The sequence below is a fragment of the Dactylosporangium aurantiacum genome, assembly GCF_000716715.1.
Taxonomy (GTDB): Bacteria; Actinomycetota; Actinomycetes; order Mycobacteriales; family Micromonosporaceae; genus Dactylosporangium; species Dactylosporangium aurantiacum.
The window spans coordinates 1-115,343 of the sequence record NZ_JNYJ01000023.1; the positions used below are offsets into that span (position 1 = coordinate 1).

At 72.6% G+C, this 115,343-nt stretch carries 98 protein-coding genes (1 of these 98 running past the window's edge); 49 read left to right on the forward strand and 49 right to left on the reverse strand.

The features are described 5' to 3' along the window. Window positions 1-156: a non-reducing end alpha-L-arabinofuranosidase family hydrolase gene (locus OP18_RS57525; RefSeq protein WP_281179534.1), complete on the forward strand. Its 156-nt coding sequence runs from the start codon at window positions 1-3 to the stop codon at window positions 154-156. On the opposite strand, the gene OP18_RS25365 is transcribed toward OP18_RS57525, so the two are convergent. Beyond that, window positions 140-1,156, reverse strand: coding sequence for a PaaX family transcriptional regulator (locus OP18_RS25365; protein ID WP_052387293.1), 1,017 nt, complete (start codon window positions 1,154-1,156; stop codon window positions 140-142). The genes OP18_RS57525 and OP18_RS25365 overlap by 17 nt on opposite strands. Before the next feature lie 198 nt (window positions 1,157-1,354). Here OP18_RS25365 and OP18_RS25370 point away from each other — a divergent pair, with 198 nt between their 5' ends. Both OP18_RS25370 and OP18_RS25375 read left to right on the forward strand, forming a co-directional pair. Then, the gene (locus tag OP18_RS25370; protein WP_033361548.1) at window positions 1,355-2,692 is read left to right on the forward strand and encodes an extracellular catalytic domain type 1 short-chain-length polyhydroxyalkanoate depolymerase; all 1,338 of its coding nucleotides are present in this window, start codon (window positions 1,355-1,357) and stop codon (window positions 2,690-2,692) included. An 18-nt stretch (window positions 2,693-2,710) separates the two neighbouring features. Beyond that, complete coding sequence (locus OP18_RS25375; protein ID WP_211273667.1) at window positions 2,711-3,991, forward strand: cellulose-binding domain-containing protein; 1,281 nt, start codon at window positions 2,711-2,713, stop codon at window positions 3,989-3,991. A gap of 92 nt (window positions 3,992-4,083) precedes the next feature. Here the strand turns inward: OP18_RS25375 and OP18_RS25380 are convergent, their stop codons facing one another. From OP18_RS25380 to OP18_RS25390, 3 genes are read right to left on the reverse strand one after another with little or no spacing between them, the layout of a single operon-like run. Then, a complete protein-coding gene (locus tag OP18_RS25380; protein ID WP_081971089.1) occupies window positions 4,084-4,887 on the reverse strand; it encodes a metallophosphoesterase family protein in 804 nt (267 codons plus the stop codon). Further along, entirely contained in the window at window positions 4,884-6,245 is a 1,362-nt protein-coding gene (locus OP18_RS25385) for a diacylglycerol/lipid kinase family protein (protein WP_081971090.1), read from the reverse strand. Before OP18_RS25385 ends, OP18_RS25380 begins: the two co-directional genes overlap by 4 nt. Further along, window positions 6,242-6,850 (reverse strand): HdeD family acid-resistance protein, encoded by a 609-nt coding sequence (locus OP18_RS25390; RefSeq protein WP_033361549.1) that lies wholly within the window; start codon window positions 6,848-6,850, stop codon window positions 6,242-6,244. Before OP18_RS25390 ends, OP18_RS25385 begins: the two co-directional genes overlap by 4 nt. Window positions 6,851-7,037: 187 nt before the next feature. On the opposite strand from OP18_RS25390, the gene OP18_RS25395 reads away from it, so the two are divergent. Both OP18_RS25395 and OP18_RS25400 read left to right on the forward strand, forming a co-directional pair. Beyond that, on the forward strand, window positions 7,038-7,424 hold the full coding sequence (locus OP18_RS25395) for an SHOCT domain-containing protein (RefSeq protein WP_033361550.1): 387 nt from the start codon (window positions 7,038-7,040) through the stop codon (window positions 7,422-7,424). 21 nt (window positions 7,425-7,445) lie between these two features. Next, entirely contained in the window at window positions 7,446-7,952 is a 507-nt protein-coding gene (locus OP18_RS25400; RefSeq protein WP_033361551.1) for a DUF1269 domain-containing protein, read from the forward strand. 166 nt (window positions 7,953-8,118) lie between these two features. On the opposite strand, the gene OP18_RS25405 is transcribed toward OP18_RS25400, so the two are convergent. Continuing rightward, window positions 8,119-8,661 (reverse strand): hypothetical protein, encoded by a 543-nt coding sequence (locus OP18_RS25405; RefSeq protein WP_033361552.1) that lies wholly within the window; start codon window positions 8,659-8,661, stop codon window positions 8,119-8,121. 663 nt (window positions 8,662-9,324) lie between these two features. On the opposite strand from OP18_RS25405, the gene OP18_RS25410 reads away from it, so the two are divergent. From OP18_RS25410 to OP18_RS25445, 8 genes are all read left to right on the forward strand, one after another. Then, a complete protein-coding gene (locus OP18_RS25410) occupies window positions 9,325-11,082 on the forward strand; it encodes a hypothetical protein (RefSeq protein WP_033361553.1) in 1,758 nt (585 codons plus the stop codon). A gap of 72 nt (window positions 11,083-11,154) precedes the next feature. After that, window positions 11,155-11,514, forward strand: coding sequence for a hypothetical protein (locus OP18_RS25415; RefSeq protein ID WP_033361554.1), 360 nt, complete (start codon window positions 11,155-11,157; stop codon window positions 11,512-11,514). A 36-nt stretch (window positions 11,515-11,550) separates the two neighbouring features. Further along, on the forward strand, window positions 11,551-12,678 hold the full coding sequence (locus OP18_RS52990; protein ID WP_156089760.1) for a M20 family metallopeptidase: 1,128 nt from the start codon (window positions 11,551-11,553) through the stop codon (window positions 12,676-12,678). Beyond that, entirely contained in the window at window positions 12,668-14,089 is a 1,422-nt protein-coding gene (locus OP18_RS25425) for an aminotransferase class I/II-fold pyridoxal phosphate-dependent enzyme (protein WP_033361555.1), read from the forward strand. The genes OP18_RS52990 and OP18_RS25425 overlap by 11 nt, the downstream gene beginning before the upstream one ends. 172 nt (window positions 14,090-14,261) lie before the next feature. Continuing rightward, complete coding sequence (locus tag OP18_RS25430) at window positions 14,262-14,576, forward strand: hypothetical protein (protein WP_033361556.1); 315 nt, start codon at window positions 14,262-14,264, stop codon at window positions 14,574-14,576. After that, window positions 14,573-17,095 (forward strand): tetratricopeptide repeat protein, encoded by a 2,523-nt coding sequence (locus OP18_RS25435; protein WP_052387295.1) that lies wholly within the window; start codon window positions 14,573-14,575, stop codon window positions 17,093-17,095. The genes OP18_RS25430 and OP18_RS25435 overlap by 4 nt, the downstream gene beginning before the upstream one ends. Before the next feature lie 396 nt (window positions 17,096-17,491). Then, window positions 17,492-18,610 (forward strand): hypothetical protein, encoded by a 1,119-nt coding sequence (locus OP18_RS59805; RefSeq protein WP_211273668.1) that lies wholly within the window; start codon window positions 17,492-17,494, stop codon window positions 18,608-18,610. Beyond that, window positions 18,607-19,191, forward strand: a complete 585-nt coding sequence (locus tag OP18_RS25445) for a hypothetical protein (RefSeq protein ID WP_156089761.1) — start codon at window positions 18,607-18,609, stop codon at window positions 19,189-19,191. Before OP18_RS59805 ends, OP18_RS25445 begins: the two co-directional genes overlap by 4 nt. On the opposite strand, the gene OP18_RS25450 is transcribed toward OP18_RS25445, so the two are convergent. Continuing rightward, complete coding sequence (locus OP18_RS25450) at window positions 19,172-19,936, reverse strand: ZIP family metal transporter (protein ID WP_081971091.1); 765 nt, start codon at window positions 19,934-19,936, stop codon at window positions 19,172-19,174. The two genes, OP18_RS25445 and OP18_RS25450, sit on opposite strands and share 20 nt — an antisense overlap. A gap of 144 nt (window positions 19,937-20,080) precedes the next feature. Between OP18_RS25450 and OP18_RS25455 the strand changes: the two genes are divergently transcribed. Continuing rightward, a complete protein-coding gene (locus OP18_RS25455) occupies window positions 20,081-20,347 on the forward strand; it encodes a hypothetical protein (RefSeq protein WP_156089762.1) in 267 nt (88 codons plus the stop codon). A 51-nt stretch (window positions 20,348-20,398) separates the two neighbouring features. Here the strand turns inward: OP18_RS25455 and OP18_RS25460 are convergent, their stop codons facing one another. After that, a complete protein-coding gene (locus tag OP18_RS25460) occupies window positions 20,399-21,853 on the reverse strand; it encodes an FAD-dependent monooxygenase (protein ID WP_033361559.1) in 1,455 nt (484 codons plus the stop codon). 127 nt (window positions 21,854-21,980) lie between these two features. On the opposite strand from OP18_RS25460, the gene OP18_RS25465 reads away from it, so the two are divergent. Next, a complete protein-coding gene (locus OP18_RS25465; protein WP_162189831.1) occupies window positions 21,981-22,739 on the forward strand; it encodes a helix-turn-helix domain-containing protein in 759 nt (252 codons plus the stop codon). A gap of 110 nt (window positions 22,740-22,849) precedes the next feature. Here OP18_RS25465 and OP18_RS25470 read toward each other — a convergent pair whose 3' ends face one another. After that, a complete protein-coding gene (locus tag OP18_RS25470) occupies window positions 22,850-23,224 on the reverse strand; it encodes a sensor histidine kinase (protein ID WP_033361560.1) in 375 nt (124 codons plus the stop codon). A 10-nt stretch (window positions 23,225-23,234) separates the two neighbouring features. Between OP18_RS25470 and OP18_RS25475 the strand changes: the two genes are divergently transcribed. Continuing rightward, complete coding sequence (locus OP18_RS25475) at window positions 23,235-23,504, forward strand: mannosyltransferase YkcB-related protein (RefSeq protein WP_033361561.1); 270 nt, start codon at window positions 23,235-23,237, stop codon at window positions 23,502-23,504. Between the two features lie 115 nt (window positions 23,505-23,619). On the opposite strand, the gene OP18_RS25480 is transcribed toward OP18_RS25475, so the two are convergent. After that, window positions 23,620-24,198 (reverse strand): TetR/AcrR family transcriptional regulator, encoded by a 579-nt coding sequence (locus OP18_RS25480; protein ID WP_033361562.1) that lies wholly within the window; start codon window positions 24,196-24,198, stop codon window positions 23,620-23,622. Window positions 24,199-24,301: 103 nt separating this feature from the next. On the opposite strand from OP18_RS25480, the gene OP18_RS25485 reads away from it, so the two are divergent. Then, window positions 24,302-25,822, forward strand: coding sequence for an MFS transporter (locus OP18_RS25485; RefSeq protein WP_033361563.1), 1,521 nt, complete (start codon window positions 24,302-24,304; stop codon window positions 25,820-25,822). 236 nt (window positions 25,823-26,058) lie between these two features. Then, entirely contained in the window at window positions 26,059-27,381 is a 1,323-nt protein-coding gene (locus OP18_RS25490; protein WP_033361564.1) for a hypothetical protein, read from the forward strand. A gap of 17 nt (window positions 27,382-27,398) precedes the next feature. Here OP18_RS25490 and OP18_RS25495 read toward each other — a convergent pair whose 3' ends face one another. The 4 genes from OP18_RS25495 to OP18_RS25505 form a co-directional block, all read right to left on the reverse strand. Continuing rightward, the gene (locus OP18_RS25495; RefSeq protein WP_033361565.1) at window positions 27,399-28,286 is read right to left on the reverse strand and encodes an NmrA family NAD(P)-binding protein; all 888 of its coding nucleotides are present in this window, start codon (window positions 28,284-28,286) and stop codon (window positions 27,399-27,401) included. Next, window positions 28,283-28,441, reverse strand: a complete 159-nt coding sequence (locus tag OP18_RS57535; RefSeq protein ID WP_156089765.1) for a hypothetical protein — start codon at window positions 28,439-28,441, stop codon at window positions 28,283-28,285. The genes OP18_RS25495 and OP18_RS57535 overlap by 4 nt, the downstream gene beginning before the upstream one ends. A 205-nt stretch (window positions 28,442-28,646) precedes the next feature. Beyond that, entirely contained in the window at window positions 28,647-29,615 is a 969-nt protein-coding gene (locus tag OP18_RS25500; protein ID WP_052387298.1) for a TerC family protein, read from the reverse strand. 198 nt (window positions 29,616-29,813) lie between these two features. Continuing rightward, complete coding sequence (locus OP18_RS25505; RefSeq protein ID WP_052387327.1) at window positions 29,814-30,305, reverse strand: YflT domain-containing protein; 492 nt, start codon at window positions 30,303-30,305, stop codon at window positions 29,814-29,816. 171 nt (window positions 30,306-30,476) lie between these two features. On the opposite strand from OP18_RS25505, the gene OP18_RS25510 reads away from it, so the two are divergent. Together OP18_RS25510 and OP18_RS25515 are read left to right on the forward strand one after the other, a co-directional pair. Further along, entirely contained in the window at window positions 30,477-31,190 is a 714-nt protein-coding gene (locus OP18_RS25510; protein WP_211273669.1) for a response regulator transcription factor, read from the forward strand. After that, complete coding sequence (locus tag OP18_RS25515) at window positions 31,187-32,299, forward strand: sensor histidine kinase (RefSeq protein ID WP_033361566.1); 1,113 nt, start codon at window positions 31,187-31,189, stop codon at window positions 32,297-32,299. Before OP18_RS25510 ends, OP18_RS25515 begins: the two co-directional genes overlap by 4 nt. Before the next feature lie 181 nt (window positions 32,300-32,480). Here OP18_RS25515 and OP18_RS53000 read toward each other — a convergent pair whose 3' ends face one another. Beyond that, the gene (locus OP18_RS53000) at window positions 32,481-33,092 is read right to left on the reverse strand and encodes a TetR/AcrR family transcriptional regulator (protein ID WP_052387299.1); all 612 of its coding nucleotides are present in this window, start codon (window positions 33,090-33,092) and stop codon (window positions 32,481-32,483) included. A 139-nt stretch (window positions 33,093-33,231) separates the two neighbouring features. Between OP18_RS53000 and OP18_RS25525 the strand changes: the two genes are divergently transcribed. Together OP18_RS25525 and OP18_RS25530 are read left to right on the forward strand one after the other, a co-directional pair. After that, window positions 33,232-34,809, forward strand: coding sequence for an MDR family MFS transporter (locus OP18_RS25525; RefSeq protein WP_211273670.1), 1,578 nt, complete (start codon window positions 33,232-33,234; stop codon window positions 34,807-34,809). Between the two features lie 41 nt (window positions 34,810-34,850). After that, entirely contained in the window at window positions 34,851-37,010 is a 2,160-nt protein-coding gene (locus OP18_RS25530; RefSeq protein WP_052387301.1) for an MMPL family transporter, read from the forward strand. A gap of 60 nt (window positions 37,011-37,070) precedes the next feature. Here OP18_RS25530 and OP18_RS25535 read toward each other — a convergent pair whose 3' ends face one another. From OP18_RS25535 to OP18_RS51425, 3 genes are all read right to left on the reverse strand, one after another. Further along, window positions 37,071-37,661, reverse strand: coding sequence for a GNAT family N-acetyltransferase (locus OP18_RS25535; RefSeq protein ID WP_063745587.1), 591 nt, complete (start codon window positions 37,659-37,661; stop codon window positions 37,071-37,073). A gap of 120 nt (window positions 37,662-37,781) precedes the next feature. Next, a complete protein-coding gene (locus OP18_RS25540) occupies window positions 37,782-38,132 on the reverse strand; it encodes a hypothetical protein (RefSeq protein ID WP_033361567.1) in 351 nt (116 codons plus the stop codon). A 351-nt stretch (window positions 38,133-38,483) separates the two neighbouring features. Continuing rightward, on the reverse strand, window positions 38,484-40,001 hold the full coding sequence (locus OP18_RS51425; RefSeq protein ID WP_245635521.1) for a cellulose binding domain-containing protein: 1,518 nt from the start codon (window positions 39,999-40,001) through the stop codon (window positions 38,484-38,486). A 371-nt stretch (window positions 40,002-40,372) separates the two neighbouring features. On the opposite strand from OP18_RS51425, the gene OP18_RS60835 reads away from it, so the two are divergent. The 4 genes from OP18_RS60835 to OP18_RS25565 all read left to right on the forward strand — a co-directional run bounded on the left by OP18_RS60835 (window position 40,373) and on the right by OP18_RS25565 (window position 46,101). Continuing rightward, window positions 40,373-40,636 carry a hypothetical protein gene (locus OP18_RS60835; protein ID WP_245635522.1) on the forward strand — a complete coding sequence of 88 codons (264 nt, stop codon included), beginning with the start codon at window positions 40,373-40,375 and terminating at the stop codon, window positions 40,634-40,636. Between the two features lie 228 nt (window positions 40,637-40,864). Next, the gene (locus OP18_RS25555) at window positions 40,865-42,559 is read left to right on the forward strand and encodes a cellulose binding domain-containing protein (RefSeq protein WP_052387302.1); all 1,695 of its coding nucleotides are present in this window, start codon (window positions 40,865-40,867) and stop codon (window positions 42,557-42,559) included. A 239-nt stretch (window positions 42,560-42,798) separates the two neighbouring features. After that, on the forward strand, window positions 42,799-44,802 hold the full coding sequence (locus tag OP18_RS60840) for a cellulose binding domain-containing protein (protein ID WP_052387303.1): 2,004 nt from the start codon (window positions 42,799-42,801) through the stop codon (window positions 44,800-44,802). Between the two features lie 159 nt (window positions 44,803-44,961). Continuing rightward, on the forward strand, window positions 44,962-46,101 hold the full coding sequence (locus tag OP18_RS25565; RefSeq protein ID WP_245635523.1) for a LacI family DNA-binding transcriptional regulator: 1,140 nt from the start codon (window positions 44,962-44,964) through the stop codon (window positions 46,099-46,101). Between the two features lie 115 nt (window positions 46,102-46,216). On the opposite strand, the gene OP18_RS25570 is transcribed toward OP18_RS25565, so the two are convergent. Next, window positions 46,217-47,632, reverse strand: coding sequence for an MDR family MFS transporter (locus tag OP18_RS25570; RefSeq protein ID WP_033361569.1), 1,416 nt, complete (start codon window positions 47,630-47,632; stop codon window positions 46,217-46,219). Between the two features lie 88 nt (window positions 47,633-47,720). Between OP18_RS25570 and OP18_RS25575 the strand changes: the two genes are divergently transcribed. Beyond that, window positions 47,721-48,308 (forward strand): TetR/AcrR family transcriptional regulator, encoded by a 588-nt coding sequence (locus tag OP18_RS25575; RefSeq protein ID WP_033361570.1) that lies wholly within the window; start codon window positions 47,721-47,723, stop codon window positions 48,306-48,308. An 800-nt stretch (window positions 48,309-49,108) separates the two neighbouring features. Here the strand turns inward: OP18_RS25575 and OP18_RS57545 are convergent. Then, the gene (locus OP18_RS57545) at window positions 49,109-49,603 is read right to left on the reverse strand and encodes a GyrI-like domain-containing protein (RefSeq protein WP_156089768.1); all 495 of its coding nucleotides are present in this window, start codon (window positions 49,601-49,603) and stop codon (window positions 49,109-49,111) included. 123 nt (window positions 49,604-49,726) lie between these two features. On the opposite strand from OP18_RS57545, the gene OP18_RS57550 reads away from it, so the two are divergent. Both OP18_RS57550 and OP18_RS25590 read left to right on the forward strand, forming a co-directional pair. After that, complete coding sequence (locus tag OP18_RS57550) at window positions 49,727-50,539, forward strand: phytanoyl-CoA dioxygenase family protein (protein WP_033361640.1); 813 nt, start codon at window positions 49,727-49,729, stop codon at window positions 50,537-50,539. Between the two features lie 53 nt (window positions 50,540-50,592). Beyond that, window positions 50,593-51,423 (forward strand): TrmH family RNA methyltransferase, encoded by an 831-nt coding sequence (locus OP18_RS25590; protein WP_033361571.1) that lies wholly within the window; start codon window positions 50,593-50,595, stop codon window positions 51,421-51,423. 187 nt (window positions 51,424-51,610) lie between these two features. Here the strand turns inward: OP18_RS25590 and OP18_RS25595 are convergent, their stop codons facing one another. Further along, window positions 51,611-52,591: an alpha/beta fold hydrolase gene (locus tag OP18_RS25595; RefSeq protein WP_052387329.1), complete on the reverse strand. Its 981-nt coding sequence runs from the start codon at window positions 52,589-52,591 to the stop codon at window positions 51,611-51,613. Window positions 52,592-52,704: 113 nt separating this feature from the next. Here OP18_RS25595 and OP18_RS25600 point away from each other — a divergent pair, with 113 nt between their 5' ends. After that, the gene (locus tag OP18_RS25600) at window positions 52,705-53,556 is read left to right on the forward strand and encodes a helix-turn-helix domain-containing protein (protein ID WP_245635524.1); all 852 of its coding nucleotides are present in this window, start codon (window positions 52,705-52,707) and stop codon (window positions 53,554-53,556) included. On the opposite strand, the gene OP18_RS25605 is transcribed toward OP18_RS25600, so the two are convergent. The 3 genes from OP18_RS25605 to OP18_RS25615 form a co-directional block, all read right to left on the reverse strand. After that, window positions 53,540-54,613: a glycoside hydrolase family 43 protein gene (locus OP18_RS25605; RefSeq protein ID WP_081971098.1), complete on the reverse strand. Its 1,074-nt coding sequence runs from the start codon at window positions 54,611-54,613 to the stop codon at window positions 53,540-53,542. The genes OP18_RS25600 and OP18_RS25605 overlap by 17 nt on opposite strands. An 18-nt stretch (window positions 54,614-54,631) precedes the next feature. After that, window positions 54,632-57,619, reverse strand: a complete 2,988-nt coding sequence (locus OP18_RS25610; RefSeq protein WP_081971099.1) for a discoidin domain-containing protein — start codon at window positions 57,617-57,619, stop codon at window positions 54,632-54,634. A 172-nt stretch (window positions 57,620-57,791) separates the two neighbouring features. Then, window positions 57,792-58,346 carry a hypothetical protein gene (locus OP18_RS25615; RefSeq protein ID WP_156089769.1) on the reverse strand — a complete coding sequence of 185 codons (555 nt, stop codon included), beginning with the start codon at window positions 58,344-58,346 and terminating at the stop codon, window positions 57,792-57,794. A 22-nt stretch (window positions 58,347-58,368) separates the two neighbouring features. Here OP18_RS25615 and OP18_RS25620 point away from each other — a divergent pair, with 22 nt between their 5' ends. Next, window positions 58,369-58,734 carry a hypothetical protein gene (locus OP18_RS25620; protein ID WP_033361573.1) on the forward strand — a complete coding sequence of 122 codons (366 nt, stop codon included), beginning with the start codon at window positions 58,369-58,371 and terminating at the stop codon, window positions 58,732-58,734. A gap of 131 nt (window positions 58,735-58,865) precedes the next feature. Next, window positions 58,866-59,885, forward strand: coding sequence for a DUF4331 family protein (locus tag OP18_RS25625; RefSeq protein WP_033361574.1), 1,020 nt, complete (start codon window positions 58,866-58,868; stop codon window positions 59,883-59,885). A 73-nt stretch (window positions 59,886-59,958) separates the two neighbouring features. Here the strand turns inward: OP18_RS25625 and nhaA are convergent, their stop codons facing one another. The 4 genes from nhaA to OP18_RS25645 form a co-directional block, all read right to left on the reverse strand. Further along, window positions 59,959-61,254, reverse strand: coding sequence for a Na+/H+ antiporter NhaA (gene nhaA, locus OP18_RS25630; RefSeq protein WP_033361575.1), 1,296 nt, complete (start codon window positions 61,252-61,254; stop codon window positions 59,959-59,961). Between the two features lie 152 nt (window positions 61,255-61,406). After that, on the reverse strand, window positions 61,407-62,705 hold the full coding sequence (locus tag OP18_RS25635) for an ArsB/NhaD family transporter (RefSeq protein ID WP_033361576.1): 1,299 nt from the start codon (window positions 62,703-62,705) through the stop codon (window positions 61,407-61,409). Beyond that, window positions 62,702-63,148 (reverse strand): CBS domain-containing protein, encoded by a 447-nt coding sequence (locus tag OP18_RS25640; RefSeq protein ID WP_033361577.1) that lies wholly within the window; start codon window positions 63,146-63,148, stop codon window positions 62,702-62,704. The genes OP18_RS25635 and OP18_RS25640 overlap by 4 nt, the downstream gene beginning before the upstream one ends. Before the next feature lie 100 nt (window positions 63,149-63,248). Next, the gene (locus OP18_RS25645; protein ID WP_033361578.1) at window positions 63,249-64,526 is read right to left on the reverse strand and encodes a cation:proton antiporter; all 1,278 of its coding nucleotides are present in this window, start codon (window positions 64,524-64,526) and stop codon (window positions 63,249-63,251) included. Between the two features lie 266 nt (window positions 64,527-64,792). On the opposite strand from OP18_RS25645, the gene OP18_RS25650 reads away from it, so the two are divergent. The 3 genes from OP18_RS25650 (at window position 64,793) to OP18_RS25660 (ending at window position 69,120) form a co-directional block, all read left to right on the forward strand. Next, window positions 64,793-65,698, forward strand: coding sequence for an ABC transporter ATP-binding protein (locus OP18_RS25650; protein WP_033361579.1), 906 nt, complete (start codon window positions 64,793-64,795; stop codon window positions 65,696-65,698). Continuing rightward, window positions 65,695-67,338, forward strand: coding sequence for a hypothetical protein (locus OP18_RS25655; RefSeq protein ID WP_052387305.1), 1,644 nt, complete (start codon window positions 65,695-65,697; stop codon window positions 67,336-67,338). Before OP18_RS25650 ends, OP18_RS25655 begins: the two co-directional genes overlap by 4 nt. Window positions 67,339-67,464: 126 nt before the next feature. Then, a complete protein-coding gene (locus OP18_RS25660; protein WP_052387306.1) occupies window positions 67,465-69,120 on the forward strand; it encodes a methyl-accepting chemotaxis protein in 1,656 nt (551 codons plus the stop codon). A gap of 132 nt (window positions 69,121-69,252) precedes the next feature. Here OP18_RS25660 and OP18_RS25665 read toward each other — a convergent pair whose 3' ends face one another. From OP18_RS25665 to OP18_RS25700, 8 genes are all read right to left on the reverse strand, one after another. After that, window positions 69,253-70,047 (reverse strand): ABC transporter permease, encoded by a 795-nt coding sequence (locus tag OP18_RS25665; protein ID WP_033361580.1) that lies wholly within the window; start codon window positions 70,045-70,047, stop codon window positions 69,253-69,255. Further along, window positions 70,044-70,844: an ABC transporter permease gene (locus tag OP18_RS25670; RefSeq protein WP_033361581.1), complete on the reverse strand. Its 801-nt coding sequence runs from the start codon at window positions 70,842-70,844 to the stop codon at window positions 70,044-70,046. The genes OP18_RS25665 and OP18_RS25670 overlap by 4 nt, the downstream gene beginning before the upstream one ends. After that, a complete protein-coding gene (locus tag OP18_RS25675; protein WP_033361582.1) occupies window positions 70,837-71,805 on the reverse strand; it encodes an ABC transporter ATP-binding protein in 969 nt (322 codons plus the stop codon). The genes OP18_RS25670 and OP18_RS25675 overlap by 8 nt, the downstream gene beginning before the upstream one ends. Further along, the gene (locus OP18_RS25680) at window positions 71,802-73,832 is read right to left on the reverse strand and encodes an amylo-alpha-1,6-glucosidase (protein ID WP_033361583.1); all 2,031 of its coding nucleotides are present in this window, start codon (window positions 73,830-73,832) and stop codon (window positions 71,802-71,804) included. The genes OP18_RS25675 and OP18_RS25680 overlap by 4 nt, the downstream gene beginning before the upstream one ends. Window positions 73,833-73,973: 141 nt before the next feature. Next, on the reverse strand, window positions 73,974-74,804 hold the full coding sequence (locus OP18_RS25685) for a carbohydrate ABC transporter permease (protein WP_033361584.1): 831 nt from the start codon (window positions 74,802-74,804) through the stop codon (window positions 73,974-73,976). A 1-nt stretch (window position 74,805) separates the two neighbouring features. Next, entirely contained in the window at window positions 74,806-75,840 is a 1,035-nt protein-coding gene (locus tag OP18_RS25690) for a carbohydrate ABC transporter permease (protein ID WP_033361585.1), read from the reverse strand. A 5-nt stretch (window positions 75,841-75,845) separates the two neighbouring features. Further along, on the reverse strand, window positions 75,846-77,084 hold the full coding sequence (locus tag OP18_RS25695; RefSeq protein ID WP_033361586.1) for a sugar ABC transporter substrate-binding protein: 1,239 nt from the start codon (window positions 77,082-77,084) through the stop codon (window positions 75,846-75,848). A 10-nt stretch (window positions 77,085-77,094) separates the two neighbouring features. Beyond that, window positions 77,095-78,069 (reverse strand): LacI family DNA-binding transcriptional regulator, encoded by a 975-nt coding sequence (locus tag OP18_RS25700; protein WP_245635525.1) that lies wholly within the window; start codon window positions 78,067-78,069, stop codon window positions 77,095-77,097. 198 nt (window positions 78,070-78,267) lie between these two features. Here OP18_RS25700 and OP18_RS25705 point away from each other — a divergent pair, with 198 nt between their 5' ends. Continuing rightward, window positions 78,268-79,083 carry a hypothetical protein gene (locus tag OP18_RS25705; protein WP_156089771.1) on the forward strand — a complete coding sequence of 272 codons (816 nt, stop codon included), beginning with the start codon at window positions 78,268-78,270 and terminating at the stop codon, window positions 79,081-79,083. Window positions 79,084-79,099: 16 nt separating this feature from the next. Here the strand turns inward: OP18_RS25705 and OP18_RS25710 are convergent, their stop codons facing one another. Further along, window positions 79,100-79,771, reverse strand: coding sequence for a hypothetical protein (locus OP18_RS25710; RefSeq protein ID WP_033361589.1), 672 nt, complete (start codon window positions 79,769-79,771; stop codon window positions 79,100-79,102). 60 nt (window positions 79,772-79,831) lie between these two features. Continuing rightward, the gene (locus OP18_RS53010) at window positions 79,832-80,317 is read right to left on the reverse strand and encodes a signal peptidase I (protein WP_052387307.1); all 486 of its coding nucleotides are present in this window, start codon (window positions 80,315-80,317) and stop codon (window positions 79,832-79,834) included. A gap of 191 nt (window positions 80,318-80,508) precedes the next feature. Here OP18_RS53010 and OP18_RS51430 point away from each other — a divergent pair, with 191 nt between their 5' ends. Then, entirely contained in the window at window positions 80,509-81,648 is a 1,140-nt protein-coding gene (locus OP18_RS51430) for an alpha/beta hydrolase family protein (protein WP_052387308.1), read from the forward strand. Window positions 81,649-81,763: 115 nt separating this feature from the next. On the opposite strand, the gene OP18_RS25725 is transcribed toward OP18_RS51430, so the two are convergent. Further along, entirely contained in the window at window positions 81,764-82,159 is a 396-nt protein-coding gene (locus OP18_RS25725; protein WP_211273671.1) for a VC0807 family protein, read from the reverse strand. Window positions 82,160-82,328: 169 nt separating this feature from the next. Between OP18_RS25725 and OP18_RS25730 the strand changes: the two genes are divergently transcribed. Beyond that, window positions 82,329-82,835 (forward strand): GNAT family N-acetyltransferase, encoded by a 507-nt coding sequence (locus tag OP18_RS25730; protein WP_033361590.1) that lies wholly within the window; start codon window positions 82,329-82,331, stop codon window positions 82,833-82,835. A 32-nt stretch (window positions 82,836-82,867) separates the two neighbouring features. On the opposite strand, the gene OP18_RS25735 is transcribed toward OP18_RS25730, so the two are convergent. Beyond that, window positions 82,868-85,849 (reverse strand): putative bifunctional diguanylate cyclase/phosphodiesterase, encoded by a 2,982-nt coding sequence (locus tag OP18_RS25735; RefSeq protein WP_156089772.1) that lies wholly within the window; start codon window positions 85,847-85,849, stop codon window positions 82,868-82,870. Window positions 85,850-86,094: 245 nt separating this feature from the next. On the opposite strand from OP18_RS25735, the gene OP18_RS25740 reads away from it, so the two are divergent. Next, window positions 86,095-86,853, forward strand: a complete 759-nt coding sequence (locus OP18_RS25740) for a hypothetical protein (RefSeq protein ID WP_033361591.1) — start codon at window positions 86,095-86,097, stop codon at window positions 86,851-86,853. A 66-nt stretch (window positions 86,854-86,919) separates the two neighbouring features. Here OP18_RS25740 and OP18_RS25745 read toward each other — a convergent pair whose 3' ends face one another. Next, entirely contained in the window at window positions 86,920-88,122 is a 1,203-nt protein-coding gene (locus tag OP18_RS25745; protein WP_033361592.1) for a hypothetical protein, read from the reverse strand. 53 nt (window positions 88,123-88,175) lie between these two features. After that, window positions 88,176-88,481 (reverse strand): STAS domain-containing protein, encoded by a 306-nt coding sequence (locus OP18_RS25750; RefSeq protein ID WP_033361593.1) that lies wholly within the window; start codon window positions 88,479-88,481, stop codon window positions 88,176-88,178. A 323-nt stretch (window positions 88,482-88,804) separates the two neighbouring features. Here OP18_RS25750 and OP18_RS25755 point away from each other — a divergent pair, with 323 nt between their 5' ends. The 7 genes from OP18_RS25755 to OP18_RS25785 all read left to right on the forward strand — a co-directional run bounded on the left by OP18_RS25755 (window position 88,805) and on the right by OP18_RS25785 (window position 95,784). Beyond that, entirely contained in the window at window positions 88,805-89,398 is a 594-nt protein-coding gene (locus tag OP18_RS25755) for a TetR/AcrR family transcriptional regulator (protein ID WP_033361594.1), read from the forward strand. A 124-nt stretch (window positions 89,399-89,522) separates the two neighbouring features. Next, complete coding sequence (locus tag OP18_RS25760; protein ID WP_033361595.1) at window positions 89,523-90,374, forward strand: ABC transporter ATP-binding protein; 852 nt, start codon at window positions 89,523-89,525, stop codon at window positions 90,372-90,374. Continuing rightward, complete coding sequence (locus tag OP18_RS25765) at window positions 90,371-91,180, forward strand: ABC transporter permease (protein ID WP_033361596.1); 810 nt, start codon at window positions 90,371-90,373, stop codon at window positions 91,178-91,180. Before OP18_RS25760 ends, OP18_RS25765 begins: the two co-directional genes overlap by 4 nt. Continuing rightward, window positions 91,177-92,358 carry a sensor histidine kinase gene (locus tag OP18_RS25770; protein WP_081971100.1) on the forward strand — a complete coding sequence of 394 codons (1,182 nt, stop codon included), beginning with the start codon at window positions 91,177-91,179 and terminating at the stop codon, window positions 92,356-92,358. The genes OP18_RS25765 and OP18_RS25770 overlap by 4 nt, the downstream gene beginning before the upstream one ends. Then, entirely contained in the window at window positions 92,355-93,014 is a 660-nt protein-coding gene (locus tag OP18_RS25775) for a response regulator (protein ID WP_279327131.1), read from the forward strand. Before OP18_RS25770 ends, OP18_RS25775 begins: the two co-directional genes overlap by 4 nt. Before the next feature lie 73 nt (window positions 93,015-93,087). Continuing rightward, window positions 93,088-94,803 carry a tannase/feruloyl esterase family alpha/beta hydrolase gene (locus OP18_RS25780; RefSeq protein WP_081971101.1) on the forward strand — a complete coding sequence of 572 codons (1,716 nt, stop codon included), beginning with the start codon at window positions 93,088-93,090 and terminating at the stop codon, window positions 94,801-94,803. 147 nt (window positions 94,804-94,950) lie between these two features. Continuing rightward, window positions 94,951-95,784, forward strand: coding sequence for a class II glutamine amidotransferase (locus OP18_RS25785; protein ID WP_033361597.1), 834 nt, complete (start codon window positions 94,951-94,953; stop codon window positions 95,782-95,784). Between the two features lie 78 nt (window positions 95,785-95,862). Here the strand turns inward: OP18_RS25785 and OP18_RS25790 are convergent, their stop codons facing one another. The 3 genes from OP18_RS25790 to OP18_RS25800 form a co-directional block, all read right to left on the reverse strand. Then, on the reverse strand, window positions 95,863-96,465 hold the full coding sequence (locus OP18_RS25790; RefSeq protein WP_211273672.1) for a hypothetical protein: 603 nt from the start codon (window positions 96,463-96,465) through the stop codon (window positions 95,863-95,865). A gap of 110 nt (window positions 96,466-96,575) precedes the next feature. Then, window positions 96,576-96,995, reverse strand: a complete 420-nt coding sequence (locus OP18_RS25795) for an MscL family protein (protein ID WP_033361654.1) — start codon at window positions 96,993-96,995, stop codon at window positions 96,576-96,578. 218 nt (window positions 96,996-97,213) lie between these two features. Next, window positions 97,214-100,615 carry a 3-keto-alpha-glucoside-1,2-lyase-like domain-containing protein gene (locus OP18_RS25800; RefSeq protein WP_033361598.1) on the reverse strand — a complete coding sequence of 1,134 codons (3,402 nt, stop codon included), beginning with the start codon at window positions 100,613-100,615 and terminating at the stop codon, window positions 97,214-97,216. Window positions 100,616-100,898: 283 nt separating this feature from the next. On the opposite strand from OP18_RS25800, the gene OP18_RS25805 reads away from it, so the two are divergent. Beyond that, window positions 100,899-101,402: a nitroreductase/quinone reductase family protein gene (locus OP18_RS25805; protein WP_156089773.1), complete on the forward strand. Its 504-nt coding sequence runs from the start codon at window positions 100,899-100,901 to the stop codon at window positions 101,400-101,402. A gap of 100 nt (window positions 101,403-101,502) precedes the next feature. Further along, window positions 101,503-102,054 carry a TetR/AcrR family transcriptional regulator gene (locus tag OP18_RS25810; protein ID WP_033361599.1) on the forward strand — a complete coding sequence of 184 codons (552 nt, stop codon included), beginning with the start codon at window positions 101,503-101,505 and terminating at the stop codon, window positions 102,052-102,054. A gap of 12 nt (window positions 102,055-102,066) precedes the next feature. Here OP18_RS25810 and OP18_RS25815 read toward each other — a convergent pair whose 3' ends face one another. The 5 genes from OP18_RS25815 to OP18_RS25835 form a co-directional block, all read right to left on the reverse strand. After that, window positions 102,067-103,365, reverse strand: coding sequence for a nucleotide disphospho-sugar-binding domain-containing protein (locus tag OP18_RS25815; protein WP_033361600.1), 1,299 nt, complete (start codon window positions 103,363-103,365; stop codon window positions 102,067-102,069). After that, window positions 103,362-105,479 (reverse strand): glycosyltransferase, encoded by a 2,118-nt coding sequence (locus OP18_RS25820; RefSeq protein ID WP_211273673.1) that lies wholly within the window; start codon window positions 105,477-105,479, stop codon window positions 103,362-103,364. Before OP18_RS25820 ends, OP18_RS25815 begins: the two co-directional genes overlap by 4 nt. Window positions 105,480-106,045: 566 nt before the next feature. After that, the gene (locus OP18_RS53015; RefSeq protein ID WP_156089774.1) at window positions 106,046-107,770 is read right to left on the reverse strand and encodes a GGDEF domain-containing protein; all 1,725 of its coding nucleotides are present in this window, start codon (window positions 107,768-107,770) and stop codon (window positions 106,046-106,048) included. Between the two features lie 259 nt (window positions 107,771-108,029). Then, entirely contained in the window at window positions 108,030-109,952 is a 1,923-nt protein-coding gene (locus OP18_RS25830; RefSeq protein ID WP_052387314.1) for an AfsR/SARP family transcriptional regulator, read from the reverse strand. 197 nt (window positions 109,953-110,149) lie between these two features. Then, a complete protein-coding gene (locus tag OP18_RS25835; RefSeq protein WP_156089775.1) occupies window positions 110,150-113,575 on the reverse strand; it encodes a LamG domain-containing protein in 3,426 nt (1,141 codons plus the stop codon). 539 nt (window positions 113,576-114,114) lie between these two features. Between OP18_RS25835 and OP18_RS25840 the strand changes: the two genes are divergently transcribed. Continuing rightward, window positions 114,115-115,343 carry the start of an RHS repeat domain-containing protein gene (locus tag OP18_RS25840; protein ID WP_156089776.1) on the forward strand. The gene runs 4,990 nt beyond the window's last position, so 1,229 of the gene's 6,219 nt are visible here — the first part of the coding sequence; the start codon lies at window positions 114,115-114,117; its stop codon lies beyond the right edge, outside the window.

Genomic DNA, 115,343 nt, shown 5'->3' on the forward strand with positions numbered 1-115,343 from the left:
ATCAGCCACGGCGACCTCGTGCGCAGCAACCCCGACCAGACCAAGACCGTCGACGCCTGCAACCTGCAGCTGCTCTACCAGGGCCGCAGCCCCAGCTCCGGCGGCGACTACGGCCTGCTGCCCTACCGGCCCGGCGTGCTCACCCTGCGCCGCTAGCCTGCGCGACCCGGCCGGCCACCGCCCCGGTGGCCGGCCGGTCACCGGAGCGGACCCCGGCGAGCAGCTCCGCGACGGTGTGCGACCGCACGTCGGGCGGGGGCCCGTCGGTGTACCGGCCGGCGACCGCCCGCACGTGCGCCTCGGCGGTCCCGGCCAGTCCGTCGTACACGGCGGTGAACACCTCCAGGGCCGTCGCGCGCGGCCAGCCGGCGGGCAGCAGGGCGACCGGCAGCTGCGGGTCGAGCACGGCGAAGCGCCGGTAGGTGTCCATGACCTCGGTCCGGGCCCGCACCGCGTCCGCGCCGCCGACCCGCCGGGCGGTGACGTCCGGCAGCAGCGGTCGCCACCGCCGCAGGAAGGACTCGTAGTGCGCCGCGATCGCCGCCACGTCCCAGGCCTGCAGCGGCTCGCGGCCGGTCATGGCGCCGAGCTCGACGTGCCGGGCCTGGAACACGGTGACCGCGCCCGGCGCGACCTCGGCCAGCTTCGCCGTGGACGCCGGGGTCAGCGGGTGCGGCGAGATCCAGAGCCCGTCGTACAGCGGCGCGTACCCGAGCCATCGCAGCTGGCCGCGCAGCGAGCGGCGCCGGGTCCGCTCGTGCTGCGGCAGGGAGAACGCGATCAGCGTCCACCAGCCGTCCCAGGGCTCGGTCGTGGCGGCCGACTGCACGATCCAGCGACCGCCCTCCGACAGGTGGGCCGCGGCGGCCGGGGCGAGCCGGTACGAGCTGTGCCGGCCCTGCCGGCTGCCGAGCAGGATGCCGCGGCGGGCGAGTCGGCTGATCGCGGTGCGGGCGCCGGCCTCGCTGGCCCCGGTCTCGGCGAGCAGCGCCACGATGGCCGCCGACGGCAGCCAGGCGCCGGTGCGCATGGTGTAGTCCGCGAGCAGGGTCACCGCCAGGCCCTGCGGCGCGGGGCCGGTCTGCCGCCGGGGCAGCCGGACGGCCGCGGCGTCCTCGTCCGGGAAGATCTCCTCGATGTCGAACGGGCTGGACACGCGACCTCCGGCGATAGGAGCGGGACCGGTCGACTGTAGCGCCCGACCTGCAGCGAGCATCCTCGATTGACACATTCATGACCCAGGGGCACACTAAGTGCCGCGCATGGTTCGGGAGCCGCGCTGTCCTCATCGATCCGACCGATCGATCTCGCACACGTGCCGCGACACGATTCGCGGCATCGGAGGAGATGGCGCATGCACATCACCTGGAAAGTCCTGCTCGCCCCGGCCGCGGCGGTCCTCGCCGCCGGCCTCACCCTGGTGGCCCTGCGTCCCGCGTACGCGGCGACGCTCACCGAGGTCACCAACTTCGGCTCGAACCCCGGCAACATGCGGATGCACGTGTACGTGCCCGACACCCGCCCCGCCAACCCGGCGATCGTCGTGGCCATGCACGGCTGCGGCGGCTCCGGGCCCGGCTTCTACTCCGGCAGCGAGTTCGCCTCGCTCGCCGACCGGTACGGCTACATCGTGATCTACCCGACCGCCACCCAGCAGGCCGGCTTCGGCAACTGCTTCGACACCTGGTCCGACGCGGCCAAGCGGCGCGGTGGCGGCAGCGACCCCAGCTCGATCCTGTCGATGGTGAGCTACGTGCAGCGCCAGTACGGCGGCGACCCGAACCGGGTCTACGCCACCGGCAGCTCCTCCGGCGGCATGATGACCAACCACATGCTCGCCCTGTACCCGGACGTGTTCAAGGCCGGCGCGGCGTTCATGGGCGTGCCGTTCAACTGCTTCAGCGGCGCCGCGGACTACCCGCCCGGCAGCAGCAAGTGCACCGGCAACGGTGGCCTGGACCGCACCCCGCAGCAGTGGGGTGACGCCGTCCGCCAGGCGTACCCCGGGTACACCGGCCCCCGCCCCCGCGTGCAGCTGTGGCACGGCACCAGCGACACGCTCGTGCCGTACCGGCTGTTGCAGGAGGAGATCGAGCAGTGGACCGACGTGTTCGGGCTGAGCCAGAACCCCACGTCGACGGACACCCCGCAGTCCGGCTGGAACCGCCGCCGCTACGCCGACGCCTCCGGCACCGTGCAGGTCGAGGCGTACAGCATCCAGGGCGCCGGGCACAGCCTGCCGTCCGCGGGCATGGCCGCCTACGCCGTCGCGTTCTTCGGTCTCACCACGCCCGGCGGCCCCAGCGGCTCGCCCAGCGTCTCGCCCAGCTCGGCGAGCCCGTCGGTGCCGCCGGTGTCCAGCCCGCCGCCCGGCGGCGCCTGCCGGGTCACCGACGTGGTCAACCCGTGGAACACCGGGCTGACGGAGAGCATCACCATCACCAACACCGCCACCACCACCGTCAACGGTTGGGCGCTGGCGTTCACCCTGCCGGCCGGGCAGACCGTCACCTCGGCCTGGAACGCCACGATCAGCCCGAGCAGCGGCCAGGTGACCGCCCGCAACGTCAGCTACAACGCCGTGCTCGCCCCGGGTGCCTCCACGACCATCGGCTTCCAGGCGAACCACACCGGCAACACCGCCCGGCCGGCCGCGTTCACCCTCAACGGCGCCGCCTGCACGCTCGCTTGACATCCCTGGAGGACCCACATGGAGCTCCCCCGTCGCCGGATGCGCGCGGTCGCCGCCGGCACGCTCAGTCTCGCCCTCGCCGCCGTCGGCGGTGCCCTGGTCACGACCGTCGCCAACGCCGCGGCCGGCTGTCGTGTCACGTACGCGGTGTCCAGCTCGTGGCCCGGTGGCTTCGGCGCCAACGTCACCGTCACCAACCTCGGCGACCCGGTCAACGGCTGGACCCTGACCTGGACGTTCGGTGCCGGCCAGACGATCGGCCAGCTGTGGAACGGCACCGTGACACAGACCGGCGCCCAGGTGTCGGTCGCCAACGTCCCCTACAACGCCTCGATCGCCACCGGCGCGTCCGCGTCGTTCGGCTTCAACGGTACGTGGAACGGCACGAACCCCGCGCCGGTGAGCTTCGCCCTCAACGGCACCGCGTGCACCGGCGCGGTCGGTTCGCCGTCGGCGTCGGCGTCCACGTCGGCGTCCGCGTCGGCGTCCACGTCGGCGTCCGCGTCGGCATCCGCGTCGGCGTCGCCCAGTACCAGCACCAGTCCCCGGCCGGGTACCGGCGGCTCGGGTCCGTACCCGGCCAACTACGAGACCTCCGGCGGGCTGCCCAACCACACCATCTACCGCCCGGAGACCCTGCCGGCGGAGCGGCTGCCGATCTTCGTCTGGGGTGAGGGCGGGTGCTCCGCCAACGGCACCGCGTCCTTGCCGTTCCTGCGCGAGATCGCCTCGCACGGGTTCCTGGTCCTGGCCAGCGGCGCCCCGAACGGCTCCGGCACCACGACCGCCGCCATGCTGACCCAGTCGATGGACTGGGCGGTGGCGGAGAACGCCCGGCAGGGCAGCAAGTACTACGGCCGCCTGGACACCGGCAAGATCGCGGTGGCGGGCTGGTCGTGCGGTGGCCTGGAGGCGTACGAGGTCTCCAACGACCCGCGCGTCACGACCACCGGCATCTTCAGCAGCGGCCTGCTCAACGACGCCAACGACTACCAGCTGCGGCGGCTCACCAAGCCGATCGCGTACTTCGTCGGCGGCCCGAGCGACATCGCCTACGGCAACGCCATGGACGACTGGGGCAAGCTCCCCGCCGGGCTGCCCGCTTTCATGGGCAACCTGAACGTCGGCCACGGCGGCACCTACACGCAGACCAACGGCGGCGAGTTCGGCCGGGTCACGGTGCTGTACCTGAAGTGGCGCCTCAAGGGCGACACGGCGGCCGGCACCACCTTCGTCGGCGCCAACTGCGGCCTGTGCGGCACCCAATGGACCGTCCAGCAGAAGAACCTCACGCTGTGAACCCTCTGACCTGACTCACACCCCGTGCTGAACGGGCCGCCCGCCGCCACCCGGCGACGGGCGGCCCGCTCAGTGCCTCACCGGCGGGGGCGTCACCGCTCGTGGCTGACGGTGCCCGCGGTGCGCCACTCGCCGGCGGCCTCGACGCGCTGCTCGACGTAAACGTGGGTGGCGTCGACCCGGATGACGGTCCAGGAGCGCGGCGCGCCGCGCAGCCGCAGGCTCGTCGCGGTGCCGGCCACCACCTCCAGCACCCGGTGGCCGCCACCGGCCGCACGGCTGAGGGCGCCGCCGGGTGGCAGACGGCGGGTGGCGGGCAGATGGGTGTGGCCGGCGAGCACCACGTCGACGTGCGCGGCGGCGGCCGCGCGCAGCAGCCGGGCCCGACCGATGATCCGGGCGGCGCCGGCCGCGGACGGCGGGTGGTGCAGGGCCAGCAGGCGCACTGCGCCGGCCGGTGCCGTGCCGAGGAAGCCGGCGAGCAGTGCCGCCTGGCGGCGTGACACGCGGCCGTTCTTCCACCGCCAGCGCGGCATCGACCGCAGGCCGAGCGCCCTGACCCGGGGCAGGTCCAGCCGCGGGTCCAGGTCGGGTTCGAGCCACCACCGGAACCGCTCGTACGGTACGAGCAGGCGCCCGGCGCTGAGCAGCGGCACGTCATGGTTGCCGAGCACCACCAGCAGCGGTGCCGGGAGCCGCTCGAGGAAGGCGCGGGCCTGCGCGTACTCGCCGGGGCGGGCACGCATCGTGCTGTCGCCGGTGACGACGGTCAGGTCGGGCGCGGCGGCGGCGACGTCGGCGGCGAGGGTGGCGGCGGCCGCCGGGGCGTGGCAGCCGAAGTGCAGGTCCGACAGGTGGGCGACGGTCAGCGGGCCGGGACGGGCCCCGCCGGTCATGGCCGGCGTCCCCGGCCGGTGCTGAACGCCAGCCGGCCCAGCCGGCGCCAGTCGACCTGCGGGCGGGGGCGGCGGGCCGGCCGGTGGCGGGGTACCCGGACCCGCAGCGCGCCCGGCTGGATGTGGCACCGCACCGGCGTGGGCAGCACGACCGACTCGCCGTCGACGCCGGCCGGAATCGAGGGGGTGTCCGCCTCGATGACCGCCTCACCGGCCGCGGCCCGGGTCAGCGGCTGGGAGTGGGTGCCGCGGACCAGCCGGGCCGCGTCGGCGGCGCCGGACACGGTGACCGCGAGCACGCCGAGGACCCCGCCGTCGAGCCGTTCCCGCCGGCCGAGCCCCGCGATGTCCGACGTCGCGTACGGGTTGTTGCTCACCAGTACGGCCTGGGCGCCGGCCACGTCGGCCGGGCCGGCGTGCAGCCGCAGGCCCGGGCCGTGCTCGGCGCCGAGCAGGTCCGGCAGCACCTGCAGCGCGGTCGCCACCTTGTCCTCGCGGTAGCCGGGGCTCTGCACGACCGCGGCGTAGGCGCCGAACGAGGCGTTGTTGACGAACATCCGGTCGCCGGCCCAGCCGACGTCGACGCGCAGCTCGACGCCGTCGGTCAGGGCGTCCAGCGCCGCCGCCGGGTCGGCGCGGTCCAGCCCGAGGTCCATGGCGAAATGGTTGCGGGTCCCGGCGGCGATCACCAGGAACGGCACGCCGTGCTCGACGGCGACCCGGGCGACCTCCGCCTGCGTGCCGTCACCGCCGGCCACGCCGAGCAGGTCGGCGCCGTCGCGGACGGCCCGCCGCGCCAGCTCGGTCACGTCGACGTGCCGCGCGCCGTCCAGCAGCACGACGTCGGCGCCGAGGGCGCGGGCCTTGCGGGCGAGGTCGTGCTTGCCGACCTTCCCGCCGCCGGAGCGCGGGTTCATGATCAGGAACGGGTGGTGGGGTGGAGCGGCGACGGTGTGCTCGGCGGTCCGGGCGTGGGGCAGCGCCGCCGCGGCGGCCGCCACGGCCACCGCCCACAGCCCGGCGCACACCAGCGCGAGCAGCAGCAGTCCGGACCACGCGTACAGGGTCAGCACGGCGACCGGGGCGAGCACCGCGACCGCGGCCGCGACCGCGCGCCGGCCGCCGCGGTACGCCAGGGCCGCCCACGCCCCGGCGAGGCCGGTCCCGGCGCCGGCGACCGCGACCGCGGCCAGGACGACGCTGCGGAACCCGCCGACCCCGACGAGCAGCCCGACCGCGACCGCGGCCGTCGCGATCGCGGTGCGCGCCAGCCACCGGGCGGCCCGGTCACCGCCCGACGGGGTGTCGCGCGCCGGGGTGCCGTGGCCGCCGGTCGGCGCCGGCCGGCGGCCGGTCACCGCAGCTGGTGTCGCTGTTGCCAGCCGAAGCTCAGCTCGCCGGTGCCGAGGATCAGCGCGGTGATGCCGGTGAGCAGCACCAGCGACCGGGGTGACAGGTCGGGCCAGGAGAGGAACAGCAGCCCGACGACGATCGAGGCCGCGCCGATGCCGAGCAGCCACCACCGGGTGCTGCCGCGGGCGAACAGCCCGAGCAGGACCGCGGTGACGCCGCTGAGCAGCCAGGCCAGGCCCAGGATCACCGCCACGGCGGTGACCCCGCTCGCGGTGCGGCTGATGCAGGCGACCCCGCCGATGATCAGTACGACGCCGAGCACACCGGAGAGCACCTGGTCGGTCAGCCCGTGCCCGTCGCGGTCGCGCCGCAGCGCGTGGATGATGCGCGTCGCGCCGGTGGCGATGAGCCAGATGCCGGCGAGCACGCCGAGCAGGCGCAGGGTCGCCGCGGGCCAGATCAGCACCGCGATGCCGAACACGACCGTGATCGCGCCGAGGGCGAGCAGGTGCCGGGGCGACACGGCGGTGATGCCCGTCGCCGATTTGGCCGGGCGGCCGGCCGCGTGGTGCGGGTCGTCGTGGTGATGGTGGCCGAATATCGCGGTCATGGTTCCCCCAGATGTGTTCGGTCCTGGCTTTGACGGTTCACCCGGCCGGGCCGGGTGCCGTCATCCCCCGCGGGTGAGGTGACGGTGACGATGGCGGCCATCATCGTCACCCGGCACGGGCGAGGCAGCCGGGCGTCGGCGTGGCGAGCGTTGCAGGTGGCACCGACGCGGCTCGGAGGAGGCACGGATGTCGTCGTATCCGCTGCTGGACGTGTTCCTGACGATGCTGTGGTACTTCGTGTGGTTCCTCTGGATCTTCCTGGTCGTCACCGTCGTCGTCGACGTGGTCCGCAGCCATGACCTGAGCGGACCGGCGAAGGCGGGCTGGACGGTCCTGGCCGTCGTGCTGCCGTTCGCGGGGGTGTTCATCTACATGATCGCCCGCGGCGACCGGATGTTCGTACGCAAGGCCGGTGAGCTACAGGACCGCGAGGCGCAGTTCCGTGCCTACGTCAAAGAGGCGGCCGGCGGTGGAGGGGTCGCCGAGGACCTGGCAAGACTCGCCGAGCTCCGGCAGCGGGGCGTGATCAACGAGTCCGAATTCGAACGAGCCAAGACCAAGATCCTCAGCTGATCGACACGGAAGGAAAGCACCATGAGTGAGATGATCGCCATCGAGTACAACGACATCGCAACCGCGAAGATGGCCCGCGAGAAGATCTTCGACCTGCAGCGGCAGGGTCTCATCAGCGTGCGCGACGCCGCCGTCGTCGACGTCGACGCCAACGGCAAGGTCCGCATGCACCAGGCGGCATCGGCCACCGGCGCCGGCGCGGCCAGCGGCGCCCTGTGGGGCGGCCTCATCGGGCTGCTGTTCCTCGCCCCGTTCATCGGCATGGCGATCGGCGCCGGCACCGGCGCGCTCGCCGGCAAGTCGATCGACGTCGGCGTGGACGACAAGTTCATGAAGGACCTCGGCTCGAGCATGCAGCCGGGCATGGCGGCCCTGTTCCTCCTCGTCGACCAGGTCACCATCGACAAGGTCGTCGACGAGATGGCAACGATGCAGCTCGGCGGCAAGCTGCTGCGCAGCTCCCTGAGCAACGAGGCCGAGCAGCGCCTCAACGAGGCCGTCGACGCCGCCCGCCTCGCCCACGTCTGATTCGCACCATCTGATCCGCACCATCTGATCGCACCACCTGATCGCAGCACCGACCGGCCCGCGGTCCCGGCACTCCCGCCGGGGCCGCGGGCCGGCGGCGTGCAGTCCCGCCGGCGAAGCCCGCCGGCGGGACTGCCCCTTTCCGGCGCCGCCGCGCATCTCCTAATCAGCGGGGCACGGCAAGGGCGTCGAAGGGACAGCACGGGTGGAGGCCGACGATGAGCGCGAGTACGTCGAGTACGTCAGGTCGCAGCTGCCCCGGATGTACCGGGCCGCGTACCTCGTGCTCGGCGACGCGCATCGGGCGGAGGACGCGGCGCAGAACGCGCTGCGCCGGCTGCGGGAGCGGCAGCGGATCGTCATCGTGCTGCGGTTCCTGTGCGACCTGCCGATCGCCGGCGTGGCGGCGCTCGGGCGGTCCGAGCACGCCGTCCAAGAGCCAGACCGCCGCGGCGCTGCGAACCTTGCGCGACGTGGTCGAGCCGCAGCTGAGGAGCTCACGGTGACCGGCGGCGCCGAGGCTGCGGTCCTGGGCCGCCGGGCAGGACGTCACGCCCACCCGGATGCGGGCCGGGGTCGCGCTCGTCGCCCGCAGGGAGATCCGCGCCCGGCGCGTCCGCCTGGTCGCCGCGGCCGGGGTCGCGACCGCGCCGGTCCCGGCCGGGGTCGCGGTCGCCGCGCCGGGCCGGCGCTCCGGCCCCTCCCCCACGCACCCGTCCCGTCGTCGGCCCCATCGGCTGCCCCGCCGTTGCACTGCCGGGTCGAGGCGCTGCCGGGCCCGCACCCGGCGCCGCACGAGTCCGCCGGCGTGAGGGCGCTGGCCGGCCCGTGGGCGGTCGGCCCGGCCGGGGTACTCGCGCAGCAGGACCGTCCCTCGCCGCCACCCGGCACCGGGCTCTCCGCCGGCCAGCCCGTCGGGCACGTACGGTGGAACCTGGCCACCGGCGCGGTCGACGAGCTGGGCGCGTTCGCGCCGGACGCGGTCAGCGAGACCGGTGTCGCCTTTGGGGCGGGCACCCGGACACCCGCACGCCGGCGGTCCGGCGCGACGGGACGTCACGCCGCCGCCGGTGCTGGACCAGCAGCGCGGCACGCCGTTCCAGTACGGGGGCGCCACCGCCGGCGACCCCAAGGGCCCTCCGACATGGTGCGCTGGCGCTGCTGAGCCGATCCTGTCCCGGTTTCCGGCGCAATGTCCTTTGTGGAATATGGGGCGACGCCGCACGGCGGTGATCGATACGCTGCGGGACGTCGTACTCACCCCCAGCAGAAGGGCACCATATTGCGCATTGAGACCCGCGGATCACGGGGACGCGGGCGGATCGCGGCGAAAGCCCTCATCGCAACGACGGTCGCGGCCGCGGCCGTCCTCGTGGGGACCTCGGCGGAAGCAGCCGAGCCGCACTTCTCCTTCACCCCCTCGTTCATCGCGCTCACCGACTCGGCCACGCCCGGCACGACGACGTTCTACCCGAACGGCTGGCTGCCGCTCGGCGCGCACGTCGTGGACGGCGCCACCCACAAGACCCGCGTCTACTTCGGGTTCGACATCGGCGGCGTCCCCCGCGCCCGGCTGCGCTCGGCGCAGCTGCGCGTGATCGACATGGGCGCCACCGACTGCAGCAAGCCCCGCGCCCTGGAGGGCCGGCCGGTCGCCGACTTCACCACCGCCAACTCGTGGAACCGCCCGCCGGCGTCGGCCGGCAGCACCGTCACCCCGGTCGCCGAGGCGCCCGGCTGCGAAGCGGTGATCAACTTCGACCTGACCGCCGGGCTCGACAAGGCCCTGCAGCGCCAGCAGCGCCGCCTGTACGTGGAGATCAAGGTCCCCGGCGGCAAGGAGAACGAGCTGGCGTACGGCCGCTACCTCGACCAGAACAACTTCCACCTCAACGTGGAGCTGACCAACACGGCCCCGCGGACGCCGACGAAGCTCACGTACGACGGCGACACGGACTGCTTCGCCGCCACGTACTACGCCGGCACCGACTTCACCGTGCGCGCCGACCAGTCCGACCCGGACGCCGGTGACGCCCTGCGGACCGAGATCGAGTACTGGCCGCTGAGCGACCCCGCGGCGACCACGCCGATCCAGACGTTCCAGGGCAGCGGCGGCGACGGGGTGTTCGGCTTCGGCACGATCCAGATCGGCGGCCTGGCCGAGGCCGCCTACGGCTGGCACGCCCGCACCTACGACCAGCGCGCCTACTCCGCGTGGAGCGCGGCGTGCACGTTCGTGGTGGACCGCACCGTCCCGAACACGCCGGGCGTCTCCTCGACGGACTACCCGGAGAACCCACCGGCACCGACCGGCGAGGTCGGGCACCCGGGCACGTTCACCTTCACCGCCAACGGGTCCGACGACGTCGTCGAGTTCCTCTACGGCACGTCGCCGTTCTCCCTGTTCCAGCGGGTCGCCGCGGACCACCCGGGCGGCAGCGCGACGGTCCAGTGGACCCCGCGGGCCACGGGCGTGCAGACGCTGTACGTGGCGAGCCTGGACCGGGCACACCTGCGGTCACCGGCCCGCGCGTACAAGATCAACGTCCGCAGCTACGGGGTCAACGCCTACCCGACGGGCCAGGCCCCCGACCCGGCCGGCACCCGGGCCGCCGTCGTCACCATGCACTTCGAGACCCAGGCCGGCAACGGCCTCACCCGGTTCGCCTACAGCATCGACGGCGGCGCGCAGCAGTTCGCCCCGGTCGGCGCGGACGGCGTCACCGACGTGCAGACCGCGCCGCTCGGCTTCGGCGAGCACACCCTGACCTACGCCGGTCAGGACAGCGCCGGCACCTCCCACTACGACCCGATCACCACCACGTTCTACGTCCTCGACGCGCCGGCGATCACCTCCGACGGCGTCTACCCGATCGACGGCACCGGCGGCGGCGTCGGCGTGGAGGGCGTCTTCACCGTCACGCCGTACGTGGCGGCCGACGTCCAGGACGTGCAGTACTTCACCACCAGCGACAGCAACCACCGGACCGTGACCGTCGACGCCGACGGCAAGGCCCGCGTGCACTGGACGCCGACCGAGCCGGGCTGGACGTACTTCTGGTTCGCGGTGCGCTACACCGACGGCACCGTGTCGTCGTGGCAGTCGTTCGCGGTGACCGTGAACGGCTGAACCTTTTTCCAGGGCGGCCCGGCCTCATCGGTATCTTGAGGGCGGGCCGCCCGTTCGGGTGGTGAATGGGCGATGAATTACACTGATGTCCGGGACCATCTGCCGCTGCGCATCGAGCGGCTGTTCGAGCCGTGGTCATACGAGCTGCCCCGGCGGCGGCTGGAGCTGCGCACCGGGGGTGACCGGGAGACCGGGCAGCGGCTGTGCGTGGTCTTCTACGAGGTGATGGCGATGCAGGTGCGGCGCTCCTACCGGCAGCTCGTGATCGCCGAGGCGACCGACACGGCGGCCATCGACCGCTTCGCCGCGGTCCCGGAGCGGATCAGCCACACCGTGCTGCGGCTGGCCGTCGGCGACGACGAGCACCAGGGCTTCGTGGTGTGCGCCGCCCTGATGCTCGAGACGGTGCCGTTCGAGCCGATCCCGCGATGAGCGGTGCCACGCGCCCTAGGCACTAGGCTCGTGGTCATGCGGGACGTGGCGGCCGAGGCGGTGGCGCTGCTGGCCGACCTGGTCCGGATCGACAGCGTCAACCCGGGCCTGGTCCCGGGCGCCGCCGGTGAGGCTCGGATCGTCGCGCACCTCCGCTCGCGGCTGGACCGCGCCGGCTTCACCACCACGGTGGTGCCCGCGCCCGGGCGCGACGACCGGCCCAGCCTGGTGGCGGTGCCGCCCGGGCCGGCGGACCGGCCGACGGTCGTGCTCAACGGCCACCTCGACACCGTCGGCGTCACCGGCATGCCGGCGCCGTTCACGCCCCGGGTCGACGGGGACCGGCTCTTCGGCCGCGGCGCCGCCGACATGAAGGGCGGCGCCGCCGCGCTCGTCGCCGCCGCCGAGCACCTGGTGGCGGCGGACGCGCCGGTGCGCCCGGTGCTCGCGCTCGTCGCCGACGAGGAGGACGCGAGCCTCGGCAGCGAGGCCGTCATCGCCGCGCTGCCCGGGCTCGGGATCCGGCCCGACGCCTGCCTGATCGCCGAGCCGACCGACCTCGCCCCGACCAGTTCGCTGCGCGGGTTCGCGGTGGTGCGGGTGACGTTCACCGGCCGCGCCGCGCACAGCTCGCAGGCCGACCTCGGGGTCAACGCCGTCACCCACCTCGGCCGGCTGCTGCACGCCGTCGACGGCGCCGCCGCCGCGGTCCGCGCCGCCGGCGGCGACCTCATGGTGACGGTCGCGCACGGCGGCCGGTCGCCGTTCGTGGTGCCCGACCACGCCGAGTGCCTGGTCGAGCTGCGCACCCCGGCGGGCCGCCCCGCCGCAGGCGCGCTCGACGAGGTGCGTGCCCTGCTCGACCCGCGCTGGCCCGCCACCGCCGAGCTGGTCGCGCACCGCGACGGCTGGCGGCTCGACGGGACCGGCCCGGCCGCGGCCCTGTCCCGCCGGCTCGGCGAGCGGCTCGGCACCGGGGCCACGTTCGACGCGCCGTACTGGATGGAAGCGCCACTGTGGCAGCGGCTCTGCCCCACCCTGATCTGCGGCCCCTCCGGCGGCGGGCTGCACGCGGTCGACGAATGGGTCGACCTGCGCCAGGTCCGCGCCTTCGCCGCCGCACTGACGGGCGTGCTCACGCAGTGGCGCCCCGATGCCGACTGACCCGCGCGGGCTGCGCGGCGACGCGCCGCTGCTGGACGCCTGGCTGCGCTTCGGTGAGCGCACCCCCGCGCCGTTCACCATCCCGGGCCACAAGCAGCGCACCGACCTCGTCGGCGACGTGGTCGCCGGTGACGTGCCGCTGTACGCCGGCCTCGACACGATGAAGCTCAGCACCGGCGTGCTCGCCGACGCCGAGTCCCGCGCCGCGCGGCTGTGGGGCGCGGACCTGTGCCGCTTCTCCACCGGCGGCGCCACCCACGCCAACCAGGCCGTCGCCCTGGCCGTCGCGGCCGACGGCGACCGGGTCGTGGTGAGCCGCACCCTGCACCGGTCGCTGCTGCTCGGCCTCGTCCTGGCCGGCCTGACCCCGGTCTGGGTGCGCCCCGACGTCGACCCCGCCACCGGCCTGCCGCTGGGCGTCGCCCCGGCGACCGTCCGGCGGGCCCTGGCCGCACACCCCGACGCGCGGGCCGTGTTCGTCGGCGACCCGTCCTACGTCGGCACCGTCGGCGACGTCGCCGGCCTCGCCGCCGCCGCCCACGAGGCCGGCTGGCCCCTCATCGTCGACGCCGCCTGGGCCGCCCACTTCGGCTTCCACCCCGCCCTGCCCCGCCACCCGCTCCAGCTCGGCGCCGACGTCATGGTGACCAGCGCGCACAAGACCCTGCCCGCCTGGAGCCAGGCGGCGCTCGTCCTGGCCCGCACCGGCCGCGTCGACCCGGCCCGCCTGGACGCCGGCGTCGAGGCGACCGCCACCACCAGCCCCGCCGGCGCGATCCTCGCCAGCACCGACGCCGCCCGCGCCCTGCTCCGCCGCGACGGCGAGGCCCTGCTCGGCGACGCGATCACGGCCACCGCCGAGGCCCGCGACCGGTTGCGCGCCGTCGACGGGCTCACCGTCCTGGACGGTCCCGCGGTCGACCCGCTGAAGCTGACGCTGCTGCTGGCCGGTACCGGCGCGGACGGCAATCTGGTCGAGCGGGACCTTCTGGCCGCGGGGCTGCCGGTCGAGTCGGCCGACCGGGACGTCCTGGTCGCCGTTGTCTCCCTGGCCGACACCCACGGGTCCCTGACCCGCCTCACCACGGCGCTGACCGGGTCGCTGCACCGCCACCGTGGCGCGCCGCGGCCGGTGGTCGGGTCGGCGGTGTACCAGGTCGACCCGGTCCAGGCGATGCCGCCCAGGCAGGCCTTCTTCGCCGCCGTCGAGACGCTGCCGACCGCGCGGACCGTCGGCCGGGTCTGCGCGGAGCTCGTCGCGCCGTACCCGCCTGGCATCCCGATCCTCGCGCCCGGCGAGCAGGTCACGGCGGAGGTGCTCGGCGCGCTCGAGGAGGCCCGGCGCGCGGGGGTGCGGATCGCCTACGCCGCCGACCCGTCCCTCGCCACGCTGCGGGTCGTCAACAGCTGAACACGTTCGGGTGACAACATGATCACGAACGGTGGATGGATGCTTCTACACTGTCCCGCGAACACCATGCGCTGAGCGCGCGTTGGCCGTGGCGGGAGGGTGTGGGATGCCGAGTCGCAGTCGTGGCTGGGTCTGGGCCGGACGGATCGTCTTCGCTGTCCTGGTCGCCGCAGTGGTCGTCTACCTGGTGCTGGCCGGCCCGGACGAGGCGAACCAGTTCGCGGCCGGTGCTGGGCTTGTGGTGGCGTTGCTGGCGTTGGCCGCGCCGTATCTGTTGCCTGTTGCGGGAGGAGCGGCACCGATGCTGGAACCGGACCGGGCCGAAGATACCGGCAACGCACGAGCCGCCGCCGGTGGGCAGGCGAACACCGGCGCTGACATCACCGGCGACGGCGGCCCGGCGCAGGTGGTCAGGTCCGGCGACGCGACCGCGGACGGGCCTGGCTCGACCGCCAACACCGGTATCGTGCGCCGTCCCCGCCCATGACCGACCTCGCCAAACCGATGCCTGCCACCCCCGCCGGTGAAGGCGGGGCCAGTGTCACGGACTCCGGTAGCGCCACCGCCAACCACGGCGGCACCGCAGTCAGCGGCATCGTCAACGGCGGCATCAAGAATGAGCATCACGAGCACTACCACGCAGGCCCGGCCTCGCCGATCGTGTGGCCGGTCCAGATCGGCCGGCCACCAGCGCTGGCCTCAGCGTTTCAGCCACGTGAAAGCCTGCGGGCGCAGATCCGCGCCGCCCGCAGCGACGGCTCCGACGTCGTGCTCACCCAACACTCCACCAGCACGGCCGCCGCGGTGGACGTCCTCGCCGGCGGCGGTGGGGTCGGTAAAACCCAGCTCGCCGCCTGGTTCGCCCACCACGCCATCCGAGAACAGACCGCCGACCTGGTCATGTGGGTAACTGCCGGGACCGAGGACCAAATCATCGCCGCCTACGCCCGCGCGGCCACCCGACTCAACCTTCCCGGCGCCATCGGCGCCGACCCCGCAGGCGACGCCACCGCATTCTGCGAATGGCTGCACACCACCGACCGGCGCTGGATCATCGTCCTGGACGACGTCACCGACGCTGCCCACCTCCAACGATGGTGGCCACCGGCCGGCGGCAATGGGTGGACCATTGCCACCACGCGACTCCGCACCGCTGCCATCACCAGCAGCGGACGACGCCGCATCAACATCGACGTCTACGCCCTCGACGAATCGATGGCCTACCTCGCCCAACGCCTCACCAGCGAAGGCCTCGCTCAACTGCTCGACGACCAAACCGCCGATCTCACCGAAACGCTGGGCCACCTCCCCCTGGCGCTGGCGCACGCCGCCGCATACATGATCAACGAAGCCGAGACGTGCACCGCTTACCTCAATCGATATACCACCGGTCGGCAGCGGCTGACCGAACTCATGCCCGCTGACGCCGAACCGGACGCCTACGGCCGGCCCATCGATGTCACCTTGCTGCTCAACCTCACCGCCGCCAACGCAACTACCCCGATCGGGCTCGCCCGCCCGGCACTCGAACTCGCCGCACTCCTCGACCCCGCCGGACACCCCGACGACCTTTGGACCACGCCCGCGATCACGGAGTACCTCACTGCCCAGCGCAACCCAAACAACGCTTCCCAACCCGATGAGCCAGCAACACCTGTCACCACTGACCAGGCCCGTGCCGTCGTGCGGCTGCTGCACCGCTACGGACTGCTCACCCACACCCCCACCGACGGACCCCGCGCCGTGCGCATCCACGCCCTCACCGCACGAGCCACACGCGAACGCACCACCACCAACACCGCAGTGACCGCCCACGCCGCCGCCGACGCCCTAAAACACCTCTGGCCCGCAAACGATCACACACTCCAAGCCGCGCCATTGGTGCAAGCGCTTCGCGCCAACACCACCGCCCTGCACACCAATGCCAGCGCAGCACTCTGGCAACCCGACGGACACCCCCTGCTCTACACCGTAGGCAATAGCCTCCTCAACGCCGGCCTCCACACCACCGCCACCACCTACTGGCACACTCTCACCCAACATGCCCACACCCATCTTGGACCCGACCACCCCGACACTCTCACCGCTCGCGCCAACCTCGCCTTCTCCTACTGGCAGGCCGGCCGCACCACCGAGGCCATCACCATCGAAGAACAGGTCCTCACCGACCGCGAACGCATCCTCGGATCCGACCACTCAGACACCATCCGCGCCCGCGCCAACCTCGCCGTCTCCTACTGGCAGGCCGGCCGCACCACCGAGGCCATCACCATCCAAGAACAGGTCCTCACCGACCGCGAACGCATCCTCGGATCCGACCACCCGAACACTATCCGCGCCCGCGGCAACCTCGCGGCCTCCTACCGGCAAGCCGGGCGCACCAACGACGCCGTCACCCTCAACGAACAGGTCCTCGCAGACAGCGAACGCATCCTCGGACCCGACCACCCCGCCACCATCCGCGCCCGCGGCAACCTCGCCGTCTCTTACCAGCAGACCGGGCGCACCAACGACGCCCTCACCCTCAACGAACAAGTCGCCACCGACCGCGAACGCATCCTCGGACCCGAGCACCCCGACACCATCCGCGCCCGCGCCAACCTCGCCGCCTCCTACCGGCAAGCCGGGCGCACCAGCGACGCCATCCCAATCGAAGAACAGGTCCTCACCGACTTCGAACGCATCCTCGGACCCGAGCACCCCGACACCGTCACCGCCCGCGGCAACCTCGCCGCCTCGTACGGGCAGGCCGGGCGCACCAGCGACGCTATCCCCATCGAAGAACAGGTCCTCGCAGACCGTGAACGCATCCTCGGACCCGACCACCCCGACACCCTCAACGCCCGCGGCAACCTCGCCGCCTCCTGCTGGCAGGCCGGGCGAACCAACGACGCCATCACCCTTCTGCGGGCCGTCGTCAGCGATAGCGAACGCGTGCTCGGACCTCAGCACCCGAGCACGATCACCGCGATCGCCGCCCTCCACACCTGGACAACCAGCCAGTAACGTTTCGGCACGGACCGGAACGGCAGCCACCAATTCGAGCCGATGACTCGCTACTCTCGCGTCGTGGGACGATAGCGTCTGAATTCGGGCCACCGGTAGCCGCCAGGAAGTGAAGAGCCGGACGAGAGCAGGGCCGAGCCTGCCGTCTTCCCGCTACTGGGTCGACATGTCGTTCACGGGCCTGTGGATGACCCCGTCGGTAGGCCGATCGTCCTTCCGGACCCCGCACGACTTGCAGTAGCCGCAGCCCTGGAGCGAGTACGACCCGGACAACAACCGCGTCACCGGGCCGGCTGGGTTAGGATATCGACGCCGGGCGTTGTCCGGTCGAGCGACGCCCGGGAGATCGGGGACCCCGTGCTGGTTGCGCGCGCGATGGCCGAGTGCCATCTGTACATGGACCTGCACTCGTGCGAGCAGTGCGGTGCGGTCGGCTTCCGGTGGAGCCGGCACGAGGCCGGCGACCTGCACGGGCGGCGCACGTCGGCGTACGAGGGCAACTGCCAGCGGTGCGGCACGCTGCGGCGGTTCGAGTTCATCGTCCTGGACCCGAACCTTCCCCCGCCGGCCCTCGGCGGCGCCGAGCCGTCGACGATCATCGACCCGGGCGAGTTCCTGCTGGCCGCCGAGGACGCGATACGGGCCACCCGACCCGGGCCGGATCCGACGCCCGAGGACCTCGAGGACGCCGCGGACGCGGCGGCTGATGCGGCGGCGGCCGTCGAGGAGGTGCTGAAGTTCGTGCCGGCGGATGCTTCGGCGGTACCGCGGGAGGCGTTCACCCGGGGACGGGCCGTGTACGACGCCGACCCGGCCCGGTTCGAGCGGGACCGCCTCGAGGGCATGCTCGCCGAGCGGCGGCAGGCGTTCCTCATGCTGTCGAAGGCGGCCGGTGACCTGTCCGAAGCGGTCGGGCCGGTGGTCCCGCTCGGCCGGTACCTCGGGATGCTGCCGGTGACCACGCCGGGCGGGGCCACGCTGCGGCACGTCGTGCGGGCCGGTGGCCGGCGGGTCGAGCTGACCGACGAGGACCAGCTGGTCTGGGCGCTGGCGCACGGCATCCCGGGCTCGCCGGATCTCGCCCGCTGGGACCGGGCGGCGATGCGGCGGCACCTGCCGGCATCGGCGGGCGGCACGGACGTCGACGGCGCCGTCGACCGGCTGATCCGGCTCGGGCTGCTGATCGAGGCGGGCGGGCCGGTCGAGGAGTTCGCCCGCGCGGTGCGGCTGCTGCCGCAGGCGGTGGGCCTGGGCAACGCGGGTCCGCACGGGCGCACGTTCGGCATCGGCCACCCCGGCGCGGCGCTGGTGGCGGTACCGACGGAGCTGTTCTTCCTGTGGTCGTGGGCGTGCCTGGAGCCGGACCTGTGGACGGCGTGCGAGCGGGCGCAGGCCGTCGCCATGGCGCCCGGCGGCACGGATGCCGCAGCGCTCGCCACGGCGGTGCTGGCCGGGCTGCACCCGCTGCTGGCGGTCAACGTGGCGTGCCTCGACGCGGCGGTGGTGACGTGGTGACGGTGCCGCTGGTGCCGGTGGGCCACTACTTGGGCCTGGTGCACGACGACGAGACCGGGACGGCCCGGCACCGGGTCCGGGTCGGGATGGCGTCGCAGCCGCTGGAGCCCGCGGTCGAGGCGCCGGTGTGGTTCGCCGCGCATGAGGGCACGGTCCTGCCGTTGCCGACCGGCGGGGTCCGTGACCGGCTGCGTGGTGTGCTGCCGCACGTGGCGATGCGCCGGGCGGTGACCGCCACGCTGCTCAACGAGGGCATGCTCGCCGAGGTCGACGCCGGGTTCGCCGACCGCTACCAGGTGCTGCCGTTGACGTACGGCCGCGGCTGGCAGACCGACGACAGTCTGGCCCTCGGCGCCGGCGAGCGCACGGTGTGCGTCGACGAGACGGTGCTCGCCGTGTGGGAGCGCGGCGCGGAGCACCCGACGCTGCGGGCCGCGTGCGCGGCGGCGGCGCCGGCCGCGCCCGGTGCGGCGCTGGCCGCCTTCGTCGGCGCCCTGCACCGGCTGCTGCGCGTGCACGCCGTCTACGTCGACGTGGCGGACCAGCGGCGGCACCCGCGCGTCAGTGCGCCAGGCCGATGACCAGCCACATCAGGGCCGCTCCGGTGACCGTGAGCAGCAGCGTGCCGCGGGAGGGGTGCGGTGAGTGTGCCTCGGGCAGGATGTCCGACGTCGCCAGGTACAGCAGGAAGCCGCCGAAGAATCCGAGGTAGAGGCCGAGGATCCGCTCGGGGATGGTGAAGGCCAGCGTGACGGCCGCGCCGGCGAGCGGTGCGATCGCGTCGGCGACGACCAGCGCGTAGCCACGCCGGCGGTTGTTCCCGTACAGCCGGGTGATGGTGTAGGTGTTGAAGCCGTCGGCGAAGTCGTGCGCGATGACCGCGACCGCGACGACGGCGCCGGTGGTGCCGCCGGCCTGCAGGGCCGCGCCGATGGCGAACCCGTCGAAGAGACTGTGCCCGACCAGCGCGCCCGCGGCGGCCAGCCCCAGCCCGTGCGTGCCGCCGTGCGGATCACGGGTGGGGCCGTGGGCGTGGGTGTGTGGAGCGTACTCACCCTCGTGAGCGCGGTGGATCGCCACCGACCGCTCCACGACGTGCAGCACGAGGAAGCCGGCGACGAACAGCAGCAGGACCACGGGGACGCCGAACACCTCGCCGGGGTTCGACGCCAGGGCTTCCGGCAGCAGGTCGAAGCCGACGATGCCCAGCATCAGCCCGGCGGCGAGCCCCAGCACGAGATGCCGCCGATCGTCGACATGCCGCGCGACCCACCCGCCGAGCAGGGTGGTCACGGTCGCCGCCGCGGCAACCACCAGAGGCGTCACCGGATCTCCTCCCACTGCGGGCGTGCGCTCATTGTCGGCCGGCCGCGGGGTGTGTCGTGGCCGAACGCCGCAAACACCGAAGCCGCGACGCGGGCGCCAGGACGATCGCCGGGCGGCACACTAGCGGCTCTCCTGGTCGCGGCGGTGACACGATCCTGCAAGGCGCAGCGGGGTACCGGCGCCGACGTATACGTGACCGACCTGTGCTGCGAGCACCGGCGGGACCTGGTGCTCAAACGCGGCGACGGCGAGCTCGGGCACGCCGAGGTGCTGAGCATGACGTGCCCGTTCGTCGTGGCCGGGCGGGTCGCGGGCGTCGCCTCGCGCACCGGCGCCCCGGACCGCGGCCGGATTCTGGCCGACGCCGGCCTGGCCGGATCCGGCGTCGGCCTCCGCCCGGCGGCGATCTGACCGGACAGCGACCGGGGCACTGGTGGAGGCGGCACACCGCGTCGCCGCCGCTCAGGTCGTGGCGGCGCCCACCGTCGGGTCGGCGGTGCGGCCGCCGTCGCGTGCGGTCCACGCGATGAAGCCGTCCGGCCGCACCACGGTGACGGGTGCGTCCGGGGGCAGCACCGCGACCCTGCTGACGGCGGCGCCCGGCGGCAGCGCCGGGCCGGGCGCGGGCCGGTCGCCGGCCGGCGACAAAACCAGCCAGTGGTCGCCGACCAGGTCGAGGGTGCTGCGGCCGGGGTCACCGGCCAGCCATCGGTGCGGCACCCGCGACCCGACGTCGAAGGACGGCTCGGCGAGCGGCCGCCCGCCGGCGTACCGGTGGCCGACGGCGAGCAGCAGCGGGTCGGAGTCGTCCAGCTCCGGACGGGGGCGACCCATCTGCGCCAGGGCGTGCCGCACGCTGCGCAGCGCGACCGGCCGCCGTTCCCGCTCGTAGCCGCCGGCGACGTCCAGCCCGGCGACGCCACGGAGGGTCCAGGCGAGCTTCCAGGCGATGTTGTGCGCGTCCGCCACCGCCGTGTTGAGCCCCAGCGCGCCCGCGGGCGGCATCGTGTGGGCGGCGTCGCCGATCCACAGGCACCGGCCCTGGCTGAACGTGTGGCTCAGCGTGCCCGCCGCCCGCCAGGGCACGACGTCCAGCACGTCGACGTCGACGGGCGTGCCGACGGCGGCGCGGAACAGGTCCGCGGCGCGCTGCCGGTCGAACGCCGATGGCGGGTCCGTCGCCGGGTCGTGCTCGACGTTGAGCAGCCAGCGTCCCTGCCCGTCGCCGGGCAGCAGCGAGCCCTCGACCGTTCCGCCGTACAGGATGACGATGCCGGGGCGGCGGTCACCGACCACCCGCTCGAGGTCGGCCCGCACGTGGATGCCGATGTAGTGGTCGAGGACCTCGAGCTCCTCGGTGCCGACGCCCAGCAGCCGCCGTGTCGGGCCCGCCGCGCCGTCCGCGGCCACCAGCCACCGGGCCTGCCGGCGCTCGGTGCGGCCCGCCGCGGTGAACTCGACCCGTGCGCCGTCGCGGTCCGTTTCCACGCCGGTGACCACGGCACCGAACCTGACCTCCGCCGGCGTCCCACGCAGCCGCCGCAACAGCAGCGCCTCGAGGGCGTCCTGCGGGCAGCGGGTGTACCCGCACGGCGAGAGCGCGGCGACGCGGGCGGGGTCGGGCAGCCCTTCGCCGGGCTCGCCCCGCCGGTGCTCCGGACCGGCCAGGGTCGCCGCCATCAGCATCCGGTCGTACGGCTCCAGCGGCCGCGCCGCCTCCTCGACCGCCGCCTGCAGCCCGAGGCCGCGCAGGATCTCCATCGTCCGCGGGTTGAGCCCGCGGGCCCGCGGGTGGTTCCAGGGTCCCGGCCGCCGCTCCAGCACGGTCACGGTGATGCCGAACTCCGCCAGCAGCAGCGCGGCGGTCAGCCCGGCCGGCCCGGCGCCGACGACGATGACCTCGGTGTCTTGGCTCATGGCCTCAGCATCGCGGACCGGGCGGCGGCTGGATTGCACATTCCGGCCATCGACCGGCCACCACCGGCCACCACCCGCCGCCACGCCCCGCTGGCGTGGTGCGCGCGGGCGGCGGTAGCGTCGGGCGGTGGCTGGTACGGCAGCGGCGTCGACCTGGGTGGCGGGCGCCTGGCACGGCGACGGGCGCCCCGCGACCGGCGTGCACCTGCTGGTGCCGGACGGCCACCTGGACCTGGTCGCGACCGACTCCGGGATCGTCGCGGCGCTGGTCGCCCACGGCCCGTTGCCGGTCACCGCCGCCGGCGGCGCGCGTGCCCGGGTCCGCGTCCGGGCGGGGCTCGGCGCGGCGCTGCTCGGGCAGCCGTTGCGGGACCTGGCGGACCACGCCGTGCCGCTGGCGGACGTCACCGGCGCGTGGGGCGCCGCCCTCGACCGCCGCATCACCGGCGTGCCGGACGGCCCCCGCCGCCAGGCGCTGCTCCTGGACGCGCTCGCGCACCGCGGTGCCGGCCTCCGGCCGCCGGACCGGTCCCTCGTGCTGGCCTGCCGGTCCGCCCTGCGCCGCGGCGTCACGTCCGTCGCCGACCTGTGCGAGCACGTCGAGGTCTCCGAGCGGCACCTGCGCCGGCGCCTGCGCGAGCAGCTCGGCTACGGCCCGATGACCTGGCTGCGCATCGCCCGGCTCGAACGCTTCCTCGCGGCCGGCGCCGGCTGGACGGGCGGTCCGCGGCGGGGCCCGGCGACCGAGCGCGACCTCGCCGTGCTCGCCGCCACCGTCGGATACGCCGACCAGCCGCACATGACCCGCGACCTGCGGGCCCTGACCGGCTCGACGCCACGGATCCTGCTGCGGCACGTCGCGGCCGCGGTGCCGGCGTCGGGTTGACGCAGCCGCGGGGCGTGTCGCGCGGTCGCCGACCGGGCCGCGCTGCCCGGCGGCGGTGTCGTCCGGATCGCCACGTGGGGTGACCGTCCGGCGTCACCCCACGGCGCGGGTCACGCCGGGCGGTGCTGCCGATCTTGGTGCGGCGGCAGCCAGACGGTGAGCACGGCGCCGCCGCCCGGGCGCTGGGCGACGGCGACGGTGCCGTGGTGGTCGGCGACGGTCTGGGCGACGATGGCCAGCCCGAGCCCGGAGCCCGGCACGGTCTGCGCGGTCGGGCTGCGGTAGAACCGTTCGAAGACCCGGGCCCGGTGCGCGGGGTCGACGCCGGGGCCGTGGTCGGCGACGGTCAGCTCGATCCGCTGGCCGTGGTGCTCGCCGGTCGGTCCGACGGTGACGTGCACGGGCCCTTCGGCGGGGCCGAACTTGACGGCGTTGTCGAGCAGGTTGAGCACCATCCGTTCGAGCGCCGCGGGTCTGCCGTACACCGGCGACGGCGTGGTGGTCAGGTCGAAGCGCGCCGCGGGCGGCTTCCTGGGCACCGACCCGGCGCTCAGTGAGGCGCAGCTGCGGCGGTACGTCGAGACCGGCCGGCTCCGCTACATCCTGAGCAGCCCGATGGACCGCCTCGCCATCGGCGCGACGTCACCGCTGAGCGCGTGGGCGGCCGCGCACTGCCGGGTGGTCGAGCCCGCCGAGTACTCCCCCGGCGGCGGGCCGGCGGGACCGGCCGGCGCGCGGCCGACGCTGTACGACTGCGCCGCCTGACCGGTGTCCGGCCGCCGTCCAGGCGTGGACGGGCGGGCAACCCGGTGCGCGACCCGCGACGGCGGGTCGCGCACCGGACCGGGTCGGCGGCCGGCGTGGCACGGGGCGGCCGGGTTCAGATCGCGACGAGCGGGTCGCTGCGCTCGGTCAAGGCGAGCAGCAGCGTCGCGAGGGCGGCGCGTTCGGCGGCGTCGGGCGGGTTGCCGAACAGCTGGCGCATGACCAGCCCGTCCAGCGCGCCGACGATGAGCTCGACCCGCTGCGGGTGCAGCCCGTCGGCGCTGAGCTGACGGCGTGACCGCAGGTCGAACTCGCGGGCCTGCCGCAGGACCTCGGGCACGCCGAGCAGGGCGGTGATGACGGCCGGATCGCGCCACACCTCGTCGTCGAGGTCCACGTCGTCGTCGAAGGTGGCCCGGATGTGCGCCCGGCACAGCCGCCCGGGGCGCAGGTCGCCGGGGTCCAGATGCCGCTGCACGGCGGCGTCGAAGCGGGCCATCCACTCCTCGACCATGCCGGCGAGCAGCGCGTCCTTGCTGCGGAAGTGGTGCAGCAGGCCGCCTTTGGACACACCTGCCTCGCGGGCCACGGCGTCGAGGCTGACGGCGGCGCCGTGCCTGGTGATCGCGCGGGCCGCGCCGTCGAGGAGGGCCTTGCGGGTGCGTACCGCGTCGCGGTGCGTGGCTGTTGCCATCGGGTGCGGGTCCTTCCGCCGAGCTGACGTCTTACTGTACCGTCCAGACGGTAGGTACCGACCGTCTGGACGGTTTGTTGGCTCGGTGGCGTGGAGGACGAGGATGACCATGGCAGGAACCGTGCCGCGGCGGGCGGGCCGACGGGAATGGGCCGCGCTGGTGGTGCTCGCCCTGGCGGTGCTGCTGCTGGCGGTCGACGGCACGGTGCTGTCCCTGGCCGTCCCCGCGCTCAGCGAGGCGCTTCGCCCCTCGGCCACCGAGCTGCTGTGGATCGGCGACGCCTACTCCTTCGCGCTGGCCGGGCTCCTGGTCAGCATGGGCACGCTGGGCGATCGCATCGGCCGCAAGCGCCTGCTGCTCACGGGGGCGGCCGGGTTCGCCGCCGCGTCGTTGCTGGCCGCGTTCGCCCCGTCCGCGGGCTGGCTGATCGCCGCCCGGGTGCTGCTCGGCGTCGCGGGCGCCACGCTGATGCCCTCCACCCTGTCGATCATCCGCAACGTCTTCACCGACGCCCGCCAGCGGACCACGGCCATCGCTGTCTGGGGCGCCATGGCCACGGCCGGCGCGGCGCTCGGGCCGCTGGTCGGCGGCCTGCTGCTCGAACATTTCTGGTGGGGCTCGGTCTTCATCATCAACCTGCCCGTCATGGTGCTGCTGCTGGTCCTCGGCATCCCGCTCATCCCGGAGTCACGGGATCCGCGTCCCGGCCGGTTCGACCCGCTCAGCGCCGTGCTGTCCGTGCTCGCCGTCGTCCCGTCGGTCTACGCGGTCAAGGAACTCGCCGGCGGTGGCTCCCCGCTCGTCGTCGCCGGTACCGCGGCCGTGGGTGTGGTCAGTCTGGCCCTGTTCGTCCGGCGGCAACGCCGGCTCACCACCCCGCTGTTCGACGTGGCGCTGTTTCGCCGGCCCGCGTTCGCCGGCGCCGTCGGGGTGAACCTGCTGGCCGTCTTCGCGCTCAGCGGGCTGCTCTTCTTCATCTCCCAGTACCTCCAGCTCGTCCAGGGCTACACCCCGCTGCAGGCCGGCGTGCGCCAGCTGCCCCTGACGGTCGCCAGCGTCGCGGTCGCCGTCGTTGTCGGTCGCCTGCTGGCCCGCTTCGGCAGGGGCCGGCTGATCGGTGCGGGACTGTTCACCGCCGCCGCCGGCCTGGCCCTGCTGACCGCCGCCGAAGGCACCGGCTCGTACCTCTGGCTGGCCACCGCGTTCGCCGCCATCGGCCTGGGCGTCGGCGCGGCGTTGACGCTGACCACCGACGCCGTCGTCTCCGCCGTGCCACCGGCCAGGGCCGGAGCCGCGTCCGCGGTGTCCGAGACGGCCTACGAGCTGGGCGTCGCACTGGGCATCGCGCTCCTCGGCTCCCTGCACACCGCCCTGTACCGCGGCGGCCTCGACCTGCCGGCCACCACCCCGGCACCGGCGGCCGAGGCGGCGCGGGAGTCCCTCGCCACCGCCGTCACCGACGTGCCCGAGGCCCTGCTCGCCCATGCCCGCGCGGCCTTCGTCGACGCCATGCAGACCACCTCGCTCGCCGCGGCCTGCCTGCTCGTCGCGGCCGCCGCGGTCGCGTGGTGGCTCATCCCCTCCCCGACCGGCGCCGACGCGGCGGACACGGCCGGCGAGTAAGTCTTTCGCCCACCTGATGTTTGCCTTTGGCGGCCCGAAACGCCCGCGGTGTGCTGGCCGTGGACGGCGCCCTGCGGCTACTGTCTGCGGCCGTGCCAGTACGACGATCCGCCGGACGCGCGGCGGTTGCCGGCGTCGCGGTCGCACTCACCGTGGCGGCGGGTGCCTGCTCGACCGCCGCACCGTCGGCACCGGCGACGACCGGGCCCGCTCCGGACGCCCCGGCGACCGTTCCGGTGTCGAGCGGTCCGGTCGACGGTGCCGCCGGGTGCCCGTCGGCGGGCCCCGCGTCCACGACCAGCACCGCCGCGTCGCCGCGGGCGGCGAGCTATCTCGGCGCCGACGCCGACGACGCGGCGAACGCGGTGGACATCGGCGCCGGCTGCCACATCGTCGTCGGCGGCCGGTTCTCCGGCGTGCCGGGGCCGGTGACGACCCTCGCGGGCGGCGGTCCGGGCACGGTGGTGCGGCTCGACCCGACCGGTCGCACCGTCGTCGGTGTGACGAGGGTGCCGGCCGTCGTGGCGGATCTGGAGGTACGCCGGACGACCGGCGACATCGCCGTGGCGACCGGCCGTGGCGTGCTCGTGCTGGACGCGGCTGCGGCCACGGTGCGGTGGCAGGCCCCGGGACCGGCGTCCCGGGTGGCGATCGGCGACGCGGGCACCGTGGCCGCGCTGGGCGGCACCACCGTGCGGGTGTTCGACGCCGCCGGGGTGGTGCAGTCGACCATCCGTCTCGACGGCCGCACCGTCAACGACGTGGCGGTCGACGACCGCGACGACCTGGTCGTCGTCACCGGTTTCGCGCAGCGTGGCGGGCCGTGCCACCAGGTGCAGATCGCGTACGTGCACGCCTACAGCCGGCGTGGCGCGCTGCGCTGGAAGGCGTATGACTTCGCCGCCGACGGGCTCGGCGACGCCTGCGCCGACAGCCGCGGCGACCGGGTCGCCGTGGGCCGGGACGGCCGGCTCTACTTCGCCGGTGAGACAGCCGGCGGGAACACCGTCTTCGCCCGGGACAGCCGCGACATCGGCCGGGCGGCCCCCAACGTCGCCGGCGACAAGTTCACCAGCGCCAGCAACACCGGGTCGGCGCACCTGACGTACTTCGCCCGCATCGATGTTACGGACGGACGGGTCACCGGCGGCTCCATGCTGCTCGCCCGGATCGACACGAAGGGCGACAAGGGCAACACCATCACGCCGAACGCCATCACCGCCGACGCCGGCGGCAACGTCTACCTCGGTGGCGTCTCGGCGTACCGGATCGCCGACCGCGACCGTCTGACGATGAACGGCAAGACCCTCGCCCCCTACGCCGGCGGCGACGCCTGGGTGCTCGTGACCGGGCCGGACCTCAAGAAACGCCTGCTGTGGACGGTCTGGTGCGACGGCGGCAAGGGCGAGGTGCGCGGGGTCGCCGCGTCCGGCGGGGTGGCCGCGGTGGCCGCCCGCGTGGACCAGGCACCGTTCTACACCGTGCGTCCGGTACAACCCGGTGCGGCACCCGGCACCGGCGCCGGCTACTTCGCGACCTGGCCCGCCGCCGCGTCGTGAACCACGCACCGGGCGGCCTACGGTGCCGGCGGGGACGCCGACCACAGGTGCCGGTGCTGGCCGATGTACTGCTCGAGGGTCCGCGCCGGTCGGCCGAGCAGCCGGGGCAGGGTCGGGTCCACCTGTTCTGCCTGGCCGTGTCGCAGGCCGGTGTGCAGCACCGTCTGCACCAGTGCCTGGGTCAACGGGGTGCGGCGCCGGCGCAGGTGCCACAGGTAGCGCACGGCGGTGGTGGGCTCGTAGCGGATCGGCCGGTCCAGCGCGCCGGTCAGCAGCCGGGCGACGTCGGTGAAGCTCAACGCCTGCGGGCCGGTGAGGAGGTAGCCGTTGCCGGCGTGCCGGTGCGGGTCGGCGAGGATGACCGCAGCGGCCTCGCCGATGTCGCGGGTGTCGATGAAGGCGGCCCGGCCGTCACCGGCGGGCAGGACGATCCGGTCGTCGGTGGCGATGTCGGTACGGTAGGCGTCACCGAGGTTCTGGGCGAAGAACCCCGGCCGCAGGATCGTCCACGGCACCGTGCCGGTGCGCAGGTGCTGTTCGACCCGGTGGTGCGGCACGAGCCGGTTGGTGTCCGCCCCGGCGACCGACGCGAAGACGACGTGCCCGACGCCGTGCCGGGCGGCCGCGTCCACGAACGCGTTGAGCGTCGGCCCGACCCGCGAGATCGGCGGCGGCCGCAGCAGGAACAGCGCGCCCGCGCCGGCGGCCGCCCCGTCGAACGTCGCCGGGTCGAGGAAGTCCAGCCGCACGGCTTCGGCAGTCGGGAACCGGCGGCGCAGGGCACCGGGGTCGGTCCCGGCGACCCGGACCGGCAGACCCGCGTCCAGCAGCGACCGCGCGGCGGCGCCGCCCACGTTGCCACTCGCCCCGATGACCAGCACCGGACCCTTCACCAGGCCGCTCATCGGGGGCCGCCGGTCACCTCGAGGGAGCGGTGGCGGCCGGCCCGCCCGGCGCTGCGCGGTGCGGTCAGCACCCGCCGCATGACCCAGTTGAACAGCCGGAACGGCGTCTTCGGCGGATGGACGCGTTCGACGGTCGGCCGTGCATCGGTATCCATGAAAGCAGGGTAACGCTACGAGGGCGTAGCGAAACGGGCCGAAGGTCCCTTCCATGCTCAGGTGCGGCGGGCGGCGTGCCGGTGGTGCGCAGTGCCGGCGCACGGCTGGCATGCGGGACAGTGTCCGCGACGGGCTCGCCGGGCCGGCCGCGGTGCCGACCCGGCGACGCCTCCTCCGGCCGCGTGCCGGCCGAGGTCGACCACGTCATCCCCGCCTGAGCGGCTCCGCCTCGCCGTCGGCCCGGTGCCGCTCCGGCGGCGGTGCGGTGGAGGCGGTGGTGCGCAGGCTCGCGACGACACTGACCAGCAGCACGCCCGCGATGACCCCCAGCGAGACGGCGATGGGGACCTTCACCACGTCGATGAGCAGCATCTTCACGCCGACGAAGGCGAGGATCACGGCCAGGCCGGTCTTGAGGTAGGTGAAGCGGTGCATGAGGTCGGCGAGGAGGAAGTACAGCGCCCGCAGCCCGAGGATCGCGAACGCGTTGGAGGTGAAGACGAGGAACGGCTCGGTGGTCACCGCGAAGATCGCCGGGATCGAGTCGACCGCGAAGATCAGGTCGGTGAACTCGACCAGCAGCAGCACGAGCAGCAGCGGGGTGGCCACCAGCCGCCCGGCGTCGCGGACGAGGAACCGTTGGCCGTGGTAGCGGTCGGTGCTCGGCACGACCCGGGTGAGCAGCCGCCACACGCGGCCGGTGCTCGGGTCGGCGTGGTCGTTGCGGCTGCGGTACATCTTCCATGCGGTGACGACGAGCAGCGCACCGAACAGGTACAGCACCCAGTGGAACGTTTCGATCAGCGCGGCGCCGGCGGCGATGAACACGGCGCGCATCACCAGGGCGCCGACGACGCCGAAGAACAGCACCCGGTGCTGGTACGCGCGGGGCACGGCGAACGCGGTGAAGATCAACGCGAAGACGAACACGTTGTCGACGGCGAGGCTCTTTTCGATCAGGTACCCCGCGTAGTACTCGCCGGCCTGCTGGGCGCCCCATCCGGCCCACACGACGAGACCGAAGCCGAGGCCGAGGGTGAGCCACACGGCGCTCCAGATCGCCGCCTCCCGGGTGCGCACCTCGTGCGGGCGGCGGTGCGCCAGCAGGTCGATGCTCAGCATGGCCAGGATCGCGGCCAGTACGGCCGCCCAGGCCCACAGCGGCACTTGCATTGTCGTCCTCCGTTGTCGAGAGCCGCAGCAGCGGCTGGAACAGATCCACGGGCACGCCGGTGGGGAGGGGCGGGCGTCGCCGCGCCGGCCCCTCCCCGGCCGCCCGGTCGGCGGCCTCACCGCGGCCGCGCCGGGGAGGGCGTGCGCGGCGGCGGGATTCAGGTGCGACGTTCCCCGGGTGGGGTCTTGGCACCCCGGTCACGGCACGCGCAGCAGGCCCGCCTGACCCAGCATCACCCGCGCCCGGTCGACCTGGGCCGCCGTGGCGATGACGTCGTACTGGCGGGCGGCCAGGGACCGGACCGCGGTGAAGTCCCGGCGGCCCTTCGTCGCGGCGTGTGCGAGGAACCCGAACGCGGCGCCCCAGACGGCACCGAAGCCGAGCCCGACGGCGATCATCGCGAGCCAGCCGTTGCCGGAGGTGAACATGCCGAGCAGCACGCCGAACAGCAGGCCGAACCAGGCACCGCTGGCCGCCCCGGACAACGCCGCCTTGCCTTTCGTCAGCCGGCCGGTGACCTGCTCGACCAGTGCCAGGTCTGAGCCGATGATGCTCAGCTCCGCGACCGGGAAACCGTCGTCGGACAGCCGGTCGACCGCAGCCTGGGCACTGGTGTAGTCGTCGTAGCGGGCCACGGTGTTCCAGGCCATCGTCGCCTGGCTGGGCCGCAGGTCCGCGATGGGCAGCATGTGGGTCAGCTCCTTCGGATCGTGTGGTGTCGTGCCGTTGCCGGGCACACCATCAGGTTCCGCGCCGCGTGTGCAGACCACCCCGTACGTGCGATGAAGAAACCGTGAAGACGCCCGGTGCGGTGCGCCGACGGTGCCGGGCCGGTGCCGGGGGCTGGTCACAATTGCGGTATGAACAGCACGCCCGTGGCTCGGGTCCTGGTCGTCGAGGACGATCCGCTGCTTGCCCAGCTGGTGATCAAGTACCTGGAGCGCGACGGGTTCGCCGTCCAGTACACCGGCGACGGCAGCGACGCCGTCGTGCGCGCCCGCGAGTTCGACCCGGACGCGGTCGTGCTCGACATCGGCCTGCCCGGCATCGACGGCCTCGAGGTCTGCCGGCAGCTGCGGCAGTTCAGCGACTGCTACATCATCATGCTCACCGCCCGCGACGACGAGGTGGACAAGCTGGTCGGGCTGACCGTCGGCGCGGACGACTACGTCACCAAGCCGTTCAGCCACCGGGAGCTCGTCGCCCGGGTGCGGGTGATGCTGCGCCGCCCGCGCCGCGGCGCACCACCGGCATCGGCGGCCGACACCGATGCCCGCAGCGTCGGGCCGCTGCACATCAGTCCGGCAGCTCGAGAGGTACGCCTCGACGGCGAGGTCGTCGCGCTCACCCCGACGGAGTTCGACCTGCTGGCCACCCTGGCGGCGCACCCCAGCACGGTGCTGTCGCGCGGCCAGCTCATCAGGGCCGTGTGGGGCCCCGCCTGGGTGGGTGACGAGCGCATGATCGACGTCCACGTCCGCAACCTGCGCCGCAAGCTCGGCGATGACGCCGCCGCGCCCCGGTTCGTCCGCACCGTGCGGGGCGCCGGCTACCGCATCGGCACCGGGCGATGAGCATCCCCCGCCGGCTGACCGTCCGGACCCACCTGCTGCTGGGCAACCTCGCGCTCACCGTCACGGCGCTGGGCGTCACGTGGGCCGTGATCGCGCTCATCGGCCCGTCGCTGTTCCGTAACCACATCGAGCGTGGCGCACCGCTGCCCCCCGAGGTCCTCGACCGGGCCGAGACGGCCTTCCACATCGCGAACCTGATCGAGGTGGTCGTCGCCGCGGGCGTGGCGTTCCTGCTCACCCTGGGCCTGAGCGTGCTCGTCACCCGGCCCGTGCGCCGCACCGCCACCGCGATGGCGTCCACCCTGGCGCGGCTCACCGCCAGTGACTACACCGCCCGGCTCCCGGTCGAGTCCACGGTGACCGAGCTCGCGGCGCTCGCCGTGACCGTCAACAGCATGGCCGAGACGATCCAGCGCACGGAAGCGACCCGCCGCCGGCTCCTGACCGACCTCGCGCACGAGATGCGGACCCCGTTGGCCACCATCGACGGCTTCCTGGAGGCCATCCAGGACGGCATCGAGACCGCCGACCCGGCCACCCTGGCGATCCTGCGGCAGCAGGCGCAGAAACTCACCCGGCTCGCCGACGATCTCAAGGCCATCTCCGCCGCTGAGGAGCACCGCCTCGACCTCACCCTGCGGCCGGTGCCGGTCGACCGGTTGATCCGCGACGCCGCGGACGCGCTGAGCCGCGCCTACCAGGCCAAAGGCGTCGCGTTGCGGGTGCAGCCGGCCGCGCCGACGGTGGTGCACGTCGACGCGCAGCGCATCAACCAGGTCCTGACCAACCTGCTGACCAACGCCCTGCGGCACACCCCGGCCGGCGGGCAGGTCACCCTCACCGCCGGCGAGTCGCCGGGGGGCGTACAGATCACCGTGCGGGACACCGGTGAGGGCATCGCCGCCGAGCACCTGCCGTTCCTGTTCGAACGCTTCTACCGCGCGCACCGGCGGACCGGACCAGGCGGCGGCTCCGGGCTCGGCCTGACCATCAGCAGAGCCATCGTCACCGCGCACGCCGGGACCGTCACCGTCGCCTCCGCCGGCCCCGGCCAGGGCACCACGGCACAGGTCACCCTGCCGGCGTCCCCGCCGGGATCCGCCGGCTGACCCCAGGACGCGACGGCCGCCGTCGTCGCCGGGGACCGTGCCGCCGGCCGGCTTCCCCGATCTCCGCGACATCGACGAGGTTCGTCGCGGTCCGCGGCGCCTCCCTCGTGGCGGAGCTGGGCGGTCATGTCGTCGGCATGGGCGGCTTCCGTCCCGAGGCACCACCCCGCCCGGGGCGTGCTCAGCCGGAGCGCAGTGCCGGCTCCGCCGTCAGCCCGCCCACGATCCAGGCGACGAGCTGCTCGGCGAGCGACTCCGGCGCGATGCCGTCGAGCATCGTGGAGAACAGGCTGCTGCCCAGGGCGCCGAGGGCGGCCAGGGTCGCGGTGTGGCGCAGCCACAGCTCCTCGATCGACACGTGGGGCACCTGCCGGGCGATGCGCTGCAGCAGTTGCTGTTGCACGGGGGCGGCCATCTCGGCGAGCAGGGCGGAGGTCGCCGGCGAGGGCGCGTTCAGCGTGTTCTGCAGGATCCGGAAGCGGCGGCGCTGCACGGTGTCCTGGTCGTCGGCCCGGAGGGTCAGCGTGGGCAGCACCCAGGCCCGGACCACGTCCTCGATGCCGGCGTCGTCGGGCAGCTTGGCCAGCAGCGCGCGCTGCTGCTCGTACACGGTGGTGAGCGCCTCCCGCACGATCTCGTCGAGCAGCGCGTCCTTGGAACGGAAGTGGTAGCCGACCGAGGCGACGTTGGCGCCCGCGGTGTCGGTGATGTCGCGCAGCGAGATCTGATTTGCGGGGCGCTCCGCGAGGAGGCGTTCGGCCGCCTCGCGCAGCCGGCCAGGAGTGTCGCGCATGACCCTATTCAAGCACCTGCTTGACAACGCGCCCGGATCTGCTTCACTGAAGCAGTCGAGTTAAGCGAGTGCTTCAAACGGTCGCTTGAAGCGCAGGAGTCGCGCCGTCGGTGGGCGCTGTCGGGTCGAAGGGTTGGTCATGTCGTCATCGATGCCGGGCGCCGAGGTCAGCGCCGGACGATCCGGCCCGGCCGACCCGCGGCGCGTCCGCCTGGTGTTCGCCGCGTTGACGCTGACGATCCTGCTCGCCTCGCTGGACCAGACCATCCTCAGCACCGCGCTGCCCACCGTCGTCGGGGACCTCGGCAGCGTCGACCGGATGTCGTGGGTCGTCACCGCCTACGTGCTGGCGGCCACCATCGTCATGCCGCTGTACGGGCGCTTCGGCGACGTCCTGGGCCGCAAGCCGCTGTTTCTCGCCGCCATCTGCCTGTTCGTGGCCGGCTCGGTGATCGGTGGGGCGGCCGGATCGGTGCAGGCGCTGATCGCCGGGCGTTTCGTGCAAGGCCTCGGCGGTGGCGGCCTCATCATCGTCGCCCAGGCGATCGTCGCCGACCTGGTGCCCGCCCGTGATCGTGGCCGTTACACCGGCGTCCTGGGTGGCGTGTTCGCCATCTCCTCGGTCGCCGGCCCCCTGCTCGGTGGCTACTTCACCGACGTCGCCGGCTGGCGCTGGTGTTTCTGGATCAACGTGCCGGTCGGCCTGGTGGCGCTCCTGGTCGCCGCCGTCGTGCTGCGCCTGCCCGCAGTGCCCGGGCGGCGCCCCCGCCTCGACGCCGCCGGCATCATGTCGTCCGCGGCGGCGGTCAGCTGCGTGGTACTCGTCGGCGTGTGGGGCGGCACCCGCTACGCCTGGGCCTCGCCGCAGATCCTCGGCCTCGCCGCGGCGGCCGTCGTCGCCGGCGCGTGGTTCGTCGTCGCCGAGCGCCGGGCCGCCGAGCCGGTGATCCCGATGTGGCTGCTGCGCGACCGGACGTTCGCCGTCTCCACCGCCGTCGGCCTGCTGGTCAGCGTCGGGATGTTCGCCGGTGTCGGCTACCTGCCCACGTTCCTGCAGATGGTGCGGCACCGCGACGCGACGTCGGCGGGGCTGAGCATGATCCCGCTGATGGCGGCGATCCTGGTCACGTCGGTGCTCAGCGGCCAGTTCATCTCGGCCACCGGCCGCTACCGGGCGCTGCCGGTCGCCGGGGCGCTGGTCTGCGTCGCCGGTTGCCTGCTGCTGTCGCGCCTGGGTCCGACGAGCTCTTCACCGCTCATCGGCGGCTCGCTGATCGTGCTCGGCGTCGGTCTCGGGCTGATCCTGCAGGTGCTGGTCCTCGTGGTGCAGAACGCCGTGCCGCACGACGCGGTGGGGACGGCGACCGCCGCGCACAACTTCTTCCGGGAGATCGGCGCCACGCTCGGCACCGCCGTCGTCGGCTCCGCCTTCACCGCGCGGCTCACCGAATCGCTCACCCACGGATCGTCCGCGGCGGCCGGCATCCGCGCCGACTCGCTCACCCCGGCCCTGGTCGCCGGCCTGCCGGACCCCGTGCGCTCCGCCGTCGCCGACGCGTACGCCCACGCGTTGACGCCGGTGCTCGGGTGGCTGGCCGCGGTGTTCGTGCTCGCCGCCGCGCTGAGCCTGCTGCTGCCGCACCGGCCGTTGTCCACCACCCTGCCGATGCCCGGCGCGCTCGCCGACAAGGCACCGGGGCAGGCTCCGCGCCCCTGATCGCCCTACCTCCCCGACGCAATTCCTACCTGGAGAGACTCATGACCTGGCTGTCCCGGCTGGGCGGCTCCGCCGCCCGCCATCCGTTCCGCGTCATCGTGGGATTCGTCCTGCTCCTGGTCGTCCTCGGCGGCCTCGCCGGTGGTGTCGGCGCCGGGTTCACCGACGGTGTCCGGCTGCCGGGCACCGGGTCGCAGGCCGCCGCCGACCTCGTCGCCGACCGGTTCCCGGCGCAGGCCGGCGACACGGCCACGCTGGTGTTCGCCGACAAGGGCGCCACCGGCACGCTCAACACGCCCGGCGACCGCAAGCTCGCCGCCGTGCGGCAGGTCCTCGACACGATCCGCACCCAACCCGACGTCGCGACCGTCACGCCGCTGCAGGTGTCAGCGGACGGGCGCATCGGCTTCACCACCGTCCAGTACACCAAGGTCGCCGCGGACCTCGACACGGCCAACCTCGACCGCCTCGAACAGGCCCAGGCGGTCGCCGCCGAGGCCGGTCTGGAGACCTCGCTGCGCGGTCCGGTCGTCAACCAGCTCCGGCAGCGCTCGGCGCCGGTCGGCGAGGTCATCGGCCTCGTCGCGGCATTCATCCTGGTCACGCTGCTGTTCCGGTCGTTCGCGGCCACCGCGGTCACCCTCGTGGCGGCCGTCCTCGCCCTCATGGTCGGCGTCATCGCCCTGACCGTCATCTCCGGTTTCATCGACGTGCCGAACGTGGCGCCCACCATCGCGATCATGCTCGGTCTCGGCGCCGGCGTCGACTACGCGCTGTTCATCGTCGCCCGCTTCCGTGACCGGCTCAGGGCAGGCGACGACCCGGTCCGCGCCGCCGCCACCGCCAACGGCACCGTCGGTGTCTCCGTCCTGACCGCCGGCGCGATCGTGGTCATCAGCATCTGCGGTCTGTACGTCACCGGCATCCCGGTCATCGGCCGCATGGGCATGGCCGCGGCGATCGTGGTCGCGATCTCGGCGATGACCGCCGTCACGCTGGTACCCGCGCTGCTGCGGGTCGCCGGCCGGCGGGTGCTGCCCCGGGCCGAACGCGCCGTGCCGGACGCCGCCGAGCGACCCGACCAGCGCGACAGCACCGAACCGCAGCGGCGCTCCTGGGCGGCCCGGCTGGCGGCGACCGTCGCCAGGCGGCCGGCGGTGTGGGCGATCGGCGTCACCGTCGCCCTGCTGGCCCTCGCCGCGCCGACGCTCGACCTGCGACTCGGCCAGCCGGACGACGGCACCCGCCCGGCCGGCGACACCATGCGCGTCGCCTACGACCGCCTCGCCGAAGGGTTCGGCCCCGGCTTCAACGGGCCGCTGCTCGTGGTCGTCGACCTGCGCGGCACCACCGACCGCCGGGCGGCGGTCGACGGGCTGAGCTCGGTGATCGCCCGCGACCGCGGCGTCGCCCAAGTGACGCCCGCCCAGGTCAACCCGGCCGGCGACACCGCCGTCCTCACCGTGATCCCGAACAGCGCGCCGCAGGCCCGCGCCACGTCCGACCTGGTCGAGGCGCTCAGCGACCGGATCGCCCCGGCGGCGCTGGAGGGCACCGGGGCCCGGGCGTACGTCGGCGGCACCACCGCGACCTTCGACGACCTGGCCACCCGCGTCTCCGACCGGCTCTGGGTGCTGCTCGGTGTCGTCATCGGCCTGTCGCTGCTGCTGCTCGGTGTGGTGTTCCGGTCGGTCCTGCTGCCCGTGGTCAGCGCCGCGCTGAACCTGTTGTCCATCGGCGCGGCCTACGGGGTGGTCACCCTCGCCTTCCAGACCTCCTGGGGCGCCGGCCTGCTGGGCGTCTCGGAGCAGCCCATCGTCTCGTTCGTGCCGATGCTGATGTTCGCCATCCTGTTCGGCCTCAGCATGGACTACAACGTCTTCCTGCTCTCCGCGGTCCGTGAGGAGCGGCAGCGCGCCACCGCGGCGGGCGCGGCGGTGGTCCGCGCTGTCGGCCGCACCGCCGGGCTCATCGGCACCGCCGGCGCCATCATGACGCTCGTCTTCGTCGGTTTCGTCGCCGACAGCGAGACCGAGGTCAAGATGATCGGCCTCGGGCTGGCCACCGCCGTCCTGATCGACGTCACGCTGGTCCGGCTGATCCTGGCCCCGGCGGTCCTGGAGATGCTGGGTGAGCGTGCCTGGTGGGTCCCTCGTTGGCTGGACCGCCGCCTGCCGCACCTCACGCTCGCCGAGCACTGAGCCCTCCCGACCGCGGGACACGACCGGCCGGCGCCGCGACGCCGGCCGGTCGGCATCGCTTCACGGTTGAGCCGGCACCGTGCTGGCGATCTGCGCCTCCACCTGTTGCAGCTCGGGGTCACGCAGACCGACGGTGCCAGTGGTCCAGAACGCCTCGGGATAGATCACCCGGCCGACCGTCCACGGCTGGTACGACGGCAGCAGCGCCACCTGGAACCCCGGGTCCGGGATGCGGGTCGAGGGCCGCTCGAAGCCGAGGGCTGAGGCGGCGCTGAACCCGCGGCGTCCGTAGTAGAACGGGCTGCCCTCGAGGAACACGGCCGGCGCGCCAAGACCTTCGGCGGTCTCCAGCGCCGCCGCGACCAGCGCGGTGCCGATGCCGCGGCCCTGCCGGTCGGGGCGCACCGACAGCGGGGAGAGCACCAGCACCTCGACCAGCTCGCGGCGGGCGTCCACCCAGCCGCGGGAGAGACCGACATGCCCGACCAGCTCCTCGTCGACCACGGCGACCAGACCCGCCCGGGCCGCTCCGCAGGCCCGCAGCGCGCGCATCATCCGCACGACCCGCCCGTCCCGTGGCTCGCCGAACGCCGCCGAGACGACCTCCTCGGCAGCCGGCTCATCCACCGGCGTCATGCTCCGGATCTCCATGGCGCGACCCTAGCGCCGGTGATCCGCCCGTGCACCGCAGTTCTCGGGCGGTGCGTGCCCGCTGCCCATTGCTCCGGCCCACCGACGTCGACGGCGGGTCGGTGGGCCGGAGCGGACCGGTCAGCGACGCCGCATGCCGTACAGCCGGCGCACGGTCCGCCAGGGCCGTTCGACGCGGCGGACCGGACGAGGAACGTGCAGTCGTCGACGGGCACAGGGCAGGCGCACACGCCCGGCGTCGGCCATGCCGCGCAGGGTAGGGCGGCTGACGAGCAGCTTCTCGGACCTGACGATGACCTCGAGCGGCGCCGTGGCGTCGGCGCCGCGGCGTCGGAACGCTGTGGCGGTGTCCAGCCGCGCGGACCTGCAGGACGCGCAGGACCCCAGGATGGTGGGCAGTCCGAGCTCGCCGACCGCCCCGAGGGCGGTGCGGCCGCCGACCGGCACGTGGATGCTGCGGGAACTGTTCATGGCTTCGGCGATTCCAAAAGTGAGGAGAAGGCGCGGTGGAGCGCCTCACGGATCCAGTGGCCTACGGCCGGCGCCTGGGCACGAGCACGCCGACGGGTGCGACGTCGCAGCTGCACGTCGCATGAAGGACGCCCGGTGCGGGCCTCGAGTCGCTCACTGGTCCATGTCCGTCAGCATGGTCAACCGGACGCCCGCGAGGCAACGGATATTTCACAGCGAACGGGCGGCGCACGACGTCAGCGTCTACTCCGCAGTGGAGGCGTCGCCGATGGAGCCCTCCCGATTGCCGAGCTCCCCGCCCGTGGCCTTGCCCGCCAGGCAACGCCCCGGCGCGTTGATCTCCTTGCCCGATCATGGCGAGTAGGTCGTGGTGCAGACAGTGCCGTTGAGGGTGAACGAGGCGGGTGGCGGGTTGGCGCCCGTCTGGTTGCCGATGAAGCCGAAGCTGGCGCTGTTGGCAGCGTTGGCAGCGAGCGTGGCGTTGTACGCGGCGGGGGTGACGACAACGTTCTGGCCGTTCACGGCGAAGGTCGCGTTCCATGTGCTGCCGGAGACGGACTCGGTGGTGGCTGGCATGGTGAAGGCGAGGGTCCAGCCGGTGATGGGATCCGGGCCGGTGTTGGTGACGGTGACGGAGGCGACGAAGCCGCTGCCCCAGCCGCCGGAGATGTCGTAGGTGACGGCGCAGGTGCTGGTGGCCGGTGTCCCGGTGGTGAAGGTGACCGGCGCTGACGGCAGCGACAGGTAGCCGTTGGTGTCGGTGGCCAGGACGTTGAGGGTGTACGCGGTGCCGGGGATCAGATTTCGGGCCGTGAACGACGTTGCGGTCGTGTCGCCGAGCAGCACGCTGTTCGTGCCGAACTGCTGATAGACGGCGTAGCGGGTGACAGGGCCACCGGTGGACGGTCGCCACGAGATGGTGGCGCTCGTCGCGGTGACGGCTCCGGCGGTGGGAGCGGCGGGGGCGCTCAGCGCGGTGGCGACCGGGTTGGTCGCCGACGGGCGCAGCTTCACGGTGACGATCGAGTACGGCGGCACGACCTGGCGACCGGCGCTGCCCTGCTGGGTCGTGGTGATGGCAGTGGATCGGGAGCCGAAGGAGTGGACGGTCGGCGTCGCGGTGCTCGGTGTCCATCCGTCGTAGTGGAGATCGACGGTGTAGGCGGTGGCCGGATCTTGGTTGAGCAGCTCGACGGAGAGTCCGCCGTCGGTGTTGCGGGCGGCGTGCACGGCGAGCAGGGCGTTGTCCGAGCCGGCGCGGACGAGGGTGTCGCCGGGCTGGGCCACCTTGCCGAGCATCTGGAAGGCGTAGTACGGGGCGAACGGGGTGTTCAGCGGCGGTTCGCAGACGCCGTCACTGTTGCAGTTGCCGCTGGAGATCATGCCGCCGTCGCCGTATGAGGTGGTGCCGTCCGGAGCGGTGGTCACGCCGTTGTCGGGCATGCCGTTGCGAGTGTCCCAATAGTCGATGTTGAACACGCCGTTCTCGAGCGCGGTGAAGTAGACATCGGCGGTGAACAGGCCGCCGACCTGGGTGTCGGACTGGTAGTTCGATGCCGTCTCGGTCACGGCGATACCGATGTTCGCGGCGTTCGGGCCGGCATAGTGGTCGATCTTCTGCCGCAACTGCACCAGCTCGCCCGCGAGCAGCTTGGTCTGTTGCAGGACGTCGGCCGCAGTGGTGTGGTTCGGGTAGTAGTGCATGATCGCGAAGTCGATGGACGGGCCGGCGATGGACAGGACGGTCCGATTCCAGTCGCCGGTGTCGCCGGAGCCCACCACGCCGTCGGGCCAGTTGCCCGGGTCGGTGACCACGGCGCCGATCTTGATCGTCGGGTCGACGGCCTTCATCGCGGACGCGTACTGCACGACCAGGTTCGCGTACGTCGTGGCGCTCTTGCTGTCGTGGTAGTCCAGCTCCCAGTTGGCGCCGTAGTAGCCGTTGCCGAAGATCTCGTTGCCGATCTCCCAGTACTTGACGCCGTAGCCCTTGGTGACGTTGGCGTAGCGGACCCAGTCCGCGGCCTCCTGCGGCGTGCCGGAGCCGTAGTTCAGAGACGGTGTGGGTCTGCCAGTGGTAGCCGTCGCCGTAGGAGCCGCCCGGGTAGCGCATCATCCGCACACCGGCCCGACCGAGGAGATCCACCGACGCTGAGGTGTTCATGTTGGTGTCCCAGACAGCCTGATTCAGCCCGTACGCGGTTTCCGGCACGACGCCGAGGCCTTCACGGGCGTTGACGGTGACGTTGACCGCGGGCGGGTTCGCCGCAGCCGCACCGGCCGAGCCGCCCGGCGTGAACCCGGCGGCGAGCGCAACGGTCAGTGCGATGAGCGACCAGCGGCGGCGGCCGCGGGTCGGAGTCGACGACACCAGCATCAGGGGCCTCATCTTCGTCTCGGCAGCGTCCGTGACGCACCGTCACGGACTGATCGATGGCGATGACTCTTTGCGCGGCCAGGATGGTTGTCAACTGTCGGGCCTATTCGACCGAAACAATCGCTGATCGGCGTTGAAAGTTTCTACGTCATCGACGCGATACGCACGCCGGCAGGCGCTGGCGTCCCGGGCAGTGTTGACAGGGTCGATGTGAGCGATGACGGTCGATCCCGCCAGAACCCCACAGAACCTGGCTGACCCGCCTGTGAGCGCTCACTATCAGGCAAGGAGAACTCGTATGCATCCAGATACCCCTCCGCGACGACGCGTCCGGACCGTGCTCGCGGCAGCCACGGTGGGCGTCCTCGCGGCCGGCACCGTCTGGCTGGCGACCGGTACTGCCGACGCCGCGACCAGCACCGTCTCGGTGAGCATCAACGCGGGACAGAGCCTGGCAACGGTCGGATCCGGCTTGGTCGGCGCGAACGTCGCCATCTGGGACGGCATGCTCGCCGATGCGCAGACCAGCACGCTGCTGAGAAACGCGGCGGTGTCGTTCGTGCGGTACCCGGGCGGGTCGTACGGCGACATCTACCACTGGCAGACCAACACCGCACCGGGCGGCTACGTCGCCCCGAACACCGACTTCGACCACTACATGAGCATGGTCAGGACCGCCGGGGCGCAGCCGATCGTCATCGCCAACTACGGCTCCGGCACGCCGCAGGAGGCCGCGGACTGGGTCCGCTACGCCAACGTCACCAAGGGCTACGGCGTCAAGTACTGGGAGATCGGCACCAACTTCCTGCAGTACGCCACCGCCATGAAGGCCGTCGATCCCACCATCAAGATCGGGGTCGTGCTGACCACTCCGGGCTACTGGCCCGACGGCATCGTCGGCTCCGGCGACAGCGCCGACTGGAACGACACCGTCATGTCCGTCGTCAAGAACACGGCCGACTTCGGGATCTTCCACTACTACCCGAGTAGCAGTGGCACGAGCGAGGCCGCCCAGCTCGCGGTGCCGCCGACGCTCGCCTCGACGGTCAGCCAGTTCAGGGCCGACATGGCCAAGTACGCCACCAACAACCCCGGCATCTTCATCACCGAGACCAACAGCGGCGCCCCACCGTCCGACACGCAGATGCAGGCACTATGGGCCGCGGACATGTACCTCACCGCAGCCGAGAACGGGGTCGCCAACGTCGACTGGTGGAACGTGCGCAACGGCGCCGGCGCCACCTCCACCGACGTCACCGGGGCCACCGACTACGGCGACGGGGGCATCATCTCCAGCGGCTCCGGCGCCGAACCACCCGCCGGCACACCGTTCGCCACCTACTACGGCATCCAGATGGTGAGCCACGTAGCCGGACCAGGCGACACGATGGTGCGAGCCGCGTCCGGCGACGCGAAGCTGACCGTGCACGCCGCCAAGCGCGCCAACGGCAACCTCGACGTCCTGCTGCTGAACAAGGACCCGAACAACACCTATCAGGTCAACCTGTCCTACAGCGGCTACAGCCCCGCCTCGAGTGTGACCGTCGACAGCTTCGTCAACCGCGGCACCGGCATCGTCACCACCAGCCAGGGCACCGCCACCAGCCAGACCGTGCCGCCGTACTCCCTCGTCACCGTCCACCTGCACCCCGGCGGCAGCCAATCCCAGTCCCCATCGGCATCGACGTCGGCCAGCCGCTCCCCGTCCGCGTCACCGTCGAGTAGCCGGCCGCCGTCGAGCCCGCCGCCGGCCACCGGCGCCTGCACCGCCACCTACCGCACGGTCAACGCTTGGCCCGGCGGCTTCCAGGGCGAGATCACCGTCACCGCCGGCGCGGCGCCGATCAACGGTTGGACCACCACCTGGACCCTGCCTGGTGGACAGAGCATCAGCCAGGTCTGGAACGGCGCTCTCAGCACCAGCGGCTCCACGGTGACCGTCCGCAACGTCACCTGGAACGCCTCCCTGGACGCCCGGGCCTCGACCACCTTCGGCTTCCTCGCCAACGGCACCCCGACCACGCCCACGATCATGTGCGCCAGCCCCTGACACGACCCGAAGCGGCACGGCCCGCCACCGCATCGACTGTGGGCCGTGCCGACGGCCGTCGGCGCCGATCGCGCCGCACCACCTCGGACCCGACACACACCGTCCCCGGAAGTCAAGGAGGTGGGCCAGGAGACCGCCCGCGCCACCAAGGACATCGCCCGCCCCGTCGAGGCGATCCGTATCAGCGCAGACTTCGATGACAAGGAATTCCTCCAATGAAGCTGAAACCCTTGGCGAAAATGCTCGCCATCGCTGTACTCGCCATCGGCGGAGTCGGCACGACCGCCCTGGTGGCCGGTGCGGCCAGCGCGACCGGCGCGGGCGGGAACAACCCGGTCGGCCTGGCCGCCGGCGGCTGCGTCGCCGAGCCCGCCCTGCGCGGCGCGGCCCAGAGCCCGCTGTACACCGTCACGGCCGACGGCGCGCCGCTGTTCGTGGAGAAGCTGACCAAGTACGCCCCCGAGATGCAGGTGCACTACGCGCACTGTTCCCTGGCCGGCGCGGGCACGGCGAAGTTCTCGGTCACCGTCGCTCAAAGCTTCAGCTCCTACACCGTCAGCCCCAAGAGCCGGAACCTGGCGGTCGCCCGCAGCGGCAACACGATCACCTTCGACAGCGGCCCGAACTACCTGATCGTCCAGTTCGACTCCGCGGAGCTGCTGTTCATCCTGATCGACGCGCCCGAGTCCGGCGCACCCCAGCCTGGGGACGCCAACGTCAAGAACCTCGCCGACTACGGGGTCGACAACACAGGCGGGACGCTCGTCACCTCGAAGATCCAGAGCGCCATCAACGCCGCCTCCGGCGCGACCCAGAACATCCTCTACGTCCCGCCGGGCCGCTACCAGGTCGGCGAGCTGTGGATGCGCAGCAACATGACGCTGTACCTGGCCGCGGGAGCAGTCCTGTACGGCTCGAACAAGCCGGCCGACTTCAACACCGGCAGCGGCGGGGGCAACATCGAGGGCATGCAGCACGCATCCATCCGGATGCTCAACATCAGCAACGCCAAGCTGCTGGGCCGCGGCGTCATCGACGGCAACGGCAAGTCGCTGCGGGCGCAGGGCAGCAACCTGGCCGTGCTGAAGATCGAGCAGAGCTCGAACATCCTGGTCGACGGCCCGACCTCGCGCGACGCCAGCTACTGGAACACGCTCGTCTACCGCAGCGACAAGGTCACCATCAGGAACTACAAGGTGATCAACTGCCGGCCCAACTCGGGGTACAACAACACCGACGGCGTGGACTTCGACGAGTCGACCAACAGCCTGCTGTCCAACGCGTTCCTCTACACCGGCGACGACAACATGGCCACCAAGAACGAGGACGCCACCGCCGGGGCACTCAACACCCGCAACGTCGTCCACGAGAACGTCGTCTGCTACAGCAACTCGGGCTGCGCGAAGATCGGCACCAAGACCGAAGGCAACTCGATGGACGGCGTCGTCTTCCGCGGCATCGACGTCGTCAAGGCCGGGCGCGCGATGGTGATCGACGCGGTCGACACCGCCGTCGTGTCGAACACGAGGTGGGAGAACGTCCGGGTGGAGAAGACCGACAGCCTGATCGACCTGGAGGAGGACCGGCCGCCGTCCTGGCGGACGGTGAAGAACACCTCGACGATCCGCGACGCCTACTTCACCAACGTCTCCTCCGACGTGAACAAGGTCGTCAACCTGCACGGCAAGTCGTCGACCGTCAACATCAACGGCGTCCACTTCACCAACTTCACCGTCCAGGGCAAGCCGGTCACCAGCCGGACCGACGCGGACGCGACCTGGAACATCAACAGCTACGTCTCCAACATCACCTTCGCCACGGCACCGACCAGCCAGCCGCCGAGCTCTCCGCCCCCCTCCAGCCAACCGCCGTCGAGCCCGCCGCCGAGCTCCGCGCCGCCGTCCAGCGAGCCGCCGGTCCCGGCCGGCGGCTGCGCGGTCGGCTACACGATGAACGCATGGAACGACGGCTTCACCGCCGCCATCCACATCACCAACGGCGGCACCGCACCGGTCAACGGCTGGGCCCTCACGTTCACCCTGCCCTCCGGCCAGACCATCACCAGCGGCTGGAACGCCACCTACTCCGGCTCCACCGGACAGATCTCCGCCCGCAACGTCACGTACAACGCGACACTCCCGGCCGGCGGCTCCACCGACATCGGCTTCCAGGCCACCCACACCGGCAACACCGGTACGCCCAGCTCCTTCGCCCTCAACGGCGTCACCTGCACGGTTTCCTGACCCAGCACCGCAGGAGCCGGTGGGACCGTACCGAACCCAGGTGCGGTCCCACCGGCTCCTCGTGCAGAGAACTCCCAGCTGGGCAGAGCGGCGCAGCGGCGGTTACGGGCGCGACTCATCCAGCCACACGGATCTGATCAGCCGGAACGTAGCGGCACCGTGCGACGACGCGTCGGCGCACGGCAACAGGCGGCTGTCTATCCTGGCCTTGGACCAGATCAGCCGAAATGGGAGCAGACGTTGTCGGACAGCGACGCACACGAAGCGGATGCGGACCTCGAACGTCTGCGGGGGGACGCCTCCCGGCCGGTCACGATCTCGGTCATCGCCGAGTCCGCCGGGGTGTCGATCCCGACGGTGTCCAAGGTGATCAACCGCCGGGCCGGGGTGTCCGCCGACACCCGCGCCCGCGTCGAAGCTGCTATCGATCAGTATGGATACCGCCGTCCCACCTCCAAAGCGCGGTCCAGGCTCATGGAGCTGGTGTTTCCCGAACTGGCGAGCGTCTGGGCCGTTGAGATCATCCGCGGTGTCGAACAGGTTGCCCGAGCGAACCAGGTCCGCGTGCTGGTCTCGCAGTTCGGCCTGCACGACAGCGAGAGCCCGGGCTGGCTGGACGAGGTGCCGTCCCACCGCCCCGGCTGCGTCATCCGCGTCGCCCAGCTTTCGGCCGCCGAGCGGGAACAGTTGCAGACGCGCGGCATCCCGTTCGTCGTCTTCGATCCCACCGCGGAACTCCCTGCTGGCGTGCCGTTCGTCGGCGCGACCAACTGGACCGGCGGCCAGTCCGCGATCAGTCACCTCGTCGCCCTCGGCCATCACCGCATCGCCATGATCAGTGGGCCCGAAAGCATCCTGTTCTGCCGCGCCCGCCTGGCCGGCTACCGCTCAGCGCTGGAGACCGCTCGGCTGCCCTACGACCCGGACCTGGTGGCACATACTCAGTACCTCACCCGGGAGGACGGCCACGCCGCCGCCCGCATCCTGCTGTCCCGGACTCCCCGCCCCACCGCGATCTTCGCCAGCAACGACCTGCAGGCGCTCGGTGTCTACCAGGCGGCCCGGGAAGCGGGCCTGCGCATCCCGGACGACCTCAGCGTGGTCGGCTTCGACGACCTTCCGATCGCGGCCTGGGCCGATCCGCCGCTGACCACTGTGCACCAGCCCCTCACCGAGATGGCCGCCGCGGCGACCGAGATGGCGCTGGACCTCGGCCGTGGCATCCCGGCCACCCGTACCGGCCTGGAACTCGCCACCACCCTCGTCGTCCGGGACAGCACCGCACCACCGTTGCGGTGAACCTCTGCCGACACCCGGTTTCCGCACACACACAACGCTTCCGGCAGAAAGTTTGCCCGGCTGGGTTGAAGAAACTTTCTGGTGCCGGATCCGGCGGTGCTCGATGAACCTGTCGCTACGACAGGGCATCGACCCTCGGCTGTTTGGCGGGGAGGGCGACGGCGGGGACGACCGCGATCGCGGAGATGCCGATCGCCCACCAGAACGCGCTCCGGAAGGCGTCCGTGGCGCCGTGCTCGATGAGCGACTGCAGCACGACGGCGACGATCGCGGTGCCGAACGAGGCTCCCACCTGCTGCACGATGCGGGTGTTCATCGTGGCGTGCGGGATGCCGCCGGGCTCGATGTCCTGGTATGCGACGGACATCGGCGGGATCAGCACCGCCCCGATGCCGAGGCCGCGGATCAGCAGCACGGTGGCCAGCCACCACTGGCTGGTGTCGGGTCCGGCCAGCGCGAACGGGACGGTGGCGGCGGTGGTGAGCAGGAACGCGCCGATCGTCACGGCGCGTGCCCCGAGCCGGTCGACCAGCTTGCCGACCAGGAAGCGGGCGGCGAGGGCGCCGACGCCCTGCGGGATCAGGAGCAGCCCGGCGTCCAGGACGCTGTTGCCGCGCAGCTGCTGGTAGTAGAGCGGCAGGAGGAACATCGCGGCGTACATCGCCGCGCCGGCCGTGAACAGGACCGCGGAGGCCGTGCCGAGCGACCGCAGCCGCAGCAGCCGGATGTCGACGATCGGCTCCCGGTCGCCGGGGCGCAGCGCCCAGGCGATGAACGCGGCCAGCAGCGCGGTCCCGGCCAGCAGCGGCACCAGCACCCTGGCGTGGCTGATCCCGCCGTCCGCGGACAGCTGGGACAGCCCGAGCAGGATCCCGGCCAGGGCGGGCGCGAGCAGGCCCAGGCCGAGCCAGTCCAGACGGCCGCGCCCGGCTCCCGCCGCGGGGCGATCGGCCGGCAGGTGCTGCCACGCGAGCAGCAGCCCGACGGCGATCACGGGCACGTTGACGAGGAACAGCCAGCGCCAGCTCAGCCAGTTGAGGATGAGGCCGCCGAACACCGGGCCGAGGATCGGGCCGAGCGCGATCGGCAGGCTGACGGCCGCCATCAGTGAGCTGCTGACCCGCCCGCCCGCGGCGCGCACGGCGAGCGTCTGCATCAAAGGGAAGATCAATCCGGCGCCGAAGCCCTGCAGCACCCGGAAGCCGATGAGGCTGGCGTCGTTCCACGCCACCGCGCACAACACCGAGGCGAGCAGGAACAGCAGCAGCGCGGCCATCCAGACCCGCTTGCCGCCCCAGCGCCGCTCGGCCCACCCGGTGATCGGGATCGCCGCGGCCATCGCCAGCAGGAAGCCGGTGGTGACCCACTGGATCGCGCCGGTGCTCGAGTGCAACCGCACGACCAGCGTGTGGATCGCCAGCGTCACCATCGTCGAGTCGAGGATCGCCGCGATCCCGCCGACGAGCAGCGCCAGCAGTGCGGACTTGACCTGCGGCGACAGCGTCGCCGGAGGGGCCTGCGTCATGGTCATCGTCTCACCCGTCGCTAAGAGAGGGATTCATCTCTTATGAGGGTAGGGTCGCGCGATAGGGAATGCAAACCTTCCTTATACTGTGCTTATGGCACCCTCCCGCCGACGCGGACCCGAGCTCGAGGCCGCGCTGCTGGACGCCGCCTGGGAGGAACTGGCCGAGGCCGGCTACGCGAAGCTGACCATGGAGTCCGTCGCCTCAAGAGCCGGCACCGGCATCGCCGTGCTGTACCGCCGCTGGGCAAACAAGGACGAACTCGTGCTCACCGCGATCGAGCGGCACCGCACCAGCCACCCGGTCGAACTGCCCGACACCGGTACCCTGCGCGGCGACCTGATCGCCGCGCTGACCGGCATGGGCCAGACCCGCGCCACGTTCTTCGCCGTCACCGCGGCCGCCGTCCTCTCGGGCCTGCTGGCCGGCACCGGGCTCACCCCCGCTGAGGTGCGCGACCGGATCCTGGGCAATCAGCCCCTGTTCCGCAGCCGGACCATGTACCAGCGCGCCCACGACCGCGGCGAGATCGACCTGGACCGGATCCCGGCCGCGGTCCTGCGCATGCCGTTCGACCTGGTCCGCCACGACCTGTTCATGGACCTCAAACCCGTGGAGCCGGACCGCATCCGCTCGATCGTCGACGAGCTGTTCCTGCCCCTCGTCCGGGCGACGCGGTAGATCGGCCGAGGCGTCGCGGACCGGGTCCTGGCCGCCGTTCTTGCCAGCGCCACGCCCCGTGCATGACGTCGTGCTACGGCCAGGTCCTGGTGGAGCGGAAGTACCTGCGCCGTACGGCGCGGCGACATCAGGCCGCCCTGGCGCGCTTGCCGGCCCGGCAGCCGGCCCCGGACTTCGCCGACGAGCTGGTGGAGCGCATGCGGGCCCGGACCGGCTGCGTGTGCCGGCCGAGAACGAGTCGCGGCAGTGGCGGGCGGATCGGGAACTCGCCCTGCGCAACGGACAGACACCTGACGGCCGCGGCTTCGCGGCCCGGTTGACGCAGAGGAGAGACCGATGACCGCCCGGCCACAGGATCGCGACGACGACGTTCGTGCCGAACTTCGCCGGCTGCTGCCGCCGGCGGGCGACCCGGTGCTGCCAGCCGGCCGACACCTGCAGCTGAAGGAGAGCTTCTCGCGCGAGATCACCCTGGTGCCGATGCCGACGCCCGCGCCGACGCCCCGCCCGGTCCGGTCGTGGTCGCGCCGGCTGGCGCTGCCGGCCCTCGCCGGCGCGCTGGCCGCCGTCGTGGCCGGTGGGGTCGCCGTCGTCGAGCACGTCCGGCACCGCCGGGCCCGCGACACTCGCCGATCGTGGCGCCGATCATCCCGGTCGAGCAGGCCACCTCGGACGGTGCCGCCGGCCTGCCCACCGACCCGGACGCACACTCTCGGCGCAACCCCGCCGCACCCCCGATCCGGGCCGCCAACGCCGGCGTCGTCACCGTCGCTCGCGGTAACCTCACGCCCGCCGGGTCGCTACGCCGGTTCGACGGGCAGCCAGAGCTCACGGGCCGCGGTGCTGAAGCCGTTCGCGGACTCGAGCACCGCGACGATCTCCGGACCTGGCCGCAGACGCCACGGGTTGGAGGGCAGCCATTCGGCTGCGGCCGTGGCCCAGGTCTTCTGCAGGGTCTGCGGATACGGTCCCGCGATCCGGATGACCACCCATCTGCCGGCCGGGACGTCGATGATGTCGAGGTCGCCGGGGACCGGCGTATCCGGGGACACGGCGACCCCATGAAGGTAGGTCAGCTCACTGCCCTCGGTGTAGTCGGGGTCGAGGTCGTCGCTGACCGCGAGCAGGCCGCTCGGCTCAGCGTTGCCGAGGGCCTTCAAGCGCAGGTGTTCCTCTGCCGGCAGCGCGGTGATGTGCTGCCGGATGTGCGGGTTGACGCCTTGGTGGATCAGCGGTACGCGGGCGGCGTGCCCCACGAGCCGGAACGCGGGATGGTCGACGAGGCGGGTGTCCATGTGTTCGCTCCCGATCGCTGTGGTCCGATCCCGATCGTGCGCCTGCGCTGTCGCGCCGCATCCGATAAAAGCGGTGCGGAAAGTGTCGGGTGATCGAGACTGATGTCGCCGCACGATGGGGGCGTGGATGACACGACCTTGGTGACCCGCTTTCTTCGCGACGGCTTCGTGAAGGTGGAGGGCGCCGTCGCGCCGCGCGTGGCCGCGGACTGCGCGCGGCTGCTCTGGCGAGAGACGGGCTGCGAACCGGACGATCCAGCAACGTGGACGCAGCCCGTGCACTGGGTGGCCGGCATGGCGCAAGGGCCGTTCGCCGCCGCACCCAACTCCCCGTTCCTCCATCACGCGTACGACCTGCTCGTCGGCGCGGGACGCTGGGAGCCGCGCTATTCGCTGGGCACGTTCCCGCTGCGCTTCCCGCACGAGACGGAGCCGGACGACGCGGGCTGGCACATCGAGGGGAGCTACCTGCCGGAGGGTGAGAGCTGGTACTTCACAAATGTGCGCTCCCGGGGCCGGGCGCTGCTGATGCTGTTCCTGTTCAGCGAGGTCGGTGAGGAGGATGCCCCGACCCGGATCCGGGTCGGGTCACACCTCGACGTCCCGAAGGTACTGAAGAAATATGGGGAGGACGGAGCGAGCGGGCTGGCCCTTGCGCCCGAGCTGGTGGCGGCGACCGACCACCGGCCACTCGCCCTCGCCACCGGGTCCCCGGGCGACGTCTTCCTGTGCCATCCATTCCTGGTACACGCGGCGCAACCGCACCATGGGGTGCGGCCGCGCTTCATGGCCCAGCCGCCGCTGATGCCGGCCGCACCGTACGAACTGGAGCGGACCGACGGCGCGTACTCACCCGTGGAGATCGCGATCCGTCGCGGCCTCGGACAGGACACCCCCGGTCTGGACGGGGACGGCACCGACCGCGGAGCCGGGTAGACGCGGCCGGCACCAGGCAGGGCATCGGTGGGCGACGAGCGACCCAGGAGGGGTTGGCGATGGGTCTGCGGGTGAGCGGCCGCAATGCGCGGTTCCAGCAGTGGGAAGCTCTCCTCGGCAATCGGACCAAGCGGCAGCGTCGCGGCGAGTTCCTCGTGCAGGGCGTGCGCCCGATCACCATGGCGGTCGAACACGGCTGGCAGATCCGGGAGCTGCTCTACGACACCAGCGCTGAGCTGTCCAGCTGGGCTCGCAAGGTACTGGACACGGTCCAGGCCGAGAAGATCGCCGTCCGCCCTGAACTGATGCAGGAACTCGGCGAAAAGGCAGACACAGTTCCGGAGCTGCTGGCTGTGGCCACGATGCCGGAGGACGACCTGCGCCGTATCCCGGTCGGGCCGGCCATGCTCACCGTCGTGTTCGATCGGCCCACCAGCCCCGGCAACATCGGGACCCTCGTTCGGTCCGCGGACGCCTTCGGCGCCTCCGGTGTCATCATCACCGGGCACGCCGCCGACGTCTATGACCCGAAGGCGGTCCGGGCGAGCACCGGCTCGCTGTTCGCCCTGCCCGTGGTCCAGATGCCCGCACACCAGGCCGTTCTGTCCTGGGTGGCTGACGTCCGCGCCGACGGCATCGGCATGGGCATCGTGGGCACCGATGAGCGCGGCGCCCTGGCCGCCGCCGAGTACGACTTCACGCGAGCCACGCTGACGTTGGTCGGCAACGAGACCACCGGCCTCAGCTCCGGCTGGCGTGCCGCCTGCGACCAACTCGTCCGGATTCCGATGTTCGGGTCCGCCAGCTCCCTGAACGCGGCGACCGCCGCGACGGTCGTGCTGTACGAATCGGCACGCCAGCGAACCGCTGCCGCCCGGCAGTAGCGCATCCTGGCCCCGGCGGTCCTGGAGATGCCGGGCGAGCGTGCATGTCGATGTCCAGCCGCGCGGACCTGCGGGACGCGCAGGCTCTCGGGATGGTGGGCGGTCCGAGCTCGGTCAGCACGGTCAACCGGCGGCCCGCGAGGCAACGGATATTTCCCAGCGGGCCGCGCCGGCCGGAGCACGGCGGTCAGGGACTGTCGAGCACGGCACCGGCGAACGTGATCAACAGTTCGGCCGTCCGTGGCGGGTCCTCCAGCATCGGCGAGTGGCCGACGCCGGGGAGCAGCTCGACCCGTGCGCCCGCAACGACGCCGTACAGGGCGGCGGAGGACGGCCGCCACCGCTGGTCCCGCTCACCGAAGACCACCAGCAGCGGTTTGCCGAGCGGCACGAGCCGGTCCGGGACCGGACGCCGGTGCAGGTAGTCGTCGGCGGCGTGCGACGTCTCGATGAGCGCGTGGTAGGTCATGCCGCGCGTGTCGTCGACAGCCTGCTGCGGGATTTTGAAGCCTGGCGCGTACGCGGTGCTCAGCCCCCGGCGGATGACGGCGTCGGTGCGCAGCCGCCACAGCAGTTGCCCCACCACGGGGACGTCGACGAGCTTGCCGACGAACCCGTCGGAGATGAAGGCGTCCATGCGGGGCCCGGTGTCGATGAGCGCGAGCGCGGTGACCAGGTCGCCCCGCTGCTCGGCGAGGGCGGTGGCGACGTAGCCGCCGGTGGAATGGCCGACCACGACGGCGTGCGTGACGCCGAGCAGGTCCAGCGCCTGACCGACCCGGCGGCCCTGCTGCGGGATCGAGTAGCCGCCGCCGGCCGGTTTGGCGGACCGGCCGTGTCCGAGCAGGTCGACCCGGATGACGTGATAGGAGCTCGCCAGCATCGGTACGACGGGATCCCACCAGCGGGTCGAGGCGCCGAGCCCGTGGATCAGCACGAGCGCCGGAGCACCGGGCGGCCCGTCCTGGCTCACCGCGATGTCGCCGCCGTCGAGCGGCAGGGTCGGGGTCCCGGCGGCGTCGGCGCCCTGCCGGTCGACCAGCGCCGCGTTGCCGAGCAGCAACCCGGCGACGGTGAGCAGGACGGTCGCCGTGATGATGCGGCGCCTGCGGCGGTGGCGCCCGCCGGGCGGCTCCGGCTGGTGGTCGGAGGTGGGTGGAATGGTCATGAGCGCATCGTCGGCGGGCATCGGCGCCCGCGGCTTGAACGAATGTTCCCGATCGGCGGCCTGGGTAGCATGAGGTGATGCGATCCGCCGCCGGTAAGCGTGACCATACGGCTGTGTGGGACGTCGCCCGCCCGTCGCGGCCCAGCCGGGTGGCCGGGGTCAGCATGGCCGGGTTCCGTGACCGTGGCGTGTCGGCGGCCGGGCACCTGGCGGTCCCCCATCCGGCCGTGACGCTGGTGCTGGAGTTCGGCGCCGGCCCGCTCATCGTCGACGCCGCCGGAGGCCGGCAGCACCGGGGAAGCCTCGCCGCCGGGCTCGGGTTCGGGCCGGGTGCGGCACGGGTCCGGGGCGAGCGCTTCGAGGCCGTACAGGTGCGCCTGTCCCCGCTGGTCGCCCGGGCGGTGCTGGGCGTCTCCCCGGCCGACCTGGAGGGCACCGTGGCGGCCCTGGACGACGTGTGGGGCCGGCCGGCGGCACAGATCCGTGAGCGGCTGGGCGACGCCTCGTCGTGGGAGCAGCGCTTCGCCGTGACCGACGCGCTGCTCGCCCGCCGGTGCCGGCCCGGGTCTTCGGTGGACCCCGAGGTGGCCTGGGCCTGGCACCGGATCCTCGTCGCCCGGGGCCGGGTCCGGGTGGACGTGCTCGCGGCGGACGTCGGGTGGAGCCGCAAACGCCTGTGGTCCCGGTTCCACGCGCAGGTCGGCCTGCCACCCAAACGCGCCGCGAAACTGGTCCGGTTCGACCACGCCGCCCACCGCCTCGCCGCGGGCGAGGACGCGGCCCGGGTCGCCGCCGACGCCGGCTACGCCGATCAGTCCCACCTGCACCGCGACGTCATGGCGTTCACCGGCGCCACGCCCGCGACGCTGGCCGGGGCACCGTGGCTCGCCGTCGACGACACCGCCTGGCCGCAGCGATGGCGACGAGGTCAGCCGACCGCGGACCGGCCTACTCGAAGAACTTGAGGCTGTACCCGGTGTCGGTGGTGGCGCCGGGGACGTTGGCTCGGCGGTAGGTCGTGTTGCCCCACCAGACGGCGGTGCCGGTGTACCAGTAGCGGTTCGACCAGGAGTACGGCGTGCCCTTGGCGACGGCGTGGAACATCGTCGGGAACCGGCGGCCGGACGGCGGGCTGGTCGCGATGTCGCCGCGCTCCAGCACGAACGTGTGGTGGCCGGGGCCGTCGACGTGCAGGGTCGGGTCCCAGCCGGACATCATGGTCTCGGCGTGCGAGCCGAACAGGCAGCCGTTGCTCTTGTACCAGTCCCACACGTTCGTCGGGTTCCCGCCGGCGCGCAGCCGCAGGTCGGCCAGGCAGTACTGGCTGCTCCAGCTGCCGTTGGCGGAGTACACGACGTGCAGCTGCCCGTTCGGGTCGAGGATCGGCTCGGGGGCTTCGTTGATGTAGGGGTTGCCGACGACCCGCTCCCAGGGCTCCCGGGGCTGTGAGATGACGTAGCGGCTGCCGGTCGTGGTCGTGGGGCCGCTCATCCGCGCGATGTACAGGTTCTGCTCGACGTTGGTGTCGCCGGCCCAGCCGGACCACACGAACCAGCGCTGCCCCTGGAAGGTGAACGGCACGCCGTCGATGGCCCACGCGTCACCGGGCAACGCGACCTTGGTGGCGGCCGTGTAGCCGGAGTCCGGGCTGGTCGAGCTGATCTGGTACATGCGGTGCGCGGCGCTGCGCCCGGCCGAGAAGTAGATCTGGTACCGGCCGTCCTGGTGCACGATCTCCGGTGCCCACACCTCGCCGAGGTTGCCGGTGTCGCGCCAGACCTGGTGTTTGGGCGCGGTGGCGATGCCGGCGAGGGTGGTGGCGGACCGGACCGCGATGCCGCCGTCGACGGACTTCGCCGAGACGTAGCGGCCGTTGACGACGATGACGCTGGGGTCGGCGCCGCCGAGGGTGGTGGCGGCGGCGTCGGCGTGCCGCATGACGGCCAGGCTCACGCCGAGCGCGACGACACCGGCGAGCGACATCGCACCGAGGCCCTTGAGGCGGGGGGAACGCGTGGTCATGGGGTCATCTCCACTCGGTCAGGGGCTGGCGGTGACGGACACCTCGGCGAGCTCCGCGTCGCCGGTCGTCCAGCCGGGCACGGCCACCGCGACGTACCGCGCGGATGACGGTCCGCTGAACGTCGTGTAGGTGGCGCCGTCGGTCGAGATCTCGACGCGGGCCGTGCGGCGGGTGCCGCTGGTCCAGGTCAGCGTCACGGTGCCGATGGCGCGGGCCGCGCCCAGGTCGACGACCATGCGCCCGTTCGGGCCGGGCCGCCACGAGGTGCCGGGGTTGCCGTCGACGGCGCGGGACGGTTCGCCCATGCCGGCGGGCAGCGGTGAGGTGGGGAACGTGGTGCGGCCGCGGGCCAGGTCGTCGGTCGGGGTGACCGGGCCGTCGACCGGCCTGGCGAAGCCGATGGTGGCGCCGGCCGGCACCTGCGCCCGCACGGACCAGGACCCGGCGGTCAGCTGGACGTCGACGGCCGCCGTCGCCGGCGCGGTGATCGTGACGTGGTGTGAGTCGGCGACGGAGCACCGGGTGCCGGCCGGTGCGCGTCCGGTCAGCGTGAACCGGGCGGGTCGCACGGCGCCGGTGGCGGCGGGTATCGAGGCGGTCAGGTCCAGGCCGCCGTCGGCGCGGACGACCGACACCCCGCGGTAGAGCCGGTCGCCGCGCGGCAGGGTCAGCACCGCGCCGTTCACCGCCGTCGCGGAGAGGTTGAGCAGGGTGAGGTACCCGTCGGCGTCGCTGAGGCGCAGCGTGGCCGGCCCGCCGGTGGGCAGCCGCCGGGCGGCCGCGGCGGCCAGGTCGGTGCCCGCGCCGGGGTACCCCTCGATGATCGTGGCGGGCGGGATGGTGACCATCGCCGAGGAGGCGGTGATCGGGCCGGTGGCGCCGTGGGCGACGACGCCGGCGCGACCGTCGATGCCGGCCCAGGCGCCCAGCGTGACCGTTGACGGCGCGCTGGCCGCGGTGGTCCAGGTGCTGCCGTCGGTCGAGGTCTGGATGCTGTACGAGGTGGCGTACGCGACCTCCCACCGCAGCCGTACGCCGGTGAGCTGGACGGTGGCGCCGAGGTCCACGGCGAGCCAGCTGTCGGCCCGGCCGCGCTCCTCACGCGCGACCGCCCAGCGGGTGCCGGCGTCGCCGTCGACGGCGTTCGCCGCCGGGTAGGCCGGGTCGGCGGACGAGGCGGTGACGGTGCGGCCACGGGCCCGGTCGGTGCCGGTGGCGTCGAGGGCCTCGAAGGCGAACAGCGAGTAGCCGTACTCGCCGGCGGCGCTGCGGCCGAGGAACCGCACGTGCCGGGCGGAGCGGGCGGCGAACGTGAGCTCGTCGGTGCCGCCGTCGCCGACGCCGGCCGCGGGGGTCACGGCGCCGCCGGAGCCGGTGAAGGTGCGGCTGCCGTCGAGGCCGGGCACGCCGGGCATGGTGAGGTTGAACAGGGTCAGCGACGACGGGCCGGGCCCGGCGTAGACGACGGTGCCGGTCGGCAGGGTGGCGTAGCCGGCCCACCCGGCCGCGGTCTGCAGGACCGTCATCGTGGCGTCCACGCCGTCACGGGCCGCGGTGTACGCGGCGGTCCACTGGCGCGTCGGTGCGGTGGTCTGCGCCGGCAGGAACGCCGGCGCCCGGGTGTCGAGGAACCAGTTGTCGTGCCCGGGCTGCCACAGGAACCGCACGTAGCCGGGTTTGGTGACCGCCGCCGCGAAGCCGGTGACGCTCTGGTGCGCGGTCAGCCCGACCTCCGCCCCGAAGTACCGGGCGCCGGCGGCCGCGGTGAAGAACTCGGTGCCGGTCACCGGCGCGACGGGTGTGGTGCGCCAGCGGTGGAACAGGTAGGCGATGGCGAGTTCGGCGCGCGCCTCCGGTTCGTACTTCTCCTCGCCGCTGAACTTCGTGAGCCGGTTCTCCGGCGCGTAGCGCAGGTACGGCATCAACCGCGCCGCGAGGTCGGCCTCGGCGCGGGCGGCGTGCGGGTCGCCCTGGACCTGGGCGAGGAACGCCAGTGGGAGCACGTCCCGGCCGTACAGATGGTACCGGTCGGCGACCATCGGCATCACCGGCTCACCGGCGTCGCTGGCCAGCAGGCGCAGCGTGGCCCACAGCTCCCGCCCGCTGGGCTGGCGGGTGAGCACCTGCGGCAGGGGTTTGCCGGCCGCGAGGAAGTGCGCGGCGGCCCGTCCCGCGGTGCGCCACAGCTCGGCCTGGTAGTGCGGGTTGGCCGACTGGTGGTTCTCCACGATGAAGGTGTCGTGCAGGTTGCGCGCCACGTTCCACGCGCTGACCGCCCGGCCGTCGACGAGTGCGGGGTTCGCCCGGTCGGCGGCGGGCAGCCCGCTGGCGTTGGCCGCCCAGAACACGAACCGCTCCCGCCAGCGGTCGGCCTCGGCGTCCCCGGCCGGCGCCCAGGCCAGTCCCGGCGCGATGGCCTGCGCGTAGACGCCCATCTCCTCGAGCTTGGTGTCGCCGAGGTACCCGCCGATGCTGCCGTTCGGCGACCAGGAGCCGCTGAGCGGGTCGTTGCCGGTGCCCAGCCCGTACGCGTACGCGGCCTGCCCGCGGGCGATCGCGTCGACGTTCGCCCTCGTGGCCGCGTCCAGCTCCGCCCACAGCAGCCGGGCGGCGAGCACGAAGTACAGCTCGAACGTCGAGTCCCAGAACAGCCGCTGCCCCCACTCGTTGCCCCCGGCCAGCCGGTTCGTGGCGGCGAACCGGCCGATCGTGGCGAGCGTCCGGGTGCGCAGCGTGGCGGCGTCGACCCCGGCCAGCCCGGCGTCGTAGCCGTCGCTGGTCAGCAGGACGGCGTTGCCGAGGACCGCGGCGAACCGGAAGTCGGCGGCCCGGTACGCCCCGATCGCCGTGTCCCACTGCTGCTGCACCCACCGGGTGTGCACCAGCAACAGGCGGTGGTACTCGTCGGCGACCGGGTCCTCGACCGCGGCGGCGGCCGGCAGCGGCAGGGCGAGGGCACCTCCGGCGGCGCCGACCGCGGCGAGCAGGGTGCGACGGGTCAGCATTTGTGTACCTTCGCAACACCCCCAAGCCGCGTCAATATCTGCAAGGAATGTTTACAAAACCCCACCGCTGCCCAACCAGCGGACCGTCGCCGTGTCGAAACGGGGCCAACAGGTGTGTGCGGCGAGCACCGCGGGCCTCACCACCCGGTCGTCGGCCGCCATCAGCACCTCGTCAGGCGTCGTCCGGCAGGGCCAGGACGCGGGCCAGGTTCGCGGCGGTCACCGTGTCGTCGGGGTGCTCGGCAAGGACGCGGCGCAGCCTCGCCGCCGCCTCCGCGCGCCACGCGGGATCCGGCTCGCCGAGGTCCTCGGCGTCGTCGTCGGGCTCGTCATCGTCGTAGTAGACGAAGTGCTCCGTGTACGCCGGGTCGAGCACCATCGCCGCGAGCCCGTTCGCCGCCGCCGCGTGCGCCGGGTCGACGTCCAGGACCCGGCGGTACAGCTCGTACGCCTCGCCGCGCCGCCGCCACAGCGCGCGCAGCCACGCCGACCGGCCCGTGCCGGTGCCCGGCCCATGGCCCGTGTACAGCGGCGACATCGACAGCGCCGACACGTGCTGGCGGTTGAGCAGGCCGGCCAGCAGCGTGGCCGTCACCGTGTCCGCCGGGTCCGCGGCGACGATGCGGCGCAGGCCCTGCTCGACCTCCGGCACGTCCTGCGGGTGCTCGAGCAGCACCCCGTGGCCCCGCGCGCAGTCGCGGTGCAGCGCTTCCCGTTCGTCGTCCACCCGCACAGGCTACGGTGCTGCGGTGTACAGCTATTACGTGCTGCGGCACACGCAGCTGGTGAACAACCGCGACACCGTCACCGACTGCTGGGTGCTCAACGACCGCGACGACCTGCTCGCGGTGCTCAGCGATCTGGACGTGAACCCGACCCTGACCGAGTCGTGCCTGCTGTGGGTGTACCGCAGCGGCAGCCTCGACGCCACGTTCGACTTCCTGCCGGCGGTACCGGACGAGCAGGACGACGACCTGGACGAGTTCGCGGCGGTCGCCCCGGACCTGGCCGGCGTCGACCTGCCCGCCCTGACCGATCCGGTGCTGCCGCCGGGCCACCCCGTCGACGTCGACGGCGAGCCCCGGCACTTCGGGCTCACCGTCCGGTACTGCTGACCCGCGGCGCGTCACCCGGCAAATCCTCCGGCCCGGCCCGCCGACGGCGGCAGACGCGACGGTGCGGCCGGTTAGCGTGGGATGCACCGTGTACCAGCGGATCCCAGCAACGAACGTCGGAAGGGCTTGACGTGTCCAACCACTTCACCGGACTCAGTCTCGGCGCGCCGCTCGGGGATCCGCGCCTCGACCTGTGTGACCTGTACGCGTTCACCGCGCCCGGTGACCGGAGCAGGACCGTGCTCATCCTCAACGCCAACCCCGGCGCCGACGCGCTGCATCCGGACGCCGTGTACCGGCTGAACATCGACAACGACGGTGACGACCTGGTCGACATCGCGTTCAGCTGGGTGTTCAGCCCGCCGGCGGCCGACGGCGGGCAGACCTACAGCGTGCTCATGGCCACCGGTGACCAGGCCCGCAGACCCGAGGCGGGCGGCGCCCGGATCGTCGCGGACGCCGCCGTGTCGTTCGGCCCGCAGGCGAACGTGGTCACCAGCGGCAGCGCCATGGTGTCCGCCGGCAGCCGCAGCGACGCGTTCTTCTTCGACTTCGACGGCATCAAGAACCTGTTCGACACCAGCGGCAACCGGAACTTCACCGCGCCGCACCTGACCGGGACGTCGCCCTGGACCGGGGTCGACTCCAACGCCAGGGCCAACGTCTGCTCCATGGCCATCGAGCTGCCGACCGACGAGCTGAGGCCCGGACCCGAGCTGCGGATCTGGGGCCGGTGCAGCGTGCTGCGCGACGGCGGGCTGGTCCACGTGGACCGGGCCGGGCACCCGTCGGTGAGCAGCTTCTTCAACACGGACGAGACCAAGGAGGAGTACAACGCGAGCGAGCCGGCGCACGACCGGGCCCGGTGGACCGACCAGTTCGTGCACCTGCTGGGCCATACCGGCGGCTACACGCGCGAGGAGGCGCTCGCCGCCCTGGACGAGCACGCGCTGCTGCCGGACGTGCTGCGCTTCGACCCGTCCAGGCCGGCCAGGTACCCCAACGGCCGGACCTTCGTCGAGGACGTCATCGACGTCCGCGTCGCGTTCCTCACCAAGAACGAGGCGCCACCGACCGGCCTGAAGCCGCACACCGACGTCATGGACCGGTTCCCGTACCTCGGCCCGCCCCATCCGGTGGCCGCCTCCTGACGGTGACCGGTCAGGCGCGCACCGCGTCACGACGGCGGACATCACCCGGGCAGGCGCGCGGCGCCGCCCGCGGCTACGCGACGCTGCGCTGGTACACGTCCGGCACCCCGTCGGCGTCGTCGTCCACGGTCTCCTCGGCGCACAACCGCCGGTAGTGCGCGTCGCGGACCCGCAACACGACCGCCGCCAGGACCGAGGCGGCCAGCGAACCGAACAGGATGCCCACCTTGGCGTTGCCGTCGCGGACGCTGCCCATCCCGAACGCCAGCTCGCCGATCAGCAGCGACACCGTGAACCCGACGCCGGCCAGCAGGCCCAGTCCGGACACGTCCCACCAGCTCAGCCCGTCGGCGAGCCGGGCCCGGGTGAACCGCTGCACCAACCACGTCGAGGCGATGATCCCGATCGGCTTGCCGAGCACCAGGCCGACGACGATCCCGACCGTCACCCCGTCGCGCAGCGCCGCGCCGAAGCCGCCGCCGGCGGTCACCGACACACCGGCGGCGAAGAACGCGAACACCGGCACCGCGAACGCCGCCGACACCGGCCGCCACCGGTGCTCGAAGTGCTCCGCCAGCCCCGGTCCGGGACCCTCGGCACGGCGCAGGACCGGCACCGTGAACGCCAGCAGCACCCCGGCGACCGTCGCGTGCACACCCGACGCGTGCACCAGCGCCCAGGTCGTGGCGGCCAGCGGCAGGAGCACCCACCAGGACCGGACCCGGCGCTGTACCAGGATGCCGAACGCGGCCAGCGGCAGCACCGCGAGCAGGAGCGGCACCAGCGACAGCGACGCCGTGTAGAACAGGGCGATGACCATGATCGCCAGCAGGTCGTCGACGACGGCAAGGGCGAGCAGGAACGTCCGCAGCGCCGCCGGCAGGTGGGTACTGATCACGCCGAGGACGGCGAGCGCGAACGCGATGTCTGTCGCGGTCGGCACCGCCCACCCGGCGAGCGACCCGTGCGCCGTGCTGGCGTTCACCGCGACGTAGGCGGCTGCCGGTACGGCCATCCCGCCGATCGCGGCGGCGACCGGAAGGGCGGCGCGTCTGGGGTCGCGCAGGTCGCCGGAGACGAACTCCCGTTTCAGCTCCAGACCGGCGACGAAGAAGAAGATCGCGAGCAGGCCGTCGGCGGCCCATTCGGCCAGGGTCAGGTCGAGATGCCAGGCGGCCGGGCCGAGCTTCACCGACGAGACGGTGTGGTACCCGCCCGACCACGGCGAGTTCGCCCAGGCGAGCGCGAGCACCGCGGCGGCCAGCAGGAGCACGCCGCCGGTCGTCTCGGTGCGCAGCACGTCGCCGATGCGTTTGACTTCCGCCCAGCTGCCGCGCGCGAACAGGTTGGGTGCCGGCCTGTTGATCATGGCGGTCCTCCGGTGGGGTCGATGACGAACGACGCCGACCAGGCTTCCCGGCACACCACTGTCCAGCGTACGGCACGTCCACGTCATGCGCGGAGGCGAGCGCACCTGGACGGCGCCGGTGGCCGCGGTCGTGCGCCGGCACCCGGCGGGGTTCAGGCCAGGGCGAAGTAGCGCAGCCACAGGTACGGCACGCACACGGCGACGGTGACGGTGGCGACGATGAGCCCGTACTTGGTGAACTCCCAGAAGCTGATGGGTTTGCCGGCCCGTTCGGCGAGGCCGAGGATGACGACGTTGGCCGACGCGCCGACGGCGGTGGCGTTGCCGCCGAGGTCGGCGCCGAGCGCGAGGGCCCACCACAGGACCTGGGACTGGCTGGTGTCGCCGTTGGCGTGCACGAGGTCGGCGACGATCGGGCTCATCGTGGCGACATACGGGATGTTGTCCACGATCGCCGACAGCCCGGCGGAGCCCCACAGCAGCACCATGGAGGCGAGGAGCAGCTTGCCTTCGACCGCTCCGGCGAGCGCCTCGGACAGGCTGCCGATGACGCCGGTGTGCACCAGGGCGCCGATCATCACGAACAGGCCGGCGAAGAACGCGAGGGTCGGCCACTCGACGTCCTTGGCGACGTCGGTCGCGTCGAGGCGGGAGAAGGCCAGCAGCGCCAGCCCTCCGATGAGCGCGACGACGGACGGCTCCAGCGCCACGACGGTGTGCACCGCGAACGCGATCGTGACCAGGGTCAGGACGCCGGCGCTGAGGGCGAGCAGCCGCGGGTCGCGGATGGCGTCGCGTTCCCGCAGCGTCATCACCTGCGCGACCCGGTCCGGGTCGGTGCGGAAGGCCGAGCGGAACAGCACCCGGCACAACGCGACGAACACCACGACGAGCAGGATGACGATCGGCGCGAGGTGGATGAGGAAGTCGTTGTAGGTCAGGCCGCCGCGGCTGGCGATGATGATGTTCGGCGGGTCGCCGACCAGGGTCGAGGTGCCGCCGATGTTGGAGGCCATCGCCTCGGCGATGAGGAACGGCGCGACCGGGACGGCGAGGCGTTCGCAGACCAGGAACGTGACGGGTGCGATGAGCAGGACGGTGGTGACGTTGTCGAGCATCGCGGAGGCGACCGCGGTGACCACGACCAGGATGGTCATGACCCGGAACGGGCGGCCTCTGGCGCGTTTCACCGACCAGATCGCGAGGTACTCGAACGCGCCGGTGCGTTTGAGCACCGAGACGATGAGCATCATGCCCAGCAGCAGGAACAGCACGTTCCAGTCGACGGCGGTGTCCTTGTCGAAGAACGCGTGCTCGGCGTCGGTCGCGCCGATGAGGAGCATGACGACGGCGCCGCCGAGGGCGGCGGCGACCCGGTGGATCCGCTCGGTGGCGATGAGGACGTAGGCGACCGTGAACACGGCGACCGCGACCCAGGCGGTGACGCTCACAGCGCGAGGAGCCGGTCGAGGAGCGCGTCGAGGGTGACCGCGCCCATCAGCGTCTTGTCCTTGTGGACGACGGCGACCAGGGGGACACCGGTCCGTGCCATCAATGCCGCGATCTCCAGGACGGTGGCGTCGCCGGCGACGACGGCGAGGTCCCGGCTGTGGCCGGGCAGGGTCTGGGCGACGGTCCGGTCGCCGAGCTCGCGCAGGAACAGGTCGGCGGCCTGCTCGTCGATGACCGCGGCGAGGGCGGGGTCGTCCTGGCAGTACTGCGGGATCGCCATCCGCAGCACCTGCGTGCCGGCCAGGACGGTGAACGGGTACCCCTTGCCGTCCAGGACGATCAGCCCGGGCAGGTCCTGCCCGGCGAGCAGCCGGGCCGCCTCGATCGCCGGGGTGCCGAGCTGCACGGTCGGATAGGGGGCGGCGAGTTCGTCAGCGCGCACGGGGGCCTCCGGTGTGGGAGCGGTCATGGTGGAGCGATCGCCGACCAGACTTCCCGGCACACCTTCGATCAACGTAGCGCACCCGGCGCCGCGCCGCGTGTCAGCCACGCTCGGTGCCGGTCGGGTCGTAGCCGGCGCGGTCGGCAGCGGTGCGCCGGCCGTCCGGTCGGCGCAGGATGCGCCGGCCCCGGGTTTCCAGGCGTTGCTGCCAGGCGGGCATGAGGTGCGGGTCGAAGCCGCGGGCGACGATGATGTCGGTCGAGGAGTGCAGCACGATGCTCAGCACGATGGTGAGCGCGACCAGTGTGAAGATCTCCTGCGCGGCGGCGACGCCGGAGGCGAGGACGAGCAGGCCGTAGACGACGGAGGCGAAGCCTTTCGGACCGAACCACATGGCGGCGAGCTGCTCGCGGGTGCCGAGCCGGGAGCCGAGGAAGGACAGCCACAGCGCCAACGGCCGGGCCACGACGAGCGCGAGGATCGCGAAGACCCAGCCGGTCCAGCCGATGTCGCCGAAGAACGCCGGCGCGAGCAGGGCACCGAAGACGAGCAGGGCGGCGAGCTTGAAGATCTCGGCGATGAGCTCACCGAAGTGTTCGAACGCCGCGCGTTCCTTGTGTCCGATGCTTGCCACGGTGATGCCGGCGGCGAACGCGGCCAGGAACAGGTTGGCGTGCGTCGCCTTGCCCAGGGCGAGGACCAGCAGCCCGATGGCGACGGCGTTCAGCGGTGCGTACTGCTCGGAGACGGCGAACCAGCGGGTGCGCTCCAGCCGGATCGCGATCCACGGCACGGCGACCCCGATGGCGATGCCCAGCAGCAGCTCCCAGCCGATCGAGACGAGGTGCAGGTCGTCCTCGTGGGCGACAACGGCGAGCAGCACGACCACGAACGGCAGCGCGAGCCCGTCGTTGACGCCGGACTCGACGTTGAGCAGGTGCCGCAGCCGGCCGGGGACCTTGTCGTTGCCGACGAGCGCGGCGGCGAACACCGGGTCGGTGGGCGCCAGGATCGCGCCGATGAGCAGCGACTCCACCCAGCCGAGGCCGGCGACGTAGTGCGCGAGGACGGCGGTGACGAGCAGGGTGAGGGGCAGGCCGAGGCCGAGGGCCCGGCCAGGCAGCTTCCAGGCGGTCCGCAGATCGGTCCAGCCGACCCGCATCCCGTCGGTGAACAGCACCGCGAACAGCGCCAGCTCGGCCAGCGACGACACCACCGGCGACTGTGCGGTGACGTGCACGAGCCCGAGGACACCGTCACCGACGAGGAACCCGGCGCCGAGGAACACCACCGCGGTGGACAGCACGGTGCGATGGGCCAGGGCGGACAGCAGGACCGCGATCAGCAGGACAGCGGCGAACACGAGCAGCAGGGTCAACGTGGTGTCCTGTCGGTGGGCCTGTGGCAGGCATGGTCAGGGAACCACCGACCAGACTTCCCGGCACACCGGCCGACAATCTACCGGACGCGGGCAACCTTCGGGCGTCTGGATCCGTGGCCTCGTGACGCCGGGCCGGGCGAAGGTTCAGCCCTGGTCGATACCGCTCAGCGCTTCCCCGGCGGCCGGACCGGGCGTAGTGTCAGCGCCGGTGTGCCGGGAAGCCTGGTCGGCGGTCATGTCGCCGATCCCTCCAGGAGCCTCCGATGGACGCGCCCGCGATCCGCACCAGGCGGCTGTCGAAACGGTACGGGCGCACGACCGCGCTCGACGCGCTCGATCTGGAGGTGCCGGCCGGGGAAGTGTTCGGGTTTCTCGGCCCGAACGGCGCCGGTAAGTCCACGACGATCCGGCTGCTGCTCGGGCTGATCCGGCCCAGCACCGGCTGGGCGTCGATCTTCGGGCATGACGCGTCGGACGTGGCGCGTGCCCACCGGCTGCTGGGTCATGTCCCGGCGGATGTGGCGTTGTGGCCGAGGTTGACCGGTGCGGAGATCCTGGAGCTGCTCGCCAGCACCGGCCCTGGTACCGACCGGCGGTACCGGGATGAGCTCGTGGAACGCTTCGCGCTCGACGTGTCCAAGCCGGGCCGGACGTACTCGACCGGTAACCGGCAGAAGGTGGCGCTGGTCGCCGCGTTCGCCACCCGGGCGCCGCTGCTGATCCTGGACGAGCCGACCAGCGGCCTGGACCCGCTGATGGAGCGCGAGTTCCGCCGGGCCGTGGTCGAGGCACGCGGGCGCGGCCAGGCGGTGTTCCTGAGCTCCCATCAGCTCACCGAGGTCGAAGCGGTCTGCGACCGGGTCGGCATCTTGCGCGGCGGCCGCCTGGTCGAGGTCGCCGCGGTCGCGCGGCTGCGCCGGTTGCACCGCACCGAGGTCGAGGCGACCTTCACCGGTCCGGCGCCGGACCTGTCGCACCTGCCCGGGGTACAGGACCTGCGGCGCCCAGATGACGGGCGGCTGCGGTTCTTCCTCACCGGCCCACCGGTCGAGGTGCTGCGGGCTCTCGCGGCCGCTGACGTGTCCGGTGTTCGGATGCGGGACCCGACGCTGGAGGAGGTCTTCCTCGACTACTACGGCGACGCCGGGCCGCCCGGACCGGCGCGATGAACGCACCCTCCGCCGCACCGCCGCCGCCCCGGCACCCGTCCCCGCAGCCGGGACGCGGGCCGGCGGCGGCGGTGACCCGGCTGGCCGCGTCCCAGGTCTGGAGAGGCGCCACGGTCGTCACCGTGCTCAGCGCCGGCATGACCGCCGTGGTCGCCGGCACCTACCGCGGTACCGTCGGCGACGCATTGGACCGCCGCGCGCTGCTGGCGCTGGCCGGGAACCCGGCCGTCAGGACGATGTTCGGCGAGCCGGTCGCACTCGACACCGCCGGCGGGTTCACCGCCTGGCGTACCGGCACATTCCTGGCCGTGCTGCTCGGCGTCTGGGGGATCCTGGCCACGACCAGGATCACCAGGGGTGAGGAGGACACCGGCCGTTGGGCGCTGCTGCTGGCCGGCCGGGTCTCGCTGCGCGCCTCGGTGGTCCGGCACGTCGCCGTCGTCGCGGCGGCCCCGCTCGTCGCCGGCGCCGCGGTGAGCGCCGCGCTGCTCGTGTCGGGTACGCCGGCGGCCGGGGCGGCGCTGTACGGGGCCGGGCTGGCGCTCATCGGGCTGTTCGCGGTCGCCGTGGCCGCACTCTGCGCGCAACTGCTGCCCAGCCGCGGTACGGCCGCGGGCACGGCGGTCGTCGTCTTCGCCGCCGGCCTGCTGATGAGGATGCTCGGCGACGGTACGCATGCCCTGGCCTGGCTACGGTGGCTCAGCCCGTTCGGGCTGGCGGCGCTGACCCGCCCGTTCGACGCCGACCGGCCGGCACCACTGGCGGTCCTCGCCACCGCGACGGCGCTGGTGCTGGCGGCCGCCGTCACCGCGGCGGCCCGCCGGGACCTCGACGCCGGCCTCGTCCGGGTCAGCGACAGCCGCCCGGCCCGGCTCGCGCTGCTCGGCTCCGTCACCGCGTTCGCGATGCGGCGGGCCTGGCCCTCCACCGCCGCCTGGGCCGCCGTCATCGGCGGGTTCGTCGGGTTGCTCGGCTGCGTCGCCGCGTCCATGACGGCCTTCCTGCGAGGCAATCCCCGGTTCGCCGAGCTCGCCGCGCAGGCCGGCTTCGCCGGTCTGGACTCGGTCACCGGGTACGCCGCGACGATGTTCGCGCTCCTCGCCGTGCCCGCCGGGGTGTTCGCCGCCGTCCGGGTCGGTGCGATCGCGGAGGACGAGCGCGCTCGCCGCCTTACCCTGCTCTACGCCGGTCCGCTGCCACGTGCCCGCCTCCTGGCCGCCGAGACGGCCGCCGCCGTCGCCGGGGTGCTCGCGCTGGCGGTGGTCGCCGCCACCGCGATCTGGGCCGGCGCCGCGGCGTCCGCCACCCGGCTGCGGCTGCTGGACGCGCTGGCCGGTACGGTCAACACCCTGCCGATCGCGCTGCTGTGCCTCGGTGCCGGCGTCGCGGCGCTCGGCTGGCGGCCGCGCGTCACCGTCGGCGTCGGTACCGTCCCGGCGGTGGGCGGGTTCGTCCTCAAGGTGGTCGCCGACAGCGTCGACGCGCCCGGCTGGGTCGCCGCCGGGTCACCGTTCCAGCATCTCGCGCTCGTGCCGCAGGTACCGGTGGACTGGACCTCGACCAGCGTCATGCTCACCGTGGCGGCGGTGCTGTGGCTCCTGGGCGCCGCCGGCTACCAGCGCCGGGACCTGGGTGGCTGACCGGCCCTGCCGACGATCCGCCCAGGATCCTGCTTCAGTTTCCGCCCGGCGCGCCGATACCAGAGATGCGCTCTGTTCAGCGCACGCGGCCCAGGTCCGGTTCTGCACGTCGAAAGGCGCAACCAGATGTCACAGCTCTTCGCGGGTGCGGACCCATCCGGCGTCCGGCAGGGCAGCGGTGCCGCGGGCAGCGGCCTGCTCGGCCCGCTGGTCGCCGACCGGCCGGTCAGAATCAAGATCATCATGTTGATCGCCGTGATGACCGTCGTGGCGGGCACGATCGGCGTGCTGGCGATCAACCGGCTGAACGACCTCAACAACCAGACGAAGGAGCTCTACCACAGTGGGCTGATGCCGCTGAACCGCATCAACGACGTGGCCAGAGCGATGTCCAGCGCCCGGACCACCGTGCTCAACCACGCCCTCAGCACCACCGACGCCAACATCGCCAGGTTCGAGCAGCTCATGGCCGCCGACGACACGACCTTCACGGCACTGCTCGACGTCTACGCCGGCAACAGCGTGGCGCCGCGGCTGGTCGGGCAGCTGCGCGACGCCTGGTCGCAGTACCAGGCGATCCGCGACGACCAGATGGTCCCGGCCAGCCGGCGCAACGACTACGCGACGCTGGAACGCCTGCGCGACACCGTGGCCGGGCCGGCGTTCGACAAGGCCGAAGCGATCGTCCGGCAGATCGTCGACCTGGAGACCAAGGACGCCGTACGCCGGCTGGGCGTCGCGCAGTCGGCCTACACCTCCGCCCGAACCATCACCCTCACCGTGTTGATCCTCGGCACCCTCCTGGCCGTCCTGTTCGGCCTCTACGTCGCCAGGATCATCGTCAATGCCGTCGGCCGGGTCTCCTACGTCGTCGAAGGGCTCGCCGAGGGCGACCTGACCCGCACCGCGGGTGTCACGCAACGCGACGAGGTCGGCCGGATGGCCGGCGCCCTTGACGCCGCCCTGACCAGGCTGCGGGGCACCGTGCACAGCATCAGCGGCAGCAGCCAGACCCTCGCGGGCGCAGCCCACGAACTGTCCACCGTCAGCGCCCAGCTCGCCGGCAGCGCCAAGGCCGTCAGCGCACAGTCCGGCACCGCCGCGGCAGCGGCCGAAGAGGTCTCGCGCAACATGGACACCGTGTCGGCCGCCACCGAGGAGATGACCGCGTCCATCCGCGAGATCGCGACCAGCGCCAGCGAGGCCGCCGCGACCGCCCACGGCGCCGTCGGGGTGGCATCCGCCGCGACCACGACCGTCTCCAAGCTCGGCCAGTCCAGCACCGAGATCGGCAACGTGGTCAACCTGATCACCAGCATCGCCGAGCAGACCAACCTCCTCGCCCTCAACGCGACGATCGAAGCGGCCCGCGCCGGCGAGCTCGGCAAAGGCTTCGCCGTCGTCGCCAACGAGGTCAAGGACCTGGCTCAGGCGACCTCGAAGGCCACCGAGGACATCTCCACCCGCGTCGGCACCATCCAGCACGACTCCACGGCCGCCGTCGAAGCCATCGAGCAGATCACGTCGGTCATCGACCAGATCAACGGGTACTCCGCCACCATCGCCACCGCCGTAGAGGAACAGACCGCCGTCACCGACGAGATCGGCCGCAACGTCAGCCAGGCCGCCACCGGCACCAGCCAGATCACCGCCAACATCACCGGCGTCGCCACCGCGGCCCAGGCGACCACCACCGGCATCGAGGAGACCCGGCGAGCCGCTGACGGGCTCGCGCGGATGTCCAGCGACCTGCAGACCCTGGTCGGCAGCTTCAAGGTGTGAACCAGCAGACCCGGCAGCCGATCCGCCGCGGCGGCAGGCACCTGCCGCCGGCCCGCCGCCCTCCCGACGCAACGCCATCGCGGCGCGCCACTGCTACCCAGGCGTCGCTCGGCTGCGCCAGGTGAAGCCGGGTCAGGAGCCGGCGCCCGTGTACGAGCGGAGGGCGCGCCGCCAGGCGAGGGTTGCCAGCGCGAGGGCGAGGGCTGCCACGACGGGCGCGAGCGGCAGCAGGTAGGGGTTGAGCCGGCCGAGGAGCGCGGCGGCCGGGTAGGTGGTCAGGAACGCGATCGGCACGATGGTCAGGATGGTCTGTGCGGGGTTGCGGTACAGGTCCACCGGGAAGCGGGACAACTCGTTGAAGGCGTAGGTCACCCGGCCGAGCTCCTCGGCCGCGACGAGTCTCACGGCGGCCGCCATCATCAGGACGGTGAGGGCGTACATCAGCAGCATGGCGCAGGCCAGCATCCACGCGAACGAGGCGAGTGCGGCCACGGACGTGCCGCGGCCGGTGAGGATGACGCCGGTGGTGGTGAGGGCCAGGCCGAGCGCCGGGTCGAGCAGGGTGGCGACGTTGAGGTGGCGCAGGCTGACCAGCAGTTGCGCGTCGAACGGTTTGAGGAGCAGGAAGTCGAGCGTGCCGAGGCGCACGTAGTCGGTCATCCGCTCCAGGTTCGGCTGCAGCAGCATCTGGCGTAGGCCGTTGAGGGTGAAGAACAGGCCGATGACGACGAGGACCTCGGCGTTGGTCCAGCCGGCCACGGCGCCGGTGTGGCGGAAGTAGACCGACGCGCCGGCGGCCGCCCACAGCATCCAGAACACGCTGAGCATGATGTTGGAGACGAAGTTCAGCCGGTACTCGGCCTCCCCGGCGACGGCCGCCCGCCAGCAGATGCCCAGGACGCGGAGGTGGCGGGTCCATCCGGTCATCCGTCCACCGCCTGGTAGCGGCGGATGCCGCGGCGCCAGATGGTGCGGTACAGCAGGGCGAACACCGCGAGCCAGCCGGCACCGACGGCGAAGCCGTACATGGTCTGCCGCAGGTCGAGGCGGCCCATCAGCAACTCGACGGGGAAGCCCATCGTGGTGCGGAACGGCAACACGGCGGCCGCCCGGCGCAGCCACTCCGGCATGAGTGCCAGCGGGGCGACCCAGCCGGAGGCGAACGAGCCGAGGCCCCACCAGAGCATCCATGCGTTGGTCGTCTGGGTGCTCCAGAACCCGACCAGGGCGAAGGTCGAGGCCATGAGCAGGCCGAGCGCGTAGGCAAGGGCCAGCGCGACGGCGACGGCGGCGAGCCGGACCGGATCGGCCGGGTAGTTCAGGCCCGGTGTGAGCAGTGCGGCGATCGTGAGCGCCGGCGCCAGCACGGCCAGGAACACCAGCCGGTTGCCGAGGTTGCCGGTGGCGTACTGGTGGAACGGATGCACGGGGCGGACCAGGCGCACCGACAGGTCGCCGCTGCGCATGTCCGCGTCCCACTGCCAGACGACCTGGTCGCCGGAGAGGTTCCAGAGCAGGGTGGCCGCCGCGTAGTAGGACAGGAAGTCGCCGCTGGTCCAGCCCGCCGGTGGTCCGGCCTCGGCGACCACGGTGAGCCACACCGCCATGGTCAGCAGCGGAAAGAAGCCGGTGATCACGCCGAGGACGATCCGCCCCCGGTAGGTGAAGGCCATCAGCATCGCGCTGCGCACGAGCGGCGGGTATGCCGCGAGCAGGTCACGCATCGGCGAAGACGGCCCGGATGATGTCCTCCACCGGCGGGTCCTCGATCGCGACGTCCTCGACCGGCAGGGTGGTCAGCAGCCGCGCCGCGATCGCCGCCGTTTCGGTCCGCGGGACCATCAGTGTGACGACCGCACCGTCCACGTCGGACACCTCGCCGAGGCCGGTCCACGTCCGCGCCGGTACGGCCTCGCGCAGGGTGACCCGGACCAGCCGGTGGGGCGAGTGCGCCTCGACCAGCGCCGTGAGGTCACCGTCGAAGCGCAGGGTGGCCCGGTCGATGACCAGCACCCGGCGGGCCAATGCGGTCACGTCGCCCATGTAGTGGCTGGTCAGCAGGATGGTCGCACCGTGCCGGGCGTTGTAGTCGCGCAGGAAGGCGCGGACCGCCGCTTGGCCGTTGACGTCCAGGCCGAGGGTCGGTTCGTCGAGGAAGACCACGTCGGGGCGGTGCAGCAGCGCTCCGGCCAGCTCGCAGCGCATGCGTTCGCCGAGGCTGAGGACCCGCACCTGCTTGCCGAGCAACGGTTCGAGGCCGAGCAGCACGACGAGTTCGTCGAGGGCCGATCGGTAGGGTGCCGGCGCCAGGCCGTAGATCGCCCGGTTGACCTCGAAGGCGTCAGCGGCGGGCAGATCCCAGAACAGGGCGTTGCGCTGGCCCATGACCAGCGAGATCCGGCGGAGGAAGGCGGGTTCCCGGTGGTGCGGGACGTGTCCGAGCACCCGGACGGTGCCGGCCGTCGGATGGAGCAGGCCGGTGAGGCATTTCAGTGTGGTGGTCTTGCCGGCGCCGTTGGGGCCGAGGAAGCCGACCATCTCCCCCTCCGGGATGGTGAAGCTGACCTGGTCGACCGCGCGGACGGTGTGGTGCTCGCGCCGGACGAGGGAGCGCAGCGCGGCGCGCAGTCCCGGTTCGCGTCGATGCACCCGGAAGTGCTTGGTCAGCTCGCGTACCTCGATCACGGCATAGCCGTCCGGACGGTGATCCCGTCGGGGAGACCGGCCACCGCGGGTTGGGCGCCGCGCGCGACGGTGATGTCGACGGATCGCCCGGCGATGCGCAACCCCTTGGCGGTGATGGCGCCGAGCGGTCTCGCCGCCGGAGGTGCCAGGCTCAGACGCCCGGCGGGGACGTCGGGGTCGAGGCCGAGGAGGGCCTGGAGGATGGCCACGGAGGCGGCCGCGGACCAGGCCTGGGGCCGGCAGGACGCGGGATAGGGCACGGGTCGGCCGGTGTCGGTGGAGCTGTCGCCGGCGTAGAGCTCGGGATGGCGGTACTCGAAGGCTTCGGCGGCGGTGAGCAGCCCTTCGGCGAGGACGGCGGCGGCGTCGCTGTGCCCGGCGCGGGTCATGCCGAGCATCACGATGGCGGTGTCGTGCGGCCAGACGGAGCCGCAGTGGTAGGACAGCGGGGCGTATCCACCGTCGCGGGTGGACATGGTGCGCAGCCCGTACCCGCTGGCCAGGTCGGGGGCCACGAGCCGTTCGGCGACGGCCTTCTCCTCGTCGGCGTTGAGCAGTCCGGTGCCGAGCAGGTGGCCGATGTTGCTGGTGAGCGCGTCGACCTGGCGTTTGTCGCCGTCGAGGGCCAGGGCGGGGTAGCCGCCGTCCGGGCCGGGCACCCAGAACCGCTCCCGGAACCGGGCGGCCATGGCGTCGGCGTAGTCGCGCCAGCGGTCGGCGCCGGGCCGGCCGAACGCGTCGAGGAGGCGGGCGCCGTGCATCGCGGCGGCGTATGCGTAGCCTTGGACCTCGCACAATGCGATGGGTGCGGTTGCCAGCCGGCCGTCGCGGTGGCGCACGGCGTCGGCGGAGTCCTTCCAGCCCTGGTTGGCCAGGCCCTGTCCGGTCGCGTCGACGTATTCGAGGAAGCCGTCGCCGTCGGCGTCGGCGTACCGCTCGATCCAGGTAAGGGCGGCGTCGAGGTTCGGCAGCAGCGCGGCGACCTGGTCGGCGGGCATGCCCCAGCACCACGCGTCGTGCAGCAGGCTGATCCACAGCGGGGTGGCGTCGATGGTGCCGTAGTAGCTCGCGGGCAGCGTGACCGACTCCTGCCGGATCTCGTGAACGATCTTTCCGGGCGCCTCGGCCGTGCGGGGGTCGAGCCGCTGCCCTTGGCGGCGGGCCAGGACCCGCAGCGTGCCGGCGGCGAGGTCGGTGCCCAGCGGCAGCAGCATCCGGGCCGCCCAGATGCTGTCGCGGCCGAACAGTGCGAGGAACCACGGCACACCGGCGCCCAGGAAGGTGTCGCCGGAGCCCGGGTCGTCGGTCAGCCGCAGCGACTCGAGGTCGTCCAGCGCCTGGTCGAGCAGGCGGACGAGGCGCCGGTCGTCGGCGCGGACGTCGGGGCGGGCCCACTCGACCGGGCGGTCCGGCGCGGCCACGACCGCGCCGCGGGACTGCAGGTCGACGCGCCAGCGCAGGGTCACGGACTCGCCCGGGGCGAGCGTGACCAGCCAGGACAGCCGCGCCGGTGAGGTCGTGACGAGGGCTTCCGCGGCGGCCACGGTGGTCCCGCCCGGCCAGGCGAGGCCGTCGGACGTGGCGGTGGTGGCGCGGGGTGGTTCGGCGGCGCCGTCCTTGACGCGTTCGATGAGGGCGTTGTCACTGGCCAGGTCGAGGGTGACGGTGCAGGAGACGGTGTCGAGCGCGGCGGAGGTGACGCGGATCTGCTCGCTCATGGCGGACGGCAGCACGCGCCGGAGCCGGTCGACCCGCACCGCCGTGTCGGGGGTGCGGCCGCCGAAATGGCGCAGCAGCCCGACGAAACGGGCCGCTCCGGGCCCGGCCGGGGCGTAGCTGATGGGCTCGGGCTCGTGTCCGTCGACGCGGAGGACAGCTTCGGACAGCACCCGCCGATCGACATGGAACAGGCCCTGGACCCCTGCGGCGCGGATCTGACCGTCACGGCCGGACAGCGCGCTGCTCGGCGCGGCCACCGTGGGCACCAGGTCATGCAGCAGTGGCTGTGTCGATTGCTCGGCAGTCATCCGTTGTTTCCTCGCTCTTGACGTGCTGGCAGGTGTGCGGGGTGGTGAGGCAGGCGTCTGGTGCCGGCGCCCGCGGCGCCGCTCGGCTCGGGAGGCGGGCCTGACCCGCCTCCCGACGATGGGGCCCGACTGCGGCGCGGGCTAGCCTTTTTCGGCGCCTTCGTTGGCGCCTGGGACGAAGTAGCGTTGGAAGATCACGAAGATGACCGCCACCGGGATGGTGGCCAGGAGGGCGGCGCCGAGTTTCAGCGGGTACTGGTTGCCGGAGCCGAGGGATCCGCTGACCAGGTCGGCCAGCCCGCGGGGCAGGGTGAACAGGGACGGGTCCTGCACGGCGACGACGGTGTGGGGGAACTCGTTCCAGGAGCCCTGGAACGCCAGGATGGTCAGGGTGATCAGCGCCGGCCGGGCGGTGGGCAGCACCACCGACCAGAAGGTCCGGAAGGTGCCCGCGCCGTCGAGGCGGGCGGCTTCCTCGATGCTGACCGGCACGGAGTCGAAGAACTGCTTCATGATGAAGACGCCGGCGGCGTCGGCGATCATCGGCACGATCAGGGCGGCGTAGGTGTTGTAGATGCCGAGCTGGTTGAGGACGAGGAACTTCGGGATGAGCAGGACCACGCCGGGGACCGCCAGGAGCCCGATCAGGGCGGCGAAGAGCGTGCGCCGGCCGGGGAAGCGCAGCCGGGACAGGGCGTAGCCGGCCATGGAGCCGAACAGCACGCGGCTGATCGTCACGATGACGGTGACCAGGACGGAGTTGCCGAGCCAGGTCGGGAAGTCGGTGCCGCTGAAGATGCGGCTCATCGATTCGGTGGTGAACGGGTGCGCGATCGGCGAGAGCGGGTTCGCCGACGCGTCGGCCTCGGTCTTGAACGAGTTCGCGATCTGGATGACGAACGGGTAGAGCACGACCAGCGAGAAGAACACCAGGATGGCGTAGCCGGCGAACCGGGTGGCGAGCGTGCGCATGTCAGGGCCTTTCCCGCAGCACCCGCCGCTGCAGCAGGGTGAGCACGACGATGATCAGGAAGAGCACGAACGAGATCGCCGCGCCGGAGCCGTAGTCGAAGTCGCGGAAGGCGGTGCGGTAGGACAGGTAGGCCGGGGTGAGGGTGGTCTTGGCCGGGTTGCCCTGGCTCATCACGTAGATCTGGTCGAAGACCTGCCAGGTGCCGATCAGGCCCAGCGTGAGCACCAGGAACGTGGTGGGCCGCAGCTGCGGCAGGGTGATGTACCGCAGGCGCTGCCAGCGGCTGGCGCCGTCGATCAGGCCGGCCTCGTCGAGCTGGGCCGGGATGTTCTGCAGCGCCGCCAGGAACATCAGCATGAACGTGCCCGACGTGGTCCACACGACGAGCGCGATGATCGCGCACATCGCGACGCTGGGCCCGGAGACCCAGTCCCACCAGCTCAGGCCGAGCAGGCTGTGCTCGGTCATCGCCGCGGGCGGTGCCTGCTCGTCGGCCAGTCCGACCGCGCCGAGCGCCAGGTGCAGCACGCCGCGCGGATCGGAAAACCATTGCGGGCCGTCGATGCCGAAGAAGCCCAGGATCTCGTTGATCGCGCCGGTGTTGGCGAACATGAACAGGAAGACCACGCTGATCGCGACGGAGCTGGTCACCGACGGGAAGTAGAACGCGGTCCGGAAGAAGCCCTTGCCCTTGAGCAGCCGGTTGTTGACCACGAGCGCGAGGCTGAGGGCCACCAGGGTCTGCAGCGGCACGACCGCGGCCACGTAGTAGGCGTTGTTGCGGATGCTGGTCACGAAGTTCTGCCGGGCCAGCCCGTCGTCGGCGAACAGGCTGGTGTAGTTGTCCAGTCCGGCGAACGGGACACCCGGCTGGAACGGGCTGCCCTGCCCGTTCCAGCGGGTGAGGCTGACCCACAGCGCCATGAGGACCGGCACCACGAGGAACAGTCCGAGGACGATCACCACGGGTGCGACGAAGAGCCAGCCGGCTGCCCGCTCGTTGCCGCGGATGCCGCCGCGCTTGGAGTCGGCCACGGCCGTCAGCCGCCGAGCGCCGTCTTGGCGTTCTTGTCGAAGCGCTGCAGGACGGCCTTCGGGGTGCTGGTGGCCAGGCCCTGCAGGCCGGTGTCGAGGTCGGCGAGGACGCTGTCCATCTTGGGGGCGTTGACCGGGCCGTGGCCGTAGGCGGCGCCGGCGATGAACGGTGCGTCCTCGGGGAACTTGGCCGTGTATTGCGCCTGGGCGGACTGCCGGGACGGCATGACACCGTACGCGGTCGCGAACTGCAGCTGCTGGTCGACGGCCGTCATCGCCTCGACGAACTTGATCGCCTGCGCCTTGTACCTGCTCTTGGCCGCGATCCCCCAGCACTGGGTGAACGACAGCGTGCCCTTGGTGCCCGTGGGGCCGGCCGGCAGCTCGTGCACGGTGTACTTGACGGTCGGGAAGTCGGCCTTCATCGCCCCCTTGATCCAGTTGCCCTCGATCGTCATGGCGGCCTTGCCCTTGCCGAACGCCTCGCCGCCCCAGCCGGTGTCGAGCTGCTTCGGGAACTTCGCGAGGCCGTCCTTGAGCAGTCCCTGCACGTAGGTCAGGGCGGCCTCGTTCGCCGGGGTGTCGGCCGTGGCCTGCTTGCCGTCGGGGCTGGTCCACCACCCGCCGTTCTGCACGAGGAACGCGCCGATCCGGTCGCGGGTGTCGCCGATCGCCAGCGGGACGATGCCCTTGGCCTGGAGCTTCCGCGCCACGGCGGTCAGCTGGTCCCAGTTCTTCGGCACGTCGGCGTCGGTGAGCCCGGCCTGCTGCCACAGCGCGGTGTTGATCTCCAGGGCCAGCGTCGAGCTGTCCTTCGGTACGCAGTACACCTTGCCGTCGTAGGTGAACGCCTGGCGCAGGCTCGGGTAGAAGTCGTCGAGATCGGAGACCTTGCTGGCGTAGGGCTCGAGCGCCCCGACGCTCGCGTAGTCCGCGAAGCGGGCCGCGTCGACGTAGAACACGTCCGGTGGCGTGCTGCCCGCGAACGCCTGCCCGAGCTGCTGGACGATGTCCTGCGCCGGGGTGACCGTGGCCTTGTTGCCGGAGCCGCTCGCCCACGCGGCGGCGGCCTCGGTGACGGCCTTGGTCTCGGCGTCGCCGGACGAAGCGATCAGGATCTTCAGGTCGGCGGCGCCGCTGCCCTGCTGGGCGCTGCCGCCCTTGTTGTCGTCGAAGCCGCTGCCGCAGGCCGTGGTGGTGAGTAACAGCGCGGTGGCGACCGCGACCAGTCTGACGTGCTTCATCGGGGGCTCCTTACAGGGGTGTGCTGTGGCGGAGGACGAGGGACGGTTCGAACAGGAGTTGACGGGGCGGCGCGGAGCGGTCCAGGACGCCGGCGAGCAGGTCGATGCAGCAGGCCGCGGCCTCGGTGAGGGGCTGGCTGACGCTGCTGAGACCGACCACCCGGGCGACCGCCGTGTCGTCGAAGCCGATCACCGCGCACGGGTGGCCGGACTCGCGGGCGGCGCGCAGCGCACCGAGCGCCAGCGAGTCCGACGCGCAGACCAGCGCGTCCAGTGACGGCAGGAGGTCGGCGACGGCGGCGGCTCCGGAGTCGATGCCGTCCTCGACCGCGACGTCGAGCCCGGTGCCGGGCAGGCCCGCGGCGGCGAGGGTGGACGCCCAGCCGTCGCGGCGGGCGTCGCCGACACCGGAGCCGGCCGGCCAGCCCAGGAAGCCGATCCGGCGGTGGCCGGTGCCGAGCAGGTGCCGGGTCGCCATCGCGGTGCCGGCCGCGTTGTCGACGTCCACCCACGAGTGGGTGTCCGGCGCGCCCCAGGGCCGGCCGAACGTCACGAACGGCACCCCACGCTCCGCGAGCCACGACGTGCGCGCGTCGCCGTGGTGGGTGCTGGTCAGGACGAAGGCGTCCAGGTCGTAGGAGGTCAGCAGGCTTTCGAAGGTGGCGATCTCCTCCGTGTCATCAGTGGCGGTGTAGAGCATGACCCGGTATCCGGCCGGCGCGGCGGCGTCGGTGAGCCCGTGCAGGAAGCGGTCCAGCACCGAGCCGTTGATCCCGTCGCGGTCCGGCTCGATGCGGACCGCGATGAGCCGGGACCGCCCGGTGCGCATCTGGCGGGCCGCCTGGTTGGCGCGGTAGCCGAGCGCCTCGATCGCCTCGATCACCCGTGCCCGGGTTTCCTCGCGCACGACCTCAGGGGTGTTCAGCACGTTGGAGACCGTCTGCCGGGAGACCCCGGCCCGTTCGGCAACGGTGGCAATCGTCACTTTCGGCAACTTCGCCCTCCTTCGCGCTTTTGAACGATCAAATCTTGATGTCACCGCATTTGATCGTTCAAGTTGCTGGAATGTTAAGGACAATGCGCCACCGCACGGCGCTCTGTCAAGGCCCACCCGGCGAACCCGTCTCAAGCCGCGCCGACCCCTGCCGATCTGCCGGGTGTGGTCCGCCGCAGCAGGAAGACGGTGACGGTCGCGCTGGTCGCTGTCGGCGCGGCGGCAGCCCTCATCCCCAGGGCGTCGTCACAGGCCGGATTCAGCAACCGCACCTCGAACGCGGGCGACACGTTCGGTGCGGGCACCCTCCAGGCCCCGACCGGGCTGAGCCTGATGCCGCAGTGCGCCGGCACGACCCCGAGCGTCGACGCCACCTGGACCGCCGCGGCCGGCGGGTCGGCGCCGACCGGGTACCGGCTGCAACGCCGCCTCGGCGGGGTCACGCAGAACACCGTGCAGACCGCGGCCACGTCAGCGACCGACACCGGCATGGCCAACGGGCAGACCTACGACTACCAGGTCTTCTCCTACCTGCAGAGCTGGACGTCGCCGGCCGCCACGCAGAGCGCCTATGTCGGCTGTGCGGCGAACCTGCTCACCAACCCGGGCTTCGAGAGCAACGCCGACGCGTCGCCGTGGCGCCTGGACACCACCGGCAATTTCGCAGCCGTGTCGAGCAGTCCGGTCCGGACCGCGGCGAAGAGCATGCGGGTCCCGGTGAGCACCCAGGCCTACACGGCCGTCCCGGTCACGGCCGCCACTGCCTACACGTTCACCGCGTGGGCGTGGACGGCGTCGGGCACCACGACCGCGAAACTGCGGGCGGTCGCCGGTGCCAGCCCCTACGGCACCGAGATCGCCAACGTGCAGGGCACCGGCACCGCCGGCACGTGGGTGCAGGTGACGCTGCCGTTCAACTCCGGCGCCGCCACGACCGTCACGCTGATCGTCAGCACCTCGACCGCCGTGGGCGACATCTTCATCGACGACGTCGCCCTGTCGTGAACCGCCGGCCCGGCCGTCAGCTCCGGGTCTCCCAGGTGATCTTCACAACGGCCGAGGCGCCCATCGCCGAATTCGGGGCGTCGGTCGCCAGCTTGTAGTTGAACCGGAACACCCGCGTGCTCGCCACGTTCGCGACCGGCGTCCACGCCGACGACACGCTCGTCGTCGCCCCGGCGCTGTAAGCGTTCTTCGCGGTGAAGTCCGACAACATCCGCCCGGCGGTGATCGCGGTGTCGGCGGTGTTGCCGAACACCGTCGACCCGGTCAGGCCCGTGCACGAGCCGCCGGAGCCGAAGATGCCGGTGCCGGCCGCGGTCTCGACGCTCCAGTTGATCGACGACGCGACACCGCCACCGCCGCTGCCCGGGGTGTCGGTCGCGTCGCCGGGGGCGACGAACAGCTGCACCGGCGCCGACGGGGTCACCGTGCCGGACCAGGACACCGTCACGCAGCTGCTGCCACTCGCACCGGGCACGAGCCCGGAGACGTTGAACATGGCGGCGTTGCTGTCATTGTCGGTCAGGGCGAGCACGCCCGCCGTGAGGGTGTTCGCGCTGTTCGACGTCGAGGCGCTGAACGCCGCGTAGGAGGTGTGGTAGACGACGCCGGTGCACGCCGTCAGGGCGACGACGACGGAGGCCGCCCCGCCCCATCGGGTACGGCGTCGTGCGGGAGCCCGGTGCTTCATGCCACGAACGTCGGCGCGCGTCGGCCCACCTTGAACACCGGGAACCGTCGTGCCACCGGCTTACGCCCGGTCGGCAGCCATGCCCCTGCTCGCCAGGGCGGACAGCAGCACCAGGGCGACGCCGAGGCCGGCGAGGTTGCCGTAGGCGCCGTCGCGCAGCCACAGCCCCGGCAGCCCCACCCACGGCACGCGCAGCGCGGCGCGGCCGGTGACGTCGGCCACGCTGACGTGGGCGGAGTCCGCGGCGGCGGCGGCGTCGCCCTTCGTCACGACCGTCCCGTCGGCACCGACCGCGACGACCCGGTGCAGCACGAACCGGCGCGGGTCGGACGGGTCGCGGAAGCGCAGCACCCGCCCGGGGCGGATGTCGGCGTCGCGGACCGGTGCGGCCACGACCACGTCACCGATGGCGATCGCCGGGGTCATCGACCCGGACACGACGACGGACGCCGACCAGCCGAACGCGGTCGGGATCACGGTGGCGGCGACGAGCCCGGCGAAGAACATCAGCACCGTGGCCGACACCCGCGCGAACAGCTGCGTCACGCCTCCTCAGGTCGGCAGGCGGACGCCCGACCTGAGGACCACCCGACACTCACGGTCGTCGCGGCGGTGAACGTCGCTCAGGCGATCATGGGCGTCCGGCGCTGTCGAACCCGCCGAAAGTACGACCCGCACCGTGTTCGGCCCTCTTTTGGACCGATGTCAATGCGGAAGCACCCGATCATGCTGAATCCATGCTCACAACCGTTCACCTGCGGTCCCACCGTCGGCGTGGCGTGGTCGCCGCGGTGTGCCTGCTCGCGATCGTCGCGACCGCCGCGTCCGCGACGCCGTCGGCCGAGGCCGGCGATGCCCGTGCCGGCCGTCCGACGGCGACACCACCGGGCGTACCGCACCTGCCCGAGCCGACCGGTCCACGGCCGGTCGGCTCGACCTCGCTGTACCTGGAGGACCTCGCGCGGCCGGATCCCTGGGTCCCGGCGGCCCGGACCCGGCAGCTCATGGTCTCGCTGTGGTACCCGGCGAAGACGAAGCACGGTCCGCGGGTGCCGTACCTGACCCCGACGGAGTCCGAGCTCGTGCTGCAAGGCACCGTGGGTGCACCGTCCGACGTGCTGAGCACGACACGGACCAACGCGATCCGCGACGCGGCACCGGCGGCCGGCGGGCGCGCGCTGCCGCTGGTCGTGCTGTCCCCCGGCTTCACCTGGCCGCGCAGCTCGCTGTCGGCGCTGGCCGAGGAGCTGGCCAGCTGGGGCTACGCCGTGGTCGGCATCGACCACACGTACGAGACGTTCGCGACGACCTTTCCCGACGGGCGGGTCACCACCTGCGCCGCCTGCGAGCTGGAAGACGTCGACGACTTCGGCAGGAAGGCCGAGGCGAGCCGGGCGGCCGACATCTCCTTCGTGCTCGACCAGCTCACCGGCGCCCACCCGGTGTGGAACGGCGCCGGCCGGCTCGACCGGTCCCGGATCGCGGTGGTGGGCAGCTCCCTGGGCGGCGCGAGCAGCACCGAGGCCATGCTGCGGGACCCCCGTGTGCGGGCCGGGGTCAACATGGACGGCCAGATGTTCGCCCCGCTGCCCGCCGGTGGGCTGTCGCGGCCGTTGCTGCTGCTCGGCCAGCAGTCGTTCCACCGCCCCGGCGGCGTGGACGACCCGACCTGGGACGCCAACTGGCCGCTGCTGACCGGCTGGAAGCGTTGGCTCGTGGTGGCCGGCTCGGTGCACGCCTCCTTCACCGACTACGACCTGCTCGCCGAGCAGATCGGCGTCGACCTGGGCAGCGAACTCACCGGACCGCGATCCGTGCAGCTCACCCGCCGCTATGTCCGCGCCTTCCTGGACCTGCACCTGCGCGGCGTGGCATAGCCGCTGCTGGACGGGCCGTCACCGCGCTATCCCGAGGTCCGGTTCTGCTCGCCGCCCGCGACGACCTGCTGAGGCCGCCCGCCGGGCCGGCCACGATCGGCGCGGGCGGCCCGGCTCAGGCGGCCACCTGGGCGGCCGCGACCCGGTCCTGGGCGGCGCGGGCCTGCCGTTTGCCGTACGTGACGGTCCAGGTGATCAGCCCGACGAGCACGACGTACGGCAGCACATTGGAGATCACGACCATCGTGCCGGTGGACAGCTGATAGGCGAGCACGATGCGCAGCAGCGCCTCGGCGCACATCGTCACGCCCCACACGATCGTGATGACCCGTTGGGTGCGGCGGAAGCCGGGGTACTGCCACAGCCCGTTCCACCTGTCGATCGACTCCGGGGTGCCGTTGGTGGCGAACCGGCGGCCGAAGTAGAACATGAGCGGGCGTGGGCGATGCCGCAGCTGCGCGCCGCCGTCGCCCGGGTCTCCGAAGCGCTGCGGCCGGCGGTCGCCGGACACGTCGCCACGGTCCTGACCGGCTGACGGCGCCCGCGCCCGGCGCATGGACGGCGCGATCATCGTCGAGTCCGGCCCCGGCAGGGCAGCACCTTCACGGTGACGCTCCCCCGTGTCCGGGCACAGCCCGTCGTCCCTTTACCGGCATCCGCCTTCGCAGTAACGTTGATCTATGAGGCTGCGGCCGTACACCGACGCCGACCTGCCCCTGACCAGGGCGCTGGAGACCGACGCGGACGTCATGCGGCACCTCGGCGGCGCCGCCGGTGAGCGTCATGTGCGGCAGGTGCACGCGCGACGCATCCGCGGGGATCCCGGCGAATGGTTCCGCACCGTGCTGGTGGACCTGGACTCCGGGGAGTCAGCGGCCGTCGGGGTCGTCGCCGTGTTCCGCAGCGACTGGGACGGCGGGCAGATCGCTGAGGCCGGTGTGATGTTGCTGCCGGCCTACCAGCGGCAGGGGCTGGCGTACGAGGCACTGCGATCGTTGATCGATGAGGTCGCGGCCGACGGCCGCGTGGACCGCCTGCACGCGTTCACCGGCGTCGACAACCGGCCCGCGGCGTTGACCTCCCGCCGGCTGGGCTTCGTGTCGGCCGGCGTCTGCCAGGTCGAGTACGGCGATGCGCCGCTGCTGAGCGAGCACTGGACGCTGGACCTCAGACCGCCACCGAGGTAGGCGGGGCGGGCACGGGCACCCCGCCGGTCGCGTCACGCCGCGGGCTCGACGTAGGCGGTGCCGGCCAGGAGCCAGTCGACCAGCGCGGCCTGCGGCAGGGGTCTGGCGAAGTGGTAGCCCTGCCCGTACCGGCAGTCGACGGCCGCCAACCGCTGCACATGCCGGCTGGTCTCGATGCCCTCGGCGACGACGTCCAGCTCGAGGGTGGCCGCGAGCTGGACGATGCCACGCACGAGGTCGTACTGCCGGTCTGAGGTGTCGATCGTGTCGACGAACGACTTGTCCAGCTTCAGCGTGTCCACGGCGACGGCGTGCAGGTAGCTGAGCGAGGAGTAGCCGGTGCCGAAGTCGTCGATGGAGATCCGCACACCGGCGGCGCGCAGCGTGGCGATGTCCGTATGGATCTGCGCGTCGTCGCCCAGCAACAGGCTCTCGGTGATCTCGATCGTCAGCGCCTCCGCCGGAAGCCCCGCACCGGCCAGCGCGGTCAGGACCCGCTGCACGAAGCCCGGCGAGCGGAACTGCCTGACCGACACGTTGACGCTCATGGACAGCTCGTCGTGCGGGAACAGCGCGCGGAAGTCGACGGCCGCGTCGATGGCGTGGCGCATGACCCAGTCGCCCAACGGGACGATCAGACCGCTCTCCTCCGCGATCTCGATGAACTCCAGCGGCGGCACCAGCCCCAGGTGGGGATGTTGCCAGCGGACCAGGGCCTCGAAGCCCTTCACCCGGGCGCTGACGAGCTCGACGATCGGCTGGAAGTGCAGCACGAAGGCGTCGTCGGCCAGGCCCTGGTCCAGATCGGCGCGCAGCCGCATCCGGCGCAGCGTGTCGGCATGCATCCCGGCCTCGTAGCGGCGCCATCTGCGGTCGGTGCCTTTCGCGCTGGACAGGGCGACGTCGGCCTGGCCCGACAGCTCCGCGGCATCGGCCGCGTCAAGCGTGGTGGCGATGCCGATGGTCGGCTTGGCCGTCACGACGCTGCCGCGGGACGGGCCACCGACGACGAAGGGTGCCTCGAACTCGCCGGCGATCCGCCTGGCGAGGTCCTCGAAGTCGACCGCCGACGATGCGACACCGAGGACACCGAACTCGTCGGCGCCGAGCCGGGCGACACCGTCCACCCGCACCGGCGCCGCCGGTCCCGTCTCCTGCTGCGAGCACACCTCGAGCAGCCGCCGGCCGAACGCGCTGAGCAGCGCGTCACCGACCTGCTGCCCCATGGTGTCGTTGACGGTGCGGAACCCGTCGATGTCGACCAGCAGCACCCCGACCGTGGTCCGGTCCGGCTCGCCGTCGCCGCGCCGGGCGATCGCCTCCTGCACCGAGTCGTGGAACCGCAGGCGGTTGCCGAGACCGGTCAGCGGGTCGACGTAGGCCCGGTCGATGAGTTCCTGCTCCAACCGGCGCCGTTCAGTCACGTCGTGCAACGTGAGCACCCTGCCCGCCACCGTCGGTTCGTCGGACAGGTCGCGCATGCTCACCTCGACGTGCGCTTCGCCGCCGTCGCCCCGGTGGGCACGGACCAGGTGCACGGCTTCGACGCCGGCCGGCGGCGGAGCTTCCAGCAGCTCGCTGAGGGGCCGGCCGGCCACGTCGGCGAAACCGAACAGCTGTCCGGCCGAGGGACTGGCGTAGGTGACGGTGTCCTCGGCGTCGACGATAAGGATGACGTCGGTGGCGTTGAGCACGAGCGTGCGGAAGTACGCCTCGTTGTTGCGCCGGGTGATCTCCTGGCTCAGGTTGATGTGCTCCACCATGCTGGCCGCCTGCCCGGCCAGCACACGGACCGATTCCTGCAGCTCCACCAGCGCCCGCTCGTCGGCGGCGACATACAGGGCACCGAGTTGGTGGCCGCCGACCGACAGGGCGCATCGCAGCGTGAGCTCGAAGCCGTCCAGCTGCGCGGCGAGCTGCGCCGGTAACCGGTCGACGTACACCATGCTCACCACGGTGTCGCACCCCGCCGCCCCGCCGCCGTCGGCGCCGTGACGGACCTGCAGGACGGTGCGGTGTGCGGTCCCGTCGCGCAGCAGCGACGCCACCGCCGCCCGCACCACCCGGTCGACCGTGTCGATGTGGGTCGCCGCCAGGAGTGCCTCGCACGCGCGGCGAAGCTCGCGCTCGCGCACGACCATGTGCCGCAGGCCGCGGGACACGAGCCACACCCGGCTCAGCGAGAGTCCCACGAGCGTCGTGGAGCCGGCGGCGATCACCACACCGTTCTCGACCGGCCCTTTGATCGCTTCGAGCAGGAGCAACGCCGGTGCGGCGAGCGACGCGACGGCCAGCGCCACCCGGCGCGGCTTCAGCTCCCCGGACGTGATCACGCGCGGCTCGGTGAGCAGCCGCATGGACGGGTGCAGGGCCGCGAGCCCGCCGGCCGCGCAGAAGACGATCCAGCCGAGGTCGACCAGGCCGCCGAGGTTCCAGGCGCCGTCCAGTCGCCGCAGACTGAACACGACGTCGGAGGCCAGCATCACCGCCCCGGAGGTCAGCAGCAGCGCCACGCTCCAGGTGCGGTGCGCCTGCAGGAACAGGTGCACCATGATCGCCAGCAGCAGCACGTCGCACAGCGGATAGGCGACGGACACCGCCTTCTGTGTCGCGTTGAGCGTCGCGTCGGTGAGGTTCGGTTCGATCAGGAACACCCAGGCCAGCAGCCCGGCCCCGGCGGTGAAGATCAACGCGTCGATGATGGCGGCCCAGTCCCGCCCTCTGGCGCCCGACCGGGCCAGACCCAACATCCCACCCAGGAGCAGCGGGAACACCGCGCCGAGCGACACGGCGTCGGCCAGGGACGGAAACGCGTCGGAATGCAGCACTTCGGTCAGCACCACGGCGATCACCGCGCTGACCGCGAAGGCGAGCGTCCCGCCGGCCCACAACCACCACGGGAGCCGGCGGCGAGGCCGGTGCCGCACGACACCGTAGACGATGGCGGCCAACGTGATCAGGACCATCGCGACGAAGGTTGCGAGACCGAGGTCGGGGGCCAGCACGTAACTCACGGCGAGCACCGCTGCCCCAGCGGCGTAAATCCAGCTCACCCGTGCCGTCACACCGTCCACTCCCCTCCATCGCGCCACGAGCACACGTCGAGCCACACGTCACGATCGACGCGCCAGGAGCCACTGTCGCGTGCGGCTCGTCAGCAGACAAGGGTCGCCCGCTCACCAGGTTCATCGGCCGCGCGGGACGGTCGGTGAGGAAAACCACCGCTGCCAGCGACGGAGCCCTCTGTCAAGGTATCGACATGGACTTCTCCTGGCTCGACGTGACGACCCTTGCCGAGCGCCCGGACCGGATGCCACTCGTCCAGCAGTTCGACGACCCGACCGTCGCCCCGTTCCTGTACCAGGACCCCGTCTCATCGGCCCTGTTCGCCGACCTGATTGTCCGGCACCCGCAGTACACCGTGCTGGCCGTGGACCGCCGGACCGAGCAGCCGGCCGCCATGGTCTGCACGTTGCCGTTCACCGCGCCGGACCCGCTGCCCGCCGGCGGATACGACGCCGTCCTGCTCGCCGCCGCCGGTGACACGCTGGCCGGCCGCGCCGGCCCGGACGTCTCGGCGCTCTTCGCCACCGTCCGGCCCGACCTGCGCGGCCGCAACCTGTCGGGGCACATGCTCGACGTGGTCAAACGCAACGCCGCTCGGCTCGGGCACACCGCGCTCCTCGCGCCGGTACGGCCGACGAACAAGCATCTGCACCCCACCGTGCCGATGCGCGAGTACGTCACCTGGCGGCGGGCCGACGGCACCGCGGCCGACCCGTGGATCCGGGTGCACGAGCGCGGCGGTGCCCAGTTCGTCGCCGTCGCGCCCCACTCCATGACGATCGTCGCCGAGCTCGAGCAGTGGCGGGCGTGGACCGGGCTGCCGTTGCTGACGCCGGGGCCGACCGTCGTGCCCGGCGGGCTGGTGCCGGTGCACTGCGACCCGGATCGGGGCATCGCCACCTACGTCGAGCCCAACGTGTGGTACCGGCACACGCTGGCGGACGCCTCGTGAGGCGCACCGGGCCGTGGTGCCGGGTCCGGGAAGGTCGACGCCCGGCATCCTGGAGGTGGTGACGCGTTACGGGATGGCGCTGCGCAGGGCGAGGTCGACCGTCCCGGTGAGGGCCGGCACCCCCGCCACCGCGGCGATGACCAGCGCCAGCGTGGCAGGTCGGGCGGGCGCCACGACCACGCGGTGGATCCAGCGCGCGACGACGGCACCGCCGACGACGGCCGCCGGGGCCACCGCGGCGGCCAGCGCGTACCAGTACGGTGTGACGGCGGTGCCCCAGACGGCGTAGACGTGGATCGAGAACGTCGCGCCGGCGAGCAGGTACCGGACCAGTTCCGGTACGCGGAACGTCACGGCGAACGTGACGGCGGCGGTGAGCAGCGGCAGGCCGGTCACGGCCCGGGCGTCGTCGGCCAACCCGTATCGGGCCGCTTCGTCGGCGGCGGTGCCGGCGAGGCTGAACGCGACGAGGACGGCCACCACCAGCCAGTATCTGGCGCGCCGGTCGATCGCGCGGAGCAGGCCCAACGCGAGACCGGTCCACGCCGCGGCAACGATGACGTATGCGGGGTTGGTGTGGGTGAGGTTCGCCTGATCCACGATGCGGACCAGATGCTGGTAGTCGGGGTTGACCCCGAGCGCGCCGGACGAGCCGGCCGTGATCGCGAACTGCCGCGTCGGGTAGTTCTGCAGTGGGCCCATGAAGACCGCGCAGGCGAAGACGGCCAGATAGCCGATCAGGTATCTGGTGGGTGCCCACATCGGCCGGACACCTTGCAGCGCGATGCGGCTGGCCAGGACGCCGAGGGCGATCAGGGCCAGTGAGCAGCCCAGCATCGCGTGCGGGAACGACCAGTTCGTCTCGTCGAGGCCGAATCCCGTGTGCCACGACGCGTCGGCCGGTCCGGCGAACGCGATACCGGCGAACCCGCCGCTGAGCAGGACGAGCGCGCCGGGATGTGCCGTGCCGAGGAACGGGACCGGTCCGGGCAGTGGCAGTGTCGCGCCGAAGCAGTCGCGCAGGGCGGGGCGCAGGTTCAGCACGGCGACCAGCGTCATGGCGATGGCGGCGAAGGTGTAGATGAACAGGTGCGGCGGGCTGAAGAACCCGTCGAACGGCTGGGTGCGGTGGTACTCACCGTCCCATGACCCGCCGACCGCGAGATCGAACAGGACCACCCACACGGCCGACCACAGCACGAGCCAGGCCGCGCGGGGCCGCCGGCGCCTGGTGTCGTCGTGCCGGCTTCGCCCGCCGTGCGGCTGCATGCGATGCCCTCTCGTTCACGGTGCTTGGGGTCGGTGGCGGCACCACTGGAGGTTCAGTGCGGCAGGTCGGCGATGCCGTGTTCCGCGATCGCCTGCCGCAAGGGTGGCGGCGCCGATCGCAACTGCAGCGCGACACCCCGCAGTGCCGCCGCGCGTGTCGCGCGCAGCAGCAGTTGCACGCCGGTCGCCTCGATGCGCCGTACCTGCGCGAGGTCGATGACCAGCCGCTCGATGCCGTTGCCGGCGAGGTGACGGTCGAGGTGGGCGCGGAGCGCTTCGGTCGTCGCCGCGCTGAGCACTCCGTTGAGGATGAGGCGCGTCTCTTCGATGCCGTGCACGTGGACATGCACGTCGAGCATCAGTCGTGCCTCCCCCGGTCCTGACCCGTCGTGACGGTCGCGGTCACGGCTCGTGGTGCCCGCCGCGGCCGGCCCACCGCTCACGGCGTCGGTGCGCGCTTGCACTGTAGACGACCGATTCAGCAATGTACATTTGCTTGACAGCAGCACCAGCCACGTAAAGTGCGCCGCGCCCCCGGACCGCTGGATCGTCACGGCTGGTGGCGACGGCCGACACCGGCGAGGCCCGCGTGGCCACGGCCCGGGACATCAGCGCCGCACTGGGCGGCTGACCGGCGGGCGGTGCTCGCCGCGGCCCGGGGCAGCGGCTAGCATTCGCCGGGATGGTTGCACCAGGCTCGTACCGAGAACGCAGTCGTGCCCGGCTGCGCGACGACCTCATCGCCGCCGCCCGGGATCTCGCCGTGCAGCGCGGCTGGTCCGACGTGCGCGTCGCCGACGTGGCACGGGCCGTCGGTGTCAGCCGGCAGACCGTCTACAACGAGTTCGGCGACAAGGCCGGACTGACCGAGGCCCTCGCCACCGCCGAGATCACGCACTTCGTCACGCAGGTGCGGGACCGGCTCGCCGCCGCCGGCGACATCCGGTCCGGTGCCTACGCGGCGATCCGGCACACCCTTGACGAGGCCGCCCGCAACCCGCTGATCAACTCGATCCTGACCAGCGCCCGTGGCACCGGCGACGAGCTGCTGCCCTACCTGACCACCCGCTCCGACGTGGTCCTGCAGGCCGCCGGCGCAGTGGTCGAGGCCTGGCTGACCCCCCTCACCCCGCAGGCGTCCGAGCAGCTGCGGCACACCGCGGTGGACGCCGTGGTGCGCCTGACGGTCAGCCACATCGTCCTGCCGGACGCGACCGCCGAGCAGACCGCGACGACGCTGGCGGATCTGCTGGTGCGGCTCGTGCGGCACGACTGACGGCACGCGCCGGACACCGCACGAGCCCCGGGCGGGGGTACAGCCGTGCAGCGGCGCCGGACTGCGATCGCCTGTCCGTCGACCGGTGGACGACGGGCGCCGGACCGGGCCCGACGATGGGCGGGTGAGAACTGAACACGCGATCATCGTCCGCGGACTTCGCAAGACGTACGGCGGGCACGCCGCCGTCGACGGGCTGGACCTGAGCGTCGCGCGGGGCGAGGTCTTCGCGCTGCTCGGCCCCAACGGGGCGGGCAAGACGACGACCGTGGAGATCCTTGAAGGCTTCCGGCGGCGGGACGCGGGCGAGGTGTCGGTGCTCGGGGCGGACCCCCGGGACCGGGACCGGGCGTGGCGCGGCCGGATCGGCATCGTGCTGCAGTCCACCGGCGAGTTCGAGGAGCTGACCGTCACCGACGTGGTGCACCACTTCGCGCGGTACTACCCGAACCCCGACGACCCCGAGAAGGTCATCGAGCGGGTCGGCCTGGGCGCCAAGCGGGGTGCCCGGGCGAAGGTGCTCTCCGGCGGGCAGCGGCGCCGCCTCGACGTGGCGCTCGGCGTCATCGGCCGGCCGGAGCTGCTGTTCCTCGACGAGCCGACGACCGGGTTCGATCCGCAGGCCCGACGCGAGTTCTGGGACCTGGTCCGGGACCTGGCCGCCGGCGGCACCACGATCCTGTTGACCACCCACTACCTCGACGAGGCCGAGGCGCTCGCCGACCGGGTCGGGGTGATCGCCCGCGGCCGGCTGGTGGAGGTCGCCACCCCCGCCACGCTCGGCGGCCGCAACACCGCCTCGGCGCGGGTGCGCTGGCTGGCGCCCGAAGGCCCGCAGGAGGCCGTCACCGGTACGCCGGCGCGGCTGGTGTGCCAGCTCGTCGAACGGTTCGGCGGCGAGGTGCCCGAGCTGACCGTCTCGCGCCCGTCCCTGGAAGAGATCTACCTGTCGATGATCGGTGAGGATGCCCGGTGACCACCCCTGTGCGCGCTCGTACCCTGCCCATCGGCCTGCTGCGCGGCGGCCTCGAGGTCCGCCAGTTCTTCCGGGCCCGCGAGTCGATGATCTTCTCGTTCGCGCTGCCGATCCTGCTGCTGGTGGTGTTCGGCTCGGTCTTCGGCGGTGACGTGGCTCCCGGCGTCACGTTCACGCAGTACTTCGTCGCCGGCATGATCGCGGCCGCGCAGCTGACCAACGGCTTCCAGACCCTCGCCATCCAGATCCCGATCGAACGCGACCGGGGCGTGCTCAAGCGCCTCTACGGGGTGCCGATGCCGGCCGCGTCGTACTTCCTCGGCAAGGTCATCATGGTGTACCTGGTGGGCGTCGCCGGCACCGCGCTGATGCTGGTGATCGCCGCCGCCTTCTTCGGGCTGGACCTGCCGGGCACGGCGCAGCGCTGGCTGACGCTCGGTTGGGTCACGCTGCTCGGCATCGCCGCCTGCACCCTGTGCGGGATCGCGTTCTCCTCGATCCCGCGCGAGGGCAAGCGGGCCGCCGCCGTGGTGACGCCGGTCGCGCTGGTCATGCAGTTCATCTCCGGGGTCTTCTTCGTCTTCACCGACCTGCCGTCCTGGATGCAGCACATCGCCGCGGTGTTCCCGCTCAAGTGGATGGCGCAGGGCATGCGCTCGGTGTTCCTGCCGGACTCCTTCGCGGCCAACGAGCCGGCTGGCTCTTGGGAACTCGGGCGGGTAGCCCTCATGCTGTCCCTGTGGGTGATCGCGGGGTCGGCGCTGTGCCTGCTGACGTTCCGGTGGACGGCGCGGGAGGACCGTTGAGCGAGGCCGTCGCGGTGCCGGAGCCGCACTTCTGGCTCCGGCACACCGCCGGCTGGCACGTGTTCGCGGTGATCGTGTTCCTGCTCGGCGCCGGGCTGCTCGCGCTGGACGTCGAGTCCGGCGTCCGGGCCCGGCTCGTCGCGGCGGGGCTGCTGGCCGCCCTGCTGCTCTGGTACGCGCTGGCCGGCGCCCGCCTGCTGGCGCACCCCGACGAGCGGCGCGGCGCGGTCTACCTCGCCGGCGCCGTCGTGCTGTTCGGCGCGCTGCTGCTGGTCGCGACGACGTCGATGCTGCTGCTCCTGCTGGTGTTCAACCCGCAGATCTTCATGATGCTGCGGCGGTCGTGGAGCCGGGCCGTGGCGCTCGGCGGGCTCTACACGACGGTCGCCGGTGCCGTGCTGTACCACTTCGGCCCCACCTCCGACGGCGCCGCCACGCTCGCGGTCGGTGTCGTCATGCCGCTGGTGATCGCGGTCGTGATCGGCGTGTTCGTCACCGGGATCATCCGGCAGAGCCGCGGCCGGGCGGACCTCATCGAGCAGCTCACCCGCGCCCGGGCCGAGCTGGACCGCGAACGGCACGCCGCCGGCGTCAACGCCGAACGGGCCCGGCTCTCCGCCGAGATCCACGACACCCTCGCTCAGGGGTTCACCAGCGTCCTGATGCTCACCCAGTCGACCAGGGCGGTGCTGGAGACCACGCCCGAACGGGCCGTCGACGGGCTGGACCTGATCGAGCGCACCGCCCGGGAGAACCTCGCCGAGGCCCGCTCGCTGGTGGCCGCGCTCTGCCCGCCCGACCTCACCGGCCGCAGCCTGCCCGAGGCGCTGGTCCGCCTGGCCGAACGGCACACCCGCGACACCGGGGTGCCGGTCACCGTCGACGTCGGCGCCGAGCGGGGCGCCGCCGCACCCGAGGCCGACACCGTCCTGCTGCGGGCCGCGCAGGAGGCGCTGAGCAACGTGCGGCGCCACGCCGCCGCGTCGGCGGTCCACATCACGCTGTCCGGCGACGCCGTCGCCATCACCGACGACGGCCGCGGGTTCGACCCCGCCCAGATCTCCGGCGGGTACGGGCTGAGCGGCCTCCGCCGCCGCGTGCTGTCCCTCGGCGGCACCTGCGACGTCCGGTCGGCCCCCGGCGCCGGCACCTCGATCAGCGTCGCGGTGCCGGTGTGAACGGCCCGCGCCGGGGCGGATCGGGGACCATCTCCGTCGTCGTGGTCGACGACCACCCGGTGGTCCGGGTGGGGCTGCGCGGCATGCTCGCGGTCGCCGACGACCTGGTCGTCGTCGGTGAGGCGAGCTCCGGCGACGAGGCGCTGGTCCTGACCGCCGCCCTCCGGCCGGACGTGGTGCTGATGGACCTGCGGATGCCCGGCATCGACGGGGTGGAGGCGACCGGCCGCATCGCCGCGCGGTTCCCCGGCACCCGGGTCCTGGTCCTCACCACGTACGGCACCGACAGCGGCCTGCTGCGGGCGGTCGAGGCCGGCGCCGTCGGGTACCTGCTCAAGGACGCTCCGATCGCCGTGCTGGTCGACGCGGTCCGCTCGGCGGCGCGGGGCGAGACCGTGCTGGCGCCGCCGGCCGCCGCCCGGCTGGCCGACCGGCAGCGCGGGCCGGTGACGGAGCGCCTGACCTCGCGCGAGGTGGAGGTGCTGCGGCTGGTCGCCCGCGGACTGTCCAACGTGGAGATCGCGCGGGCGCTGTACATCGGCGAGTCGACGGTCAAGACGCACCTGCTGCGCACGTTCGCCAAGCTCGACGTCAACGACCGGACCGCCGCGGTGACGGTCGCGCTGAGCCGGGGCATCCTGCCGGCACCGACCTGAACAGGTCCGGCCGGCATCGACACCTGTCATACTGAACGGCGCGGGCGTGCCCGCCCCGGAACGGAGGACCGGCATGCGCACTCGGGTGTGGGGCCGGACGCTGCCGGTCGTGCTCGCCGTCCTCCTGCTGGCCAACGGCGCCCAGGCCGCGCCCCGTACGGCCGCCGCCGGGACGCCCGCCGAGGTCTCCGGTCCCGCCGTGGTGCTGCCGAAGATCGACTGCGCGGCGCTCACCGGGCTGGACCTGTCGCAGGCCCCCGGCGCCCCGGCCGCCATCGGGTCCGCGACCGAGACCGCCTCACCGGGCGGCTGGCCGGCCTGCGAGGTCAAGGGCGTCGTGGCGCCGCAGATCCAGTTCGACGTGCTCCTGCCGACCAGGACGTGGCGGCAGCGGTACCTGCAGACCGGATGCGGGGCGTTCTGCGGCAGCGTCGACTTCTACGCCGACGCGGCGGACGGCTGCGTGCCGCTGGACCGCGGCGACTTCGCCGTGGCCACCAACAACCAGGGGCACGTCGGCGTCTCCGGCTTCGACGCCATCTTCGGCACCGACCCGCAGCTGCGCGTCGACTTCGGCTACCGGGCCGACCACGTCGTCGCGCTCGTCGTCAAGCGGATCATCGCGCTGTACTACGGGCAGGGCCCGCGCTTCTCCTACTTCGACGGCTGCTCGCAGGGCGGCCACGAAGGGCTGACCGAGGCGCAGCGCTACCCGCACGACTTCGACGGCATCATCGCCGGCGCCCCGGCGTCGCTGTTCACGTCGCTGATCGTGTGGTCCACGGGCTGGCACGCCACCGCGAACACCGACGCGCAGGGCCGGCCCGTCCTCACCGCCGCCAAGCTCCCCGCGCTGCACGCCGCCGTCCTGCGCGAGTGCGACGCACGCGACGGCCTCGCCGACGGCCAGCTCGACGACCCGCGCGCCTGCGCGTTCGATCCGCGGACCCTGCGCTGCCCGCCCGGCGGCGACAGTCCCGACTGCCTCACCGACGCGCAGGTCGACGCCGTCCGGAAGCTGTACGACGGGCCACGCGACGAACGGGGCCGGCGGATGTACCCGGGCGGCGAACCCGTCGGCTCGGAGGCGAACTGGGCCCGGTACGTCACCCCGACCGCCGCCGGCGCCCCGGCCGTGGCCGAAGGCAACGCGACGAACGCGTTGCAGTACCTGGTCTACCCGACCCCCCGGCCGTCGATGACCCTGCGCGACCTGCGCTACGACTCGGCGACGTTCGCCGAGATCGCCCAGCAGGCCGGCATCTACGACGCGAGCGACCCCGACCTGACGGCCTTCCGCGCCGCCGGCGGCAAGCTCCTGCTCTGGCACGGCTGGGCGGACCAGGCCATCTCGCCGTACGGGACGATCGCCTACTACCACGCCCTCACCGAGCGCATGGGCGGGGCGGCCGCCACCCAGCGCTTCGCCCGCCTGTTCATGCTGCCGGGCGTCGGGCACTGCGGCGGCGGTCAGGGACCGGACGCGTTCGACGCGCTCACCCCCACCATCGCCTGGGTCGAGCACGGCGTCGCGCCCGACCGGCTCATCGCCACGAAACGCCAGGACGACACGGTCGTACGGACCCGGCCGGTCTACCCGTACCCGACCGTCGCCCGCTACGACGGCAGCGGCAGCACCGACGACGCGGCGAACTTCGCACCGGTCCCGCCGCCCAGCCGGTACGAGGACGACATCGCCTGGCTCGGCTCGTTCCGCTCCGGCTACGAGCAGACCTGCGGCTGGCACGACGGCCGCTGGACCTGCACCCCGGCGCCCGCGCCGAACTGACGCGGACGTCCGGGTCTCGAACTGGTTTCCCGTGCGGCGATGGCTGCGGCTGGACGACGTCGCCGGGATCCACGCGGCTGGATCCTGCGCCGGTGCGGCCGCGGCCGAGTCAGACTCGTGCTGTAGGGACGATGGTTGGAGGCAGCGATGTGTCGGTGGCTGGTGTACTCGGGCTCTCCACTGCTGCTCGAGGAGATCCTCTACAAACCGGTCCATTCCCTGATCGATCAGAGCCGCCACGCCCGGCTGGGGGTGGACACCACCAACGGCGACGGGTTCGGCGTCGGGTGGTACGGCGTGGGTGAGGTGCCCGGGCTGTTCCGCGCCGTCGGCCCGGCGTGGAGCGACCGCAACCTGCACGAGCTGGCCGCCCATGTCAGCTCGCCGCTGCTGCTGGCGCACGTGCGCTCGTCCACCGGGACGGCGGTCCAGCAGACCAACTGCCACCCGTTCCGGTTCGGGCGGTGGCTGTGGATGCACAACGGGTCCATCGCCCGGTTCGCCACCTTGAAGCGTGACCTCATGCTGGCCGTGGACGCCGAGCTCTTCCCCGCGATGGAAGGATCCACCGACTCCGAGCTCATGTTCTTCCTGGCGCTCACCTTCGGTCTGCGTGACGACCCGCCCCGCGCGGTGGCCCGGATGGTCGGCCTGGTCGAGGCCGTCGCGAGCCGGCACCAGGTCGCGGAGCCGGTGCAGATGACCGTCGCCACCTCCGACGGCTCGACGGTCTGGGCGTTTCGCTACTCCACCCGGCACGAGTCCCGGTCGCTGTTCTACAGCACGGAGATCCGGTCCCTGCGCCTGCTGCACCCGGAGATTCCCGCGCTCCGGCTGATATCCGACGAGTCCCGGATGATCGTCTCCGAACCGTTGGGTGACCTGCCGGGCGCCTGGAACGAGGTACCGGAGTCGACGTGCAGCGTGGTCGCCGGCGGCGAGGACCTGATCCACGCCTTCCACCCGGAGCCGCCGGCGTGACAGGCGGGGACCCCCGGCGGTGCCCCGCCGGGGGAAGGCCGCGACACCCACGAGGGTGGCCGGCCGCGCTGTCGCGGTTCAGTGTGCCAGCGCTTGAGCGGCCCTGTGCCACAGGTCGCGTTTGCCGCCGTTCGACCGCTGCTGCTCCCCCGCCAGCGCGCTCACCGCCACCAGCGCGCCGGTGAGCGCCGGGATCGACCACTGCGCCACCCGGAGTTTGCGCTGTGCCGAGGAGATGTCCGGTGGTGTCTCCGGCGCGGGTTCGGTGACGCCGGTGACCGGTACCTCCGCCGCCTGCTCGATCTTCCGGCCGAGGACGCGGCTGTAGGCGGTGGCACCGAGCGCGGCCAGCGTCAGGCCTGTCTTCACGGCGCTCATCGTGGCGACACCGCGCTGACTGCCGACACGATCGGCATTGGTGATCAGCAGGCCGGCGGCGCCCGCCAGGTGGCTGCCGATCGCCGCGGCGTTCACCGGGGTCCACCTGTCCCAGCCGATCGACGCCACCTTCATCCGCTCACGCGGATTCTGCACCTTGGCGGCCGCGCCGTTCAGGCCGACCGCACCCATCAGGGATCCACCGAACCAGGTCGCCAACCCGGCGTCGTGCAACGAACGCAGGACCGTGTTCCGCTCAGACATGTCCGCCCCCGATTTCCGCGGCTTCGAATGCTGCTGCATGCTGTCTCGAACGTCCGGACCCGCTCTACCCGTCAGTCGCCGGCAATCACCTCACGCTCGCGTGCTTTCGGAGCGGACCTCGACCGGCCGGGCGGTGTTCCCAGCAGTGCTCAGCCGATGCCGGCCAGGTCGGTGGTGCAGTGCGGGCATCGGGTCGCGGCGACCGGTAGGTCAGCCAGCCGGCAGCTCGGGCACTCCTTGGTCGGGGCCGGCTCACCGAAGACCGTCTTGCCGCGGCGATGCATGTACGCGCGGTAGGGAACGACGATCAGGTAGTAGATGACCGCCATGAAGATGACGAAGTAGACGAGGGCGCCGATGAACGCGCCGAGGTCGATCCGCTGGCCGTTGACCGACCAGCCGAGCCCCTTGCCGGCCGCGCCGCCGCCCGCGATCGCGTTGATCAACGGGGTGATGATGCTGTCGGTGAAGGATTTGATCAAGGTACTGAAGGCCAGGGCGACGACCAGACCCACTGCGACGACGATGAGGTCGCCTTGCATAAGGAAGTTCTTGAAGCCCTTCAACATCCGCATACCCCTGCCGTGACGCGCTCGCGGCCACTGTCCCTCGTCGCACCATGAGAGCACTCCGCCGGCCGGGCCGGGGTGGGAGCGCGTGACCGTCACCTGGCGACAGTCCCGGGATCACCCGGGCTACCCCGTCGTCGGTCGCTTCGCCTCCCGACGCCTGGATGGCCCTGCGCCCTGCGCCCTCGAACGAGGACGCAGGGCGTTCGGCGTGGCGGTTACGCGGTCTCGATCCAGATGTTGCGGTAGCGGACGTTGGCGCCGGGGTCGCCGTGGTCCTGCAGGCGGATCGGGCCGCCCGTCGCGCCTTCCGGGGCGCCGGCGCCGGTCGAGCCGTCGATCTCGACGTTGTTGTGCACGGTCACGCCGTTCCACACGACGGTGGCGCGGGCGTTCGCCGTCTTGGTGGCGCCGTCGTACCTGGCGGCGGTGAAGGTGATCTCGTAGGTCTGCCAGGTTTCCGGTGCGGTGCTCGCGTTGCTGGTGGCCGCGTGCTTGAGGTAGAAGCTGGCGCAGTCGTTGTCGGCCAGGGTCGCCTTGCCGTAGCTGTCGAGCACCTGGAGCTCGTAGCGGTCCTGCAGGTAGACGCCGCTGTTGCCGCGTTGCTGTCCGGTGACGTCGGCAGGCAGGTTCGGCAGCCAGAACTCCACATGGAGCTTGAAGTCGCCGAAGGACTGCCTGGTGCGGATGTCGCCGCCGAGGACCTCCATCGAGCCGCCGGAGACCGGCCAGGTGGCCGCGCTGCCGTCGGTCTTCTGCCAGTTGTCCAGGTTGGTGCCGTCGAACAGCTGCGTGCGGGTGACGGCCGCGCCGCCGTTGATCACCCACTTCTGGTTGGCGCCGTTGACGAACTCCCAGATGTGGATCTGGGTGCCGTCGGCGGAGCTGGCACCGGCGGCGTCGAGGACCTTGCCCGACTGCGGGTTGAGGATGGATCCGTTCGCCTGCGGCTGCCAGACCTGCGCGCCGGTGCCGTTGCAGGTCCACAGCTGCACGAGGGTGCCGTTGGCCGTGCCGCTGTTGGACACGTCCAGGCACTTGCCGAGCGCCCGGAACGTGTCGCCGGTGCGCGTCCACTGCTGTGCGCCGGTGCCGTTGCAGGTCCACAGCTGGATCTTCGTGCCGTCGGCGGTGTTGGAGTTGTTCACGTCGAGGCACTTGCCGCCGATGCCGGTGATCGTGCCGGCCGCGCCGGTGCCCGTGGTGCCGTACACCTCCAGTTCGTAGATCCGGGCGGCGAGGTTGCCGTCGCTGGTGGGGGTGGTGACGTTCAACCGGACGTAGCGGGCCGCGGCGGCGCTGATGTCGTGGGTGGTGCTGCTGGCGGTGTTCGCCGTGACGGTCGCCCTGGTCGTCCAGGTGCTGCCGTCGGTACTGGTCTGGATGGTGAAGTCGCGGGTGTTCCAGGCGGTGTTCTCGCCACCGGCGCCGGCGTGCTTGACGACGAACCGGTTGACGTTGTGGCTCGCGCCGAGGTCGACCTGCAGGTACTTGGTGGTGCCCAGGGAGCACCACTTGTCGCCGTTGCCGCCGGAGACGCTGCCGTTGACGGCCTGTGCGGGGCCTTCGGTGGCGGCGCAGGAGCTGTCGGCGGTGGCCGGCTTGTTCAGCGCGAGGTTGCCGGCGGGCTGGGGGGCGCCGGGGATGGCGTTGAGGGTGTACCAGGCCTCGGTGCTCCACAGGGTCTGGCCGTCGGTGGCGCTGAACGGCCGGGGTGAGCGGACGTACACGACCCGGCCGGCCTTGAGTCCGCCGATGGTGAGGGTGACCTTCTTGCCGTCGGCGGACAGCGTCGCCGAGGTGACGGTGAGGGTCTCCTCGTCGATCTTCGGTCCGCCGTAGGCCGCGGTCGGCTGGTAGCGCCACTGCTTGACCCGGTACTTCGTGGCCAGCGCCGCCGCTGTCTCGGTCGACACGGGCTTGGTGTACTCGATCTCGAAGCCGTTGGACAGGGCCCGCATCGCGAGGATGTCGAACGTGGTGGTGCCGTTGGCGCTGATCTTCTGCAGGCCGTGGCTGAGCTTGCCCTCCTGACCCCAGTTGCCGCCGCCGTGCAGGCCGCCGGTGTAGATCGCGCCGTCCGGACCGACGCTGACCTCGGACACGCCGGCCTCGAGGCCCTGGGTCAGGCGGAACAGCGCGCCCTGGTACTCGCCGTTGACCTTCTCCAGGTACGCCCGCTGCAGGCCGCCGTAGGTGACGTCGCCGATCAGCAGCTGCCCGGCGAAGGTGCCCTGGGTCAGCATGACCGGGGTGCTGGGCGAGTTGCCGATCTCGTTCTGCGGCAGCCAGATCACCGGCTGGGTGACCGGGTTGCCGTCGAAGGGACCGGCTGGGTTCATGTAGTGGTTGAAGAACCGGCCCTGCTTGATGTGCAGCAGTTTCGACGACGGCAGCCAGCCGCCCTGGTTGTCGGTGACGAACAGGCCGCCCTCCGGTCCCCAGCCGATGCCGTGCGGGGTGCGCAGACCGCCGGCGATGTAGCTCACGGCGCCGGTGTTGCGGTCGACCTTGATGGTGGTGCCGCGGTTCGGCGCCGGCTGCGGGTCGGTGGTGGCGCCGCCGTAGTTGATCGACACGGACAGGTTCAGGTAGAAGAAGCCGTCCTGGTACAGCAGACCGAAGGCGAACTCGTGGAAGTTGCCGCCGAACGGCCAGGTCGCGACGGTCCGGTACTGGTCGGTGACGCCGTCGCCGTTGGTGTCGTTGAGCTCGGTGAGCTTCGACTTCTCCGAGACGTAGATCTTCCCGTCGACAATCTTGACCCCCATCGGCTCCTGGAGTCCGCTGGCGGCGCGGATCCGGGTGACCTGGGCGGCGCTGGTGCTGCCGGTGACGTTGCCCAGGATCCACACCTCGCCGGCGGTGTTCAGCGATCCGCCCCAGGTCGCCACCGCCAGGCGGCCGTCGGGGAACCAGTCGAAGCCGGTCACCTGCGGCTCGAACCCTGACGGGCGCAGGTTCGTCAGCGTGTAGCTGGGGTGCACGGAGGTGAGCGGCAGGCCGTCGCCGGGCGAGTCGGCACCGCCCTCGCACTCCTTCTTGCCGGGTGCGGTCACCCGCACCACGCCGGCGTCGGTGCTCAGTGCGGAGTTCGGCACCAGCACGAACGACGACGAGCCCGGCGTCTGCCACTCGAGCGTGAGCTGCTGGCCGCCGTCGCGTTCGAAGTGGTCGATGCGCAGGGCGTGCAGCCCGGCCGTGAGACTGACCGAGCCGTCCTTCGGGATGGGGCCGTGCAGCCCGTCGTGGTTGATGACCACGGTGTTGTCGATCAGCAGCCTGGACCCGTCGTCGCTGGTGAGGCGGAACGTGTACGTGCCGGCGGTGGTGACGGTGACGTTGCCGAGCACCTGCGCGACGAAGTAGTTGTCCTGACCGAAGTCGCTGGTCGAGGTCCAGTTGATGGTCGGCATCAACTTGTCGACGTTCGGTGTCTGCGCGCTCTTGAGCGTGCACAGCTCGTTGAGGGGTGTCTGGACGTCGAACACCCGCAACGTGACGCCGGGTTCCTGTGGTGGTGCCGCGGCGGCGGGGGCGACCCAGAGGGCGGCGGTGAGGACGAGCGCGAACGATCCGAGGACTGGACTGCGGAGTCGGCGTAGCAGTCGGATGCCCATCATTCCTCCTGGAGGTGGGGTCGGTGATGTCCGCATCTGGCGGGAGGGGCGCGATCCGTTGATCCGAGCGCGGGGTCGTCGACGCCGACGACGAACACCATCGAGCTCGCTTGATGGAAACGGACGATAGGGCACTTTCGATCGCCTAGTCCAGAGTTTTGGATCTGGCAAGCAAAAGTTCTATCCACCGGCGAGGAAGTTTGTGACGTTTAAGCGATTTGCCGAATTTCGAACGGCACGTAGGGCGTCTTCCGCTACGCGAGCGTAGCGATACGCTGGTGGGGTGACCCTGCAGGATCGACCGGCGGTTGAACGCGTCCGCCCACCGAAGGCGCCCTACAAGGTGGTGAACCGCATCATGCGAGGCATGCTGTCCTCGCCGCGGCGCGCCCGGCGGGTCGGCCACCACCTGGTGTTGCTGCACGTGACCGGGCGCAAGACCGGCCGGCACCTGGTGTTCCCGGTCGCCTACCGGCGGCTCGACGACGGCCGGCTGCTGGTGCTGACGAACTCCAGCTGGCGGGTCAACCTGCGCGGACGGGCCGAGGTCGCGATCACCCTGCTCGGCGAGCACCGGCCCGCGAGAGCCGAGCTGATCGAGGATCCGCGGACCGTCGCAACGGTGTATCAGCGGCTCATCAACGCCGCCGGGCACAAGAACGCCGGCCGGCGCATGGGGATCCGCATCAACGTGCCCCGCACCCCGACCCTGGACGAGCTCGCCGAGGCGGCGGTGCGCGACGGGCTGTCCGTGATCTACCTCGACCTGGACGCCGGTCCGCGATGACCGCACCGATGGTGGTCCGCGCTGTGGGGCGCACCGGTGCCGATACCGTAGGCGGGTGGCACCTCGGACACCATCGGCACCGCGACGCACGGACCCCCGCGTGCAGCGCAGCCGCGCCGCCGTCATCGCCACGACCCTCGAACTGCTCACCGAGCGCGGGGTGGCCGCCACCACGATCGAGGCCGTCGCCGAGCGTTCCGGCGTCGCGAAGACCACGATCTACCGGCACTGGCCGGGACAGGAGGACCTGGTCCTGGAGGCGTTCGCCGCCGTGCTGCGCCCACCGGCGGACCCCGACACCGGCACGCTGCGCGGTGACCTCGTCGCGCTCGCCACCGGCTTCGCGAAGGCGCTGACGAACGGGCCGGCCGCCGGGCTCATGCTCTCCCTCATCGACGCCGCGGAACGGCAGCCCGCCTATGCCGCGCTGCACCGGCGGGAGGCGCAACTGCGGCACGACGTCATCCTGGCCGTGATCGTGCGGGGCATCGTGCGCCACGAACTGCCGCCCGCGACGGACCCCACGGAGGTGCTCGACCTGATCGCCGGCCCGATCTTCCACCGGCGCGCCGTATCCCGCGGTACCGTCGACCCCGCCTTCGCCACGCAGGTCGTCGACCGAGTCCTGCGCTCCTACGCGACACTCGCGTGAACGGAGCCCGCTTCACCGGCCTACGAGCGCCGTCCGCGCGACGTCCCGGCCCGGGCGGGCACGAAGCTCGACGCCGATCCGCTGGGCCGCTGCGGCCATGTCGCTGTGCATGACCGCGGTCGCGGCGGCCCGCAACGCTTGCACGGTCGCGGCGTTCGGGTCGAGCGCCATGCCGAGGCCGGCTCGCTCGACCGCCGCGGCCGCGGCGAACTGGTCGGTGGAGAACGGCATCACGAGCAGCGGCACACCACGGTTGAGCGCCTCGGTGACGCTGTTGTTGCCGCCGTGAGTGACCGCGAGCGCGGCCCGGTCCAGGACGGCGACCTGTGGCAGGTGCTCCCGGACCAGCCAGTGCGCCGGGACCGTGCCCAGTGTGGCGGTGTCGGACGAGCCGGTGGTCAGGGCCACCCGGACGTCGAGTGGGCGGAGCGCGGCCACGACCCGCGCCAGGACGTCGCCGCGGGCGGACAGGAAGCTGCCGAAACTGACGTAGACGATCGGCCGCGGATCCGCCTGATCGAGCCAGGCCGCGGTTTCGGCGTCGGCCGTCTCGTCGCGAACGGCGGACCCGAGGAACGTGTGCCGGGGCAGCAGCGCCGTACGGGCCGGGTCGTGGAGCCGGTCCGGATAGTTCAGCAGCAGGTCAGGGCCGGAGATGGCGAAGGCGTCGTCGACGGCCGCGGCCGCCGGGTCGAGCACCCGCAACGCCTGGTTCCAGTCGTCGGTGAACTGCTCGCGGACCTCGACGCTGCGCTTTCGGAGCGCCTCGAGCGCTACGACGTCCGGCCGCAGCGTCGCCGGCCACGCGGTGGGGTATCCGTACAGCTCGCCGGGGACGACCAGGGCGGTGGGGTGGCCGAGGACCACATCGGCGTAGCGCGTGCCGGACGCGGTGAGGGCGAGCCTGGCCGTGAACGCGAGGTGGTCGACGAGGATCTCGTCCGGCCGGACGGCGTCGAGCACCCGCAGGACGGCTCGCGCGGTGTCCAGCGGCTGCCACAGCAGGTCGCTCCGGCGTGCGTCCGCCTGGAACTGCAGCGTGGCGACCATGCCGGCGGCGGTGGCGGCGAAGAAGCCGCGCAGCGCGTCGTCCTCGCCGGCCGGCTGTTGTTCGGCGCGGATCACGCCCGGGTTGGAGCCCCGTCCGAGCCTCAGGTCGACGCGGGTGAACCCGAACGACCGCACGATGTGATCCGTCGCGGGTCCCGTCGCGACGACGACGCGTTCGCCGGCGTCGTGCCAGGCGGTGGCGAGCGTCGCGAGCGGCAGCAGGTGCGAGGCGTAGTCCGGGCTGATCACCAGGAGCGTCATGCCATGACCTGACCACGGTGGACGGCGGCCTGATAGACCTCGGCGAGCGACGCCGCCATGGACTGCACGGCGAAGTGCTCGCGGACCATGCGGTACGCGCGTTCGGCGCGTTCGTCGGCGTCCGCGGACGCGGCGAGGTCGAGTGTCGCGTGCATCGCCCGCGCCAACGTGTGCGGGCCGGTGTCGTCGACCAGCACGCCGGTGACACCGTCGTCGATGTAGGTCGCCGGGCCGCCACTGGCCTTGGCGACCACCGGCAGGCCGGCGGCGAGTGCTTCGAGAATGGCCAGGCCGAACTCCTCCTTGACGCTGCCGCTCACGTAGGTGCCGCCGGGTGCCACGAGCCCGGGCCGGCCCGTGCGGGCGGCGGCGAGCCAGCACGCGACGACGGTGTGCGGACGGTGGCCGGCGAGGATGAGGCCGTCCGCGGGCCGCAGGTCGCGCATCGCCGCGGTGACGCGATCCAGTTCGCGTCGCTCCTCCGGGGACGGATCGGCGAGGTCACCGCCGACGACGAGCAGGTTGCACCGGGCGCGCAGGTCGGCGTCGCCGGCCCAGGCGGCCACGACGGCCGGCATGTCCTTCACCCGGTGCAGCCGGCCGACGCTCACCGCCAGCGGCAAACCCCGCCGCTCGGGCGGCAGCGCGGCGACCAGTGCCTCCAGCTCGGCCAGTGCCGGGGTGGCGGCGCCCGCCGCCGCGGCCCGCGCGGCGTCGGTCACGGACAGGTCGATGCCCTCCGGCACGACGGTGCACCGCGGGTCGTCGTCGACGTCCAGCCCGAGCAGATCCTGGAGTGCGGCACGCAGTGACGGGCGGGGCAGCACGACCACCCGGTCGGCGCGCTGGGCGAGGTCGCGGACGAGCTTGGCCCGGTACCAGAAGTGCTCGCGTTCGTCGGCGTCGCCGAAGTTCGCGCGGGTGAGCCCGCCGTCGCGCTCGAGTGCACGGATGAGCGCGTGCGGGTCAGGGGCGAGGGTGAACACGACCGGTATGTCGAGCTCGTTGGCGACCTCGGCCGCGACGAGCGTCCCCACGTCGGCCATCCGCAGGTGCAGCACGTCGACCGGGGACCCGCGGCGCAGCAGGCGGCGCAGGTTGCGGCGCACGGTCACGCGCGCCGACCAGGCGCCGGCGACGTCCCGCGCGTCCGCCGGCATCGGCACACCGAGCAGGTGATGACCCGCGCGTGGCGGGACCGTCGCGGCCGCGACCGCGTCGGCCAGGCTGCCCCGGGACAGGGTCAGCACCCGTCGTACGTCCGGAAGCCGCTCGAGCGCGTCACCGAGCCGCACCAGCAGCGTGGCGATGCCGCCGTTGTCACCCTTGCCCGTCCAGGTGAGCTGGTGGTCGAGGTCGGCGTGCAGGAACAGCTGGGCGACGGTGAGACCTTCGCCGGGCGACGGCGCCGGCGGGTCGAGGTCGGCCATCGCCAACCGGGCCGTTTCCGCGAGCGGCCCAGAGCCGGACGACAGCCGCGCGACGATGGACGTCGCCGCCTGGTCACCGGTACGGTCACCGAGCGCGTCGACGGCGGCCATCCGTACGACGTCGGGCTCGTCGTCGCTGTCGGCGACGTGCCGCAGCGCCCGGCCGGCGATCGGCCCCGGGACCAGGCCGAGCATCTCGACCAGCCGGGCGCGCACCGTGGGTCCCTGCGCGGATGCGAGCGCACCTTCGACGGCGAGCGCCACGTGCTCGGCGGCGGCGCTGGACCAGGTCTCCAGGGTCCGCTGCGCCAGGACACCGGAGAAGCCGCCGGCCGTGACGAGCGCGACGAGGCGCCCGATCGCGTCAAGGCGCGGCAGCCGGGAGTTCAGGGCCCACGCGGCGTGCTCCCGGACGAATGCCCGCGGGTGCGAGAGCAGGTCGGACAGCACCGCGTCGGCGTCGTCGTCGAAGGCGCGGCCGAGCGCGTGCACCGCCGCGATGGCCGTCGGCTCGTCCGACGTGTCATCGACCGCCTGCGCCAGCAGTCGGACGGTGTCCTTGTCGGCACTGAGCGCGACCGCGCCGGCCAACGCATCGGCGATGTTCAGCACGTCGACGATCGACGGCGCGCGCCGCAGCCGTTCGAGCACCGGACGTACAGGCGTGTCGTGCAGGGCGTTCACAGGCAGTACCTTTCCCGCGGTCACCCTGAACTTCGGGCCGGCCGGGCCTGCTGGATGCGGCATGTCGGATTCGTCACGCCGAGTTCACCGAGTCGTCGATCCGCGGGTACCTTCGTCACCTCCAGCCGCTGTGCACGACTCCGAAGGAGTCTCAGGATGATCGAATTCACCAGTGCCATCGGTCCTCTCGCCATGTGGTTCGGTCCCGCTGCCGGCGACCGCGAAGCCTCGAAGTCCGCCGACAGCACAGGTCCCGACGCCGCCACCGAAGACGTCGATCGCCGCCCTGAGCCCGACCCGCGGACCGCCGCGCCGCTCACGGGGCGACCCAGCTGGACATGGACGACCCGCCCAGGCGGAGGGCGCCGAGGGTACCGGTGAACCGACACGAACCCGCGCTCAGCGGCCGGGCGGTGCGTCCGCTGCGCCGTGCACCCGCACCAGCCGCCAACCGGCGATGCCCAGGGTTCCGTGATCGCCTGCCGCCGGGGCGGCGTCGATCGCGACTGCGGCGCGACACCACGTCTTGCCGCCACGCGCGTCGCGGACAGCCGGGCTCGCTCCCGTCACCGCCGTGACCGCTCGCGCTTGCGTTGGTACATGGCGACATCCGCACGGTGCAGCAGCTGCTCCATCGACTCGCCCGCGCGATGGACCGCGACGCCGACGCTACCGCTGATCTGCGCCACGCCGACCGTCAGCACGAACGGCTCGTCGAGCGCGGCACCGAGACGTTTCGCCACGTCGGCGGCGTGACAGGCAGCCGCGACACCCTGCAGCAGCACCACGAACTCGTCCCCGGCGAGCCGGGCAAGCAGCCCGTCGGCGGGAACGACGCCACGCATCCGGTCGGCTGCCGCGACCAGCAGCTCGTCACCCGCACGATGGCCGAGGTTGTCGTTGACATCCTTGAAGCGGTTGAGATCGAGGAGCAACAGCGCTACCGGGTCGCCGGCCATGTCCGTCACCGCGGAATCCAGCCGCGCGAGGAACTGTGCCCTGTTCGGCAGGCCGGTGAGCGCGTCGTGCATCGCAGCGTACCGAGCCTGCGCCTCCGAACGGCATCGGCGCAACGCACTGGAGACCGTGACGCCGACGGCATCGGCGCTGACGCGCTCGTCGACGGAGAAGGTAGCTCTTCGCCCGCAACGCCGCACCATCAGTACCCCGCCCTCGGTCAGCGGCACGGCGAGTGTCGCTGCCGAACGCGTCCTCACCTCGCGACTGCGGCTGTCGGCGACGCCATCGGCGAACAGCTCCTCGAGCGGTGGGAGCGGACCGCCGTCAGCGGCGGCCACCTGCGCAACGCCCAATTCGCTTCGGTACAGCAGCGCTACAACGTCGGCGGACATGGCCGCCCGCACCTGCTCGACAATGTGCCGCACCAGCCGGTGCTCGTCGTCCTCCGACAATGCCCTGGTGCCGAGTTCGGCCACCAGTGCGTGCAGACGGCGAGCTCGTTCGCGATCGTTGATCAGCTGGGCCACTCGGACGATGAGCAGCACGACGATGCCCAGCACGCCGAGGCCACCGAGGGACATCAGCCGGTCACCGCCGACCTCGACGAACACCCCGGCGATGGCCAGCGACAGGGCGACACCGAGCAGCACGACCCTCGCGTACGGCAGGTCACCGCGCCGCTCGACCGGCACCGTCAACGCGGTCATGCCTGGCGCGAGCGCGGCCGCGCCCAGCAGCAGGCGACTGAGCCCGGCGAGAATGTCGGCACCCACGACCGAGTCGATGATGCCGCTGTTCGTCATCGCCAGCGAGATGCCGATGAACTGGCCGGCAACGGAGCCGAGGAGCAGCAACCACGCGCTCGGTGACCGCCGCGCCAGGAACAGCAGGCGAAGGCTCGCCGCCAGCGTCACACTGGCGGTCACCGTCAACACCAGCACCACCTGCTGCGGCACGACCGCTCGGTCCGGCTGCCCGGCAAGGAGCAACTGCCGCAGGCCGACAGCGAGCGCGAGCGCGAGGATCCAGCCGTCGAACGCCTCCTCGCGGTCCTTACCGCCCCGCATCCGGACCAGCGACAGCGGTGCGACGAGGAACGCGAGGTTCCCGATGAGCACCACGAAGATCATCACGGCTTGCGGCGTAGCTCCGCCGGTCAGCATCTTCGGAAACGCCGTGCAGCTGATACCGACCGCAAGTACCAGCCAGATCCAGGCACCGCGCGGCCGGTACGACCGCACTCCGACGGCGACGGCGGCCACGGCGACGACAGCGGTACAGACGCCTGCGAGAGTCTCGGCCGCCGGGACACCGGCGACGAGCACGGCCATGAGGAACGCACCGAGCGCGGTGTACCCTACTGCCCACCTGCTCACTGCATGCAGTTCGGTCGGGGCAGGGCAATCTTGAGGACTCCGGCCGGTGGCTCACGATGCGCACCGTCATGGTCCCGGCGGCATCGGGCGGTCAGCGGCGTCACCCGGCCTCGAGTCATACTGGCCACGGTGTGGTGGTCACACCCGCCAGCTCGGCAGCCGCGCGGTAACCACCCATGAGGTCGTGAAGCTCCAGGATTTCCAGGATGTCGTGTCACAGCGCGCTCGGCACCGGCGAAGCCACGCGGTCGTGAACGTACCGGCGAATCAACGGGGCGACGGTGAACCGCCCGTCCGGATCCTCTCGGACGAGGTGGGCGGCGCACAGCAGGTCCAGCCAGCGCGCTGCGGCGGTCGTGCCTCCGCCGGTGAGCGCGGCGGCCGTGGCCGGCGACACCGGACCGGTCGTGGCTGTGCCCATGCGGTGCAGCAGCTGGCGGGCCGGTGCGGGCAGCAGCCCGTGCGACGTGTCCAAGGTGCCGGTGAGGGCCGCCCACGCCGGGTCCATCCGCCGCCATGCCCGCAGGCCGTGGGCGGTCCGCAGCTCCTGCACCAGGGTGCTGATGCGGCGGTGCGGCCGGTCCAGCAGGGTGCCGGCGGCGATCCGCAGCGCCAACGGGAGTCCCGCGCACAATCGTACGAGGTCCGTGGCCGCGTCCGGCTCGGCGTGCACCCGGGCGGCGCCGACGAGCGCGCCGAGCAGCTGCCGGGCCGCGGCCGTCGACAGCGGGCCCACCTGGACCCTGGCCATGTCGTGCCTGGCGGTCAGCGCACCGAGCCGGACCCGGGCGATGATCACCACGAAGGCTTCGGAACCGCCCGGCAGCAGCGGTTCGACCTGTGCGATCGAGCTGGCGTCGTCGAGCAGCAACAGGACGCGCCGGCCGGCCAGGACGGACCGTAACCGCGCCGCCGCCTCGAGCACGTCGCCGGACGGGCCGGGCACGCCGAGGGAGCGCAGCAGTCTGGCCAGCGCGTCGGCGGGTTCGACCGGTCCGGAGGGGCCGTTGAGCTCCAGGTAGAGCTGGCCGTCGGGGAACTGGCCGGCGGCCCGGTGCGCCCAGTGCACGGCCAGGGCCGTCTTGCCGGAGCCCGGCGGTCCGTGCACGAGCACCGCGGGTGCGGCCCGGGGCCCGTCGCGGGGCGGCAGACCGTGCGGTGGTACTGGCGCCCGCTGAACCGTGCCGGCGGCCTGGTCCAGCAGGCTCAGCTGCTGCGCGCGTTCGGTCAGGCCGGCGGGTACGGCGGGCAGCTCCCGCCGCACCGCCGGGGTGCGCACCTGGACGGTGCTCGGGCGCCTGGGCCGGGCGAGCGGGCCGGACACCTCGGCGTCGACGGTGTCGCCGTCGCGGCGCAGGATCGCCAGGTTGAGCGACTGCAGCATCGGGCCCGGCTCCAGTCCGAGCTGTTCGGTCAGGATGCGTCGGGCGGTGCGGTACGCGGCCAGGGCGTCGGCCTGCCGGCCGGCGCGGTACAGGGCCGCCATCAGCAGACCGTGCAGTTCCTCCCGGAACGGGTGCGCCACCGTCATCGCCCGCAGCGGTTCGACGAGGTGCGCGGGACGCCCGAGCCGGAGTTCCAGCCGCACCCGGTGCTCGAACGCCAGCAGCCACCGCTGCTCGATGCCGTGCGCGGCACTGGCCAGGTACGGGGTGGTGAGCCCGTCGAGGGCCGGGCCGCGGCGCAGCTGGAGCGCCTGGCCGAGCAGCGCCGCCGCCCGGGCCGCGGCGCCGGCGGCCTCCAGCCGTTCGGCGGTGCCGGTCAGCGCGCGGAACTGGTCCAGGTCGAGGTCCCCGTCGCGGGGTCTGATGGTGTACCCGCCGGGCGCGGTGCCGATCAGTGCGTCGGCGGACGGCACCAGCTGCAGGGTCCGGCGCAGCCGCCCGATGCGGTTCTGCACCTGGATCCGTGCGCTGGCGGGCGGGTCGGCGCCCCAGGTGGCCTCGACGAGCTGGTCGGTGGAGACCACCTTGCCGGCGTCGAGGAGCAGCGTCGCCAGCACCGCGCGGCTGCGCACGCCGCCGATCGCCAGTGTCTGTGCGCCGATGGTGACGGTGAGCGGTCCCAGCAGCCGGAACAGCGCCGGCCCGGCGTCCGGTGCCGGTGCGCTGTCCGGGTCTTGCCGCGCTGCACGCATCGTGCCCCCCTCGTCCGGTGACGCGTGGGCCCAGCATGATCGGCGGTGCCTGACGGAACCTTGACGAGACCTTGATCGAGACCTTGACCAAGACTTTGGCAGCGGCACGGACGGGATCTGGGCGGGAGCCTGCCGGTGCCGCGGCCGGCCGGCCGTGGTGGTCCACGGCCGGCCGGCACTGCGCTGCCGCCGAGCTGTCAGGCGGCCAGCTTCGCGACCTCCGCCGGCGGCATCGCACCCGCGTACATGCGCACGTCGTCGATGTCGCCGGTCCAGAAGTCGGTGATCAGCGCGTTCCATTTGCCCCGGCCGATGGTGAACGGGCCGCCCGCCTGCCACCGCGGGCCGGTCGGCACGGTCACCGCGAGCACGCCGTCGAGGTACAGGCTCAGCTGGCCGGCCACGGCGTCACGCACGGCGGTCAGCTGCACCCAGTCGCCGGAGACGCACGTACCGGAGTTGGCGTACGCCGCTGAGCTGCTGGTCGAGTCGGCCGACCTGACCAGCATCGACCAGTACGGCGTGCTGTCGGTCCGGCAGCCCAGGAAGAACCCGGAGATGGTCGCCCCGTCCTGCGCCAGTGCCGTGCGTGCGGCACCGCCCCCGGTCCAGCGCACCCACCCGGCGACCGTGTACGACTGGTCGGTGTACACCGCGGGTCCGGCCGTGGCCAGGAACTGGTTGGTGCCGTTGAACGACGCGGCCGAGACCGGTCCGTCGCCGCGGTCGTCGGTCCAGGTCACCCCGCCGGTGGCGGTGGCGTCGCGGCCGTAGGCGGTGGCGTCGGTGCCGTCGCCGTCCAGCCGCCACCGGCCGACGAGCGTCGCCGCGCCGGGCGCCAGCTCCTGCGCCGACACCACCCGGTCCCAGACCTTGACCTCGGCGATGCTGCCGTCGAAGAAGTTGTTCGGCGTGCCCAGGTACCGGGCCCGGCCGATCAGCAGCGGCCCGGTCGCGCGCCAGTTGCCGGCCAGGGTGGCGCTGCCGGCGAGCTTACCGTTGACGTACAACCGGATCTGTCTGGCGCCGGCGTCGTAGACGGCGACCAGGTGCGTCCACACCCCGGTCGGGGCGGTGGCGTGCGCCGCACGCACGATGGTCGGCGCGCTGCCGTCGACGCTGTACATGTCCAGCGCCCACCCGGTGCCGGCCAGGTACTCCAGGGCGAAGCCGCAGTTGGTGGCGCCGTCCTGGCACAGCACCGCCCGGTGTGTCGTGGTGCTGTTCAGTTTCGCCCAGGCCGAGACGGTGAAGCTGCGGCTGGTGTCCAGGACCGGCCCGGCCGTCGCCGCGTACGTGGTGGTGCCGTTGAACGCCACCGAGGTCGGCGCCGCCTTCGCGGGGCCGTTGACGATCCGGCCGGCGGTGCCCGCGCCCCCGGCGGTCAGCGTCGCGGGGTGGGTGGTGCCCCGGCTGGTCGTGTCGGCCAGCGTGGTGCTGCCGGACGGCTCCCCCATGTCCCAGACCCCGACCGGGGCGGTGGCCGGGCCGAGGACGAACACGTATGTCGCCAGCGGGCTGGTGCGGCCGGAGCTGTCGACGGAGATCACGTACAGGGTGCTCTGCCCGCCGTCGGTCGGGTCCTGCGGCTTGGGTGGTGGCGGCGTCAACGGCACGGTGATCGAGGCCCCGGGCGACGGTGCCGCCACCTGGGTGGTGGGCGGGTCGGCCCAGCCCCACCGGTACGCGGTCACGTCACCCACGCCACTGGCGGTGAACGTGAAGTCGGCGGTCAGACCGACGGCGCCGTAGACGGAGTTGAGGTCGGTGCCGTAGACCGGTGAGGAGACCCCCGGCGCGACCTGCGGCGAGACCGTGTCCACCCGGAACTCGCAGTACCCGGACCAGGTGGAGCTGTCGGTGCCGGACGTGCCGTTGTAGGACCACGGGTCCTGGGTCTGCGCGCGCCACCGGTAGATGCCGTCGTTGACGAGACCGGACGGGATCTTGTACTGCCCGGTCGCGCCGGACGTCAGACTGGACTGGGAGCCCGAGCCGAGCGCGGTCCAGGCGGTGCCGGTCCACCGCTCCCAGGCGAACGCCGCACGCAGGTCCGTTTCGGTGTCCGGGTCGCTGACCACGGCGCGCAGGGTGGGCGTGGCCGTCGGTATCCCGGGTCGGGTGCTGCCGGCGCCGCAGCCGGTGCCCTCAGCGCTCAGTGAGGTCGGCACCCGAGGGACCGAGTTGTAGGTCACCGACAGTGTCGCGTCGTACCGGAACCGCTTCCAGCCGCCCGGCATGCTGCTCTCGCTGCCGGCCCGCAGCCCGAGCGTCAGCGTCGACCAGCCGCTGGTCAGAGCCTCGTTCACGCCACCGACCGCGTTGAACTCCACCCAGCCGGGTCCGTTCGTACAGCCGGACCTGCGGGCGATCGACACGCTGGCCAGCTGCTTCGTCCAGGTCGAGGCGTGGTTGTCCCAGGTGCTGCTCGCCGAGACCGCGCCGGTGCGCCACAGCTGCACCGCGTCAGCCGTGCAGTCGTAGGCGGAGGTCTCGTACGCGCTGAAGGTGGAGGCGAGCACGTGGCTGCCCCTGATCGCGGCGGGGATGGTGAACTCCCAGGCCACCCGCTTGATGTTGTCGGCGTTGCAGGTCGATTCCAGTTGTACGTCGCACAGGCCGACGCCCTGGTCGCCGGTGAACTTGTAGGTGGGGTCGTCGCCGCCGAACCCGCTCTGGATCATCGCCCAGTCGCTGCGAGATGCGGTGACCGACGGGTCGACGTAGACGGGGAAGACGGTGGCCGGGTCGTCCAGCAGGGCGGGGTCCGCGGTGATGGTCAGGTCGGTGCCGGACACCGAGGTCGACATCGTGGCGATCCGGTCGCCGCCGACGGGCCGCTCAGCGGATCTGCCGGCGGCGCCGCGGACCGCCGCCGCGCTGTCCGGGGCCGCGCCTGCGGCGTGCCGGTCACCGGTGGAGTCCCACATGCGTGGGGCGGGGCTGGTGAACTCGACCCGTCCCGCGCCGTCGGTCGCCTCGAACCCGCCGCCGGCGGCGCGCAACGTCAACCCGGCCGCGGTCAGCGAGAACCGCAGCGTCCGCAGCGCGGGGTTCGCCGCCGCGGCACGCTCGCGCAGCACCAGCACTTCCGAGAAGCCCTCCGGCTCGGCGGTCAGCACGAGGTCGACGCCGGGCTGGACGTCGCGGTAGGTGGCCGTCGAGCCGCTCAGCTGCGGCGCGGGCAGCGGCCACGGCAGGCCCAGGCTGACCTCCCGGCCGCCGGCGCCGAGCCGCGCCGCCGGCCCGGTGCCACCGGCGGACAGGCGCAGGTTCCCGGCGGCGGCGACCGGCACGACCTGCCCGCCGGCGAGGCGCAGGGTGGTGTCGATGGGCGTCCATGTGCCGTCGGGTCGGCGCACCCGGGTCGGCGCGGCGGTCACCTCGGTGGTCCACGACCCGTCCGGGTTGGCGAGGGTGCGCGAGCGTTCAGTACGCCGCGACAGGATCTCGGCGGGCCGGCCGGTCGCCCTGGCGGCGGCGATGGACTCGGCGGCGTCGGGTGCGGCGGCGTTCTGCGCGGGGTCCTGCTGGGTGTTCTGCTGCGCCGGGTCGCTCGCCGGTGCCGGCGGTGGCGCGGCGCCGGCCGGTGCGGACAGCACCGGTGCCGTCTGGACCAGCACGGCGCAGAGCACGGCGGCGAGCAGTGACCGTGCCGGCCGCAGCCGCGCCAGTGGCCCGGGTCGTCGGCTGCCCGGCGGGCCCGGTACGACGGGACACGGACGGGCTCGCACGGCCACACGCGTGTTCCTGGGCCACCTGATCATGGTGCTCCTCATCGGGTTGGCCGGGCCGGTCCGGGCCGGATGATCCCCGGGGGCTGACGGCGACGCACGGTCATGCTCGGCGGCGCCGTCACCGATTTCTCATCGATCCGCCGCTCGCGGACGCGGACGCCGCCGGTGCCGGGACGCTCGGGCGCGCCGGACCGTCCGTGGGAGCGCGGGCGAGCCGTGAGCGGACGATGAGGCATCGATGACGGCCGTGTCGATGCTGAACGGGCCCGTTTGTCCGTCCCGGCGCTCGGGTGTGTCGCGGTTCGCGGGAGGGAGCGCAGATGGCCGACGTGCCGGCAGCACCGAGCGGTGACAGACAGCGATGGTGGGCGGCGTGGTTGGCGTGGCTGCGGCGACGACCGCGGCCACCGGTCCGTCGCGGCACCGTGTCCGCCGTAGCTGTGGCGGTGGTCGTGTCCGCCGGCGGTGTCCTGGTCGCCTCGTCCGGACCCGACCGCGGGGAACGGCCGGAGCCGCAGCGGGACCGTGCGGTCGCCGTCGTGGCCGCCGCGCCGGCGGGCGCGCCCGCCGGCGTCACCGGCCGGCCGTACCAGGCGCAGGCGGTGAGCTGGCCGGCCGCGGCCGACGGGGAGGTGTCGCTGCACGCTGGCGCCGTAGCTGATCTGGCGGCGCCTGGTGCGGCGCGCACGGTCCGGGTCGGCGGGACACCCGTCTCGGTCGGTCCTGCTGCCGGTGCCGCGGCGCCGGCCCGGGTGCGGGTACGGGTACTGGACCGGGCCGCCACCCAGCAGGCCGGGGTGGCCGGGGTGCTGCTGGCCGTCGCACGCGCCGACGGTGTGGCGAGCGCCGGCGCGGCACGCGTCAGCGTCGACTACGGCGCCTTCCGTCACGCGTACGGCGGTGACTGGGCTACCCGGCTGCACCTGGTGCTGCTGCCCGACTGCGCGGCCACCGCGGCGCCCGGATGCGATCCGGTCGCACTGGCGTCGACCAATGACCCCCGTACCGGCACGGTCAGCGCCGACGTGCCGCTGTCCGCCACCGATACCATGATCGCGCTGGCCGCCGGGGCGGCCGGCAGCGCCGGCGACGTGAGCGCCACGCCGCTGTCGCAGACGGCGACCTGGTCGGCCGGCGGGAACTCCGGCGGGTTCACCTGGGGTTACCCGCTGCGGACACCGCCCGGCGTGGACGGCCCGGAGCCGGAGCTGTCCCTGATGTACTCGTCGTCGTCCGTCGACGGGCTCACCGCCGCGTCGAACAACCAGCCGTCCTGGGTCGGTGAGGGCTTCAGCCTGCCGACCAACGCGATCGAGCGCCGGTATGTGTCGTGCGGCAAGGACATGAGCGGCGGCAACAACTCGACCAAGACCGGCGACCTGTGCTGGAAGCGGGACAACGCCGTCGTGACGCTCAACGGCGTCTCCACCGAGCTGCTGAAGGACTCCGCGGGCACCTGGCACGCGCGCACCGAGGAAGGTTGGCGCATCGAGCAACGCACCGGCGGCGTGAACGGCGACAACAACGGCGAGCACTGGGTCGTGACCACCATGGACGGCACCCAGTACTGGTTCGGCCGCAACCGGCTGCCCGGCTGGGTGTCCGGCAAGGCGGAGACCGCGTCGGTGTACACGGTCCCGGTGTTCGGCAACCA

Coding starts and splice junctions, on each gene's coding strand:
- OP18_RS25370 (WP_033361548.1), top strand. CDS start 1,355: ATGCACATCACCTGGAAAGTCCTGCTCGCCCCGGCCGCGGCGGTCCTC.
- OP18_RS25375 (WP_211273667.1), top strand. CDS start 2,711: ATGGAGCTCCCCCGTCGCCGGATGCGCGCGGTCGCCGCCGGCACGCTC.
- OP18_RS25380 (WP_081971089.1), bottom strand. CDS start 4,887: ATGACCGGCGGGGCCCGTCCCGGCCCGCTGACCGTCGCCCACCTGTCG.
- OP18_RS25390 (WP_033361549.1), bottom strand. CDS start 6,850: ATGACCGCGATATTCGGCCACCATCACCACGACGACCCGCACCACGCG.
- OP18_RS25395 (WP_033361550.1), top strand. CDS start 7,038: ATGTCGTCGTATCCGCTGCTGGACGTGTTCCTGACGATGCTGTGGTAC.
- OP18_RS25400 (WP_033361551.1), top strand. CDS start 7,446: ATGAGTGAGATGATCGCCATCGAGTACAACGACATCGCAACCGCGAAG.
- OP18_RS25415 (WP_033361554.1), top strand. CDS start 11,155: ATGAATTACACTGATGTCCGGGACCATCTGCCGCTGCGCATCGAGCGG.
- OP18_RS52990 (WP_156089760.1), top strand. CDS start 11,551: ATGCGGGACGTGGCGGCCGAGGCGGTGGCGCTGCTGGCCGACCTGGTC.
- OP18_RS25425 (WP_033361555.1), top strand. CDS start 12,668: ATGCCGACTGACCCGCGCGGGCTGCGCGGCGACGCGCCGCTGCTGGAC.
- OP18_RS25435 (WP_052387295.1), top strand. CDS start 14,573: ATGACCGACCTCGCCAAACCGATGCCTGCCACCCCCGCCGGTGAAGGC.
- OP18_RS59805 (WP_211273668.1), top strand. CDS start 17,492: ATGGACCTGCACTCGTGCGAGCAGTGCGGTGCGGTCGGCTTCCGGTGG.
- OP18_RS25460 (WP_033361559.1), bottom strand. CDS start 21,853: ATGAGCCAAGACACCGAGGTCATCGTCGTCGGCGCCGGGCCGGCCGGG.
- OP18_RS25480 (WP_033361562.1), bottom strand. CDS start 24,198: ATGGCAACAGCCACGCACCGCGACGCGGTACGCACCCGCAAGGCCCTC.
- OP18_RS25485 (WP_033361563.1), top strand. CDS start 24,302: ATGACCATGGCAGGAACCGTGCCGCGGCGGGCGGGCCGACGGGAATGG.
- OP18_RS25495 (WP_033361565.1), bottom strand. CDS start 28,286: ATGAGCGGCCTGGTGAAGGGTCCGGTGCTGGTCATCGGGGCGAGTGGC.
- OP18_RS57535 (WP_156089765.1), bottom strand. CDS start 28,441: ATGGATACCGATGCACGGCCGACCGTCGAACGCGTCCATCCGCCGAAG.
- OP18_RS25500 (WP_052387298.1), bottom strand. CDS start 29,615: ATGCAAGTGCCGCTGTGGGCCTGGGCGGCCGTACTGGCCGCGATCCTG.
- OP18_RS25505 (WP_052387327.1), bottom strand. CDS start 30,305: ATGCTGCCCATCGCGGACCTGCGGCCCAGCCAGGCGACGATGGCCTGG.
- OP18_RS25510 (WP_211273669.1), top strand. CDS start 30,477: ATGAACAGCACGCCCGTGGCTCGGGTCCTGGTCGTCGAGGACGATCCG.
- OP18_RS25515 (WP_033361566.1), top strand. CDS start 31,187: ATGAGCATCCCCCGCCGGCTGACCGTCCGGACCCACCTGCTGCTGGGC.
- OP18_RS53000 (WP_052387299.1), bottom strand. CDS start 33,092: ATGCGCGACACTCCTGGCCGGCTGCGCGAGGCGGCCGAACGCCTCCTC.
- OP18_RS25525 (WP_211273670.1), top strand. CDS start 33,232: ATGTCGTCATCGATGCCGGGCGCCGAGGTCAGCGCCGGACGATCCGGC.
- OP18_RS25530 (WP_052387301.1), top strand. CDS start 34,851: ATGACCTGGCTGTCCCGGCTGGGCGGCTCCGCCGCCCGCCATCCGTTC.
- OP18_RS25535 (WP_063745587.1), bottom strand. CDS start 37,661: ATGGAGATCCGGAGCATGACGCCGGTGGATGAGCCGGCTGCCGAGGAG.
- OP18_RS25540 (WP_033361567.1), bottom strand. CDS start 38,132: ATGAACAGTTCCCGCAGCATCCACGTGCCGGTCGGCGGCCGCACCGCC.
- OP18_RS60840 (WP_052387303.1), top strand. CDS start 42,799: ATGCTCGCCATCGCTGTACTCGCCATCGGCGGAGTCGGCACGACCGCC.
- OP18_RS25570 (WP_033361569.1), bottom strand. CDS start 47,632: ATGACCATGACGCAGGCCCCTCCGGCGACGCTGTCGCCGCAGGTCAAG.
- OP18_RS25575 (WP_033361570.1), top strand. CDS start 47,721: ATGGCACCCTCCCGCCGACGCGGACCCGAGCTCGAGGCCGCGCTGCTG.
- OP18_RS57545 (WP_156089768.1), bottom strand. CDS start 49,603: ATGGACACCCGCCTCGTCGACCATCCCGCGTTCCGGCTCGTGGGGCAC.
- OP18_RS25595 (WP_052387329.1), bottom strand. CDS start 52,591: ATGACCATTCCACCCACCTCCGACCACCAGCCGGAGCCGCCCGGCGGG.
- OP18_RS25605 (WP_081971098.1), bottom strand. CDS start 54,613: ATGACCACGCGTTCCCCCCGCCTCAAGGGCCTCGGTGCGATGTCGCTC.
- OP18_RS25610 (WP_081971099.1), bottom strand. CDS start 57,619: ATGCTGACCCGTCGCACCCTGCTCGCCGCGGTCGGCGCCGCCGGAGGT.
- nhaA (WP_033361575.1), bottom strand. CDS start 61,254: ATGATCAACAGGCCGGCACCCAACCTGTTCGCGCGCGGCAGCTGGGCG.
- OP18_RS25650 (WP_033361579.1), top strand. CDS start 64,793: ATGGACGCGCCCGCGATCCGCACCAGGCGGCTGTCGAAACGGTACGGG.
- OP18_RS25655 (WP_052387305.1), top strand. CDS start 65,695: ATGAACGCACCCTCCGCCGCACCGCCGCCGCCCCGGCACCCGTCCCCG.
- OP18_RS25660 (WP_052387306.1), top strand. CDS start 67,465: ATGTCACAGCTCTTCGCGGGTGCGGACCCATCCGGCGTCCGGCAGGGC.
- OP18_RS25665 (WP_033361580.1), bottom strand. CDS start 70,047: ATGACCGGATGGACCCGCCACCTCCGCGTCCTGGGCATCTGCTGGCGG.
- OP18_RS25670 (WP_033361581.1), bottom strand. CDS start 70,844: ATGCGTGACCTGCTCGCGGCATACCCGCCGCTCGTGCGCAGCGCGATG.
- OP18_RS25680 (WP_033361583.1), bottom strand. CDS start 73,832: ATGACTGCCGAGCAATCGACACAGCCACTGCTGCATGACCTGGTGCCC.
- OP18_RS25685 (WP_033361584.1), bottom strand. CDS start 74,804: ATGCGCACGCTCGCCACCCGGTTCGCCGGCTACGCCATCCTGGTGTTC.
- OP18_RS25695 (WP_033361586.1), bottom strand. CDS start 77,084: ATGAAGCACGTCAGACTGGTCGCGGTCGCCACCGCGCTGTTACTCACC.
- OP18_RS25710 (WP_033361589.1), bottom strand. CDS start 79,771: ATGAAGCACCGGGCTCCCGCACGACGCCGTACCCGATGGGGCGGGGCG.
- OP18_RS51430 (WP_052387308.1), top strand. CDS start 80,509: ATGCTCACAACCGTTCACCTGCGGTCCCACCGTCGGCGTGGCGTGGTC.
- OP18_RS25730 (WP_033361590.1), top strand. CDS start 82,329: ATGAGGCTGCGGCCGTACACCGACGCCGACCTGCCCCTGACCAGGGCG.
- OP18_RS25740 (WP_033361591.1), top strand. CDS start 86,095: ATGGACTTCTCCTGGCTCGACGTGACGACCCTTGCCGAGCGCCCGGAC.
- OP18_RS25745 (WP_033361592.1), bottom strand. CDS start 88,122: ATGCAGCCGCACGGCGGGCGAAGCCGGCACGACGACACCAGGCGCCGG.
- OP18_RS25750 (WP_033361593.1), bottom strand. CDS start 88,481: ATGCTCGACGTGCATGTCCACGTGCACGGCATCGAAGAGACGCGCCTC.
- OP18_RS25755 (WP_033361594.1), top strand. CDS start 88,805: ATGGTTGCACCAGGCTCGTACCGAGAACGCAGTCGTGCCCGGCTGCGC.
- OP18_RS25780 (WP_081971101.1), top strand. CDS start 93,088: ATGCGCACTCGGGTGTGGGGCCGGACGCTGCCGGTCGTGCTCGCCGTC.
- OP18_RS25785 (WP_033361597.1), top strand. CDS start 94,951: ATGTGTCGGTGGCTGGTGTACTCGGGCTCTCCACTGCTGCTCGAGGAG.
- OP18_RS25790 (WP_211273672.1), bottom strand. CDS start 96,465: ATGCAGCAGCATTCGAAGCCGCGGAAATCGGGGGCGGACATGTCTGAG.
- OP18_RS25795 (WP_033361654.1), bottom strand. CDS start 96,995: ATGTTGAAGGGCTTCAAGAACTTCCTTATGCAAGGCGACCTCATCGTC.
- OP18_RS25800 (WP_033361598.1), bottom strand. CDS start 100,615: ATGGGCATCCGACTGCTACGCCGACTCCGCAGTCCAGTCCTCGGATCG.
- OP18_RS25815 (WP_033361600.1), bottom strand. CDS start 103,365: ATGACGCTCCTGGTGATCAGCCCGGACTACGCCTCGCACCTGCTGCCG.
- OP18_RS53015 (WP_156089774.1), bottom strand. CDS start 107,770: ATGGCCGTGCTCGTCGCCGGTGTCCCGGCGGCCGAGACTCTCGCAGGC.
- OP18_RS25830 (WP_052387314.1), bottom strand. CDS start 109,952: ATGCGTGCAGCGCGGCAAGACCCGGACAGCGCACCGGCACCGGACGCC.